General features: G+C 69.8%; 98 protein-coding genes and 1 pseudogene (2 of these 99 running past the window's edge). 60 read left to right on the top strand and 39 right to left on the bottom strand.

The features are described 5' to 3' along the window. Positions 1-1059: the 3' portion of an NAD(P)/FAD-dependent oxidoreductase gene (locus OG975_RS13345; RefSeq protein ID WP_406329317.1), read on the top strand. Its footprint begins 330 nt before the window's first position; 1059 of the gene's 1389 nt are visible here — the last part of the coding sequence; its start codon lies off the left edge, out of view; it ends in the stop codon at positions 1057-1059. A gap of 31 nt (positions 1060-1090) precedes the next feature. Here the strand turns inward: OG975_RS13345 and OG975_RS13350 are convergent, their stop codons facing one another. Then, complete coding sequence (locus OG975_RS13350) at positions 1091-2530, bottom strand: regulator (protein WP_406329318.1); 1440 nt, start codon at positions 2528-2530, stop codon at positions 1091-1093. Between the two features lie 249 nt (positions 2531-2779). On the opposite strand from OG975_RS13350, the gene lipB reads away from it, so the two are divergent. The 4 genes from lipB (at position 2780) to OG975_RS13370 (ending at position 6181) form a co-directional block, all read left to right on the top strand. Continuing rightward, positions 2780-3577 (top strand): lipoyl(octanoyl) transferase LipB, encoded by a 798-nt coding sequence (gene lipB, locus OG975_RS13355; protein ID WP_406329319.1) that lies wholly within the window; start codon positions 2780-2782, stop codon positions 3575-3577. 342 nt (positions 3578-3919) lie between these two features. Then, complete coding sequence (lipA, locus tag OG975_RS13360; RefSeq protein WP_330304031.1) at positions 3920-4885, top strand: lipoyl synthase; 966 nt, start codon at positions 3920-3922, stop codon at positions 4883-4885. A gap of 292 nt (positions 4886-5177) precedes the next feature. Continuing rightward, positions 5178-5375, top strand: a complete 198-nt coding sequence (locus tag OG975_RS13365; RefSeq protein WP_189190500.1) for a hypothetical protein — start codon at positions 5178-5180, stop codon at positions 5373-5375. Positions 5376-5476: 101 nt separating this feature from the next. Continuing rightward, positions 5477-6181 (top strand): DUF4191 domain-containing protein, encoded by a 705-nt coding sequence (locus OG975_RS13370; protein WP_327428154.1) that lies wholly within the window; start codon positions 5477-5479, stop codon positions 6179-6181. A 99-nt stretch (positions 6182-6280) separates the two neighbouring features. On the opposite strand, the gene OG975_RS13375 is transcribed toward OG975_RS13370, so the two are convergent. After that, positions 6281-6748 carry an RDD family protein gene (locus OG975_RS13375; protein WP_406329320.1) on the bottom strand — a complete coding sequence of 156 codons (468 nt, stop codon included), beginning with the start codon at positions 6746-6748 and terminating at the stop codon, positions 6281-6283. A 199-nt stretch (positions 6749-6947) separates the two neighbouring features. Between OG975_RS13375 and glnA (OG975_RS13380) the strand changes: the two genes are divergently transcribed. From glnA (OG975_RS13380) to pspAB, 4 genes are all read left to right on the top strand, one after another. Beyond that, positions 6948-8357, top strand: a complete 1410-nt coding sequence (gene glnA / locus OG975_RS13380) for a type I glutamate--ammonia ligase (RefSeq protein ID WP_327428156.1) — start codon at positions 6948-6950, stop codon at positions 8355-8357. Between the two features lie 147 nt (positions 8358-8504). Continuing rightward, positions 8505-8993, top strand: a complete 489-nt coding sequence (locus OG975_RS13385; RefSeq protein ID WP_406329321.1) for a hypothetical protein — start codon at positions 8505-8507, stop codon at positions 8991-8993. A gap of 107 nt (positions 8994-9100) precedes the next feature. Beyond that, positions 9101-10024 carry a zinc metalloprotease HtpX gene (gene htpX, locus OG975_RS13390; protein ID WP_406329322.1) on the top strand — a complete coding sequence of 308 codons (924 nt, stop codon included), beginning with the start codon at positions 9101-9103 and terminating at the stop codon, positions 10022-10024. Positions 10025-10046: 22 nt separating this feature from the next. After that, entirely contained in the window at positions 10047-10646 is a 600-nt protein-coding gene (gene pspAB, locus OG975_RS13395; RefSeq protein ID WP_381264708.1) for a PspA-associated protein PspAB, read from the top strand. A gap of 70 nt (positions 10647-10716) precedes the next feature. Here the strand turns inward: pspAB and OG975_RS13400 are convergent, their stop codons facing one another. Continuing rightward, on the bottom strand, positions 10717-11031 hold the full coding sequence (locus tag OG975_RS13400; RefSeq protein ID WP_406329323.1) for a hypothetical protein: 315 nt from the start codon (positions 11029-11031) through the stop codon (positions 10717-10719). A 331-nt stretch (positions 11032-11362) separates the two neighbouring features. Between OG975_RS13400 and OG975_RS13405 the strand changes: the two genes are divergently transcribed. Then, positions 11363-13012 carry an alpha/beta fold hydrolase gene (locus OG975_RS13405; protein ID WP_406329324.1) on the top strand — a complete coding sequence of 550 codons (1650 nt, stop codon included), beginning with the start codon at positions 11363-11365 and terminating at the stop codon, positions 13010-13012. Between the two features lie 68 nt (positions 13013-13080). Here the strand turns inward: OG975_RS13405 and OG975_RS13410 are convergent, their stop codons facing one another. Both OG975_RS13410 and OG975_RS13415 read right to left on the bottom strand, forming a co-directional pair. Then, positions 13081-14445 (bottom strand): DUF2252 domain-containing protein, encoded by a 1365-nt coding sequence (locus OG975_RS13410; RefSeq protein WP_406329325.1) that lies wholly within the window; start codon positions 14443-14445, stop codon positions 13081-13083. Next, entirely contained in the window at positions 14445-14948 is a 504-nt protein-coding gene (locus tag OG975_RS13415; protein WP_406329326.1) for a hypothetical protein, read from the bottom strand. The genes OG975_RS13410 and OG975_RS13415 overlap by 1 nt, the downstream gene beginning before the upstream one ends. A gap of 181 nt (positions 14949-15129) precedes the next feature. On the opposite strand from OG975_RS13415, the gene OG975_RS13420 reads away from it, so the two are divergent. Then, complete coding sequence (locus tag OG975_RS13420) at positions 15130-16326, top strand: winged helix DNA-binding domain-containing protein (RefSeq protein ID WP_406329327.1); 1197 nt, start codon at positions 15130-15132, stop codon at positions 16324-16326. Positions 16327-16597: 271 nt separating this feature from the next. Here OG975_RS13420 and OG975_RS13425 read toward each other — a convergent pair whose 3' ends face one another. Further along, on the bottom strand, positions 16598-16906 hold the full coding sequence (locus OG975_RS13425; RefSeq protein ID WP_381301097.1) for a hypothetical protein: 309 nt from the start codon (positions 16904-16906) through the stop codon (positions 16598-16600). Between the two features lie 164 nt (positions 16907-17070). Between OG975_RS13425 and OG975_RS13430 the strand changes: the two genes are divergently transcribed. The 9 genes from OG975_RS13430 to OG975_RS13470 all read left to right on the top strand — a co-directional run bounded on the left by OG975_RS13430 (position 17071) and on the right by OG975_RS13470 (position 26939). After that, positions 17071-17430 carry an arsenate reductase family protein gene (locus OG975_RS13430; protein ID WP_406329328.1) on the top strand — a complete coding sequence of 120 codons (360 nt, stop codon included), beginning with the start codon at positions 17071-17073 and terminating at the stop codon, positions 17428-17430. 162 nt (positions 17431-17592) lie between these two features. Next, complete coding sequence (locus tag OG975_RS13435) at positions 17593-18261, top strand: hypothetical protein (protein ID WP_406329329.1); 669 nt, start codon at positions 17593-17595, stop codon at positions 18259-18261. A 466-nt stretch (positions 18262-18727) separates the two neighbouring features. Beyond that, positions 18728-19756, top strand: coding sequence for a glutamine synthetase (gene glnII / locus OG975_RS13440; RefSeq protein WP_406329330.1), 1029 nt, complete (start codon positions 18728-18730; stop codon positions 19754-19756). Between the two features lie 220 nt (positions 19757-19976). Beyond that, a complete protein-coding gene (locus OG975_RS13445; RefSeq protein WP_406329331.1) occupies positions 19977-20900 on the top strand; it encodes a DUF6891 domain-containing protein in 924 nt (307 codons plus the stop codon). Positions 20901-21230: 330 nt separating this feature from the next. After that, on the top strand, positions 21231-21812 hold the full coding sequence (locus OG975_RS13450) for a winged helix-turn-helix domain-containing protein (protein WP_330304047.1): 582 nt from the start codon (positions 21231-21233) through the stop codon (positions 21810-21812). A gap of 121 nt (positions 21813-21933) precedes the next feature. Further along, a complete protein-coding gene (locus OG975_RS13455) occupies positions 21934-22914 on the top strand; it encodes an NAD-dependent epimerase/dehydratase family protein (protein WP_406336254.1) in 981 nt (326 codons plus the stop codon). Between the two features lie 373 nt (positions 22915-23287). After that, positions 23288-24556: a sensor histidine kinase gene (locus OG975_RS13460; protein WP_406336256.1), complete on the top strand. Its 1269-nt coding sequence runs from the start codon at positions 23288-23290 to the stop codon at positions 24554-24556. Beyond that, positions 24541-25197 carry a LuxR C-terminal-related transcriptional regulator gene (locus OG975_RS13465; RefSeq protein ID WP_406329332.1) on the top strand — a complete coding sequence of 219 codons (657 nt, stop codon included), beginning with the start codon at positions 24541-24543 and terminating at the stop codon, positions 25195-25197. Before OG975_RS13460 ends, OG975_RS13465 begins: the two co-directional genes overlap by 16 nt. A gap of 212 nt (positions 25198-25409) precedes the next feature. Further along, on the top strand, positions 25410-26939 hold the full coding sequence (locus OG975_RS13470) for a DUF1996 domain-containing protein (RefSeq protein WP_406329333.1): 1530 nt from the start codon (positions 25410-25412) through the stop codon (positions 26937-26939). A 107-nt stretch (positions 26940-27046) separates the two neighbouring features. Here OG975_RS13470 and OG975_RS13475 read toward each other — a convergent pair whose 3' ends face one another. Continuing rightward, positions 27047-27511 (bottom strand): hypothetical protein, encoded by a 465-nt coding sequence (locus tag OG975_RS13475; RefSeq protein ID WP_381261976.1) that lies wholly within the window; start codon positions 27509-27511, stop codon positions 27047-27049. A gap of 224 nt (positions 27512-27735) precedes the next feature. On the opposite strand from OG975_RS13475, the gene OG975_RS13480 reads away from it, so the two are divergent. Then, positions 27736-29670 carry a hypothetical protein gene (locus OG975_RS13480; RefSeq protein WP_406329334.1) on the top strand — a complete coding sequence of 645 codons (1935 nt, stop codon included), beginning with the start codon at positions 27736-27738 and terminating at the stop codon, positions 29668-29670. Between the two features lie 55 nt (positions 29671-29725). On the opposite strand, the gene OG975_RS13485 is transcribed toward OG975_RS13480, so the two are convergent. Continuing rightward, positions 29726-31237: an FG-GAP-like repeat-containing protein gene (locus tag OG975_RS13485; protein ID WP_406329335.1), complete on the bottom strand. Its 1512-nt coding sequence runs from the start codon at positions 31235-31237 to the stop codon at positions 29726-29728. Between the two features lie 211 nt (positions 31238-31448). On the opposite strand from OG975_RS13485, the gene OG975_RS13490 reads away from it, so the two are divergent. From OG975_RS13490 to OG975_RS13500, 3 genes are read left to right on the top strand one after another with little or no spacing between them, the layout of a single operon-like run. Further along, on the top strand, positions 31449-32363 hold the full coding sequence (locus OG975_RS13490; protein ID WP_406329336.1) for a metal-dependent hydrolase: 915 nt from the start codon (positions 31449-31451) through the stop codon (positions 32361-32363). Then, positions 32363-33412 carry a PDR/VanB family oxidoreductase gene (locus OG975_RS13495; RefSeq protein ID WP_406329337.1) on the top strand — a complete coding sequence of 350 codons (1050 nt, stop codon included), beginning with the start codon at positions 32363-32365 and terminating at the stop codon, positions 33410-33412. Before OG975_RS13490 ends, OG975_RS13495 begins: the two co-directional genes overlap by 1 nt. Before the next feature lie 56 nt (positions 33413-33468). Next, on the top strand, positions 33469-34170 hold the full coding sequence (locus OG975_RS13500) for a TetR/AcrR family transcriptional regulator (protein ID WP_406329338.1): 702 nt from the start codon (positions 33469-33471) through the stop codon (positions 34168-34170). Positions 34171-34197: 27 nt separating this feature from the next. Here OG975_RS13500 and OG975_RS13505 read toward each other — a convergent pair whose 3' ends face one another. Next, positions 34198-34554 (bottom strand): 5-carboxymethyl-2-hydroxymuconate Delta-isomerase, encoded by a 357-nt coding sequence (locus tag OG975_RS13505; RefSeq protein ID WP_406329339.1) that lies wholly within the window; start codon positions 34552-34554, stop codon positions 34198-34200. 115 nt (positions 34555-34669) lie between these two features. Continuing rightward, complete coding sequence (pulA, locus tag OG975_RS13510) at positions 34670-40099, bottom strand: pullulanase-type alpha-1,6-glucosidase (RefSeq protein ID WP_406329340.1); 5430 nt, start codon at positions 40097-40099, stop codon at positions 34670-34672. 234 nt (positions 40100-40333) lie between these two features. Here pulA and OG975_RS13515 point away from each other — a divergent pair, with 234 nt between their 5' ends. After that, entirely contained in the window at positions 40334-42415 is a 2082-nt protein-coding gene (locus OG975_RS13515; protein WP_406329341.1) for a carbohydrate-binding module family 20 domain-containing protein, read from the top strand. 25 nt (positions 42416-42440) lie between these two features. Here the strand turns inward: OG975_RS13515 and OG975_RS13520 are convergent, their stop codons facing one another. Then, the gene (locus OG975_RS13520; protein ID WP_406329342.1) at positions 42441-43823 is read right to left on the bottom strand and encodes an alpha-amylase family protein; all 1383 of its coding nucleotides are present in this window, start codon (positions 43821-43823) and stop codon (positions 42441-42443) included. 219 nt (positions 43824-44042) lie between these two features. On the opposite strand from OG975_RS13520, the gene OG975_RS13525 reads away from it, so the two are divergent. Beyond that, positions 44043-44795: a BTAD domain-containing putative transcriptional regulator gene (locus OG975_RS13525; protein ID WP_406329343.1), complete on the top strand. Its 753-nt coding sequence runs from the start codon at positions 44043-44045 to the stop codon at positions 44793-44795. A gap of 60 nt (positions 44796-44855) precedes the next feature. Here OG975_RS13525 and OG975_RS13530 read toward each other — a convergent pair whose 3' ends face one another. Next, positions 44856-45062 carry a hypothetical protein gene (locus tag OG975_RS13530; protein WP_406329344.1) on the bottom strand — a complete coding sequence of 69 codons (207 nt, stop codon included), beginning with the start codon at positions 45060-45062 and terminating at the stop codon, positions 44856-44858. A 166-nt stretch (positions 45063-45228) separates the two neighbouring features. Here OG975_RS13530 and OG975_RS13535 point away from each other — a divergent pair, with 166 nt between their 5' ends. The 10 genes from OG975_RS13535 (at position 45229) to OG975_RS13580 (ending at position 55934) form a co-directional block, all read left to right on the top strand. Continuing rightward, positions 45229-45747 carry a MauE/DoxX family redox-associated membrane protein gene (locus OG975_RS13535; RefSeq protein ID WP_406329345.1) on the top strand — a complete coding sequence of 173 codons (519 nt, stop codon included), beginning with the start codon at positions 45229-45231 and terminating at the stop codon, positions 45745-45747. A gap of 10 nt (positions 45748-45757) precedes the next feature. After that, the gene (locus OG975_RS13540; protein WP_406329346.1) at positions 45758-46294 is read left to right on the top strand and encodes a hypothetical protein; all 537 of its coding nucleotides are present in this window, start codon (positions 45758-45760) and stop codon (positions 46292-46294) included. Positions 46295-46383: 89 nt separating this feature from the next. Further along, positions 46384-48138, top strand: a complete 1755-nt coding sequence (locus OG975_RS13545; RefSeq protein ID WP_406329347.1) for an ABC transporter ATP-binding protein — start codon at positions 46384-46386, stop codon at positions 48136-48138. Beyond that, on the top strand, positions 48135-48593 hold the full coding sequence (locus tag OG975_RS13550) for a S26 family signal peptidase (RefSeq protein WP_406329348.1): 459 nt from the start codon (positions 48135-48137) through the stop codon (positions 48591-48593). Before OG975_RS13545 ends, OG975_RS13550 begins: the two co-directional genes overlap by 4 nt. Before the next feature lie 168 nt (positions 48594-48761). Beyond that, on the top strand, positions 48762-50051 hold the full coding sequence (locus OG975_RS13555; RefSeq protein ID WP_406329349.1) for an extracellular solute-binding protein: 1290 nt from the start codon (positions 48762-48764) through the stop codon (positions 50049-50051). 192 nt (positions 50052-50243) lie between these two features. Next, a complete protein-coding gene (locus OG975_RS13560; RefSeq protein WP_406329350.1) occupies positions 50244-51242 on the top strand; it encodes a carbohydrate ABC transporter permease in 999 nt (332 codons plus the stop codon). Positions 51243-51254: 12 nt separating this feature from the next. Beyond that, positions 51255-52175: a sugar ABC transporter permease gene (locus OG975_RS13565; protein WP_406329351.1), complete on the top strand. Its 921-nt coding sequence runs from the start codon at positions 51255-51257 to the stop codon at positions 52173-52175. 78 nt (positions 52176-52253) lie between these two features. Next, positions 52254-53903 (top strand): glycoside hydrolase family 13 protein, encoded by a 1650-nt coding sequence (locus tag OG975_RS13570; RefSeq protein WP_406329352.1) that lies wholly within the window; start codon positions 52254-52256, stop codon positions 53901-53903. A 25-nt stretch (positions 53904-53928) separates the two neighbouring features. Then, positions 53929-54963: a LacI family DNA-binding transcriptional regulator gene (locus tag OG975_RS13575; protein WP_406329353.1), complete on the top strand. Its 1035-nt coding sequence runs from the start codon at positions 53929-53931 to the stop codon at positions 54961-54963. A 110-nt stretch (positions 54964-55073) separates the two neighbouring features. Further along, entirely contained in the window at positions 55074-55934 is an 861-nt protein-coding gene (locus OG975_RS13580) for a phosphatase PAP2 family protein (protein ID WP_406329354.1), read from the top strand. Positions 55935-56021: 87 nt separating this feature from the next. Here OG975_RS13580 and OG975_RS13585 read toward each other — a convergent pair whose 3' ends face one another. Together OG975_RS13585 and OG975_RS13590 are read right to left on the bottom strand one after the other, a co-directional pair. Further along, positions 56022-57602 carry an amidohydrolase gene (locus OG975_RS13585; protein WP_406329355.1) on the bottom strand — a complete coding sequence of 527 codons (1581 nt, stop codon included), beginning with the start codon at positions 57600-57602 and terminating at the stop codon, positions 56022-56024. A gap of 17 nt (positions 57603-57619) precedes the next feature. Further along, a complete protein-coding gene (locus OG975_RS13590) occupies positions 57620-59080 on the bottom strand; it encodes an APC family permease (RefSeq protein WP_406329356.1) in 1461 nt (486 codons plus the stop codon). Between the two features lie 168 nt (positions 59081-59248). On the opposite strand from OG975_RS13590, the gene OG975_RS13595 reads away from it, so the two are divergent. Beyond that, positions 59249-59854, top strand: coding sequence for a TetR/AcrR family transcriptional regulator C-terminal domain-containing protein (locus OG975_RS13595; RefSeq protein WP_381261931.1), 606 nt, complete (start codon positions 59249-59251; stop codon positions 59852-59854). 363 nt (positions 59855-60217) lie between these two features. On the opposite strand, the gene OG975_RS13600 is transcribed toward OG975_RS13595, so the two are convergent. Further along, positions 60218-63214: a bifunctional [glutamine synthetase] adenylyltransferase/[glutamine synthetase]-adenylyl-L-tyrosine phosphorylase gene (locus OG975_RS13600; protein WP_406329357.1), complete on the bottom strand. Its 2997-nt coding sequence runs from the start codon at positions 63212-63214 to the stop codon at positions 60218-60220. Between the two features lie 177 nt (positions 63215-63391). On the opposite strand from OG975_RS13600, the gene OG975_RS13605 reads away from it, so the two are divergent. The 6 genes and pseudogenes from OG975_RS13605 (at position 63392) to OG975_RS13630 (ending at position 71017) form a co-directional block, all read left to right on the top strand. Next, positions 63392-63832, top strand: a complete 441-nt coding sequence (locus OG975_RS13605; RefSeq protein ID WP_406329358.1) for a VOC family protein — start codon at positions 63392-63394, stop codon at positions 63830-63832. 108 nt (positions 63833-63940) lie between these two features. Further along, the gene (locus OG975_RS13610) at positions 63941-64828 is read left to right on the top strand and encodes an alkaline phosphatase family protein (protein WP_406329359.1); all 888 of its coding nucleotides are present in this window, start codon (positions 63941-63943) and stop codon (positions 64826-64828) included. Position 64829: 1 nt separating this feature from the next. Then, positions 64830-66195 (top strand): annotated as a pseudogene (locus OG975_RS13615) (MFS transporter). Then, positions 66192-67214, top strand: coding sequence for a TolB family protein (locus tag OG975_RS13620; RefSeq protein ID WP_406329360.1), 1023 nt, complete (start codon positions 66192-66194; stop codon positions 67212-67214). The pseudogene OG975_RS13615 and the gene OG975_RS13620 overlap by 4 nt, the downstream one beginning before the upstream one ends. A gap of 95 nt (positions 67215-67309) precedes the next feature. Continuing rightward, the gene (locus OG975_RS13625; protein WP_406329361.1) at positions 67310-70396 is read left to right on the top strand and encodes an ATP-binding protein; all 3087 of its coding nucleotides are present in this window, start codon (positions 67310-67312) and stop codon (positions 70394-70396) included. A gap of 15 nt (positions 70397-70411) precedes the next feature. After that, positions 70412-71017 carry an SLATT domain-containing protein gene (locus tag OG975_RS13630; protein WP_406329362.1) on the top strand — a complete coding sequence of 202 codons (606 nt, stop codon included), beginning with the start codon at positions 70412-70414 and terminating at the stop codon, positions 71015-71017. A 97-nt stretch (positions 71018-71114) separates the two neighbouring features. Here OG975_RS13630 and glnA (OG975_RS13635) read toward each other — a convergent pair whose 3' ends face one another. Then, entirely contained in the window at positions 71115-72476 is a 1362-nt protein-coding gene (gene glnA, locus OG975_RS13635) for a type I glutamate--ammonia ligase (protein ID WP_327428204.1), read from the bottom strand. 328 nt (positions 72477-72804) lie between these two features. Between glnA (OG975_RS13635) and OG975_RS13640 the strand changes: the two genes are divergently transcribed. Both OG975_RS13640 and OG975_RS13645 read left to right on the top strand, forming a co-directional pair. Beyond that, the gene (locus tag OG975_RS13640) at positions 72805-73470 is read left to right on the top strand and encodes a DUF3105 domain-containing protein (protein ID WP_406329363.1); all 666 of its coding nucleotides are present in this window, start codon (positions 72805-72807) and stop codon (positions 73468-73470) included. After that, positions 73467-74093, top strand: coding sequence for a DUF305 domain-containing protein (locus tag OG975_RS13645; protein ID WP_406329365.1), 627 nt, complete (start codon positions 73467-73469; stop codon positions 74091-74093). Before OG975_RS13640 ends, OG975_RS13645 begins: the two co-directional genes overlap by 4 nt. 148 nt (positions 74094-74241) lie before the next feature. Here the strand turns inward: OG975_RS13645 and OG975_RS13650 are convergent, their stop codons facing one another. After that, positions 74242-74877 (bottom strand): hypothetical protein, encoded by a 636-nt coding sequence (locus OG975_RS13650; RefSeq protein ID WP_406329366.1) that lies wholly within the window; start codon positions 74875-74877, stop codon positions 74242-74244. Beyond that, the gene (locus OG975_RS13655; RefSeq protein ID WP_406329367.1) at positions 74874-75392 is read right to left on the bottom strand and encodes a SigE family RNA polymerase sigma factor; all 519 of its coding nucleotides are present in this window, start codon (positions 75390-75392) and stop codon (positions 74874-74876) included. The genes OG975_RS13650 and OG975_RS13655 overlap by 4 nt, the downstream gene beginning before the upstream one ends. A gap of 326 nt (positions 75393-75718) precedes the next feature. Here OG975_RS13655 and OG975_RS13660 point away from each other — a divergent pair, with 326 nt between their 5' ends. Next, positions 75719-77620, top strand: coding sequence for a protease pro-enzyme activation domain-containing protein (locus tag OG975_RS13660; protein ID WP_406329368.1), 1902 nt, complete (start codon positions 75719-75721; stop codon positions 77618-77620). A gap of 353 nt (positions 77621-77973) precedes the next feature. Here the strand turns inward: OG975_RS13660 and OG975_RS13665 are convergent, their stop codons facing one another. The 7 genes from OG975_RS13665 to OG975_RS13695 all read right to left on the bottom strand — a co-directional run bounded on the left by OG975_RS13665 (position 77974) and on the right by OG975_RS13695 (position 87421). Then, positions 77974-79728 (bottom strand): NAD+ synthase, encoded by a 1755-nt coding sequence (locus OG975_RS13665; RefSeq protein WP_406329369.1) that lies wholly within the window; start codon positions 79726-79728, stop codon positions 77974-77976. Positions 79729-79859: 131 nt separating this feature from the next. Then, positions 79860-81458 (bottom strand): multicopper oxidase family protein, encoded by a 1599-nt coding sequence (locus OG975_RS13670; RefSeq protein ID WP_406336257.1) that lies wholly within the window; start codon positions 81456-81458, stop codon positions 79860-79862. Between the two features lie 145 nt (positions 81459-81603). Beyond that, the gene (locus OG975_RS13675; protein ID WP_406329370.1) at positions 81604-82026 is read right to left on the bottom strand and encodes a DUF6153 family protein; all 423 of its coding nucleotides are present in this window, start codon (positions 82024-82026) and stop codon (positions 81604-81606) included. A gap of 350 nt (positions 82027-82376) precedes the next feature. Continuing rightward, entirely contained in the window at positions 82377-83600 is a 1224-nt protein-coding gene (locus OG975_RS13680; protein WP_406329371.1) for an MFS transporter, read from the bottom strand. Between the two features lie 149 nt (positions 83601-83749). Beyond that, positions 83750-84787, bottom strand: coding sequence for an endonuclease/exonuclease/phosphatase family protein (locus OG975_RS13685; RefSeq protein WP_406329373.1), 1038 nt, complete (start codon positions 84785-84787; stop codon positions 83750-83752). Between the two features lie 261 nt (positions 84788-85048). Further along, complete coding sequence (locus OG975_RS13690) at positions 85049-85669, bottom strand: TetR/AcrR family transcriptional regulator (RefSeq protein WP_406329375.1); 621 nt, start codon at positions 85667-85669, stop codon at positions 85049-85051. 156 nt (positions 85670-85825) lie between these two features. Further along, positions 85826-87421 (bottom strand): MFS transporter, encoded by a 1596-nt coding sequence (locus tag OG975_RS13695; protein ID WP_406329377.1) that lies wholly within the window; start codon positions 87419-87421, stop codon positions 85826-85828. A gap of 250 nt (positions 87422-87671) precedes the next feature. Here OG975_RS13695 and panB point away from each other — a divergent pair, with 250 nt between their 5' ends. Next, positions 87672-88559 (top strand): 3-methyl-2-oxobutanoate hydroxymethyltransferase, encoded by an 888-nt coding sequence (panB, locus tag OG975_RS13700; RefSeq protein ID WP_406329379.1) that lies wholly within the window; start codon positions 87672-87674, stop codon positions 88557-88559. A gap of 75 nt (positions 88560-88634) precedes the next feature. Here panB and OG975_RS13705 read toward each other — a convergent pair whose 3' ends face one another. The 5 genes from OG975_RS13705 to OG975_RS13725 all read right to left on the bottom strand — a co-directional run bounded on the left by OG975_RS13705 (position 88635) and on the right by OG975_RS13725 (position 93376). Next, positions 88635-89708, bottom strand: coding sequence for a phosphotransferase enzyme family protein (locus tag OG975_RS13705; RefSeq protein WP_406329380.1), 1074 nt, complete (start codon positions 89706-89708; stop codon positions 88635-88637). After that, entirely contained in the window at positions 89705-90484 is a 780-nt protein-coding gene (locus OG975_RS13710) for an ABC transporter ATP-binding protein (protein WP_406329381.1), read from the bottom strand. The genes OG975_RS13705 and OG975_RS13710 overlap by 4 nt, the downstream gene beginning before the upstream one ends. Beyond that, on the bottom strand, positions 90481-91254 hold the full coding sequence (locus OG975_RS13715; protein ID WP_406329382.1) for an ABC transporter permease: 774 nt from the start codon (positions 91252-91254) through the stop codon (positions 90481-90483). Before OG975_RS13715 ends, OG975_RS13710 begins: the two co-directional genes overlap by 4 nt. Beyond that, on the bottom strand, positions 91251-92312 hold the full coding sequence (locus OG975_RS13720) for an ABC transporter substrate-binding protein (protein ID WP_406329383.1): 1062 nt from the start codon (positions 92310-92312) through the stop codon (positions 91251-91253). The genes OG975_RS13715 and OG975_RS13720 overlap by 4 nt, the downstream gene beginning before the upstream one ends. A gap of 128 nt (positions 92313-92440) precedes the next feature. Further along, positions 92441-93376 carry an ABC transporter substrate-binding protein gene (locus tag OG975_RS13725; protein WP_406329384.1) on the bottom strand — a complete coding sequence of 312 codons (936 nt, stop codon included), beginning with the start codon at positions 93374-93376 and terminating at the stop codon, positions 92441-92443. A gap of 415 nt (positions 93377-93791) precedes the next feature. Here OG975_RS13725 and OG975_RS13730 point away from each other — a divergent pair, with 415 nt between their 5' ends. The 3 genes from OG975_RS13730 (at position 93792) to OG975_RS13740 (ending at position 96681) form a co-directional block, all read left to right on the top strand. Further along, the gene (locus OG975_RS13730; RefSeq protein WP_406329385.1) at positions 93792-94703 is read left to right on the top strand and encodes a sulfurtransferase; all 912 of its coding nucleotides are present in this window, start codon (positions 93792-93794) and stop codon (positions 94701-94703) included. Positions 94704-94825: 122 nt separating this feature from the next. After that, positions 94826-95857: an ATP-binding cassette domain-containing protein gene (locus OG975_RS13735; protein WP_406329386.1), complete on the top strand. Its 1032-nt coding sequence runs from the start codon at positions 94826-94828 to the stop codon at positions 95855-95857. Beyond that, positions 95854-96681 carry an ABC transporter permease gene (locus OG975_RS13740; RefSeq protein ID WP_406329387.1) on the top strand — a complete coding sequence of 276 codons (828 nt, stop codon included), beginning with the start codon at positions 95854-95856 and terminating at the stop codon, positions 96679-96681. Before OG975_RS13735 ends, OG975_RS13740 begins: the two co-directional genes overlap by 4 nt. Positions 96682-96742: 61 nt before the next feature. Here the strand turns inward: OG975_RS13740 and OG975_RS13745 are convergent, their stop codons facing one another. Continuing rightward, the gene (locus tag OG975_RS13745; RefSeq protein ID WP_406329388.1) at positions 96743-100342 is read right to left on the bottom strand and encodes an AfsR/SARP family transcriptional regulator; all 3600 of its coding nucleotides are present in this window, start codon (positions 100340-100342) and stop codon (positions 96743-96745) included. Between the two features lie 14 nt (positions 100343-100356). Beyond that, positions 100357-100878, bottom strand: coding sequence for a DUF6578 domain-containing protein (locus OG975_RS13750; RefSeq protein ID WP_406329389.1), 522 nt, complete (start codon positions 100876-100878; stop codon positions 100357-100359). Positions 100879-100992: 114 nt separating this feature from the next. Here OG975_RS13750 and OG975_RS13755 point away from each other — a divergent pair, with 114 nt between their 5' ends. Continuing rightward, positions 100993-101793 carry a site-2 protease family protein gene (locus tag OG975_RS13755; RefSeq protein WP_406329390.1) on the top strand — a complete coding sequence of 267 codons (801 nt, stop codon included), beginning with the start codon at positions 100993-100995 and terminating at the stop codon, positions 101791-101793. Here the strand turns inward: OG975_RS13755 and OG975_RS13760 are convergent. The 3 genes from OG975_RS13760 to OG975_RS13770 all read right to left on the bottom strand — a co-directional run bounded on the left by OG975_RS13760 (position 101783) and on the right by OG975_RS13770 (position 103865). Then, the gene (locus OG975_RS13760) at positions 101783-101965 is read right to left on the bottom strand and encodes a hypothetical protein (protein WP_369258257.1); all 183 of its coding nucleotides are present in this window, start codon (positions 101963-101965) and stop codon (positions 101783-101785) included. The genes OG975_RS13755 and OG975_RS13760 overlap by 11 nt on opposite strands. A gap of 69 nt (positions 101966-102034) precedes the next feature. After that, positions 102035-102754, bottom strand: coding sequence for an NADPH-dependent F420 reductase (gene npdG, locus OG975_RS13765; RefSeq protein ID WP_327428225.1), 720 nt, complete (start codon positions 102752-102754; stop codon positions 102035-102037). Between the two features lie 37 nt (positions 102755-102791). After that, entirely contained in the window at positions 102792-103865 is a 1074-nt protein-coding gene (locus OG975_RS13770) for an exo-alpha-sialidase (RefSeq protein ID WP_406329391.1), read from the bottom strand. A 159-nt stretch (positions 103866-104024) separates the two neighbouring features. On the opposite strand from OG975_RS13770, the gene OG975_RS13775 reads away from it, so the two are divergent. Both OG975_RS13775 and OG975_RS13780 read left to right on the top strand, forming a co-directional pair. Next, the gene (locus OG975_RS13775; protein ID WP_406329392.1) at positions 104025-104645 is read left to right on the top strand and encodes a hypothetical protein; all 621 of its coding nucleotides are present in this window, start codon (positions 104025-104027) and stop codon (positions 104643-104645) included. 136 nt (positions 104646-104781) lie between these two features. Next, a complete protein-coding gene (locus tag OG975_RS13780) occupies positions 104782-106080 on the top strand; it encodes an MFS transporter (protein WP_406329393.1) in 1299 nt (432 codons plus the stop codon). Between the two features lie 135 nt (positions 106081-106215). On the opposite strand, the gene OG975_RS13785 is transcribed toward OG975_RS13780, so the two are convergent. Beyond that, complete coding sequence (locus tag OG975_RS13785) at positions 106216-106452, bottom strand: hypothetical protein (RefSeq protein ID WP_406329395.1); 237 nt, start codon at positions 106450-106452, stop codon at positions 106216-106218. Positions 106453-106510: 58 nt separating this feature from the next. Here OG975_RS13785 and map point away from each other — a divergent pair, with 58 nt between their 5' ends. Further along, on the top strand, positions 106511-107368 hold the full coding sequence (gene map / locus OG975_RS13790) for a type I methionyl aminopeptidase (RefSeq protein WP_406329397.1): 858 nt from the start codon (positions 106511-106513) through the stop codon (positions 107366-107368). A gap of 180 nt (positions 107369-107548) precedes the next feature. After that, on the top strand, positions 107549-108217 hold the full coding sequence (locus tag OG975_RS13795; RefSeq protein WP_406329399.1) for a heme oxygenase (biliverdin-producing): 669 nt from the start codon (positions 107549-107551) through the stop codon (positions 108215-108217). 203 nt (positions 108218-108420) lie between these two features. Here the strand turns inward: OG975_RS13795 and OG975_RS13800 are convergent, their stop codons facing one another. Continuing rightward, positions 108421-109065: a PhzF family phenazine biosynthesis protein gene (locus tag OG975_RS13800; RefSeq protein ID WP_406329400.1), complete on the bottom strand. Its 645-nt coding sequence runs from the start codon at positions 109063-109065 to the stop codon at positions 108421-108423. After that, the gene (locus OG975_RS13805) at positions 109058-109942 is read right to left on the bottom strand and encodes a hypothetical protein (protein ID WP_406329402.1); all 885 of its coding nucleotides are present in this window, start codon (positions 109940-109942) and stop codon (positions 109058-109060) included. Before OG975_RS13805 ends, OG975_RS13800 begins: the two co-directional genes overlap by 8 nt. Positions 109943-110081: 139 nt before the next feature. Between OG975_RS13805 and OG975_RS13810 the strand changes: the two genes are divergently transcribed. The 5 genes from OG975_RS13810 to OG975_RS13830 all read left to right on the top strand — a co-directional run bounded on the left by OG975_RS13810 (position 110082) and on the right by OG975_RS13830 (position 115204). Next, a complete protein-coding gene (locus tag OG975_RS13810) occupies positions 110082-110687 on the top strand; it encodes an ATP-binding cassette domain-containing protein (RefSeq protein WP_406336258.1) in 606 nt (201 codons plus the stop codon). A 192-nt stretch (positions 110688-110879) separates the two neighbouring features. Then, on the top strand, positions 110880-112028 hold the full coding sequence (gene efeO / locus OG975_RS13815; protein ID WP_406329403.1) for an iron uptake system protein EfeO: 1149 nt from the start codon (positions 110880-110882) through the stop codon (positions 112026-112028). A gap of 10 nt (positions 112029-112038) precedes the next feature. Continuing rightward, on the top strand, positions 112039-113355 hold the full coding sequence (efeB, locus tag OG975_RS13820) for an iron uptake transporter deferrochelatase/peroxidase subunit (protein ID WP_406329404.1): 1317 nt from the start codon (positions 112039-112041) through the stop codon (positions 113353-113355). Between the two features lie 3 nt (positions 113356-113358). Beyond that, positions 113359-114234, top strand: coding sequence for an iron uptake transporter permease EfeU (gene efeU / locus OG975_RS13825; RefSeq protein ID WP_406329406.1), 876 nt, complete (start codon positions 113359-113361; stop codon positions 114232-114234). Then, a complete protein-coding gene (locus OG975_RS13830) occupies positions 114191-115204 on the top strand; it encodes a hypothetical protein (RefSeq protein ID WP_406329407.1) in 1014 nt (337 codons plus the stop codon). The genes efeU and OG975_RS13830 overlap by 44 nt, the downstream gene beginning before the upstream one ends. Before the next feature lie 69 nt (positions 115205-115273). Here OG975_RS13830 and OG975_RS13835 read toward each other — a convergent pair whose 3' ends face one another. After that, positions 115274-115343, bottom strand: the 3' portion of a protein-coding gene (locus OG975_RS13835) for a bifunctional DNA primase/polymerase (RefSeq protein ID WP_406329408.1). Its footprint extends 659 nt past the window's final position; 70 of the gene's 729 nt are visible here — the last part of the coding sequence; its start codon lies off the right edge, out of view — the gene reads right to left on this strand; its stop codon occupies positions 115274-115276.

A 115343-nucleotide genomic window follows, 5' to 3' on the forward strand; every position in this document is an offset into this window, starting at 1 on the left:
GCCCCCACCGCGCCCCGGAGCGCAAGGGGCGCACTCACCGCCGCGCGCGCCCTCGCGAGCGCCCCTCGCCTCCCCCTGCCCCGCCCCCAGCGCGCCACCACACGCCCGGGCCCTCTCGGCGGCCCGCTCGACCAGTCCCGTCTCGCCGCCGCGCTGGCCCGCCTCGCCGCCACCCCACCGGACCGCGTCCTCGCCCGCCCGGACCTGACCGCCGCGGAGGCGTTGACCACCCGGGGGCTCCCGGCCCGTACCGTCGACGGTTTTCTGCGCCCCCTTCTCGCGGCCCTCCTCTGCGACCCGGCGCTGCGGACGTCCAGCCGCTGCGCGGACCTCGCCCTGCACTCCTTCGCGACGGGCCGCCTGTGTCTGCCGGAGGGCGGCGCGGACACGCTCCCGGAGCTCCTCGCGGCCAGCCTCCCGCCGGGCACGGTCCACACGGGCGTCCAGGTCACCTCGGTCTCCACGACCACCGTGACGACCAGGGACCACGGCGAACTCACCTGTCGCGCCATCCTGCTGGCGACCGGGGCCCGCGCCGCCGCCGAGCTGTTGCCGGGGCTGCACGTCCCCGACTTCCACCCGGTGACGGTCCTGCACCACACCACGGACGAGCCCCCGCTCACCGACCCGGCCCTGCTCCTGGACGCCGACCGGAGCGGCCCGGTGGCGCACACCGCGGTCATCAGCCAGGTCGACCCCACGCGGGCCCCCGCGGGCCGCGCCCTCGTCTCCTCGACCGTGCTGGGCACACCACCGGCCGCGGCCCATCTGGACGCGACGGTCCGCGCCCAACTGGCCCGCCTCTACGGGACGTCGACCAACCGCTGGGAACTCCTCGCGGTCCATCACGACCCCGAGGCGGTCCCGGCGATGCCCCCGCCGCACGATCTGCGCCGCCCTGTACGGCTCCTGGCGGGCCTGTACGTATGCGGCGACCACCGGGACACCAGCACGGTCCAGGGGGCGCTCCACTCGGCCCGCCGGGCCGCCCACGCCCTGCTCGCGGACCTGGGCGCCCAACCGACCGCCTTAGCCGAACCCTTGGAGGCCGCCGCCTGAGCCGCCCCGTTCCGAACCCGCCTCCTCAGCCTCAGCCCAGCGCCGCCACCTTGTCCCGGTAGCCGCGTACGGGCGCCGCGTCCTTGTACGGTTCCAGCCGCTTCTCGAAGTCCCGTACGTACTCGATGGCCCGTACCGACCTCATCTCCACGGCCTGTCCGGCGGCTTCCGCCCCCAACTGGCAGGCCTGGTCGAGCTCGCCGAGCCCGAGCCGTGCCGAGGCGAGCACCACGCGGCAGAACAGCCGGCTGCGCGCATAGCCGGGCGCCCGCAGTTGCAGCGAGCGCTCGGCGTGCTGCGCCGCGGCCCGGAACTGCTGAAGGTCGCGGTGGCAGTGCCCGAACTCGTCGGCGAGCTGTGCCTCGTCGAAGAACCGTGCCCAGTACGGGACTTCGTCGCCGGTCCGGGACGCCTCCAGCGCGCGCTCGGCGCGGACGAGGGACGCCGTGCAGGCGCGCACCTCGCCCAGCACCCCGTGCCCGCGTGCCTCGACGGCGTGCAGCAGCGCCTGCACCACGGACGGCGCCGCCGATCCGACGCCCTGCTGGGCGACCCGCGCGAGCTGCACGGCCTCCCGCCCGTGGCCGAGGTAGACGGCCTGGCGGCTCATCGTCACCAGCACGTAGGAGCCGTACGCCCGGTCCCCGGCCGCCTGCGAGAGCCGCAGCGCCTGGACGAAGTACCGCTGCGCGAGTCCGTGCGCGGCGATGTCGTACGAGGTCCAGCCGGCGAGCCGGGTGAGGTCGGCGGCGGCGGCGAACAGCCGCCGCCCGGTCTGCTCGCCGTACGCGCCGCGCAGCATCGGCTCGGCCTCGTGCTCCAGATAGCGGACCAGTGCCTGGCGGGCGTGGCCGCCGCCGTACGCGTTGTCGAGGGCGCGGAAGAGCTCGCCCACCGAGCGCAGTGCGGCGATGTCGCCGCCGGTGACCTTCTGGCCGGGGCCGCGCTCGGTCTGGCTGCGCTGCCGGGGTACGGCGGGGCGTCCCTGGGCGGGGATGCGTGCGGGCCCCGGGTCGCCGCGGCCGACCTTGTCGTCGGCGCGCCCGATCAGCCAGTCCCGGCTGGGGACGACGAGTCCCGCGGGGGTGAAGGCGATCTTGCGCAGCTCGGCGTGGCTGCCGGAGTCCTTGCGCCACAGCCCGCCGACGATGTCGACGGCCTCCGCGGGGGTCGCGGCGAACTCCAGCCCCGCGTACACCGGGGCGCACGCGTCGAGCCCGAGGTCCTGGGCGGTGAGCCTGCGGCCGAGACGGCGGGTGAACACCTCGGCGATGAGTGCGGGCGTGGTCCCCCGCGGCTGCTGCCCGCGCAGCCACCGGGTCACCGATGTCTTGTCATATCTCAGATCGAGTCCGTGTTCGAGGCCGAGCTGGTCAACGCGACGGGCGAGACCTGCGTTGGAGAACCCCGCTTCTGCGATGAGCGCGGCGAGCTGTCGGTTGGGGGTGCGCTGCGCGGGTCGTTCCGTCATCTGCGGTGCGGTCTCCTGCCTTCCGGGTCTCTGCGACTTGCCCGGATTGCCTGTGAGCAGCCCTTATGGCCTCGTGAACGGCGCGAATGTAGCGGAGCGTAAGCACCTCATCGCATTCTTCGGCGTTCATTCATCCGATCGTGTGAGGATTGACCGCCGGGCTGACGGGCATCGGCCGGACGTACAGTGGCGTGGGCGCGTTACGTGCCTTACGAGGGTTTCTGAAGGGCTTCTAGGGAGGCGCTTGCCGTGAGTGAGTTGCGGTTCGTCCGCATGGGATTCGGTGCCGAGGCCGTCGAGTACCAGGAGGCGTGGGACGAGCAGCGCCGGGTACATGCCGCCCGTTTCCTGGACGAGGTCCCCGACACCTGTCTGCTCCTGGAGCACCCGCCGGTCTACACGGCGGGCCGGCGCACGGCGGACAACGAGCGGCCCCTCGACGGCACGCCCGTCATCGACGTGGACCGCGGCGGCAAGATCACCTGGCACGGTCCGGGCCAGCTGGTGGGCTATCCGATCCAGAAACTGCCCCGGCCGGTGGACGTCGTAGCACATGTACGCCGTCTGGAAGAGGCACTTATCCGTACGTGTGCGGAGTTCGGCGTGGAGACCAGCCGTGTCGAGGGCCGCAGCGGTGTCTGGGTGCTCGGTGATCCGGTCGAGCAGCGTCCCTCGCTCGGGGGGCTCTCCCTCGACTTCGACCCGCGCCTTCAGGACGAGGAGTTCGACCCTCGCCTCAACGGCCCGGAGTACGCCCCCTCCAACGCCGGCCAGCGGCGCGAGGACCGCAAGATCGCCGCGATCGGCATCCGCGTCGCCAAGGGCGTCACCATGCACGGCTTCGCCCTCAACGTGAACCCCGACAACGCCTGGTTCGACCGCATCATCCCCTGCGGCATCCGTGACGCGGGCGTCACCTCCCTCGCGAACGAGCTGACCCGCGACGTGGCCATCGGCGACGTCCTCCCGATCGCCGAGAAACACCTCCGCGACGTCCTGGAGAACGCCCAGCTACTCCCACGGGTCGTGGAACGGGCGTCGGCGTAACAGCCAGTTTTCGCCCCCGCCGCCCCTACCCGTCCCATCCGTACCTGGGGGCTGCGCCCCCAGACCCCCGCTAAAAGATTGCGCAGTTCCCCGCGCCCCTTTTAGGGGCGCGGGGAACTGCGCAATCTTTTGGACCAGCCCCCACCCACCCGCAGCCAAAGAACCCACCCCCCGGGGTTGAAGGGGCAGAGCCCCTGGGGGATGGGACGGGTAGGGGCGGCGGGGGCGAAAGACTCCCCCGGGAATGGACCCCCGTTCCCGAAGGTTGCCCACCGCGGGGAGTGAGAACCGCACGGGCGTACGCTGGTGTACGCCGAAGAATCGAAGCTACAGGGAGCCGATGTGTCCGCAGTCGCACCCGACGGACGCAAGATGCTGCGCCTGGAGGTCCGGAACGCCCAGACCCCCATCGAGCGCAAGCCCGAGTGGATCAAGACCCGGGCGAAGATGGGTCCCGAGTACACGAAGATGCAGAGCCTCGTGAAGAGCGAGGGCCTGCACACGGTCTGCCAGGAGGCGGGCTGCCCCAACATCTACGAATGCTGGGAAGACCGCGAGGCGACCTTCCTGATCGGCGGTGACCAGTGCACGAGGCGCTGCGACTTCTGCCAGATCGACACGGGCAAGCCCGAGGCCCTCGACCGTGACGAGCCCCGCCGCGTCGGCGAGTCCGTCGTGACGATGGACCTGAACTACGCGACCATCACCGGCGTCGCCCGCGACGACCTGGAGGACGGCGGCGCCTGGCTGTACGCCGAGACGGTCCGCCAGATCCACGCGCAGACGGCGGCCCGCGAGGCCGGCCGCACCAAGGTCGAGCTGCTCGCCCCCGACTTCAACGCCGAACCCGACCAGCTCGCCGAGGTCTTCTCCTCGCGCCCCGAGGTCTTCGCGCACAACGTCGAGACGGTCCCGCGGATCTTCAAGCGCATCCGCCCCGGCTTCCGCTACGAGCGCTCGCTCAAGGTCATCACCGAGGCCCGAGACTACGGTCTGGTCACGAAGTCGAACCTGATCCTCGGCATGGGCGAGACCCGCGAGGAGGTCAGCGAGGCGCTCCAGCAGCTGCACGACGCGGGCTGCGAGCTCATCACGATCACGCAGTACCTGCGCCCCTCCGTGCGTCACCACCCCGTGGAGCGCTGGGTCAAGCCGCAGGAGTTCGTGGAGCTGAAGGAGGAGGCCGAGGAGATCGGCTTCTCCGGTGTCATGTCGGGCCCGCTGGTCCGCTCCTCGTACCGCGCCGGCCGCCTGTACCAGATGGCCGTCGAGAAGCGGGGCGCGTACATCGCCTCGCAGGCGGTCTGACACGCCGTAGGACACGAGCCGAACACAGAAGCGGTGGCACTGAGTGCCACCGCTTCTGTGTGAATCCGCGCACAAGCAACTCCCCCTTCACAACGGCCCGTTCGACGCCGTTCGGACCGTCCCCGCAGCTGGGGACACCATCAGGGCCGCGTCAGGGTGCGAACCCGCCGCATCAAGGCTTCATTGGTGTTTGACCGGTCGGTCACGCCCTGGTAACACCAATCAGTGACCCTGGTCTTACGCCACGTACAGCCCTAGCCAGAGCCGCCGATCCCGAGGGGGGACCTCCATCATGCAGGCCGCGCCCGTACGCGCCACCGCCATCCCGTCGTTCACCGATGCACTCCGTGCCGTCGAGTCGCTCCTCATGAGCAGCGGCCAGCGCACCGCCCGCCGCAATGCCTGGACCTCCGTCCTGGAGGACCGCCGCCGTGCCAAGGACAGGGTCGAGGCGCAGCGCGTGCTGGAAGCCGTCGCGACGCGTTCGTAACGGCGATGCCCCCGGCGTCCCCCGGTACCGCGGCCCGCTACCCCGGCGCTCCCCCGGTACTGCCGTCGTCGGCGCCTCCCGGGCCACGTAGACTTCGTGGCATGGCGAGGAAGGAAACCGCAGCGGACGCCGCTGCTGAACCCGGGCGACTCAAGCAGATCGCCCTGACGTACAAGATGACCCGCAAGGCCGACTCCAAGATCGGTCTTGTACTCGCGGCTGTCGGAATTCTCACCCTCGGTGTCTTCCTCGCGATCGGCTTCTTGATCGGCCACCCGGTCTATCTCGGCATTCTCGGCCTTCTGCTCGCCTTCCTCGCGACGGCGATCGTCTTCGGGCGCAGGGCCGAGCGAGCCGCCTTCGGTCAGATGGAGGGACAGCCGGGCGCAGCCGCGGCCGTTCTCGACAACATCGGCCGAGGCTGGACCACGACCCCGGCGGTGGCGATGAACCGCAGCCAGGACGTGGTGCACCGCGCGGTCGGCAAGGCCGGCATCGTGCTGGTCGCCGAGGGCAACCCGAACCGGGTGAAGAGCCTGCTGGCCGCCGAGAAGAAGAAGATGGCGCGGATCGTCTCGGACGTTCCGGTGAACGACATTCTCGTGGGCACCGGCGAGGGCCAGGTGGAGCTCAAGAAGCTCCGCACGACCATGCTGAAGCTGCCGCGCGTGCTCACCGGCCCGCAGGTCACCACGACCAACGACCGGCTGCGCGCGATGGGCGACCTGATGAGCAACATGCCGCTTCCCAAGGGTCCGATGCCGAAGGGCATGCGGATGCCGCGCGGCGGATCGAAGGGCCGCTGACACCCCTCCTACGAGTCGTACGACGAAGGGGCGCCCGGAGATCTCCGGGCGCCCCTTCGTCGTACGACTTCCGTATCCTCCGGATCCGTGGGACAGGTCCTAGATCCGTACCTCGACGGTGCGGGCGACGCGGTCGTGCAGGCCGCGGCCGTCGCGGTCCCAGATGAAGGGCGGGAGGGCGAGGAACAGCAGGACCGTGCGCAGCAGGGCGCGCAGCGGGTTGACGCGGCCGGTGTCCAGCGCGACCACCCGCAGGCCGAAGAGCCGCTTGCCGGGGGTGAAGCCGACCGTGGCGAGGGTGAAGGCGATCAGCACGAAGAGGATGAGCGGCGCCCAGGTGCTGGCCGCCTTGTTATAGCTGTGCGTGATCAGGCCGTATGCGACCAGGAGGCACAGGCCCCAGTCGACGGCGATGGCGCCGAGACGGCGGCCCGGGCGGGCGATGGAGCCGGGCCCGTGCTCCGGCAGACCGAGCTGTTCGCCTCGGTATCCGAAGTCGACTCCGGCTTCCTCCGCGGCCGCGCGAGGTCCGGAGAGCCACGATCCGATTGCTTGCCTGTTGTCCACCCGTCCACGGTACTGCGCCCGTTTTGCCATGCGGACACGAGGGGCCCGGGCGCCCCGGGTCGGTTAACTTGGGCGAAACAAATGGGTCACGCTTGAGAAATCACCCGTCCCTAAGGTCGGCCTCAGCGTGTGCCACCGCACTGGCCGCACGAACGAACTACCACCCCGGTCCACTGTGGGCGGGAGTAGGAGGAGCTGGATGTTCCAGAACGCCGACGAGGCCAAGAAGTACATCGCGGACGAGGACGTCAAGTTCGTCGACGTCCGCTTCTGCGACCTGCCGGGTGTGATGCAGCACTTCACGATCCCGGCGGAGGCCTTCGACCCGACCGAGGAACTGGCCTTCGACGGCTCCTCCATCCGCGGCTTCCAGGCCATCCACGAGTCGGACATGGCGCTCCGCGCCGACCTGTCCACCGCGCGCGTCGACCCCTTCCGCCGCGACAAGACGGTCAACATCAACTTCTTCATCCACGACCCGATCACGGGCGAGCAGTACTCCCGTGACCCGCGCAACGTGGCGAAGAAGGCCGAGGCGTACCTCGCGTCGACCGGTATCGCCGACACCGCGTACTTCGGCCCCGAGGCCGAGTTCTACGTCTTCGACAGCGTGCGCTTCGACACCAAGTCGAACGAGGCCTTCTACCACATCGACTCCGAGGCCGGCGCCTGGAACACCGGTGCGCTCGAGGACAACCGCGGTTACAAGGTCCGCTACAAGGGCGGCTACTTCCCGACCCCGCCGGTCGACCACTTCGCCGACCTGCGTGCCGAGATCTCCCTGGAGCTGGCCAAGTCCGGCCTCCAGGTCGAGCGCCAGCACCACGAGGTGGGCACCGCCGGCCAGGCCGAGATCAACTACAAGTTCAACACGCTGCTCGCCGCGGCCGACGACCTCCAGCTCTTCAAGTACATCGTGAAGAACGTCGCCTGGCGCAACGGCAAGACCGCGACCTTCATGCCGAAGCCGATCTTCGGTGACAACGGCTCGGGCATGCACGTCCACCAGTCGCTGTGGAGCAACGGCGACCCGCTGTTCTACGACGAGGCGGGCTACGCGGGCCTCTCGGACACCGCCCGCTTCTACATCGGCGGCATCCTCAAGCACGCCCCCTCGCTGCTCGCCTTCACGAACCCGACGGTGAACTCGTACCACCGTCTGGTCCCCGGCTTCGAGGCCCCGGTCAACCTGGTGTACTCGCAGCGCAACCGCTCCGCGGCCATGCGTATCCCGATCACCGGCTCGAACCCGAAGGCCAAGCGCGTCGAGTTCCGCGCGCCCGACTCCTCCGGCAACCCGTACCTCGCCTTCTCGGCCCTCCTCCTCGCGGGCCTCGACGGCATCAAGAACAAGATCGAGCCGGCCGAGCCGATCGACAAGGACCTCTACGAGCTGGCCCCCGAGGAGCACGCGGGCGTCGCGCAGGTCCCGACCTCCCTCCCGGCCGTCCTCGACCGCCTTGAGGCCGACCACGAGTTCCTGCTCGCGGGCGACGTCTTCACGTCCGACCTGATCGAGACGTGGATCGACTACAAGCGCACCAACGAGATCGCGCCGCTCCAGCTGCGTCCGCACCCGCACGAGTTCGAGCTGTACTACGACGTGTAAACCCGTCGCACCAGCCGTACAACACCGGCCGTGTCCTTCCTTCGGGAGGGGCACGGCCGTTGTGTTGTCCGGGGCACGCGTGACGCCCGCGGTCATCGGGAAGGGGTAAGGATTACGGTTTCAGGGGCATCGTGGGGGGACAGCCGCGTGAATTCGGACACGGTCACGGCCATATCGGCGACGGCGATAGCGCTCGGCTCGCTCTGGGTGAGCATCTCCCAGACCCGGGCCACCCGGGTGCACAACCGGCAATCCGTCAGGCCCTTGCTGGAGATGCGACGCATCAAGGGATACGAAGACCACAACGCAGGCCTCCAGGTCATCAACGCCGGTCTCGGCCCGGCCCTCGTGACGAACACGGTGGTGCGACTGGACGGCGAAGACATCGGGCCGTGGAATCGTCCCACCCAGCACCGCGTCAAGGCATCGCTGCCGGTGTGGCCCCTTACCTACTCACTACGCCCGGGTGCCGCGCTCCTCGCGGGGCAGTCCGTCTTCTTGATTCACCTTGAGCAGTTCAGCGAGGACGAGCACGGCTGGTTCTGGGATCTCATAGCCCAGCGACTGGTGATCGAGATCCACTACGAGTCCCTCTACGGTGGCGAGAACTTCAAGGCGATACCGCCCCCGCCCTGACACCGACCGTTCTTTGCCGTCCATGGGGCCTTTCGGACCCTGTTCATGGGGAACCCCAGGCGCACAATGGAAAGCGGGACGAGTGCCTGAGTGCGGGGTGATGCATCATGCAGAGCCGGTTCCGGAGTGATCGGCGGCTGACCGTGCGGATGACGGTCACGCTGTTTCTGCTCGGATTGCTGTACGTGGCCTTCGTCGCCGCGTTGATCGTGCTGCTGAAGTCCTGGGTGCTGGTCGTGGTGATCGCGGCCGGGCTGCTCGGCGCGCAGTACTGGTTCTCGGACCGGATCGCGCTGTACGCGATGCACGGGCGGATCGTGGAGCGGGAGGAGTATCCCCAGCTGCACGGGGTGGTCGACCGGCTGTGTGCCGTGGCAGACATGCCGAAGCCGCTGGTCGCCGTGTCGGACATCGACATGCCGAACGCGTTCGCCACCGGGCGGAACGCCGATCATGCGGTGCTCTGTGTGACCACCGGGTTGCTGCGGCGGCTCGAGGCCGACGAGCTCGAGGGTGTGCTGGCGCACGAGCTGTCGCATGTGGCGCACAAGGACGTCGCCGTGATCACCGTGGCGTCGTTCCTCGGGGTGCTCGCCGGGCTGATCGTGCGGTTCGCGTTCTACTCGCAGCTCTTCGGCGGACGGGGGCGCAAGGACCAGAACACAATGGCGATCTTCATGACCGTGATGGCGGTGGCCGCGGCCGTGTACGCGATCAGCTTCCTGCTCATCCGGGCGCTGTCCCGGTATCGCGAGCTGGCCGCCGACCGCGCGGCGGCGCTGCTCACCGGGCGGCCCTCGGCGCTGGCGTCGGCGCTGACCAAGGTCACCGGGGACATCGGGCGGATTCCGAGCGAGGACCTGCGGACGGCGCAGGCGTTCAACGCCTTCTACTTCACGCCCGCTCTCGGTGCCGAGCCCGGCTTCGCCAAGATCTTCTCCACCCACCCGAGCCTTGAACAGCGACTCGAACAACTGGCCCGTATCTCCGCCGAGTTGGGCGAGCCCGCGGCTCCCGGAACGGCCGGCTGAATCTCCTGGAAAGGCCATCTGCATGGGGTTCCTGGACATCCTGCTCGGCCGCACCAAAGCCGTCGCGCCCGACCTCGACCAGCTCTTCGGGCTGCCGTCGGCGGCCCTGACCCTCCAGGCGGCCGCCGGGTTCACCCCGACCGGGACGGGTGCCGTGTGTTTCGCGAGCGTCGAGGGCGCGGCCTTCGCCGACGCGCACCAGGAGGTGCAGGCGCTGCTCGACGCGGACGCCGGGCGAAGCCGGGAACCCGGAGGAGGCCCGCCGGTGGAGAAGGTCCGGGACGAGTACGGGTACTCGTGGCTGGTCTCCCGCCGGGAGCCCGATGATCTGCCCGCGCTGGTGAGTGATCTGCACGCGGTCAACAGCGCGCTGGAAGGCAGTGGCTTCGGGCCACAACTGCTCTGCTCCGTGGTGGGTTTCCAGGATTCCGGGCAGCGGCGGCTCGGGCTCGTCTATCTCTACAAGCGCGGGACCTTCTATCCCTTCGCGCCGCTGGCCGGTGCGGGCCAGCGGCGCGACAACGCGCTGGAACTGCAGATCAAGGCGGCGCTCGCCGATGATCTGCGGGTGGAGCAGGACCTGAGCCGCTGGTTCCCGATCTGGGGCGCCCCAGGCCTGTGACGGCCGTGAGCCGAGTCCGTCCGGGCCGACTTGCTTCTGACGCGGGCCTACTGGTGCTGGCTCGGGCCTGCTACTGGCGCTCCTGGCGGCGCGCCTCCAGCGGGCGCTCCCGGCGGTAGCGGCGCTCCCACTTGGCCTGACGGTCACGGCGTTCGCGGTACGCGCGGTAGCTGGCGTCCGTGCGGCCCGGGGCGCCGGACGAGCCCCCTGAGGGGGAGCCCGAGGTGCCTGAGGTACCCGAGGGGGACGCCGTGGACGCGCTTCCCCCGGTGCGGCCGTAGCGGACGTACAGGAAGAGCAGGGCGACTGCCGCGAGCCAGAGGACGTGGTTTGAGAAGCCCATGACGACCAGGATCAGGGTCGCCGAGATGATCAAGGTGCCCATGACGGGACTCCTTGTGTGCGTGGATGGCTGGTCTTGACGTGTGGGTGGATGAGTCGACGGGGCGCTGGGGGTGGGCGGCCGTCCGTCGGTGCGTAGAGAGTAGCCCTGAGTCCGCCGGGTGATGCCTGTCCTGCGGAAAGCGGTGTTCAGCAGCTCCGGAACGCGTGTCCAGCGTAGGGACGGGACCCGAACCCGCGCATCCGATTTTCCCCGGACTGCACACTTTCGTGTATCGCTACAAAGTCGAGCAAAGTTGACATACGGCATGGAGGGATTCCCCCTAGGCCCGAGCGCCATGAGTCGCCGTCAGTCGCCATGAGTAAATGAGCGGATGCTCTTCTCCTTCCTTCACGACCACGACGGTGAACGACTGAGCTGCGTCAGCGGCGGAGTTGACGGACGCGACGGCGGTGGCGATACGGCCACCGCCGTCCTGCTGCACGGCGCCGGAAACGGGAGCAAGGAGCGACTGCTCCCGCTCCTTGAGGAGTTCGTCGCGCGCGGCTGCCGGGGGCTTGCCCTCGACTTCTCCGGGCACGGCGAAAGCACCGGCGCGCTACCGGAGTTGAGCCTTCAGAAGCGCTTCGAGCAGGCCGTTTCCGTCATCGACGCGACGGTCCCGGCGAACGGTCCGCTGATCCTCGTCGGGTTCAGCATGAGCGGCCAGACGGTGGCCGATCTCGCGGAGCACTACGGGCAGCGCGTGGCGGCCCTCGGGCTGTGCGCGCCCGCGGTGTACGGCGCGGAGGCGTGGCCGGTTCCGTTCGGGGACGGCGACGGCCGCTTCAGCGAGATCATCCGTACGCCGGACAACTGGCGGGCGGCCCCGGCGCTCGGCGTGCTGCGGGCGTACGAGGGGCGGGCGGTGCTCGCCGTGCCCGGCACGGACACCGTGATCCCGCCCGCCGTGACCGAGGCCGTGACGGACGCTCTCGCCGCCCACGCCCAGTTCACCCGGCTCGAACTACCGGACGCCGAGCACATGTTGGGCCTCTGGTTCCGCGACCACGCCGAGGACCGGCAGCGGTTCGTGGACCTCGTCCTCACCGGGCTCGGTGACCGGGGGTGGACGGCGACCCGGGCCTGGGTGGCCAAGCAGCTTCCGGAGGGCAGGAGCGTACGGAACTCCACGCCCCTGCGCGGCGGCTGGAGTTCCCAGATGCGCCGCCTCACCCTCGACGACGGCACCGGCCTGGTCCAGCGGACCTTCGTCAAGCCCTTCTTCCGGCGGCACGCACCGGGGCTGCTGACCCGCGAGGCGTCCGTCCTCACGCTGCTGGCCGCGCACGACGACGTGCCCGCACCCGAGCTGTACGCGATCGACGCCACCGCCGAACACTGCGACCACCCCACGTTGTTGATGTCCTCGCTGCCGGGCGCGGTCCGTCTCGACCAGGAGGACGAGGAGGACCTGGAGCGGCGCCTCGACCTGCTGGCGAGGCAACTCGTCCGTATTCACGAGGTGGTTGCGGACGAGCAGCCGCGCACGTATCAGCCGTGGACGTCACCCGAGCGCGTCCGTACGCCCGCCGGTGCTCTGTGGGACCGGGCCGTGGACGTGATCCGGCGCGAACCGCCCGCGTACGAAGGGTGTTTCCTGCACCGGGACTTCCACCCCGGGAACGTGCTGTTCACGGGCGCGGGCGACACCCTGCGGATCAGCGGGGTCGTCGACTGGGTCGAGACCTCCTGGGGCCCCGCCGACCTCGACGTCGCCCACTGTTCCACGGCCCTCGCGCTGCTGCACGGGGAGGCGTACGGGCTGGGCTTCCGCGAGCGGTACGAGGCGCACGGAGGACATCGACTGGCCGACGGCGAGAGCCACTTGTACTGGCGGCTGCTGGACGCGCTGGCCTACTCCCCCGACGCCGAGAAGGTCGCCGTTCCGTGGCGTGAGCTGGGGCGTACGGATCTGACGCCGGAGGTGCTGGGCGGGCGGCTGGGCGCGTATGTGGCGGGGCTGCTGGAGCTGTACGGCTGAGACGGCGGCCGGTTCGATCAGGTTCCGGGGGGGCTCCGGGAGGGGTCTGGCTCCGGGAGGGGCGGCGCTCAGACTCCTGGAGCCGCCGGGATCACACCCGCCACCACGGCCGCGCCCAACGCCGCGTGGTCGGCGGCGTTCTGGTCCGCGTAGCGCAGCGCGAAGTCCGCGACGGCGCGTTCGAAGGTGTCGGCGCCGCCGAGGTATCCGGCGATCGCGACGCGGTCGCCGGAGCGGGCGTGGGCGCGGGCCAGGGCGTTGCCGCACAGGCGGGCGTAGGTCCGCAGGTCGCGGGGGTTCATGCCCGCGACGTCCGCGGAGCCCTTCATGTCGCGGAGCTGACGCCAGTAGAACGCCCGCCCCTGCGGTCCCGTCATCCAGCCGAGGAAGATGTCACTCGCGGCCTGGAGCAGCCGCTGACCCGCGACGACCCGATGCCCCGGATGGACGTACGGACCGCTGGGCAGATGCTCTTCGAGTACGGACTTCCCCGCCTCCTTGATCTGCAGGAACAGCGGGTCGTCCGCGTCCCGGCCGGCGAGCAGCACGATGAAGCAGCGGGTGCCGACGCTGCCGACGCCGACGACCTTGCGGGCGGCGTCGACGAAGCGGTAGCGGTCGAGGAGGAGGCGGCGCTCCTCGGAGAGGGTGGAGCGGTAGTCGCTGAAGATCTTGCGGAGCGAGGCCATGTCGGTGACTCCGGCCGACTCCAGCAGCGGCGGGTCCTGGACGATGCGGCGGCGTCCGTCGACGGTCTCGGTGAGTCTGCCGAGCGCGTGCAGGCTGGTGCGGCGGCGGGCGCGGGTGAGGCTCGACTCGACGCGCGCCCGGCGGCGGGCGGAACGGACCAGCGGGAGCAGTTGCTCGGCGTCGATGCGCTCGTACCAGACGGCCAGCTCGCCCCGCCCGGCGAGCCGCCGTACGGCCTCCCGGTACGCGCCGGCCGCCGCCTGCGCCGCGTCGTGGGCCTGCGCTTCCTTGTGCCCGTTCTCGCGGGCGGCCACCGCGACGCTGGCCGCGAGCCGTTTGACGTCCCACTCGAAGGGGCCGGGAAACGTCTCGTCGAAGTCGTTGAGGTCGAAGAGCAGGGTGCGTTCCGGGGAGGCGTGCAGGCCGAAGTTCAGCAGGTGTGCGTCGCCGCACAGCTGGACCGTGAGTCCGGTGTGCGGCTGGGCGGCGAGGTCGGCGGCCATGACGGCGGCGGCGCCGCGCAGGAACGCGAACGGTGACGTCGTCATCCGCCCGTACCGGATCGGCAGCAGCTCCGGCAGCCGGTCCCTGCCCTGGCGTTCCAGTACGGCGACGGGGTCGGGGCGGTCGGCGGCGGGGATCCAGCCGGCGTGCGAGGAGCGAGAGGCGTTCTTACGGGCCGCCCTGCCCTGGGCGGCCCGGTCCGCGGCGGTGGCCGTGGCGCCGTTCTGGCCCCCGGCCATCAGTTCCGCACGGCCCTGGCGACTTCGGCGGTGATGTCGCCGGAGAGGGAACGGGTGCTGCGGGCGGTGGCGTCCTTGGAGGCGTCGGCCGCGACATCGTTCACCGTGACGACGACCGTGTCGAGGAGGTTGCCGGCCGGGTCGCGGAAGTTGATCTGGACGGCGTACGACTTCTCCGACGAGGCGGAATTGGTGACGGTCATCTTGACCGTGGAACGCCCGTCGGAGTCGGCCGTCACCTGGCTGTCGAGCTTCACGTCGCCCTTGGCGTTCACGCCGTTCTGGAGGTCGTCGAGCTTCCGGCCGGCCTCGGCGGTCGCGGAGGCCAGCGCGTCGCCGGCCGCGGACGCGGCGGACGCGGCCTGGGAGACGACGTCGGAGGGGGTGGTGTCGTCCGAGCAGCCGGTCAGGGGCGCTGCCAGGGCCGTCGTCGCGGCCGCTATCAGGACCAGCCGTACGAGTGGGCCCAGCGAGCCCGGTCGGCGTATTCCGTGCCTCTGCATCGCGTCTCCCGACGTGCTCCTCGTTCGCCTCCGGAATCCGCTCCTCGCGGTGGCCCCAGTCAAGGCCGTGGACAGGGCGTACGCATGCCGGGTACGGCGAACGGGTGAAGCGCGCCCTGCCGCGTGCGAGTGTTCGAGAGGATGAGGGTGCACGGGGTACTACGGGCGAGCTGGAGGCGGCGTGGCCGAGAAGCTGCGGCACATCGGGGTGGCGGAGCGGCGGGCCCGGCTCGCGCTGCGGCAGCGGCTCGCGGTCGCCGCGCGGGCGGCGAGCCCTGAGGAGGTCGCGGGGTCGCTGGTCGCGCTGCACGGGACCGATCCGGCGACGGTGTATCTGGCGGTGGGCGCGCGGCTGGCGGACGCCGGGAAGACGGTGGCGGAGGTCGAACGGGCGCTGTACGAGGACCGGGCGCTGGTCCGGATGCACGGCATGCGGCACACCGTGTTCGTGTTCCCCACCGAGCTGGCCGCCGTGGTGCACGCCTCGACCGGGCTCGCCATCGCCGCGAAGGCCCGGGCCGGGCTGATCAAGGACATGGCCACCGGCAGCGACGGGCGGCTGACCGAGGAGTGGCTCGCGGAGGTCGAGGCGTCCGCGCTCGCCGCGCTGGCCCGGCGCGGGCAGGCCACGGTGAACGAACTCACCCGGGACGAACCGAGGTTGAAGGAACAGTTCACCTACGGAGCGGGCAAGAGCTACGAAAGTCCGCAGACCGTGTCGTCCCGTCTGATGCGGGTCCTCGGCGTCGAGGGCCAGGTCGTCCGCGGCCGCCCGCTGGGTTCGTGGACGTCGTCGCAGTTCCGCTGGGCGGTCGCCCCGCCGCATCCCGAACTGCCGCCCGCCGAGGCCCAGCCCGAGCTGCTGCGCCGCTGGCTCGCCGCGTGCGGGCCCGCCACCGAGGGTGACTTGAAGTGGTGGACGGGGTGGAAGGTCACCGATGTGCGGCGGGCGCTCGCCGCGATCGGGGCGGTGGCCGTGTCGCTCGACGACGGGGTCACCGGATACGTGGCCGCCGGCGACGACGGTCCGGTCGCCGGCCCCTCCTCTCCGTGGGCCGCCCTGCTGCCCGGGCTCGATCCGACGGCGATGGGGTGGCAGGAGCGGGACTGGTATCTCGCGCCGGGGTTGCGGTCCGCGCTCTTCGACGGGAGCGGGAATGTGGGGCCGACGGTGTGGTGGGACGGGCGGGTGGTCGGGGGGTGGGCGCAGCGGGCCTCCGGTGAGGTGGTGTGGCGGCTTCTTCAGCCGGAGGGGGTCGGGCGGGAGGCTCTTGACGCCATCTCGACGGAGGCTGCGCGGCTGCAGACGTGGCTGGCACCAACCCGGGTCACTCCACGCTTCCGGACACCACTGGAACGCGAGCTGTCGTCGGGGTGAGCTTTCCTCGCCCCCGCCGCCCCTACCCGTCCCATCCCGTTCCTGGGGGCTCCGCCCCCAGACCCCCAAAAGATTGCGCAGTTCCCCGCGCCCCTTAAAGACGGGGTGGTTCGTCGGCTGCGGGGCGGTGGGGGCCGTTCGCGCAGTTCCCCGCGCCCCTAAAAGGGGCGCGGGGAACTGCGCAATCTTTTGGACCAGCCCCCACCCACCCGCAGACGACACACAACCCCACGGGGGCGGCGGGGGCGAAGAAACCTCGCCCCCGCCGAGGTCAGCGGGCGTACCTCATCAGGGCGCGGACCATGTGGCACGTGGTGTCCGACGGCGGGTGGACGCCGATGAGTTGCGCGGTGCTGCGTATCTTCTCGTTGCGGGCCTGGTTCGGCATGTAGACACCGGAGTCGAGCAAGGCGATCGCGAGGCGCATCGCCTTGAGGCGGCGGTTGTGCGTGACGTACCACTCGCGAGGACGCCCCGGCGGCAGCGGGCGCTTCTCCACGGGCTCGTACGGCAGCTCCAACAGAACCGCCCTCTTGGACGTGGACTGGGTGGGCAGCGGCTTCAGTGCGGCAGCGGGCACAGGCATCCTCCTGTCGCGGTCAGGGAACCGTCCGGACCCCCCGGCGGCACCCTCGAACACTGCTTCTATTCTACCGCCGACCACTGACAAAAGCCGCTGACCACAAGGCCTTTGGGGGTGCCGTGACACCAGCGGAACGGGGTGTCTCACGTAACGTGTGCGGCATGGAGATCTGGATCAATCCGGCCTGTTCGAAGTGCCGTAGCGCCATCAGCCTGCTCGACGCGGAGGGCGCCGACTACACCGTCCGCCGCTACCTGGAGGACGTACCGACCGAGGACGAGATCCGCGGCGTACTCGATCGGCTCGGGCTGGAGCCGTGGGACATCACGCGGACCCAGGAGGCCGTCGCCAAGGAGCTGGGGGTGAAGGAGTGGGGCCGGGACGCCGGTTCGCGGGAGCGGTGGATCAAGGCGCTGTCCGAGCATCCCAAGCTCATCCAGCGGCCGATCATCACCGCGGACGACGGGACGGCGGTCGTGGCGCGCACCGATGAGGCGGTACGGGACGCTTTGTCCCGCTGATCCGCGTACCCCTTCCCCTGCCGATCCCCCCACTGACCCTCGGGCCATCGCCAACTCACGTGTGACCTACGTTACTTCAGTGACTCCTGTAACCGTTGAGTAACCTCGTTCGGTATCTCGTACCTAGCGGCGTAACGCTCCCCCCGCACCCAGGAGGCGCACATGTCGCGTAGGAGAACCCTCAGCACCAAGAAGAAGATCGCGCTGCTGGTCAGCGCCGCGGCCGTGGCCGGAGGCGGGGCCTTCGCCATGGCCGCCACCTCGAACGCGGCGTCGGTTCAGAACGCGCAGAACTCGACGGTCTGCCAGGGCCTGGCCACCGCGCTCGGCAACAACCAGAAGTTCATCGACGGCCAACGGGCCAACCCGGACGCCCAGTCGGCGGCCCGGATCAGCAACCGCGAGGCCGTCATCGCGCAGATCAAGGTTCAGCAGAAGGCGTCGGGCTGCGCGGTCGGGGAGTCGGCTCAGGACTCCCAGGCCGCCACGCAGCCGGCGCAGTCGGCTCCCGCACAGAGCGCTCCGGCGCAGTCGGCGCCCGCGCAGACCGCCCCGGCGAACAACGGCGGCGGCGCGGCCACCGGGCAGCAGGTCTGCACCGGTTCGACCGTCACGCTCTCCGGTGAGGGCGGCGCCCCGGCGGCGTCCAGCAACCAGTTCCCGGCCGGGACGAAGCTCAAGGTCACGAACCTGGACAACAACAAGTCCACGACCGTGCAGGTCACTTCGGTCTCCGGCAGCTGCGTCCTGCTGAACAACGCGGCGTTCGAACAGGTCCGGGAGCCCGGCAAGTTCCTGATCCGCAGGGCCCGTATCGAGAAGGTGGGGTGACGGTCGGCCGCTTCAGTCATTGATCAAGTGACCAAGCTGGCCAAGCGGCCAAGCGGCCAACTGATCGCTTGATCGTTTGATCGCTTCATCGGGGTCCTGCTGCTTCCGGCCAGGAGCAGCAGGACCCTCGCATGTCCAGTGCCACACGGGCCCGGCGTCCGGTTCGCGAAAGGGGAGGGTTCGCCCAGATCGCGCTCACCCCCATCGCATACGAGACGAGCAGGAGTCTTCGTGCCCGGGGCCGGAAGGAGCGGTGGGGCCCCCGATCGCGGTCGCGAACGCTGCGGTCGGGCGGCAGCGAGTGATAACGCGCACACACAGGCCAGGTAACACGGGGTTCACATTCGGGCAATGATCGGGAAATCGCCTGTTGACAGGCTGCCGGGCATCCCCAGCGGCGCCCCAGTGCCGCAGCGCCGCAGCACCCGCAAGTGCGCCTAAAGACCCACCCCGAAGGATGTGGCCCGTGACCTTCAAGGCTGAGTACATCTGGATCGACGGCACCGAGCCGACGGCCAAGCTCCGTTCCAAGACGAAGATACTGGCCGACGACGCCAAGGGCGCCGAGCTGCCGATCTGGGGCTTCGACGGTTCCTCCACGAACCAGGCCGAGGGTCACGCCTCGGACCGCGTACTCAAGCCGGTCGCCACGTACCCGGACCCGATCCGCGGCGGCGACGACGTCCTCGTCATGTGCGAGGTCCTGAACATCGACATGACGCCGCACGAGTCCAACACGCGTGCCGCGCTCGCCGAGGTCGCGGAGAAGTTCGGCGCCCAGGAGTCGATCTTCGGCATCGAGCAGGAGTACACCTTCTTCAAGGGCTCGCGCCCGCTCGGCTTCCCCGAGGGCGGCTTCCCGGCCGCGCAGGGCGGCTACTACTGCGGTGTCGGCTCGGACGAGATCTTCGGCCGTGACGTCGTCGAGGCGCACCTGGAGAACTGCCTCAAGGCGGGTCTGGGCATCTCCGGCATCAACGCCGAGGTCATGCCCGGCCAGTGGGAGTTCCAGGTCGGTCCCCTGGCGCCGCTGGAGGTCTCCGACCAGCTGTGGGTCGCCCGCTGGCTGCTCTACCGCACCGCCGAGGACTTCGGTGTCTCCGCGACGCTGGACCCGAAGCCGGTGAAGGGCGACTGGAACGGCGCGGGCGCGCACACCAACTTCTCCACGAAGGCGATGCGCGAGGGCTACGACGCGATCATCACCGCGTGCGAGTCGCTGGGCGAGGGTTCCAAGCCGATGGACCACGTCAAGAACTACGGCGCCGGCATCGACGACCGCCTGACCGGCCTGCACGAGACCGCCCCGTGGAACGAGTACTCGTACGGCGTCTCCAACCGCGGCGCCTCGGTCCGTATCCCGTGGCAGGTCGAGAAGGACGGCAAGGGCTACATCGAGGACCGCCGTCCGAACGCCAACGTCGACCCGTACGTGGTGACGCGTCTGATCGTCGACACCTGCTGCTCCGCCCTGGAGAAGGCCGGCCAGGTCTGATCCGCGTCTGCTCCGCACGGGATCCGTACGTGATGCGCGTCTGATCCGTACGTGATCCGTACCGCAGCTCCTGGAAGGGGCGCCCGCCGTCTTGGCGGGCGCCCCTTCTGCCTATCGTGCGCTGCCATGGGGACGGAGACCGACGGAATCGACGGAATCGACGGAGTCGGCGAGGTCGACGGCTGGTCCCGTTGTCAGTGGCGCGTGCCATGGTTCGGGCATGAAGATCGACGAGTTCCTCGCCATCAAGGTCGAGACGGAGAACTGGCAGAAGCACGCGCGGATTTCGGCGGAGCAGCTGTGCGGGCTGGTGCACCGGATCGGTGGTGACGACGACCACTACCTGGTCGTGCAGCGGATACCGGACATCCCGGATGTCTTCGTCCAGGTGTGGCACGAGCACGGCGGGGACTATCAGCTGGAGTACCGGGAGGGTCGCGAGCACTTCTTCGGGACGGTGCTCACCGACCCCGGCCGGGTCGCGGACACCATGGTGGGCTGGGTGCGGCGGGACGACGGCTGGGACGCGGGGATCGACTGGGAGCCGGTCGAGGCAGACTCCCCCGAGGAGGTGCCCGAGCTGCCGGCCGACATCCGCGAAGAGGTCGAGGAGCGCGTACGGGGGCTGCTGCGCTGCGGGTACGACGACCGGGCCCGGCTCACGGAGGACGCCGAGGACTTCCTGGTCGACGGCGACCACCGGCCCGTGTCCAAGCCGCAGGCCCGACAGATCGTGGACCGGCTGTGGCTGGAGCGGCTGGCCGAGCAGGCGACCTGGGAGGGGGTCACCGAGCCCGAGCGCCTCACGGAGGTCTTCGAGGCGCTCGACGCGGTCGGCATCACCGCGCGCGAGAACTTCACCTGCTGCCGCACCTGCGGCACGGCCGAAATAGCGGGCGAACGCCGTGAAGACGCTCGGGGGTTCGTCTACTTCCACTCGCAGTGCACGGAGAGCGCGGCCGCCGGGCACGGGCTGACGCTGCTGTACGGCGGGTTCGACGGCTCGGCCGAGACCACGGCGGCGGTCGGACGCGAGGTCGTCGCGGCGCTCACCGCGGCCGGGCTGTCCACGGAGTGGGACGGTTCGGCGGACAGCGCGATCACGATGACGCCCCTGACATGGCACAAACGCCTGGTCGGATAAGGAGACGCAACGTCAAGTTCACGCCAAGGAAGCGTCCGACCCTTGAGAGGGCTCTCCTGCCCGGCTCCGGGTTCTGCTTCAATGGGGCCATGGCCAGCTTCCAGAAGTACACCGCGACGGGTCGCCATGACCTCGAGCCCTTCTGGCCTTCCCGTCAGCACCATGACTTCGACCGGGTGTGTTGCCGCGCGATGAACGCGCCGGCCCTCTAAAGCCGTACACCCCGGCCTTCGGCCAGCGCGCACGACGTACGTCCTCGACGACCCCGACCACGAACTCGCGGCCGTCGACCTTCCCGACGAACTTCTCGCGCGAAAGAGCTGACCTCTCATGGCGACCACTCGTTCCTTCTCCTCCGTCGCAACCGCTCCTTCCCCGGCCCCGTCCGCCTCCCCGGCACGGCACCGACTGCGTGCCGTCGACCGGGACGAGGTGGTCGACGTCGCCGACTTCCTGCCGCCCGGCGCCACCTGGCTGCCCGCTCCCCCGCACACCCTGCCCGTACTGCCGGGGCAGCCCCCGATGATCGGCTACCTGGTCCTCGTCCCGGCCGACCAGCAGCCCGCGCTGCCGGTCGCCGTGCCGGACCGGCCCGAGCCGTCGGCCGCCGCCGGTGACGACCCGCTCGTCCGCATCGACACCGTGCAGCGCACCGCCGAGGTCGACGGGAAGCCGCTCGACCTCACCTATCTGGAGTTCGAGCTGCTCGCGCACCTCGTCGCGCACCCGCACCGGGTGCACACCCGCGATCAGCTGGTCACCACGGTGTGGGGCTACGGACACGTGGGCGACGGACGGACCGTCGACGTCCACATCGCGCGGGTACGGCGCAAGCTCGGGGCGCAGCACCGGCAGGCGATCCAGACCGTGCGGCGGGTGGGGTACAAGTACACGCCGCCGACGGGCCGTTGACCCGTTGACCGACCGCCGCCGCTGACAGTGGTCTCGCTCCGGCGGATCTTCTGTCAGCAGATTTCCGTTCCGTCCGGCGGGAGGTCCGTGCAGAGTCATCCTCATGACACGGAGACTTCTGATGCTCGGCGGTACGGAGTTCGCGGGGCGGGCCGTCGTGGAGGCGGCGCTCGGCCGGGGCTGGGACGTGACCGTCTTCCACCGAGGACGGCACGAACCCCCCGCCGGTGTCCGGTCGTTGCACGGCGACCGCACCACGCCCGACGGGCTCGCGGCGCTTGCCGAAGGTGAGTGGGATGTCGTCGTCGACACCTGGTCGGCGGCGCCGCGGGCCGTCCGGGAGTCGGCACGGCTGCTGGCCGGCCGGGTTTCCCGCTACGTGTATGTGTCGAGCTCTTCCGTGTACGCGTGGCCGCGGGCCGCCGGGTACACCGAGAACACGCCCCTCGTGGAGGGGGCCGCCGCGGGTGCGGAGCAGACCGACTACGCGCGGGACAAGCGGGGCGGGGAGCTGGCCGTGCTCGACTCCTTCGGCACGGAGGGCTCGTTGCTCGTGCGGGCCGGGTTGATCCTCGGGCCGTACGAGAACATCGGGCGACTGCCGTGGTGGCTGAACCGGATCGCGCGCGGTGGTCCCGTGCTCGCGCCCGGGCCCCGTGATCTGCCGCTCCAGTACGTCGATGTCCGTGATCTCGCCGAGTGGGTGCTCGGGGCGGTGGAGGCGGGGCTGAGCGGGGCGTACAACCTCGTCGGGCCGCCGGGGCATACGACGATGGGGGGTTTCCTCGACGCGTGCGTTCAGGTCACTGGGGCCCGGGCGGATCTCCGGTGGACCGATGCCGCCGTCATCCTCGACGCCGGAATCGAACCGTGGGTGCAGCTGCCGGTGTGGGTACCGGCCGGGAGTGACCTCCATGACGCGATCCACACGGCGGATGTCTCTCTTGCCCTGGGCGCCGGGCTCCGGTGCCGGCCTGTCCTGGAGACCGTGGCGGACACCTGGAGCTGGCTCCAAGGTGTCAACGGGGTGGCACCCCAGCGGCCCGACCGACCGACGCTGGGTCTGGACCCCACGGTGGAGGCAACGCTGCTCGGCCTGTGACCGTGGGCTTTCTTCGCCCCCGCCGCCCCTACCCGTCCCATCCCGTTCCTGGGGCTCCGCCCCAGACCCCGTGGGTTGTGTTTTGGCTGCGGGTGGGTGGGGGTTGCTCGCGCAGTTCCCCGCGCCCCTGAAGGCGCGGGGCTGCGCCCCGCGATCCCACGCCCGCCCCCCGTCTTTTAGGGGCGCGGGGAACTGCGCAATCTTTTAGCGGGGGTCTGGGGGCGCAGCCCCCAGGGATGGGACGGGTAGGGGCGGCGGGGGCGAGAACCGCTCTGCCCCACGAGCCGTCGGGGGTGCTGCTGGCACCACCCCGCCCGGGGTGTCTGGCCCAGTGACCCCGCCCGGCGGGTCGGCGAGACTGAGGGGCATGGAGATGACGCGGGGCAGCGAGGTTCGGGCGCGGGCGCGGGAGGTTGTCGTGGCGGGGGCGCGGGGGATCACCCTCGCCGTCACCGGGCTCGCCGGGTCGATCACCCTGTTCGTGCTGGCCGTCGTGTCGATCGTCCTCGTACCGCTCGGCATCGGAATCATCACGACCCCTTGGGTGCTGACCGGCGTACGCGCCTTCGCGAACGCCCGCCGAATAGTCGCCGCCGAGTGGTGCGGGGTGAGGATTCCGGCCGCGTACCGCCCCGTTCCCGAGGGTGCCACCCCATGGTCACGGTGTTTCCTGATGCTCAGGGACCCGGCGACCTGGCGGGACCTGGGGTGGCTGCTGGTCGACATGACCGCCGGATTCGTCACCGCGGTGCTGCCCGCCGCGCTGGTGTTCTACCCCGTGGAAGGGTTCGCGCTCGCGCTCGGACTGTGGCGGGTGTTCACGGACGGGAGCTATGTGGGGTGGTGGTACGGGTTCGTGCCCGTCTCGGGACAGGGCAGCGCCCTCCTCGCAGGCGCGCTCGCCGCCGTACTCCTCGTCGCCGCCTTCTACCTCTCCCCGCTCCTCCTCCGCTTCCACTTCCGGCTCACCCGGTCGGTCCTCGCCCCCGGTGAGGGCGAACTCGCCGAGCGGGTGCGGGTGCTGACCGAGACCCGGCGGGACGCCGTGGACACGTCGGCGGCCGAACTGCGGCGCATCGAGCGGGACTTGCACGACGGAGCGCAGGCGCGGCTCGTCGCGATGGGGATGGATCTGGGGACCGTGGAGGCGTTGATCGAGAAGGATCCGGCCAAGGCCAGGGAACTTCTCGCCCAGGCGCGGAAGTCCTCCGCCGACGCCCTCACCGAGCTGCGGGATCTCGTGCGGGGCATCCATCCCCCGGTGCTCGCGGAGCGCGGACTCGGCGACGCCGTACGGGCGTTGGCGCTGCGGCTGCCCCTCGCGACCGAGGTGGAGGTCGAGCTGGACGGCCGTGCCGACGCGCCCGTCGAGTCCGCCGCGTACTTCGCGGTCAGCGAGGTGCTGACCAACGCGGTCAAGCACTCCGGCGCGGACCGCGTCTGGGTCGATCTGCACCACGCGGACGGCATGCTGCGCGTGGCCGTGACCGACAACGGCCGCGGCGGCGCGCGGATCGGCGCGGGTTCGGGCCTGCCCGGAGTCGAGCGGCGACTCGGTACATTCGACGGCGTCCTGGCCGTCAGCAGCCCCGCGGGCGGTCCCACCATGGTCACCATGGAGATCCCTTGCGCGTTGTCCTAGCCGAAGACCTGTTCCTGCTCCGCGACGGGCTCGTACGGATGCTGGAGGCCTACGACTTCGAGATCGCCGCGGCCGTCGAGAGCGGGCCCGAACTCAGCCGCGCGCTGGCCGAGTTGGAGCCGGACGTCGCCGTGGTCGACGTACGGCTGCCGCCCTCGCACACCGATGAGGGGCTGCAGTGCGCGCTTCAGGCCCGCCGCGACAGGCCGGGGCTGCCGGTGCTCGTGCTGTCGCAGCATGTGGAGCAGTTGTACGCGCGGGAGTTGCTCGCCGACGGCACGGGCGGGGTCGGCTATCTGCTCAAGGACCGGGTGTTCGACGCGGAGCAGTTCATCGATGCCGTACGGCGGGTCGCGGCGGGTGGGACGGCGATGGATCCGCAGGTGATTCAGCAGCTGCTGTCCCGGCGGTCCGTCGGCGATCAGCCGCTCGGGCGGCTCACCCCGCGCGAGCTGGAGGTGCTCGAACTGATGGCGCAGGGGCGGTCGAACGCGGCGATCGCGGGTCAACTCGTGGTCACGGAACGGGCGATCGCGAAGCACACCTCCAACATCTTCGCGAAGCTGGGCCTGGAGGTCTCGGACGACGACAACCGACGCGTCCTCGCGGTGCTCGCCTATTTGGATCAGGGCCACCACTGAATTTCAGTCAAAAGCTGCCGCCAAACCTGAAATCCGAGATCAACTCCCTTGGAAACGGGGGCTTCTGGGCCCATTGTGCCGGAATTGGCCTCACGAACTTCTAAGATTTTCCGAGGTTTCTGAACGCCCCACGCGCCCCCTGCGTATGGAACGGAGCCGCTTCACTCCTGTCGGGCGCCTCGCTGCCCCCGCAAGGAAGTCAGAGGAGTTCCATGGGACGCAACATACGAAAACGCCGTTCGCCGCTGGCCGTTCGCGCCGTGGCCGCGTCGGCAGCTCTCGCGATCGGCGGGGGTGGACTGATCTGGGCGAATTTCTACGCCTCGGCACACGAGGGGAACTCGACGCAGAACCAGACGAAGGCCGCCACCACCCAAGTCGCGACGATCAAATGCCCGGATGTGGGGCAACAGCTGTCCAATGTGCCGAACCAAGCACGTGGCGAGGTCGACGGTGAACTGGCCACGCTCGACCAGCAGATCACCGACGCCTACCAGCGGCTCGCCACCACTCGGGACGCACAGACCAGGGACGCGAGTTTCGTCCAGAACTCCATCCTCGGGCCGCTGAAGGACAGGCGAGCGGCGATCATCGACCGGATCCAGTTGGAGATCAACCGCGTCGGCGGCAGTGCTCCGAACTCGCTCGACGGTCTCGCCACCTGTACTGGACAGGCCGCCGACCAGACCCAGACCAACACCGGCGGCCAGAACAACAATGGCGGTGCTACGGCCAGCCCGTCCGCGAGCGCGAGCGCCACCGCCGGCAATGGCGGTCAGCAGGGCGGAAATGGCGGCCAGCAGGCCGGCAATGGCGGTCAGGCCGGGAACGGTCCCGTCGCCGCCGACTTCGTGGACATCACGAAGGTCCAGCCGAATGTGGCCCAGAAGGCACGGACTCAGGCCGGCGGCTCGGCCGGCACGTTCTCGAGTTCCTGCGGTGTGAACGCCAACAAGAAGTTCAACACCGACAACGTGATCGTGGCGCCCGGTGTCACCAACGGCGCGCACCACCTGCACGACTACGTGGGCAACCAGTCGAACGACGCCTTTGCCAACAACGACACGTTCGCGGCGGCCCAGACCAGCTGCGCGAACCAGGGCGACAAGTCGTCGTACTACTGGCCGGTCGTGCGTATCCAGAACGGTACGCAGGACTTCGACCAGAACAACGACGGCGGTGGCAAGGAAGGCAACGTCGGCGCGATCAAGACGGTCAAGCAGGCGCAGATCAAGTTCGTCGGTAACCCGAAGAGCAAGGTCGTCGCGATGCCGAAGTTCCTGCGGATCATCACCGGTGACGCGAAGACCACGACCAACGGCCTCGCGAACGCGAACGCCCACTGGAGCTGCACCGGCTTCGAGAACAAGGTGCAGCTGACGACGCAGTACCCGATCTGCCCCCAGGGCAGCAGCGTGGTGCGCACGTTCAAGTTCCAGAGCTGCTGGGACGGCGTGAACATCGACAGCGCGAACCACCGTACGCACGTGGCCTTCGCCGACGCCCAGGGCAACTGCGCCAATGGCTTCAAGGCGATTCCGCAGCTGACGATGCGCCTGGTCTACAACTTTGCGGCGCCGACCATCCAGAATGGGCAGGTCAAGAACGCCTACGCGGTGGACGGATTCCCGGAACAGCTGCACAAGCCCGCAACCGACCACGACGACTTCATCAACGTCTTCGACGTGAACACGATGAACAAGGTGGTCAGCTGCATCAACAACGGCCAGCGCTGCAGGTAGTACTGACCCACTGAGAAAGCCGGTGGTGGGATTTCCCACCACCGGCTTTCTTCGCTCCTGAAAGACCCCCTGGAAGGCCCCCTGAAAGACCCCCAAGTCCTGCGCGGTCAGCCGCTGTGGTGACCGGAGTGCGCGGTCTCGGTTCCCCCACCACCACTACTTCCCGAGTGGTGCGAGGCCCCCTCCTCAACGGTCCCGCCGAGCTGGCCGCGCAGCGTCGTGACCATCTTCTGGTCTCCCACCGCGACCCACTTGGCGCCGACGAGGTACGAACCGCCGTAGTCCTTGGCGCCGTTGAGCCACTCGCGCTGGCCGCGGTCGGTGGCGAAGGTCGCCAGGATGAACTTGCCGTCACTGATCTTGCAGACGCCCTGGCGAATCTCGTCGGCGTCCGTCTGGATGTCCGGCGTGCACTTCACCTCGGCCGCCAGGTCCTCCAGGCTGCCGGTCGCCGTGGCGGGGACCGTGTCCTCGGTCGTGGCCGCCTTGTCGCCCGATCCGCCGCCGCAGCCGGTGAGCATCAGCAGGGCCACGGCCGCCCCGGCCAGAAGCTTCTCGCGTGTCAACCTCATACGTTCCTCCGGTACCTGTCGGCGCTCACGCCGATGAGAGCCCCGGCGAGGGCTCTGCCTTCCATACGGCTCCCGGGCGCCCCGCGCTCAATCGGCGCCCTCACGACCCATCTGCCGCGGTACCGGCGGTCCATGGCGAACTGCGCGCGCCGGCTCGTGGAGCCCGCCGGCCGGCGCCGCCGCGGGGCCGGTGACCATCCACCGATTCGCTCGTTTTGCTGAACGTGCAGTCACAGGATGTCGCCCCGCGCCCCGCACCCGCCTCCTCCGGACCGGTCGTCGATGTCGAGCAGGCGGAGGCCGCGCTCGTCGAGCACTATCCGCGACTCGTCCGGCTCGCCTATCTGGTGCTGCCGCCGAGCCTCGGCCGCAACCGACGGGTGCTGACCGCGCACGCGCTCACCCAGCGCGCACTTCCCCGGGGCCGTACGTCGGGTGACGCGTCGGTCATCCCGGCCCAGCAGACCGGCGGCGGCCGCGACGGCGACCCGGGCTACGCCTTCGTACGCCTCCAAGTGGTGCGTACGGCCCTGGAGGCGGGCCTGCCGCTGCGACGCAAGGCGTGGCCCAAGCGGTCCCAGCTGCCGCCGCTGCTGCCCCAGGTGTGGGGGCTCAGGCTCTTCCCGCGTTCGGGCGGTGCCGACGAACTCGCCCTGGACCAGCGACTGTCGGCGCTCTCCGGTGCCGCCCGTGCCGCGTATGTGCTGCGCGGTCTGGAGAAGCTCTCCGACACGAACGTACGGAAGGTGCTGACGGCGGCGGGGGTCGAGGACCCGGGCGCGGCGCTCGCGGAGGCCGGTGGCGTCGAGGCCCAGGACGCCCTGCTCGACTCCCCCGAGTTCGACCCGTGTTCGCTGCACGCCCGGCCCACCGACCTGATGCGGCGCAGGCAGCACATGAAGGCCGCGCTCGCCGCCACCGCGGCCGTGGCCGTGTGCGGTGCGCTGCTCGGTCTGCCCGGCGACGGATGGGGCCCCGACGGCGCCGCGGCACCCTCGTACGCGCAGAACCCGGCGGCCGAAGCCGCCCTGGATCCCGGCAAGTTGACCAGGGTGGCGGCCACCGCCTGGGAGTCGTCCGCACGCACCGACTTCTCCGTGTGGCCCGCGCGCGGCAGCCTCGTCCACGACACCGCACTGCTACGGCGCGCGCTCGCCGTATGGGCGCGGCCCGGCGAGTCCGTGCAGGTCTCGGCGACGCCCGGCACCCCGTCGGGCGCTCCGGCCGGACCGCCGCAGCTGCTGTACGCGGGCGAGATCGACCAGGCGCGCGTGGTGCTCCTCTACGACGGTCTGCGCATCGCCCGGTACGCGGAGGCGAAGGACGGCACGAACGGGGCGGCCCTCGACTTCGCACGCGTCGACGGGGCGGGCGGCGCCGAGGCGGAGGCGGTGGTCGTGGGCCGGGCCGACAGCAACGTGCGGTATCTGACGGCCCCCTGGGTGACCAAGGCCGTCGAGCGGGACCTGATGAAGCCGTCCTCCGGCGCGATGGACCTCACCCTCTCGGCCGACGGCGTCACCTCGCCGCTGGCCAGCCCGGCCACGCAGGCCGGCAGCTGCACGTCGTGGAACGTGCTCCAGCTGAAGGACGACTCGGGCACCCGCCTGATGACCGACCTCGGCGAGCTGACCCCGGCGCACCTCACCGCGGGCCGCCCCTCGGCTCCCCACGAGGCGTCGGGCGCGGAGGCCCTGCGGACCTGGTCGCCGTTCGCCTGCTCCCTCGCCGCCGTGCGCTCCCAGGGTGTGCGGTCGGTGAACGCCTGGCAGTTCGCCCGGCAGCCGCTCCCCGACGCGAGCGGCAGCGCGGCCTGGGTGTGCACCCGCGCCGACACCTGGCGGGGCGGCGGCACGCGCGTGCTCGCCCAGTTCCGCACCCCGGGCGGCACGTACGGGGCGGTCGCGGCGAAGGCCGAGAACTCCCCGGCGTGCGGCTCCCGCGACCCGCATGTGCTGGCCGGAGTGCTGTGGAAGTCGGCGGCGGGGTCCTGGTACCTGCTGGCGGCGGGCAGCCAGGACACCGAGTCGATCCGGGCGACGGGCGGAGTGCGCGGCGCCTCGCAGGGCAACCTGCTGACCGTACGGGCCGAGCAGGGCGCACAGGCGGGCCTGAAGGGGACGCTGAGCGACGGCAGGCAGATCAGCGGGCTGCGCTAGGCCCTGTCGTCGTGCGTCGCGGCCTTCGGCCCGGCTGTTCGTCAGCGGCTGTTCCTCAGCGGTTGAAGGACGCGCCCACCTCGAACGTGCTGGTGTCCGCGAAGCCGAGGCTGGTCGGCGGGAAGGCCTTGGAGCCCGTGGCCGTGGTGCCCGTGGCGCTGCCGGGGAGCACCCACAGACCGCCGGTGTAGCCGTCCGCGCCTCCGGGGTGGACGGTGAACACGCCGATCAGCGCGTCGGCGCGGCCGTCGCCGTTGACGTCGGTGGCCTTGGCGCCCATGCCGAAGCCGCCGTACCGGATGGCGTCGCCCGGCACCCCCGGCGTGTTCTGGGTGAACGCGGTGGCGCCGCTTCCGGTCAGGCCGCCGGGGCCGCCGCGCAGGACGGTCACCTTGCCGGGGTCGGCCAGGTTGCTGTGGTTCTCGTCGGGGCTGGTCGCGATCACGTCCGGGTAGCCGTCCGCGTCGACGTCCCCGACGGTGACCTGCTTGCCGAAGTGGTCGGATCCGACGTCGGAGTTGGTGTCGGGCACGCCGGGTGTGTCCTGGCTGAAGTGGACCGGCTTGCGGTTCGGGTCCTGGCCGTTGGTCCCGCCGTAGACGACCAGGAACTCGCCCTTGTGGTTCAGGGCGAAGGGCTGCGGGACCACCACGTCGTCGTGGCCGTCGCGGTCCAGGTCGCCGATGGCCAGGCGCTCGCTCTGCCGGTGGTTGAGCGGGTTGCCGGCGGAGTCCTTGAGATACCCGGCGTCCGTGAAGCCGGCGGCGCCGCCGCGCAGCACGTGGATCTTGTTCGTCGGGTCCAGCGTCCCGGTGTCCCACGACAACAGCAGGTCGGTGACGCCGTCGCCGGTCACATCGCCGGTCGCCAGCATGGTGTCGGCGTAGGAGGGCTCGCCGGTGTCCACGCCCAGCGGCTTGCGGGACGCGGGCGTGCCGGTGCGGTCGATCGGGCCGAGGAGCACCGATCCGGCCTCGCCGCCGCGGCCGTTGCCGACGGCCAGGTCGCGCTTGCCGTCGCCGTTGAAGTCGCCGGACGCGAGGTCGTTGCCGGCCAGCAGGCCCTGGACCGCGGGGGTGCCGAGCTTGACGGTCGTGGCGCCGTGGAAGGTCAGGCCGTTCGGGCCGCCCCAGATCAGCTTGACCTGGCCGGCGTCCTTCCAGGAGGTGCCGCCGGCGGTGTAGTCCTCGCCGGGGGCCGAGACCGCCAGGTCGGCGTAGCCGTCGCCGTCGAAGTCGCCGGTCGTGGTGGCCGTGCCGAACCAGTCGGTGGACTCGGCGGTGCCGGGCACCCCGGCGGTGCTCTCGGTGATCAGCTTGCGGTGCGTGCCGCTGAGGCCGCTCGCCGAGCCGTAGAGCACCGTCACGGCGCCGCTCTTGTTGAGTGTGGAGGTGGAGTACAGGCGCAGGTCGAGGACCACGTCGCCGTAGCCGTCGCCGTTGAAGTCGTCCACGAGCCGCTTGGCCGGGGCCGCCGTGGCGGCGTGGCCGGCGGTCGCCGCGAGGCCGCCTACGGCCAGGGCGGCCGTCGCGGCGCAGGCGAGGACACGTCTGAGGGGCAGGTGCACGGCAGAGTCTCCTGTTGCAGTTCGTGCGGGTCGGCGCGTAAGTGACCCGTGCGCCAAGGCCTTGGTTGTACGGAATCCATGAGTCCGTCTCGGCGCGAGACCCATGAGCCCGACTCCGTACGAGACCCATGAATCCGTCTCCGTACGAGATCCATGAGCCCGTTCCTGCACGAGGGTTCCCCACGGACTTACCCGTCAGTACATTGACGGCATGTCTAACAAGCAGGCCCGGCTGCCCCGGCCCGTCGAAACCGAGCGGATACCGCTCAAGGCGCGGAAGGTGTCGTTCTCCTGGGAGGACACACCGCTGCACTGGGTGCCGGGCGATCCGTTCGCCACGCACACCATCAATGTGCTGCATCTGCTGCTGCCGGCCGGTGAGCGCTGGTTCGTGCATGTGTACAAGCAGGTGCTGCCCCACATCCGGGACGACCGGCTGCGCGAGGACGTCATCGGGTTCATCGGGCAGGAGGCGATGCACTCGCAGGCGCACGACGAGGTGCTGCCGCATCTCAAGGAACTGGGGCTCGACCCGACGCCGTACACCGCCCAGGTCGACTGGCTCTTCGAGAAGCTGCTCGGCGACCGCACGCTGCCGCCGGGCAAGGCCCGCAAGTGGTGGCTGATGGAGCGGGTCGCGATCATCGCGGCGATCGAGCACTACACCGCCTTCCTCGGCAACTGGGTGCTGAACGCAAAGGAGTTGGACCGGCGTGGCGCCGATCCGACCATGCTGGACCTGCTGCGCTGGCACGGCGCGGAGGAGGTCGAGCACCGGTCCGTGGCGTTCGAGCTGTTCATGCATGTCGACGGGAGCTACCGGCGGCGCGCACGGACCTGGGCGACCGCGTTCACGGCGCTCGTCTTCCTGTGGCAGCGCGGGGCGCGGTTCTTCATGGAGAACGATCCGACCCTCGCGGCGGGCAGGGCGAGCTTCAAGGACTTCTATGTGAGCGGGAAGCGGGGCGTGCTGCCGTCGACGCCGGACATGCTCAAGTCCATCCCCCGCTATCTCAGCCGCGGCTATCACCCCTCCCAGGAGGGCTCCACCGAGCAGGCCGTCGCCTATCTCGCCTCCTCCCCGGCCGCGACGGCGGCTTCCGCCGCGGAGAAGGGGGCCGTGTGATGCCCCGGCTGCGGACCGTCGTCGCCGTCGCCGGTGCGGCCCTGCTCGTCAAGCGTGCGATGCGCCGCCGCATCGAGGCCTCTCCGCTGTGGCCGCTGCCCGCCCTGGAGGAGCCGATCTCCGGCCGGCCGCGCTCCCGGGCGCTGCGGCTGCGGGTCGCCCGGCATGAGCGGGTCGCCGACGGCGTCGTACAACTGCGCCTGGAGGGAGGCGAGTTGCCACGCTGGGAGCCCGGCGCCCACCTCGATCTCGTGCTGCCGTCGGGGCTCGTTCGGCAGTACTCGCTCTGCGGGGACCCGGAGGACACCTCGTCGTACACCGTCGCGACACGGCTGGTCGAGGACGGGCGGGGCGGGTCGCGCGAGGTGCACGAGCGGCTCCGGGAGGGCATGGAGGTCGAGGTGCGCGGGCCGCGCAACCGGTTCGCCCTCGCACCGGCACCCGCGTACGTCTTCGTCGTGGGCGGCATCGGGATCACCCCGGTCCTGCCGATGCTGCGGGCGGTCCAGGACCGCGCCGACTGGCGGCTGCTGTACGGCGGACGGACGCGCGCGTCGATGCCGTTCCTGGAGGAGATCGAGAAGCTGCGGGGCGGCCAGGTCACCGTCGTCGCCGAGGACGAGGACGGGCGGCCGGACCTCGACGCACTGCTGGCGGACCTTCCCGAGGGCACGGCGGTCTACTGCTGCGGTCCGGAGGGGCTGATGGAAGCGGTCGAGGCCCGCGTGCCGGACGGGGCGACGCTCCATCTGGAGCGGTTCGCCGCGCACACGTCGAGCGAGGGCAACGGCTCCTTCGAGGTCGAACTGCGCCGCAGCGGACGTACGGTGACCGTCGCCGCCGACTCCACCGTCCTCGCCGCCGTGCGCGCGGAACTGCCCGACACCCTGTACTCCTGCGAGCAGGGGTTCTGCGGAACCTGCCAACAGCGGGTCCTGGAAGGGGAGATCGAGCACCGGGACGAACTGCTGACGGATACGGAGCGTGGTGACTCGATGCTGATCTGTGTATCGCGGACGCGCGGTGGGAGAATCGTGTTGGACATGTGAACGACCGCGGGCGGACCGGCCCGTTCCGGGCCGGATCCGATCGGTAAGGTGTTCGCATGACAACCGGGGTACGCCGCAGGATGGGTGTCGAGGAGCGACGACAGCAGTTGATCGGCGTCGCCCTCGAACTGTTCAGCCGACGCTCGCCCGACGAGGTCTCCATCGACGAGATAGCCGCGGCCGCGGGCATCTCGCGGCCGTTGGTCTATCACTACTTCCCCGGCAAACTCAGCCTGTACGAGGCGGCGTTGCAGCGCGCGTCGGACGATCTCGCGGGGCGGTTCGTCGTGCCCGAGGAGGGCTCGCTGGGGTCACGGCTGCTACAGGTCATGCGCCGGTTCTTCGACTTCGTGGACGACCACGGTCCCGGTTTCTCGGCGTTGATGCGCGGCGGCCCCGCGGTCGGCTCGTCCAAGACGAACGCGCTCGTCGACGCGGTACGGCACTCCGCGTACATCCAGATGCTGTCGCATATGAAGATCGAGAATCCGCCTGCCCGGCTGGAGCTGGTGATCCGCTCGTGGATCTCGCTCGTCGAGTCGACGGCGCTGATCTGGCTGGAGGGCCGGCGGATTCCGCGTGGCGAGCTGGAGGCGCAGCTCGTGCACGACTTCGCGGCGCTGGCCGCCGTCAGTGCCGCGCACGACGAGGAGGTGAGCGAGCTGCTGCGCGGGGCGCTCCAGGGCGAGCCGGGCGACGGGCCGTTCAGCGACCTCGTCGTCCGGCTGATCGCACTGGCGACACCGCCGGAGGCATAGCACCTCGCAGCCGCTGCCGCCCGGCGGCTACGCCTCGGACTTGCGGTAGGACGGGTCGAGGTCGCGCACCTCGGCGGAGGCGTGCAGAGTGATCCCGTCAGCGGCCTCGATGTACTTGGGCAGCAGCTCCAGTACGGCTTCGGTGAGCTGCGCCTTGGTCTCGTCGGACCGCCCGGCGAGCAGCGCGAGCGTGACATGCACGATCGCGTGGCCCTCCCCGTCGGCCCCCACCACGTTGTCCTCGGTCGCGCGGAACCGCGTCTTGCACGCGTCGATCTTCGCGGCCGCCGTCTCGACCACCACTGGGTGCAACGCGAGCGCGAAGCCCCGCCGGTCGAAGGCGTCGTCGAGCGAGTCGGAATAGTCGACGGTGATCTGCGGCATGGGGACTCCTGTTCTAGGCAACTCCCGATCACCCTAGCCGCCCCCGAAGCTGTCACCCCCGCAGGCAGCGGGGGCGGACCAGGGTCACCCGGTCCGCCCCCGCCCCACCCATGCGCTAGCGCGCGGTCCGGGAGAACACCGCCACCGTGCGGGCCGGAACGGCGAACGTGCCCGAGCCCGCCTCGTAGGACGAGGTCTTGACGACGGAGTCCGCGCCCGACGCCTGCACCGGATGCAGCGCGTACGCCGTCCCGGCCAGGGCGCCGACCGTCTGCTCCTGCTTGTCGGGCGTCGCGTTGAAGACGACGACGAGATCGCCGAGCTCCATCGTGATCACCCCGGGCGTCTCGTCCTTCCCGGACAGCGGGAAGGAGAGCTTCGACTGCACCTGGTCGGCCGTCGAGAGCGAGAAGACGTTCTCGGTCGTACGGATCCTCTGCAGGTCCTGGTACGCGGCCGAGGTGCCCTCGATCTGGCCGCAGCCCACCTTGACGGACGTCAACAGCGGTGTGGCGTAGGGCCACTTGGAGGCGTTGTCGGCCGCCATCGGCAGTCCGCGCCCGAAGCCGTTGCCGTCCTGGCAGTTCCAGTGGATGGCGTTGAACCAGTCGCCGCTGTCGTACGAGTTGCGGTCGAGGGACTTGGAGCGCAACAGGTCCGAGCCGGCCTGGGAGAGGGACGGGCCCTGCGAGAGGGTCGCCGTCGCCATGGCCAGGACCTGCATACGGGCCCGGTCGCCCGCGCTGGTCGCCGCGGGCAGCTTGTAGGTGAGCGCGTCGTACAGCGACTCGTTGTCGTGCGCGTCGGCGTACGCGAGGGCGTCACCCGGCGCGTCCGCGTATCCGGCGCTCTGGCCGTTGTAGTCGACCTCGGAGCCCTTGACCTCCTTGCCGTCACTGTCCGTGAAGTGGTACTTCGCGAGGTTGCCGGTCAGGCCGACCTTGATGAGGTCCTGGTAGTGCAGCAGACGGGCCTTCTGCTCGGCCGAAGTGCCGTTCGCCGTAGAAGAGTTGGGGTCGGTGTAGAGGCCGGACGCGAAGCCCTGGATTCCGGGGTCGGAGTCGAAGGGGCTGCCGCCGCGTACGGCGTCACGGGCACGGTCGGAGAAGGTCGCGATGCCCGTCCCCGCCATGTTCTTCTGGGTGGCCTGCACAAACCGGGCGTCGTCGGCGACCTCACCGAAGTTCCAGCCCTCGCCGTACAGGATGATCTTCTTGCCGTCGACGCCGTCCTTCTCCAGGGTGAGCGCGTCGAGGGCCTTGCGTACGGCCAGGATGTTGGCCTTGGGGTGGTGGCCCATGAGGTCGAAGCGGAAACCGTCGACCTTGTACTCCTTGGCCCAGGTGACGATCGAGTCCACCACCAGCTTGCCCATCATGGCGTTCTCGGTCGCCGTGTTCGCACAGCAGGTGGAGGTGGCCACCGAGCCGTCGGCGAGAAGCCGCTGGTAGTAGCCGGGGACGACCTTGTCCAGCACGCTCGTGTCGGCCTGCCCGCTGGCGGCGGTGTGGTTGTAGACCACGTCCATGACGACCCTGAGGCCGTCCTCGTTCAGCGACTTGACCATCTTGCGGAACTCGACCGTGCGCCCGGTACCGTCCGGGTCGGTCGCGTACGAGCCTTCCGGCACCGTGTAGTGGTACGGGTCGTAGCCCCAGTTGTACGCGTCCTTCGCGGCGATCTTCGCCACGCACTCCTGCTGCTTCTCGGAGTCGGCCGCGTACGAGGCGAGGTCGCAGTCGGTGGTCGCCTGGTCGGTCTTCTTCTCGGGGATCGTCGCGATGTCGAACGCGGGCAGCAGATGCACATACGAGGTACCGGACTTGGCCAGCGCCTTCAGGTGCTTCGAGCCGTCGCTGTCCTTGTCGGTGAAGGCGAGGTACGTACCCCGGTCGGCCGCCTTGGCCGTCTTGTCCTCCACCGAGAAGTCCCGGATGTGCAGCTCCTGGATCTGGGCGTCCTTCAGCGCCACGGCCTTCGGCTTCTTCAGGGACGACCAGCCGCTCGGGGAGAGGGACTTGGCGTCCAGGTCGACGATCAGACTGCGCTCCGAGTCGGCGGTCAGGGCCACCGAGTACGGGTCGGTGACCTTGTTGGTGACGACCTTCTGTACGGTCGGCGCCCACACCTTCACCACGTACCGGTACGGCTTGCCCGTCCAGGACTTGTCGCCGGTGACGGACCAGACGCCGGTGGTGCCGTTCCGTCTCATGGCGACCGTGGAGCCGTCCAGGTCCAGGGAGACGCTCTGCGCGGTCGGCGCCCACACGGCAAGCGTGGGACGGCCGTTGCGGAAGGTCGGCCCCAGGTCCGCCTTCGTCGCGTCGTACAGATCGTCGAGTACGCCGGCGATCTGGACGCCCGTCGCCGCCAGCACCGCACCGTTGGCGGCCCGTTGCGAGGCGACGGTCTGACCGTTCAGAGCCTCCTTCACCCGGTCCCGGTCACGCGGGTCGACGGACCAGGCCGTGTAGTCCAACAGGTGCGGGAACTTGGCCTTCTGGGCGTCGGTGAGGGCGGTCTTGGTGAGCCGGAGCCAGCGCTCGTCGTCGCTGGTCAGCGTCCCGTCCTTCACCGCGATCGAGCCGTCGCGCGAGTACAGCAGCTGGGTGGAGACCGCCGCGTCGGAGCCGTTCCAGGCGACCGTGTCCTTGTCGATCCAGACCGCCTTGGAGGTGGTCAGGTCGAGCGCGGCCGCGCTGCCGGCGGGCTGCGGGAGCAGGTACTTCTCCTGGCCGTTCACCAGCCACACCTCGTAGCCGTTGGCCGTGAGGTCCAGCGACTGGTCGGTGGAGAGGTCCTTGTCGTCGCCCTTGTGCATGATGTAACTGAGGCTGGTGGCACCCTCGGTGAGCGGCACCTCGAAGACAGCGCCATAGGCGTCAGTCTTCACCGGCTCCAGGGGCTTCGACCAGTCCGTGGGCGTCGCGGCGCCCGTCCAGACGTGCAGCCCCCAGCCGGTGTAGTCGCCGTCGGCACGGTGGTAGTGGATGACCGCCTTCGTCTTGTCCTGCGCCGGGTAGTCGGCCGTCGGCTTCTCGGTGAGGACGGCTTCCTTGCCCTGCTCGACCCAGACCTCGCCCGTCTTGGTGACGTCGATCGTGCGGTCGGCGGAGACGTCCTTGTTGCCGTCCTTGTCGATGACGAGGAAGCCCACACTGGAGGCGCCCGCCTTCAACTTCACGTAGGCGAAGGCCCCGTAGGCATCGCGGCCGATGAAGTCGTGGCCCGCGGGCCAGGTCGTCGACTCACCGTCGGCGAGGTCGCCCCAGGCGTACAGCCGCCAGTCGGTGTAGTCGCCGTCGGTGCGCTTGTAGTGCACGATCGCGTAGTCGCGCGAGGAGGCCGTCGGGATCTCCGCGACGGGCGGGGTACCGGTGACCGAGGTGGCCGTCGCGCTCGCCGTGCGCCCGGCCGAGTCGATCACAACAGCCTTGTAGCGCAAGGCGGTTCCGGCGGGTACGTCCGCACCGATCGCCTGGGTGACCTTGTACGGGGCGTGGTCGGCGGAGCCGAGCGTCTGCCACTTGCCGTTGCCGACCTGGGCGGCGAAGACGATGCGGTTGAGCTGACCGCCGTCGACGTCGGCGCTCAGTTCCACGGTGCCGGTGGCGCCCTCGGCCGGAGCCTTGAGGGTCAGCGACGGCTTCGCGGCGGGGGCGCCGAGCCTGCCCGCGGCCTTGAGGACGATCGACGAACCGGCCGGGACGGTGACCGTGACCTTCTTGTCGGCGTCACTCTTGACGGTGGACGAGGTCCCGTAGATGCCCCGGAACGTCATGTCCGCCGAACCGGTCGCGAACGTCGCCGTCTTCGCCTCGTCGGCGTTGTTCACCGCGACGACGTACTCGACTCCGGTCTTCGCGTCGGTACGGGAGAAGGCGTACACGCCCGCGCCGTCCGCCGCGTACCGCTCCGTCTGGACGCCGTCCGCGAGGGCCGGGTTGTCCTTGCGGAGCTTGGAGAGAGCACTGATCTGCTCGTAGAGCGGTGCACTCGTGTCGTAGGCGTCGCTCGCGTGCGTGCGGTCGGTGCCGATCTCGTCGTCGTCGAGGTAGTCGGCGACCTTCGAGGCGAACATCGTCTGGCGGGCGTCCTTGTCACCGCCCGAACCGGTGAAGCCCTGCTCGTCGCCGTAGTAGACGACGGGATTGCCACGGCTGAGGAACATCAGCTCGTTGGCGAGCTGGTCCTTCTTCAGCAGCTGGGCGTCGGTCGCCTTCGGGTTGTCCTGGTTCAGGAAGTACCCGATACGGCCCATGTCATGGTTGCCGAGGAAGGTGACCTGCTCGTACGCGTTGGCCTTGTCCGTCGTGTACTTGTAGTCGTCGGCGAAGACCGAGGCGAGCTTCTGCGCGCTGCCGCCCTGGGAGGCGTACGAGCGGGCCGCGTCCTGGAAGGGGAAGTCCAGCGTGGCGTCGAGACGGCCCTGGGTGACGTACGGCGAAGTGATCGACGTGTCGGCGGAGTAGACCTCGCCGAACATGAAGAAGTTCTTCCGGCCGTGCTGAGCGGCGTACGCGTCCAGGGCGGTGGCCCACTGCGTCCAGAACTCCATGTTCACGTGCTTCACGGTGTCGATCCGGAAGCCGTCGATGTCGAAGTCCCTGACCCACTTCTCGTAGATCTTCTCCATGCCGGAGACGACCTCGGGACGCTCGGTCCACAGGTCGTCGAGCCCGGAGAAGTCGCCGTAGGTGGTGGACTCGCCTGCGTAGGTGGAGTCGCCGTGGTTGTGGTACATCGTCGTGTCGTTGAGCCACGACGGGACCTTGGCGTTCTTCTTCGCGGCCGTCACGGTCGGCGTACGCGGGAAGGAGTCGGCGTCCACGGACGGGAACGCGGTGGTGCCGGCCGCGTAGTCCGCGTCGTCGAAGGGCACGCCGTCCTTGGTCAGATACGGGAAGGCACCCTTGGAGAGGTAGTCGTAGGACTTCTCCTCGTAGTCGACGACATCGGCCGTGTGGTTGGTGATGACGTCGAAGAAGACCTTCATGCCCTTGGCGTGGGCCTTGGAGATCAGCGTCTGAAGGTCCTTGTTGGTGCCGAAGTGCGGGTCGACCTGGGTGAAGTCGGTGATCCAGTAACCGTGGTAGCCGGCCGAGGCGTCCTTGCCGGTGCCCTGCACGGGCTGGTTCTTGAAGATCGGCGCCATCCAGATGGAGGTGGTGCCGAGGCCCTTGATGTAGTCGAGCTTCTTGGTCAGGCCCTTGAGGTCGCCGCCCTGATAGAAGCCCTTGTCGGTGGGGTCGTAGCCGGTCGACAGGCGTGAGCCGGTGAGGCCGCCCTCGTCGTTGGACGTGTCGCCGTTGGCGAAACGGTCCGGCATCACGAAGTAGAACTGCTCGCGGGTGTCGTCGTGCCGGGACGGCTCGGCGGCGAGTTTCGCGTCGGACGGGGGCGCGGGCGGGGTGTCGGCCCGCGCCGCGACCGGCTGAAGGAACGCTGCCGCGAGGGCGGCCACGGCGACGGCCGCGACCCGTCTGCGCTGCGCGGTACGGCGGGCGGTACGGCGCACCCAGGGCGCCGGCCATCTCGGTATCACAGGCCTGAACTCCTAGCGATTACGGCTCATTTGGTATCGCCCCACTGGCGTCGCCCCAGGCCGAGCACGGCCACGGTGCCGGGCGCCGGCGCGACCGTATCGCTAACGCAAGCTTTACAGCAAGAGGCTTGCAATTCACAGCAAGAACTTTCAACGCCGACCTTGACGTGCCTCTCTCAACTCCCCCAGTCTCACGAGTTGTTGAATCCCCAACCCCTCTCTTGGGAGCCGCACATGACCAGACGCCGACCCCCCGGTGTCCTCCGGCGCGCCGCGACCGCCACTGCCGCGGGCGCCCTCGCGCTCGCCGGAGCCATCGCTCTCCCCGCCACCCCCGCACAGGCCGACACGACCACCTCCGGTGACGTGATCGCCAACCTGTGGGAGTGGAACTGGGACTCCATCGCCTCCGAGTGCACCAACGTGCTCGGCCCGGCCGGCTACGGCGCGGTGCAGGTCGCCCCGCCCGCCGAGTCCCTCAAGCAGTCCAACTACTACTGGTGGGACGTCTACCAGCCGTACTCGTACAACCTGAACAGCCGTTTCGGGACGGCGGCCAAGTTCGCGAGCATGGTCAGCGCGTGCCACACGGCCGGCGTGAAGGTGTACACCGACGCGGTCATCAACCACACCGCCGCGCAGACCGGCACCGGCTACAACGGCACCACGATCACCAACAAGTACGACACCCCGGACTGGGACCCGGGCGACTACCACCAGTCGGACGACTGCTCCGACTCGGACCTGATCATCGACGACTACTCGAACCTCTCCGAGGTCCAGAACTGCGAACTGCTCGGCCTGCCGGACCTGGAGACCGAGGAGGACAACGTCCGCTCCGGGATCGCGGGCTTCCTCAACAAGCAGATCGCGCTCGGCGTCGACGGCTTCCGCGTGGACGCGGCCAAGCACATTCCCGAGACCGACATGGCGGCCATCGAGGCCAAGCTGAACGACACGACGTCCGGCGCCGACCCGTACGTCTTCCAGGAGATCTACCCGGGCTCCACCCCCGCGGCCTCCGACTACTACGCCTCCGGTGACGTCCTCGACTTCACCTACGCCAGCAAGATGAAGTCGGCGTTCCAGGGCAACGTCTCCGACCTGGAGTCCCTGTCCTCCTCCGGCATCCTGCCCGCCGCCAACTCGGTGTCCTTCGTGACCAACCACGACACCGAGCGCAACGGCCTGCACATGAGCTACAAGGACGGCGACAGCTACAAGCTCGCCAACCTCTTCCAGCTCGCCTACAAGTGGTCGACCCCGACCATCTACGCCGGCTGGGAGTTCAGCCAGAGCGACCAGGCCCCGCCGAACTCCAGCGGCTTCGTCACCGACACCGAGTGCACCAGCGGTGCCTGGTACTGCCTCGACCGCGACACCGGCGTCGTCGGCATGGTCGCCTGGCACAACGCCACCGGCAGCGCGGCCGTCTCCAACTGGTCCACCAAGTCCTCCAGCGTGATCGGCTTCGGCCGCAGCGGCGCGGGCTACTTCGCCGTCAACAACGGCTCCAGCGCGGCCACGTACACCTTCGCCACGGGCATGGCCGACGGCACGTACTCCAACGTGATCGACGGCGGCGCGAGCACGGTCACCGTCTCCGGCGGCAGCGCGAGCATCACCGTCCCGGCGAAGGGCGCGGTCGCCTTCTACAACGCGTCGTACACCTGCACGGTGGGCTGCGACGACACGGGCGGCGGCAGCAGCGGCGGCGACACCTCCACCGTGTCGGCGACCTTCAACGAGTACGCGTCCACCACGACCGGCACGAACGTCTACGTCGTCGGCTCGATCTCCGCGCTGGGCTCCTGGGACACGTCGAAGGCGATCGCGCTCTCGTCGTCCGGGTACCCGATCTGGTCGGGCGAGGTGAGCGTCCCGATCAACACGTCCTTCACCTACAAGTACATCAAGAAGGACTCGTCCGGAAACGTGACCTGGGAGTCGAACGCCAACAGATCGACGACCACCGCGAGTTCGGCGGTCTCGCTCAACAGCTCCTGGAACGTGGCCAACGCCGACGCCACCGACGTCACCTTCAACGAGTACGCGACCACCGACTGGGGCACCAACGTCTACGTCGTCGGCTCCGTCGCGTCGCTCGGCTCGTGGAACACGAGCGACGCGATCCCGCTGTCGTCGGCGTCGTACCCGACCTGGAGCAAGCTCGTCATCGTCCCCAAGAGCACGACCTTCGCGTACAAGTACATCAAGAAGGACAGCTCCGGGAACGTGACGTGGGAGTCCGGCACCAACCGCTCGTACACGACCGGCACATCGAGCGGCTACACGGCGAGCGACACCTGGAAGTGAGCTCGGTGAGCCCGGTGATCCCGGCTCAGCAGCTCGACTTCCCGGCGTAGATCGCCAGCGCCGTGTTGGAGCCCAAGGTGGCGGTGAACTGCCCACTGGAGTTCACCGTCACCGTGGTGCTGTTCTGGACGTTGCAGTACGTCCCCGCCGCCAGCGAGGTGTCGTACGTCCGGGTCAGCGTGCTCGATTCGTGGTTGATGGCCACGTAGCCCTTGCTGCCCCGGCCGAAGGCGATCGCGTCGTTGCCGTCGTCCCACCAGTTGGTGAGGGACTGGCCCCTCGTCGCGTTGCGGAAGGCGACCATGGACTTGATCTCCGGCCAGGCGTGCTGACACTTCCAGCCGTCCTGCCAGCAGGCGTTGACCGTACCGCCGTTGGGCGGTCCGGCGTCCGTGTCGGACCACTCGTAGCCGGAGTTGATGTCCGGGGCGCCGTAGGGGTAGGCCAGCATGAAGACGTTGGCGAGGGTGTAGTTCGCCCCGTCCTTGTAATTGAGGGTGGAGCCGTTGCGCTCGGTGTCGTGGTTGTCGACGAAGACACCCGCGACCGAGCTGCTCATGTACCCCCAGCCCTCGCCGTAGTTCTTCAGATAGGCGAGGTTCTCGTTGTTGAAGACGCGCTTGAGGTCATAGGCGTACCGGAACTCCTGGACGTCGCCGTTGCCCGTGTACTCCGTGGGCTGGACGGCCTCGCCCGAGCCGTAGATGACCTCCTGCTTCCAGTACACGGAGGAGTTGCTCAGGCGGGACTTGATGTTCGCCAGGTCCGTCGCCGGTATGTGCTTGGCCGCGTCGATGCGGAAGCCGTCGACGCCGTAGCCGAGCAGGGTGTTGAGGTAGCCGGCGATCGTGGCGCGGACGTACTCCTCGCCGGTGTCCAGGTCGGCGAGCCCGACCAGTTCGCAGTTCTGTACGTTGGCGCGGTTCGTGTAGTCGCTGACCGTGGACGTGCAGTCGTCCATGTCGTACGACGAGTACAGCCCCGGGTAGTTGTACTTCGTGTACGTCGAGCCGCCGGTGCCGGTGCCGCTGCCCGCCGACATGTGGTTGATCACCGAGTCCACGACGACCTTCACGCCCGCCGCGTGACACGTGCTGACCATGTTCTGGAAGGCCGTTGCGTCACCGAGCCTGCCCGCGATCTTGTAGCTGACGGGCTGGTACGACGTCCACCACTGCGAGCCCTGTATGTGCTCGGCGGGCGGCGAGACCTGGACGTAGCCGTAGCCGGCCGGGCCGAGGGTGTTGGTGCACTCCTTGGCGACCGAGGCGAAGTTCCACTCGAAGAGGACGGCGGTGACGTCCTTGGTGCCGGGCGGGGACGCCTCGGCCACGCCGGTGGGAACGGTCAGCGAGACCGCCATGCCCGCCGCGAGGGCGACCGTGGCGGCCAGAGTCTTTCTGGCCATGTGTGCTCCTGCACTTCGTTGTGCGGGTGGGGGGAATCACGGATGCGCCGGGCGGTCGTACGGCCTGAAACCTTTGCACGCTCAACGAGCCCGGTGTTGCGGGAACGTATACCGCGTCATCAGATTTCAGCAAGATGTCGTAAGAACTTCCAACGACTCTCTTGACGCGGCCCGTTCGCCCGTCACACGCTCCACATCATCACCCTGAGGGGGACTCTGTTGACGACGGGATTCCATCTGCTCGGACGGGTACGGCTGCACGACGGAGCGACCGGCATCAGAGGGGTCAAGCCGAGGGCGCTGCTGGTGACCTTGCTGCTGCAGCCCGGCCGCACCGTTTCTCTCGACTCGCTGCAGGAGGTCCTGTGGGACGGCGAACCGCCGCGGTCGGCGGTCGCCAACATCCGGACGCACGTCAGCGCGTTGCGTGCCGCGCTGGCCGACGCCGGTCAACTGGCCGGCCACGACGGGGGCTACACCCTGAACACGCCCGACGGCTCCTGCGACCACCTGCGTTTCCTCGACGCCTCGGCGGCGGGCCGGACCGCGCTCCTCACCGGCGACGCGGACCGGGCGACCCGGCTGCTCGGCTCCGCGCTCACCCTGTGGGACGGTGACCGCGCGGCGGTCGGCATACCGCGGCACGGTCCGCTGGTCGGCGCGCTGGGGCATCTCGACGAGGAGCGGATGCGGGTCGTGGAGGACCTGGCCGAGGCGCATCTGCGGCTGAGCGAACCGCGGGCCGCGTTACGCGACCTGACCGGTCTGCTGGCCACGGAGCCGCTGCGCGGCCGGAGCTGGGCGCTGCGGATGCGGGCGCATCACCGGCTCGGGGAGCTGGGCGAGGTGTCTGAGGCGTACCGGACCGCGTCGGCGGTGTACCGGACGGAGCTGGGCATCGCACCGGATCGTGGACTACGGCTGCTGTACGAGGAGTTGACCGGGGGCACGGCCCCGAGCCCGACGGCGTGACGCCCCGCCCCCGAGTACGGGGCGGGGCGTCGTACTGCACCCGGCTGGATCTGTCGGTCGTCAGGAGCTGCAGCAGTTGCCGGTGTTGGTCCAGCTCGTGCAGGCTCCGGTGCTGTCCCAGCACTGGCGGGTGTACTTGGCCTTGTAGGCCGGATAGGTGGTACAGGCGTTGGCGCACTTGGTGTCGGTCCACCAGGTGGCGTCCGCCTCGACCCTGGGCGCGAGCCTGTTCACGACGGCGTCCGCGAGCCGCTGAAGCTGCCGCACGGCGTTCTCCTTTCCCCATCGGCCGCCCGTCGCGGCCGAATTGCCGAGGACATTACGGGGGGCTCATACAGAGGTCGTTTCGAAGCGCGTGTATGTCCTCTGTATATCCGGCGCTTAGGCTTCCCGGTCGTTCGCCGGAAATCCGTTCACTAAAAGGGGGAACGCGATGGTGTACACGGCGGTGGTGTGCCGTGTGTTCGTCGGGGTCGTTTTCGCCGCGTCGGCGTCCGGGAAACTGCGCGGGCGGAAGGCTTTCGGGGAGTTCGCGGCGGGTCTTGGCGCGATGCGGGTCATGCCCGGCGGGTGGGTGCGGCCGGCGGCCGCGGCGGTGGCCGGCACGGAGGCGGCGGTGGCGGTGCTGCTCGCGGTGCCCGCCGTGACCGCGGCCGGGATGGGGCTCGCCGTGCTGCTGCTCGCGGTGTTCACCGGGGCGATCGCCCTGGTCCTGAGGCGGGGTACGCAGGCATCCTGCCCGTGTTTCGGCGCTGCGGCGACTCCCTTCGGGGTACGCCATCTCGCCCGCAACGGGGTGCTCGTCGCCGTGGCGGTGACGGGTCTCGCCACGACGGGGCCGGGCTCCGTGGCGGCGGGCGGTGTGCTCCTTGCCGTGCTGACCGGCGCGGTCGCGGCGAGCCTGGTGGTCCGTCTCGACGATGTCATCGACCTTTTCGCGCTGCAGAGTTAGGAGAGTTTCCATGTCGGTTCTCGCCGCCGCCGTGATATTCGCGATCGCCCTGGGTCTGCTGAATCTGACGCTGTCGTACGGCGTGATCCGCAGACTCCGGTCGGAAAAGCGGAGTACGCCTGCCGCGCCCTTTCCGGTGACGGATGCGGACAGTGTCGGGACGGCTCTGGAGGAATTCCATATACGGACGGAAGACGGCCGGGAGATTTCCGACCGCACGCTGACGGAGGGCACGGTGGCCGCGTTCTTCGCGCCGGGCTGCGGCCCCTGCGCGGAGCTGCTGCCGCACTTCGTCGAGACCCTCGCCCGCAGCCGTCGGCCGTCCGAGGAGGTCCTCGCGGTCGTCGTCCCCGGCAATGAGGGCTCCGAGGAGTACGCGGACCTGCTGTCCGCGGTGGCCACGGTGGTGACCGGGGACCAGGCCCGCACGGTCGAGGCGGCCTTCGGCGTGAACGCGTATCCGGTGGTGTGCCGGGTGGGCGCGATGGGTGAACTGACCGCACTGGCACGGGATTTGCGGGAGCTTGCGCTGCCGGTGGCGGTATGAGGCGGCGGAGGGCGGCGGGCCGCGGCAGTCGGGCAAGCGGGCCCGAAGCAGCGGACTCCGGCCGCCGGGCGAGCAAGCGAGCGGCCGCCGTGCGGGCCGTGCTCGGGCTGGCCCTGCGGGCCGCGCCGCTCCCGCTGCTGGGGATCGTGCTGGCCGCGCTGCTCACGGCGGCGCTGCCCGTCGCGGCCGCCTGGCTGACCCGCGAGGTGCTGGACCGGCTGGCCGGCGCGCACCGGGCGGCCCCGGCCGTGGGGGTTCCGGCGGCGTTGCTGGCCGCCGTCGGGGTGGGCGCCGCCGTACTGCCCCATGTCGACCGGCTGCTGTGCGGTGAACTCGGCCGCCGGGTGGGCCTATTGGCGCAGGACCGGCTCTATGCCCGGGTCAACTCCTTCGCCGGGCTGGCCCGTTTCGAGAACCCGGCCGAGCTGGACCGGCTGCGGCTGGCGGAGCAGTGCGGGCAGGACACTCCGGTGCAGGTGGTGGGCGCGGCGGTGGCGCTGGCGCAGTCGGCGGTCACCGTCGCGGGGTTCGTGGCGTCGCTGTGGCTGCTCGGCCCGTGGCTCGCGGTGGCCGTGCTGCTCGGCGCGCTGCCCGCGCTGGCCGCCGAGCTGCGGCTCGCCCGCGCCTGGTCCGAGGCCACGCTGCACACCACGCCGCTGGAGCGCCGGGAGTCCTTCTACGCGCATCTGCTGGGCAGTGTGCAGGCGGCGAAGGAGATCCGGCTGTTCGGCACCGGCGGTCATCTGCGCGAGCGGATGCGGCGGGACCGTACGGCCATCAACGCCACCCGCCGCCGTATGGAACTGCGGACCGCCGCCGCGCAGGGGCTGCCGGCGGCCGTGTCGGCGGGCATCGCGGCCGGCAGCCTGGTGTGGGGCGTGCACGCCGCCGCGCACGGGACGCTGACCGTCGGCGACCTGGCCGTGCTGACCTCGGCGATCGCCGCGGTACAGGGCGGTCTGACCGGCATCGCGGCCTCGGCGGCCGTGGCCCACCAGCATCTGCTGCTCTTCGCCCACTACCTCGACGTGACCACGGCACCCCCGGACCTGCCGGCGCTCGGCCCGGCCCGCCCGGCCGGGGCGCTGAGCCGCGGCATCGAACTGCGCGACGTCTGGTTCCGCTACTCCGAGCAGCACGACTGGGTGCTGCGCGGGGTGAGCCTGACCATCCCGTACGGCGGCACGCTCGCCCTGGTCGGCGACAACGGCGCGGGCAAGAGCACGCTGGTCAAGCTGCTGTGCCGGTTCTACGACCCGACGCGTGGCAGCGTCCTGTGGGACGGCACCGACATCCGGCAGTTCGACCCGGCGGAACTCCGTCGCCGTATCGGAGCGGTGTTCCAGGACTTCGTGCGGTACGACATGACGGCCGCCGAGAACATCGCGCTCGGGCAGCTCGACAACGCCGGCCGGGTCGCCGAGGCCGCCCGGGCCGCGGGTGTCCACGGCACGCTGGCCGCGCTCCCCCGCGGCTACGACACGCAGCTGACCCGTGCCTTCGGCGAGGAGGACGGCGTCGAGCTGTCCGGCGGGCAGTGGCAGCGGGTCGCCCTGGCACGTGCCTTCCTGCGCGACGACCCCGATCTGCTGATCCTCGACGAGCCGACGTCGGGCCTCGACCCGGAGGCCGAGCACGAGGTCCACGAGGCGATCCGGCGCCACCGCCGGGGCCGTACCAGCCTGCTGATCTCGCACCGGCTCGGCAGCGCGCGCGAGGCCGACCTGATCGTGGTCCTGCAAGGCGGCGTGGTCGCCGAGCGGGGCGGGCACGCGGAGCTGCTCGCGGCGGACGGCCGGTACGCGGGGCTCTTCCGCCGCCAGGCCGCGGGGTACGTACGGTGATCGTCGCCCTCTGCGCGCTCGCCGCGGCCGGCGCGGTGCTCTACGTCCGCCGCCGCACGCTGGTGATCACGGTGAAGGGCGTCAGCATGCGGCCCACGCTGTCCGCCGGGGACGTCCTGATCGGCCGGCGGGTACGGGCACGGCGGCTGCGCTCCGGGCAGATCGTCGTGGTCGAGAAGCCGAACCCGGGCGAGGACTGGAAGAGCTGGTCGTGGCCCGAGCGCTCCCGGCATCTGATGATCAAGCGGCTGGCCGCCCTCCCCGGCGAGCCCGTCCCGGCCGCCGTGCGGGGCCGCCTCGGCACCGGCGCCGTACCGCCCGGCGCGGTGGTCGTGCTCGGCGACAACCTCGCGGAGAGCGTGGACTCACGGGAGATCGGTTACTTCCCCCTGGAACGGGTGGTCGGCGTCGCCCTGCGTACCTACACGCGCGGTCCGCGGGACATCGGCCGGTAACGGGAACGTCACGCTTGCAGGTTCTTGCAGAAACTTCCTTGCAACGCCTTTCGCAAGGACTTGCAGCGCTGTTACTTTCCTCCAGCGCCCGGGCGGCCGTCGATTGGGACAGACGGCACCCGCGGTCTCCCAAGGGATGATCCGGGCAACCCTCTTCTAGGAGCTCATATGCGACGTGGCATATCGATCGCCGCCGCGGTGACTGTCATCGCGCTGACCGCGACCGCCTGCGGTGGTTCCGACGACAATTCGTCGAGCAAGCCGAAGGCCGCCAAGGACATTTCCGGGACGATCACGTACTGGGACACTTCGGACGCGGCGACCGAGGCTCCGACGTACAAGGCCCTGATCAAGCAGTTCGAGGCCAAGTACCCGAAGATCAAGGTGAACTACCAGAGCATCCCGTTCACCGACGTCGAGCAGAAGTTCAAGTCCGCCGCGAAGAGCGGCAAGGGCGCGCCGGACGTCGTGCGCACCGACGTGGGCCTGATCCCGGAGTACGCCTCGCTCGGTTACATCGCCCCGCTCGACGGCACCACCGCGCTGAAGGACACCTCGGACTTCAACACGACGCCGATGAACACCACCAAGTACAACGGCAAGACGTACGGCGTCCCGTCCGTCACCGACACCCTGGGCCTGCTCTACAACAAGGAGCTGCTCAAGAAGGCCGGCATCGACACGCCGCCCACCACGTGGGACGACTTCATCGCCGACTCCAAGACCATCAAGAAGAAGACCGGGGCGTACGGCACCTACCTCAACCCCGACTCCTACTTCCTGCTCCCGCTGCTCTACAGCAACGGCGCGGACATGGCCGACACGTCGTCCAAGAAGATCACCATCAGTGACGACGCCGCTGTCACCGCGCTGACCACGGCGAAGAAGATCCAGGACGAGGCGTCGATGAAGGTCGACTTCGCGAACGCCTACCAGAACATGCAGACGGCCTTCAAGAACGGCAAGGTCGCCATGCTGGTCCAGGGCCCCTGGTCGGTCAGTGACGACCTGACGGGCAAGGTGTTCAAGGGCAACGAGGACAACCTCGGCTACGCGGCCGTCCCGGCCGGTGCGGGCGGCAAGGCCCAGGCCCCGACCGGCGGTCACGACCTGACGGTCTACCAGGGCTCCAAGAACCTGGACGCGAGCTACCTGTTCACGCAGTTCATGACGTCGACCGAGAGCCAGGTCACGATCGCCAAGGCCACGGGCACGCTGCCGACCCGCAAGTCGGCCTACACGTCCGAGGTGACGTCGAACGCCAAGATCGCCGGCTTCAAGCCGATCCTGGAGCAGACCGCCCGCCCGCGCGTCGCACTCCCGCAGGTCGGCTCGCTCTTCACCCCGCTCGCGCAGAACTACGTGAAGATCCTCCAGGGCAGCGAGTCGGTCAAGGACGGCCTCGACAAGACCGCCACGGAGTTCCAGAAGCTCCTGCCCGGCTACTCCATCGGCTGACACAGCACCCAGTAGCCAACCGGTAACCGAAGAACACGCAGCCCCGGGGAACGAACACCCCGCTGCCGCCCCGAAGGGGCTCCCCGGGGCTGCGGAACCACCGGTTCGACCAGATCCACCCGATCCACCGGGCCGGTCAGGCCCCCCGGCCCCGGGATCCACCAGACTTCCGCCGCGAAAGAGCCGATGAGGATGACGACCGCAGCGAGCACCGAGAACACCGATCAGCCAGCGCCCGGCAAGAACGCCGCGCGCCCCCCACGCGTTTCGGCGCTCAGGCGGTCCTGGGACAAGTACTGGTACGCCTGGGCCATGGTGACCCCGGTCGCCATCGTCCTGGCCGTCCTCGTCCTGTATCCGCTCGGTTACGGCTTCTACCAGTCGCTGACCGACGCCAACGAGTCGAACGTCTCCGCGACCATCGGCGCCTTCCACCGCCCGGCCACGTACAAGTTCGTCGGCCTGGACAACTACTGGCACGTACTGTCCGGCGCGGACAGCGACTTCTACCCGCGCCTGTGGTGGACGATCACCTGGACCGTGGTCGGCGTGTCACTGATGGTCGGCCTCGGCATGGGCCTCGCGGTGCTGCTCAACCGCAAGATGCGCCTGCGCGGCTTCTACCGCGCGCTGCTGATCCTGCCCTGGGCCGTCCCGTCGTTCATCAGCGTCTTCGCCTGGCGGCTGATGCTCAACTCGCAGTACGGCGTCTTCAACGAGATCATCACGGCGTTCGGCCTGCCGGCCCAGGACTGGCTCGGCACCCCGCTCGCCCAGAAGGTCGCCGTGATCATGGTGAACGTCTGGGTCGGCATCCCCTTCAACATGGTCGCGATCCTCGGCGGACTCCAGTCCATCCCCAAGGAGCTGTACGAGGCCTCCGAGATGGACGGCGCCTCCCCCTGGCAGCGGTTCGTGAACGTCACCCTGCCGGGTCTGCGTCCGGTGACCAACACGATCATCCTGCTGGGCTGCATCTGGACGTTCAACATGTTCAACATCATCTATCTGCTGCTGGGCAACAACACGAGCGGCGACGCCGACATCCTTGTCACCTTCGCCTTCCGCAAGGCGTTCACCGGTGTCTCGGACTACGCGGGCGCGGCGACGTACGGGATCATCATCCTCGCCCTCCTGCTGGCCTTCTCGACCTTCTACCGCCGCAACACCCTGAAGTCCGAGCAGGCGTAAGGAGCCATCGCCATGACCGCAGCAACCCACGAGAACTCCTCCGCCGCCGCGGCCGCTCCGACGGCCGCCCGCCGCTCGGACACCGCCGCCCCGCGCAAGGTGCGCGGCCGCGAACACCGCAGTCTGGGCTCCTCGATCGCCCTGCACGGCACCCTGATCGTGGCCACGGTGATCGCGGCCTTCCCGGTGGTGTGGATCCTCTTCATCTCACTCGGCCCGAAGAACGCCTGGCAGGAGCCGGGCCAGGTGCTGAAGAACCTCAGCTTCCACAACTACAGTGACGTGCTGAGTCATTCGGATCTGCCGAAGTGGTTCCTGAACACGGTGATCGTGGCGGGCGGCACCACCGCACTCGGCGTATTCCTTGCGGCAACCGCCGGTTACGCGGTGTCCCGGATGAGGTTCCCGGGCAGCAGGCAGCTGATGTGGACGTTCCTGGTCACTCAGATGTTCCCCAGTATCGTGCTGATCGTGCCGCTCTATCTCCTTATGTCCAATCTGGATCTGCTGGACAACTACCTCGGCCTGATCCTGGCGTACGCGACGACGGCGGTGCCGTTCTGCGCCTGGATGATGAAGGGGTACTTCGACACGATCCCCAAGGAGATAGACGAGGCGGGCCGAGTCGACGGCCTCACGCCGTTCGGCACGTTCTGGCGGCTGATCGTGCCGCTGGCCAGGCCCGGTCTCGCCGTGACCGCGTTCTACAGCTTCCTCACCGCCTGGGGCGAGGTCGCGTACGCCACGCAGTTCATGCAGTCCGACCACTACACGCTCGCCGTCGGCATCCGCACCTTCGCGCAGGACCAGCGCCCCGACTGGGCGTGGACCTCGGCCACGGCGATCATCATCACCATTCCGGCGACCCTCGTCTTCCTGCTGGTGCAGCGCAGCCTGGTCTCCGGGCTGACGGCCGGCGGCACCAAGGCATGACAGCGCCCTGAAGCCCCGTCGGCATCCCCGTACTTCGCAAGCGCCTCCGTCGTTCCCCCCGCACCCCTAAGGGAATCCATGACCCAGCACGTCACCGACGCACTCCCCACCGACGCCTCCTCCGCCGCCTCCGGGCGCCGGGAGTGGTGGCGCGACGCGGTCATCTACCAGGTCTATCCGCGCAGTTTCGCCGACGGCAACGGCGACGGCATGGGCGATCTGGCCGGCGTCCGGGCCCGGCTTCCCTATCTGAAGGAACTCGGCGTCGACGCGGTGTGGCTGTCCCCGTTCTACGCCTCCCCACAGGCGGACGCGGGCTACGACGTCGCCGACTACCGTGCCGTCGACCCGATGTTCGGAAATCTGACGGACGCCGACGACCTGGTCCGCGCCGCGCACGCGCTCGGGCTGCGGGTGATCGTCGACCTGGTGCCCAACCACTGCTCGGACCACCACGAGTGGTTCAAGCAGGCGCTGCGCGAGGGCCCCGGCTCGCCGATCCGGGAGCGCTTCCACTTCCGGCGCGGCAAGGGCGCGAACGGTGAACTGCCGCCCAACGACTGGGAGTCCATCTTCGGCGGCCCGGCCTGGACCCGGGTCGAGGACGGCGAGTGGTACCTCCACCTGTTCGCGCCCGAGCAGCCCGACTTCAACTGGGACCACCCGGCCGTCCACGACGAGTTCCGCTCCATCCTGCGCTTCTGGCTGGACCTGGGCATCGACGGCTTCCGCATCGATGTGGCGCACGGCCTGGTGAAGGCGGCGGGTCTGCCCGACATCGGCCACGACGAGCAGGTCAAGCTGCTCGGCACCGAGGCCGTGCCGTACTTCGACCAGGACGGCGTGCACGAGATCTACCGCAGCTGGCGGCGCATCCTCGAGGAGTACGCCGGTGAGCGCATCGCCGTCGCCGAGGCGTGGACGCCGACCGTCGAGCGCAGCGCCCTGTATCTGCGCCCGGACGAGCTGCACCAGGCCTTCAACTTCACCTATCTCACCACCGGTTGGAACGCGGCGGACCTGCGCGAGGTCATCGACCGCTCGCTCAGCGCCATGAACGCCGTGCACGCGCCCGCCACCTGGGTGCTCTCCAACCATGACGTGGTACGGCACTCCACGCGTCTCGCGGAAGGGGACGAGGCGCGTGGTCTGCGCCGGGCCAGGGCGGCGACCCTGCTCATGCTGGCGCTGCCCGGCTCGGCGTATCTCTACCAGGGCGAGGAGCTCGGCCTGCCCGAGGTGGTCGATCTGCCCGACGAGGTCCGCCAGGACCCGGCGTTCTTCCGCAGCGCGGGCCAGGACGGCACCCGCGACGGCTGCCGGGTGCCGCTGCCGTGGTCCGGCGAGGTCGCGCCGTTCGGCTTCGGCCCGGTCGAGGGCGGCCCGAGCTGGCTGCCGCAGCCGGCCTCCTGGAAGAACCTCACGGTCGAGGCGCAGGAGGGCGACCCCACCTCGACGCTGGAGTTCTACCGCAGCGCGCTCGCGGTGCGCCGCGACCACCCGGCGCTCGGCGCGGGCCGCCAGATCACCTGGCTGCCGGCCCCGGAGGGTGTGCTGGCCTTCCGCCGGGACACAGAAGAAGGCTCCATCATCTGCACGGTGAACCTCACCGCGACCCCGATCCCCCTCCCCACCCCCGGCACGCTGCTGCTCGCCAGCGCGGACGTCGAGCCGGGCGCCGAAACGACCGAACTGCCCGCAGATTCAACGGTCTGGTGGGCAGTCTGAGATGCGACCGGTACAGTCCAATCCTGTGACCACACGGCTTGCCGACATCGCAGCCCAAGCGGGGGTCAGCGAGGCGACTGTCAGCCGCGTCCTGAACGGGAAGCCGGGCGTCGCCGCGACCACCCGCCAGTCCGTGCTGGCCGCGCTCGATGTGCTGGGCTACGAGCGCCCGGTGCGGCTGCGGCAGCGCAGCGAGGGCCTGGTGGGCCTGATAACGCCGGAGCTGGAGAACCCCATATTCCCGGCGCTCGCGCAGGTCATCGGTCAGGCGCTGACCCGGCAGGGCTATACGCCGGTCCTGGCGACCCAGACGCCGGGCGGCTCCACCGAGGACGAGTTGACGGAGATGCTGGTGGACCGGGGGGTCGCCGGGATCATCTTCGTCTCCGGTCTGCACGCCGACACCTCCGCGGACATGCAGCGCTACGAGCAGTTGCGCGCCCAGGGCGTCCCGTTCGTCCTGGTGGACGGCTTCTCGCCCAAGGTGCAGGCGCCGTTCATCTCGCCGGACGACCGCGCCGCGATGGCCCTGGCGGTCACGCACCTCGTCTCGCTCGGGCACACCAAGATCGGTCTCGCTCTGGGCCCCAAGCGCTTCGTTCCGGTCCAGCGCAAGATCGAGGGCTTCGTCCGCACGGTGCAGGAGCAGTTGGGCCTGGCCCCCGCCGACATCGAGGAGCGACTGGTCCAGCACTCGCTGTACACGCTGGAGGGCGGTCAGGCCGCGGCGAGCGCGCTCATGGACCGTGACTGCACGGCGATCGTCTGCGCCAGCGACATGATGGCTCTCGGCGCGATAAGGGCGGCGCGCCAGCGCGGCCTGGAGGTCCCGAAGGACATATCGGTCGTCGGTTTCGACGACTCGCCTCTCATCGCCTTCACCGACCCACCGCTCACGACGATCCGCAAGCCGGTGCCGGCCATGGGACAGGCGGCGGTACGGACGTTGCTGGAGGAGATCGGCGGGACGCCCGCTCCGCACAGTGAGTTCGTGTTCATGCCGGAGCTGGTGGTGCGCGGTTCGACCGCTTCTGCCCCTGGGGACCGGAATCGTCCCTAGGGAGGAGGAGGTACGGCACCCGTTGGACTCCTCTCGGTGTAGAACGTGCGACCAGGACCCGACCAAGGGATGATCGGTCGGAGAAGGCTTTTCTGGCAGACTCTGTGCCTATGGGTGAGACGACCGTGACGACACTGGAAGGCCGGGAGCAGGCCGCTCCACAGCCCGTCGCGGAGGAGAATGCGGGGAAGACCTTCCTGCGTCGTTTGCGGACCCCGCGTCGCCCCCGCTTCTGGTTCGAGATCCTGCTCATCGCGGTGAGTTACTGGACGTATTCGCTGATCCGGAACGCAGTGCCGGAGCAGAAGCACGAGGCCCTGCGCAACGCGGACTGGATCTGGCGGACGGAACACCACCTCGGGATCGCCGTCGAGGAGTCGGTCAACCACGCCGTGAACTCGGTGACATGGCTGATCATCGGGATGAACTACTACTACGCGACGCTGCACTTCGTGGTGACGCTGGGTGTCCTGGTGTGGCTGTACCACAGCCATCCCGGCCGTTACGCGGCCACCCGGCTCGCCCTCTTCGCCACCACGGCGGTTGCCCTGGTCGGCTACTACTTCTTCCCGCTCGCGCCGCCCCGCCTGATGAGCGGCGGCGACTTCGTCGACACGGTCATGGTCCACCACACCTGGGGTTCCATGGCCTCCGGCGACCTGAAGCACATGTCCAACCAGTACGCCGCGATGCCCTCCATGCACATCGGCTGGTCCCTGTGGTGCGGCCTGACGATCTTCGCCCTGGCGTCGGCGCCGTGGGCCAGGATCCTCGGCCTGCTCTACCCGACGGCCACCCTGCTCGTGATCGTCGCCACGGCAAACCACTTCTGGCTGGACGCGGTGGGCGGCATGCTGTGCCTGGCCTTCGGCTTCTCGGTGGCCCGCGTTTGGTACGGGTCCCTGCCGTACGCGCTGCCGCGCCGGGTACCGGGGACGGGCGCGCCGGCGCTGCTGCCGGCGAAGGCCTGAGCGAGGGCCGTCCCGTTCGCGGAGCGATGGCCGGCCGACGTACGCGAGGAGGGGCCGCACCGGGCAGGTGCGACCCCTCTAGTCCGTTCAGCAATCAACCATTCCGCGATACGCGACGTACCCGCCGGTCACGGTGAGGCGTACGGGAGCCTCCGCGACCTCGTCCGCGGGGGCAGCCACCGGGTCCAGGCCGAAGGCCGTGAGGTCGGCCCGGAACCCGGGAGCGATACGCCCGGCCACCCCGGCCTCCCCCGCGGCCAGCGCCGCGTGCGTGGTGCAGCCCTCCAGTGCCTGGAGCCCCGTAAGGCCGCCCCTCGCAGAGGCGGCTCCCAGCGGCGCCCGCGCCGTCGCCAGCACGCCGCGCACGTCGTAGTGGGCGATCGGCCAGTCCGAGCCGAGCGCGACCACCGCACCGGCGTCCCGCAGATCCCGCGTACGCCAGGCGCGACCCGCCCGCTCGGGCCCCAGCCGCCGCGACCACTCGTCGCCGTGGTCGCCCCGCGTGTACGCGGTGTGCGGCGGCTGCATGGACGCGATGACCCCGAGCTCGGCGAAACGCGACAGCGTGCCGTCCGGGGCGGTCTCCACATGCTCGATCCGGTGAGCGAACCGACCCCCCGCCCCGAGCCCCTCCACCGTGTCGAGAACGTGCCGCACGGCCGCGTCGCCGATCGCGTGCGTGGCCGTACGGACCCCGGCCGCGTGCAGCTGCCGTACGGCGGCGGTGTACGCGGCGGGGTCGGGCCAGAACGCCTCCGTGCCCTGGCCGTGGCAGTCGGCGTGCTCCAGCCAGGCCGTGCCGCCCTCCACGGTCCCGTCCATGAAGAACTTGACCCCGCCGACCCTCCAGTGCCGCCCCCGGCGCTCCTGGAGCGCCACGAGCTCGTCCAGGGTCTCCCGGTCCGCGCCCGGCATGCACCAGGGCGAGAACCGCAGCCGCAGCGGCAGCACGGTCTCCTCGGCGACGGCACCGACCAGCTCCGGATCCCCCAGGTCCATCACATGCGCCCCGGTCAGCCCGGTCGCGGCCATCGCGGAGAGCAGCTCGACGAGCCGGGCCCGCCGCTCCTCGTACGAGGGCCGGGGCATGACCTCGGCGACCAGCTCCATCGCGGCATGCTCGACGAGATGCCCGGTGGGCCGCCCGTCACCGTCGCAGACGACTTCGGACCGCTGGACGAAGGACCGCGGCCCGGTCACCCCCGCGAGAGCGAGCGCGGCCTCACTCACCAGGGCGGAGTGACCGTCGTACAGCCGCAGAAAGGCGGGCGCGCCCCCGAGCACGTCCTCGACGAGGGCCCGGTGCACGGGCCGCCCGCCGAAGACGTTGTGGTCGAGCCCGAACCCGATGACCCACCCGTCGATACGGGAGGCGTCCCGGAGCGCCCCGCGCAGCCCGTCCAGATCCCGCACCCCGGACAGATCGGCCCCGGTGGCCATGTCCAGCCCCCACACGGGGTGACTGTGCGCGTCCACGAGCCCCGGGACGAGGTGCGCGCCCGCCAGGGACAGGACCTCGGTCCCCGGCCCGCGCCAGTCCCGTACGTCGGTCTCGTCACCGACCGCCGCGATCACCCCGTCGCGTACGGCGACCGCGGTGGCGTGCGGCCGGTCGGGGTCGAGGGTGCGGACCTTGGCGCCGGTGAGGATCAGCTCGGCGGTGGACATCGATGCAACTCCCTTTCTTACTGTGTGACTTCGGCAGGCTCGGCCGCGAAGTTCTCGTACACCTGCGGCCGTTCGCGGCGCAGCCACCAGGCGAGGCCGAGGCCGATGACGAAGACGGCGGGCGACAGGACGATCAGGACGGTGTTCACCGCCGGGGACGCGCCGGTGAACAGGTCGATGTGTGCCACGACCAGCACTATGGCCGTCGCGAGCAGCACGGTCGCAGCGACGGGAGCGACGACCGTCCGCAGCGCACCCTCCTCATGACGGATCCGCCGGAAGTAGCACGGCACGGCGATCGCGGCGAGGAGCTGGAGCACGAACAGGCCGATCATTCCCGGGGTGTTGACCCACAGCAGCAGCTGCCCGTAGGGGTCGGCGCCGGCCGCCCAGAAGCCGAGGACGACGACCGCGCCGAGCACGGTCTGGACGATCCCGGCGACGTACGGGGATCGGTGCTTCGGATGAATACGGCCCAACGCCTTGGGCAGGACGCCCTCTTCGGCGAGTGCGAGCCCGTACCGGTTGATGGCGTTGTGGAAGGCGAGCAGCGAGGCGAGGACGCTGGTGATGATGAAGACGTGCATCAGGTCGGAGGCCCAGCCGCCGACGTACGTCGTGATGGCGGAGAAGAAGAGCCCGCCGGGGTCGGTGGCCGCGGCCTTGACGACCTCCGCGTTCCCGAAGGCCTGGATGACCACCCAGACGACGAACGCGTAGAAGAGCCCGAGGAATCCGACGGCGAGGTACGTCGCACGCGGCACCGTGCGCTCGGGATCCCGCGCCTCCCGCCGGTAGATGACGGTGGACTCGAACCCGGTGAACGCGGCGAAGGCGAAGGCGAGCACGACCGCCGTCCCGGGGACGAACACGTTGCCGGGGGCGAAGGACGCGCCCGACAGCCCGTGCGCACCGCCCTTGACCAGCACTCCGCCCGCGAGCAGCACGAGTATCCCGGTCTCGGCGACGAGCAGGACGCCGAGCAGTTTCGCACCGAAGTCGATCGACCGGTAGCCGCCGTAACCGATGACGATCAGCCCGGCCAGGGACACCGGAAGCCAGGGAATGTCGGTCCCGAAGAGGGCCCGCACGGTGTCCTTGCTGGCGCTGCCCAGCAGACCGTAGACGCCGATCTCCATGCCGTTGTAGCCGATGAGGGCGAGCAGCGCGGCACCGATACCGACGGGCCGCCCGAGGCCGCGGGTGATGTACGCGTAGAAGGCACCCCCACTGCGGACATGCCGGCTCATGGTCGTGAACCCGACGGCGAAGACGGCGAGCGTGATCCCGGCCAGCAGATAGCCGACCGGCGCGCCGATCCCGCCGAGCAGGATCGCGAGCGGGGCGACACCCGCCATGACGGTCAGCGGAGCGGCGGCCGAGACGACGAAGAAGGCGATGTCGGCGGTGCCGAGGGAACCGGAGCGGAGGGTCGCCGCGGGGGTCGGCGTTCTCTCCTCGGAGGTGGTGACGGGCATGCGAGGGAAGCCCTTCTGGCGGGGACGGGGAGAAGTCCGGGGCGTGCGGGGCACCCCGGGATTCCGGCGCCGAGGGGGCTGCCGGGCTCGTAAACCTAAAGGCTTTCGGTTTCCGCAATGTAACCTCCCGTTTGGGCATCCGGGAAGACCTCAGGGAGAGCACAGATCATGGGACGGCCGCGCACACCACTCCTCGACCGCGAGCGCATCGCCACGACGGCACTCGAACTGATCGATGAGCGGGGCGAGTTCAGCGTGCCGCAGATCGCCAAGCGGCTCGGCGTGCAGACCGGCTCGGTGTACCACCATGTGGACGGCAGGGACGGCATCGTGGAACTTCTCCGCGAACGGGTCGCCTCGGCGATCGACACGGGAACCCTCTCCCTGGCCCCCTGGGACACGGCTCTGGCCGCCTGGGCCCGCTCCTACCGCGCGGCCTTCGCGGCGCACCCCAAGGTGATCCCGCTCCTCACCACATCACCCGTACGAGCGCCCCGCGTCCTGGAGCAGTACGAGCGCGCGGTCACCCTCCTCCTGGACGCCGGCTTCGCCCTGCCCGATGTGATGCCGGTGATCATCGCCCTGGAGAACCTGGTCCTCGGCTCGGCCCTGGACCTCGCGGCTCCCGAGGCGATGTGGGAACTCCCGGACGACACGACGACCCCACGGCTGGCTGCCGCCCTGGATGCGGTGGGGGCGGGGCGGGCGGACCGGGCGTTCGACCTGGCCCTGGAGGGATTCCTGGCCCACGCGCGGGCCTTGCAGGCGGCGTAAGAGCACTTTCTCGCCCCCGCCGCCCCTACCCGTCCCATCCCGTTCCTGGGGGCTGCGCCCCCCAGACCCCCCTAAAGATTGCGCCGTTCCCCGCGCCCCTGAAAGTCGTCTGCGGGACGGTGGGGGCTGGGCGCGCAGTTCCCCGCGCCCCTAAAAGCACGACCCCGCACCCGGCGACGCACAGGACCCCCCATCCTCACCCGGTACGGCGGCGCAGTCGGCGACGCAGCGAAGGGGCCGTGTCGGTACGTCCAGCCCGTCGCTTACGGGGTTATGGGCAAGTTCATGCTGTGGCAGCTGGCAGTAATGCCCACCGGCGACGGGCTGGACGTACCGGCACGGCCCCGACCCACAACGAACCGCTCACGCCCCGTAGAACAGCACCTCCACCACGGCCCGAGCCCGCCGTGTAGTCCGCCGGTAGTCATCGAGCATGTCCCCCACATGCCCGGGCCCGTACCCCAAATACCGCCCCACCGCAGCAAGTTCACGCCCGTCCGACGGAAACGTATCCCCGGCCCGCCCCCGCACCAGCATCACCGCGTTGCGCACCCGCGTAGCCAGCACCCACGCCTCGTCCAGCGTCGCCGCGTCCTCCCCGGACAACAGCCCCGCGGCACACGCGGCCGCCAGCCCCTCCCGCGTACGCGTCGTACGCAACCCCGGCTCCGCCCAGCCATGCCGCAGTTGCAGCAGTTGCACGGTCCACTCCACGTCGGACAGCCCGCCCCGCCCCAGCTTGGTGTGCAGCGTGGGATCCGCGCCGCGAGGCATCCGCTCCGACTCCATGCGGGCCTTCAGCCGCCGGATCTCCCGCACCGCGTCCTCGCCCAGCCCCTCGGCCGGATACCGCAACGGATCGATGAGCTCGATGAACCGGTCCCCCAAGTCGGTGTCCCCCGCCACGACTTCGGCACGCAACAGCGCCTGCGACTCCCACACCAACGACCAGCGCCGGTAGTACGCCTCGTACGAGTTCAGCGTCCGTACGAGCGGCCCCGACTTCCCCTCGGGCCGCAGATCGGCGTCGATCAGCAGCGGCGGATCCGCGCTGGGAATCTGCAGCAGCCGCCGCATCTCGGCGACAACGGTATGCGCGGCCCGGGACGCCTCCTGCTCCTCCACGCCCTCCCGGGGCTCATGCACGAACAGCACATCCGCGTCGGACCCGTATCCGAGCTCGTGCCCCCCGAACCGCCCCATGCCGATGACGGCGAACCGCGTGGGCAGCGTGTCCCCCCACCCGTCGCGCACCACGGCCCGCAGCGTCCCCGCCAGCGTCGCCGCCGTAAGGTCGGAGACGGCTCCCCCGACCAGATCGACGAGCGCGCCCTGGTCGGCGACGGCCGGTGTCTCCTCGGTGCCGTACGAGGCGACGATGTCCGTCGCGGCCGTACGGAACAGCTCACGCCGCCGCACCCCACGTGCGGCGGTGACGGCCTGCTCACCCCCGGTGGCGCGCCCCACGGCCGCGAGGATCTCCTGCTCCAGGTGGGCGCGGGACCGCGGTTCGAGTCCGCCCCCGTCTCCGTCGCCGAGGAGCGCGACCGCTTCCGGCGCGCGCATCAGCAGGTCGGGGGCGAGCCGCCCGGCGGACAGCACCCGGGCGAGATTCTCGGCGGCGGCACCTTCGTCCCTCAACAGCCGCAGATACCAAGGGGTCTTGCCCAGCGCGTCGGAGACCTTGCGGAAGTTCAGCAGCCCGGCGTCGGGTTCGGCGGAGTCGGCGAACCAGCCCAACAGCACGGGCAGCAGCGTCCGTTGGATGGCCGCCTTGCGCGTGACCCCGGACGCCAGCGCCTCCAGATGCCGCAGTGCGGCGGCCGGATCGGCGTATCCGAGCGCGACCAGCCGCTCCCGCGCCGCGTCGGGGCTCAACCTGCTCTCGCCCGGGGCGAGTTGGGCTACGGCGTCGAGCAGTGGACGGTAGAAGAGCTTCTCGTGCAGCCGCCGCACCACGGCCGCGTGCCGCTTCCACTCGCGGTTCAGCTCGGCGACCGGGTCGGACCGCAGCCCGAGCGACCGCCCGATACGCCGCTGATCGGCCTCGTCCTCCGGTACGAGATGGGTGCGCCGCAGCCGGTACAGCTGGATCCGGTGCTCCATGGACCGCAGAAAGCGGTACGCGTCGTCGAGTTGCAGGGCATCGTCACGCCCCACATACCCGCCGGCGGCCAGCGCTTTGAGCGCGTCCAGCGTCGTACCGCTCCGCAGCGACGTGTCGGCCCGCCCGTGCACCAACTGCAGTAGCTGCACGGCGAATTCGACATCTCTCAGTCCCCCCGGACCGAGCTTCAGCTCACGCTCGATCTGGGCGGCGGGAATGTTCTCGACGACCCTGCGCCGCATCTTCTGCACATCGGCGACGAAGTTCTCCCGCTCGGCGGCATGCCACACCAGGGGCGCCAGCGTGGCCACGTACTCCTCTCCCAGTTCGAGGTCCCCGGCCACGGGCCGCGCCTTGAGCAGCGCCTGGAACTCCCAGGTCTTGGCCCACCGCTGGTAGTAGGCGAGATGGCTGCTGAGCGTGCGCACCAACGGCCCGTTGCGCCCTTCGGGCCGCAGATTCGCGTCAACGGGCCAGATGCTGCCCTCGACGGTCGTCTCGGAGCAGATCCGCATCATGTGCGAGGCGAGCCGGGTGGCGGCCTGGAGGGCCTTGCGCTCATCGGCCCCGTCGACGGCCTCCCCCACGAAGATGACATCGACATCGGAGACGTAATTGAGCTCGTGTCCCCCGCACTTGCCCATCGCGATGACCGCGAGCCGGCACAACGCGGCGTCCTCGGGCGCGGCGGCCCGGGCGATGGCGAGCGCGGCGCGCAGGGTCGCGGTGGCGAGGTCGGCGAGTTCGGCGGCGGTCTGCGCGAGGTCGGTGGTGCCGCACACGTCGCGCGCGGCGATGGACAGCAGGCAGCGCCGGTAGGCGACGCGCAGCGAGACCGGGTCGGTCGCCTCGGCGAGCCCCCGCTCGAACTCCTGTACCCCGGGATGCAGGTCCTGCGGCTCGTAGGTGACGAGCGCCTGCCAGTCGCGCGGGTGCCGGGCGAGATGGTCGGCGAGCGCGGCGGAGGCGCCGAGGACGCCGAGCAGCCGGTCCCGCAGCGGCTTGGCGGCGATCAGCGTGTCGAGCAGCTCCCGCTGGGCCGTGTGACCGTCCTGCACCTCGACGAGCCGGACGAGTCCGTGCAGCGCCAGATCAGGGTCGGCGGTGGCACCCAGCGCGTCCAGGAGCACCGGATCGGACCGTATCGGCGCCAGCTCGTCGCCCGCCAGGAGCCGCTCGGCCGCCGAGGGATCGGTGAAGCCGTGCCGCAGCAGCCGCGTGAAGGTACTGCTTCTGCGCCCCGGCGCCGTCATCCCCGGCCTCCTGTCGGATCAAGGTCGTACAACCGGTCCAATGTCGTACAAGTAATACAACCGGTCCGATCAAGGTCGTGCGAGCTTGAGCCTAACCCCGGTCCGCGTGGTGGCGCCCCGCGCCGCTGTCGGCTTCTGTGGTGGGAGCCATGAGCCGTACGACAAAGGAGTCACGCCATGGACATGACCCTCGAAGTGATTCTGCTGCCGGTCTCCGACGTGGACCGGGCGAAGGAGTTCTACCGGGACAAGGTCGGCTTTCACGTCGACCTGGACGGTGATGTGATGGAGGGGGTGCGGATCGTGCAGCTGACGCCGCCCGGGTCCGGGTGTTCCATCGCGCTCGTCGACGGGCTCCAGATCCCGACGGGGACGCCGCGGCCCGGGACGTACCACGGGATGCAGCTGTGCGTCGCGGACGCCAAGGCGGCGTACGAGGAGCTCACGGCGCGCGGCCTGGAGGTCAGCGAGCCGCAGGCGTTCTCGCCGCAGGACGGGGCCACGTTCATGTACTTCAAGGACCCGGACGGGAACGGTTGGGCGATTCAGGAGTACCGGCAGCGGGCGACGCGGCCGCTGCACCAGTTGCTGACCGAGCTGGCGGCCCAGCGGCAGTAGTTCACCCGCTCTTCATCCCTCCGGTTGGGGGACGTGGGCCGAGGGAATGTTGGCGTGTGCATGCTCTGTCCGCACCGCCACCGTCACTCCCCCCACCGGAGGTCTGAAGTGTCCGGCAGAAACGTGTACCGCCGCAGTCGTGCCGTCATCGCGTCGGCCCTCGCCTTCACCGCAGCCGCGGTCGGGGTGTGGACCGGGTTCGGCGGCTCGTCCCCGGCACACGCCGCGGCCGCGGTCCCCACCCCGGACCACGTCGTCGTCGTGGTCTTCGAGAACCACGCGTACAGCCAGGTGATCGGCTCCTCCAGCGCCCCGTACATCAACTCGCTCAAGACCGGCGGGGCCAACCTCTCCCAGTCGTACGCCGAGACGCACCCGAGCCAGCCCAACTACTTCGCCCTGTTCTCCGGCGCCACGCAGGGGATCACGGACGACAGCTGCTACACGCCCGGCTTCTCCTCCGCCCCGAACCTCGCCTCCGAGCTGATAGCCGCGGGCAAGACCTGGGCGAGCTACAACGAGACGCTGCCCAGCCAGGGTTCGACGACGTGCAGCAGCGGCAACTACGCGCGTAAGCACAACCCGTGGTTCGGCTTCAGCAACGTACCGACGTCGACCGCGAAGACCTTCACCCAGTTCCCGACGGACTACTCGACGCTCCCGCAGGTCTCCTTCGTGGTCCCCAACCTGTGCAGCGACATGCACGACTGCTCGGTGTCGACGGGTGACACCTGGCTGAACAACAACCTCAGCGCCTACGCGACCTGGGCCAAGACCCACAACAGCCTGCTCGTCGTCACCTTCGACGAGGACAACCGGCTCAGCGGCAACCGCATCCCGATGGTGCTGTACGGCCAGCAGGTGACGGCCGGGTCCTCGTCCACCACCACCTACAACCACTACGACCTGCTGCGCACGCTGGAGGACATGCACGGCCTCACGCACGCGGGCAACGCGGCTTCCGGCAAGGACATCACGGGTATCTGGACGTCCTGACATGTACGTAGCGGACAGCCGCGCCAGTACTCCGGACACTCCGGGCACTCCAGCGACGGCGGCGTCCGCGGAAGGCGCCGTCCGGCCCCGTGCCGGGCGGCGCCGTGCCGCGGTCGCGCCCACGGTGCTGGCGCTCGGCACGGTCAGTCTGATCACCGACGTCTCCTCGGAGATGGTGACGGCGGTGCTGCCCCTGTACCTGGTGACCGGCCTCGGCCTGTCCCCGCTGGGCTTCGGGCTCCTCGACGGGATCTACAACGGCTTCTCGGCGCTGGTGCGGCTGGTCGGCGGGCATCTCGCGGACCGGGGCGGCGGCCGCCACAAGTGGGTCGCCGGCTTCGGCTACGGCCTGTCGGCGGTGTGCAAGCCGTTGTTGCTGCTGGCGCACTCCTTGACCCCCATCGGGCTGATCCTGGCGGCGGACCGCACGGGCAAGGGCCTGCGCACGGCCCCGCGCGACGCGCTGATCTCGCTGTCGAGCACCCCGCAGACCCGCGGCCGTGCCTTCGGCGTGCACCGGGCCATGGACACGGCGGGCGCGCTGTTCGGCCCCCTCGTGGCCTTCCTGATCCTCCGGGCCACGGTCGACGGCTACGACGCGGTGTTCATGGTGAGCTTCTGCGTGGCCGTGGTGGGCGTGCTGGTGCTGGTGCTGTTCGTGCCGGGCAGAACAGCGGGCGCACCCGTCACAGCGGGAGCACCCGTCACCACAGATACTCCCGTCACCACGGACGCACCCGTCACCACGGATGCCCCCCGCCCCACCCTCCGCGCCGCCCTCGCCCTCCTCCGTCGCCCCGCCCTGCGCCGGCTCACCGTCTGCGCCCTCCTCCTGGGCCTGGCGACGGTCAGCGACTCCTTCGTCTATCTCCTGCTCCAGCGGCGCCTGGGCGTACCCGACCGCTGGTTCGCACTGCTGCCGCTCGGTACGGCGGCGGCGTTCCTCCTGCTGGCCGTTCCACTGGGCCGGCTCGCGGACCGGATCGGGAGGTGGCGGGTGTTCCTGGCCGGCCACGGCGCCCTGCTCCTCGCGTACGCCCTCCTGCTCACGTCCTGGCACGGGACGGCACTGCCGTACGCCGTCCTGGTCCTGCACGGCGGCTTCTACGCGGCGACGGACGGTGTGCTGATGGCCGCGGCCTCGGACAGCGTGCCCGAGGAGCTGCGCTCGTCGGGGCTCGCGCTGGTCCAGACGGGTCAGGCGCTGGCCCGTTTCGTGTGCTCGCTCGGTTTCGGCGCGGCCTGGACGGCGTGGGGCGACCGTACGGCGCTCACGGCGTCGACCGTGGCACTCGCCGCCTGCGCAGGGTTCTCACTGCTATCGCTCCCACCTCCGCCCCACCCCGTCAGAAGGCCTCGCAGCATGACTCTCCGTACCCGCATCCTGGTCCTCATCTCGGCGCTCGTCGTCCTGGCGGGCGTGGCCACGGCGTCGGTGCTGCACGCCTCGGCCCGCGCGGACCGCAGGAACCAGACCCAGCCGGGCGGCCCGAAGATCACCGCGGGCACCGTCGCACTGACCGGCGACCAGAGCCGCATGGTCTTCCGCAACATGGCGTGGGGCCCGCACCGCGACGAGCTGACGACGGTCCCGGCGTCCGACCCGTCGGGCCCGCGCACGGCCTCCAAGGTCAAGTGCCTGCGTTTCTACGCGGCTTCGGGCACGGGTGTGTGCCTCCAGGCGGTGCACGGCGCGGTCCAGGACACCTACCGGGCCATCATCCTCGACGCACACCTCCACGAGACGGCCCGCTACGACGTCCCCGGCATCCCGTCCCGCGCCCGCGTCTCGCCCAGCGGCCGGTACGCCGCGTGGACGGCCTTCGTGGGCGGTGACTCGTACGCGGGGACGAACTTCTCGACCCGCGCGGCGATCGTGGACACCCGGACGGGGAAACTGACACCGTCCCTGGAGGCGTATCGCGTCGTGAAGGACGGCAGGACGTACCACGCGGCGGACGAGAACTTCTGGGGCGTCACGTTCGCGAGCGACGACCGCACCTTCTACGCGACGCTGGCGACCAAGGGCAAGACGTATCTGATCCGCGGCGACCTCCGCACCCGCACGGTCACCACCCTCCACACGAACGTCGAATGCCCGTCCCTCTCCCCCGACGGCACCCGCATCGCCTTCAAGAAGCGCGTGAAGGGCCTCCCCAAGGACGCCCCCTGGCACCTGTACGTCCTCGACCTGCACACGATGCGCGAAACCCCCCTCGCCGAACCCCGCAGCGTCGACGACCAGGCCGTCTGGCGCGACGACCACACCATCGTCTACGCCCTCCCCGGCGACTACGGAGCCGACCTGTACACCGTCCCGTCCGACGGCACGGGAAAGCCGCGGCGCATCAGCAGCGCGGCTGTGTCTCCCGCGTATGTGCGCTGAAACGAGTACGTCCGGTTTCAAGGATTCAAGGACACGACCGACCGTGACGGATATCATCGTCACCCGTCACAGTCGGTGATCACCAGGGGGGCTTCGTGGTCAGTCCAGAGCTGCCGAGTGCGGCCGAGCGGAATGCCGCACGCGCCGCGGATTTTGAGGCATTCGGCGGTATTAACCTCGTCCATGTCCGACGCCAGTTATCGAGCCTTCTGGAGCTCATCGGCACGGGCGGAATATTCGACGAGTACACCAAGCATGACATCCGGCACATCGACGGGATGCTGAATTCGCTCGACTGGATCATCCCGCAGGAAACCAAAGAGATCATGACCACCGGCGACTGGCTGCTGACGGTGCTCGGAATCTACTTCCACGATCTCGGCATGCTGGTCACCAAGGACGAATATCGGGCGCGTCAGCATTCGGGCTTCGAGCGGTTCAAGCAGGAAGTCCTCATCACGGACAACGACGACGGAAAAGAGTACGCGGCTCGTCTGGCGGAACTCGAATCCAACGACGTCGACATCGAGCGGCTCCAGTATCAGGAATTCGTCCGCTATCACCACGCCAGGCGTATCAAGAAGTGGATCACCGGAGAAGCCGATCAGGAGTTCGGGGATTCCGGGGCCGCTCGGACGCTCGTCACGGAAATCGTCGAGAAGCTGGGCGACACCTTCAGGGATGACCTCGCCATGGTGTGCGAGAGCCATCACCTCGACGACCTCTACGACACGGAAAAATATCCCGTGTCCAATCCGTACGGCTTGCACTCGGAAGAATGCGCCAACGTGCAGTACGCGGCCGTCCTGCTGCGGACCGCCGACTTGCTGCACATCACGAAGGACCGCACCCCGTCCATCGCCTACCGCATGATCACCCCCTCCGACCCGGTGAGCCAGTTCGAGTGGGCCAAGCAGGCATCCGTACGCAACGTTCGCGACAAGGTCGCGATCGACGGCGATGGAAAAGCAGATCCCGCTGCGCCCAGGAACACCGTGGAAGTCTACGCGGACTTCACGAACGGCGACGCCTTCTTCGGCCTCACCTCGTACCTCTCCTATGCCGAGCAACAGCTGATCGAGAGCAGAAAATGGATTCTCGAGTCCAACGAACGGCTTGCGTCGCCGCATAAATTCCCCTGGCGTTCCATCGACACGAAGAAGGTCAAGGCCAAGGGGTTCCTTCCCGAGCAGTTCCACTTCTCCCTCGACGACAAGAAGGTCCTCGACCTCCTCACCGGGCACACCCTCTACAGCGACTCGCGCGTGGTTCTTCGTGAACTGCTGCAGAACTCGATCGATGCGGTGCGGCTCCAGCACGGGACGGACTCCGCCACAAACGGACACGTCTGGGTGAAGTGGGATTCAAATTCCCGGGTGATGGAGGTCGGGGACAACGGAACGGGAATGACCCAGAGCATCATCGTCAACAACCTCCTCAAAGCCGGATCCAGCAGGTATCAGGAGCCCGATTTCAAGAAGGAGCATCCTGATTTCACCCCCATCAGTCGGTTCGGCATCGGCGTGATGTCGACTTTTATGATTGCCGACAAAGTGGAGGTCCTGACATCGCATCCGGTCGAGGAGAAGTCACGACACCTTTCCCTCCGCTCGGCACACGGCAAATATCTCGTCAGGCTGCTGGACAAGCATGAGCTCCCCGACGAGATCAAGGAGCACGGAACGATTGTGCGTCTCCATGTCCGCCCGAGTGTCGAGGCGGACACGATCATCTCGGCCGCGCACAGCTGGATCGTCGTTCCGAACTGCAAGGTCTCCACGTATGTCGATGACAACGAGCCCGAACACATCGGACACGTCGATCTCAAGTCGGCGCTCACTCATGCCCTGATAGACAACGACGCCACCAGGGCAGAAGAGTTCGCCGCCGGAAGGATCAAGGTCGAAGAGAAAACACTCGACGGCGTCTCGATGGCTTATGCGCTGGAGTGGGACGACTACTTCAAACACTGGGGCTTCATGAGGCTGCCGAATCTGACGTTCATCAGCCTGGACGAGGACTTCGAGGACAATCAGCCGTTCTATGCTGTCGGCACGTGCGTGGAGGGAATTCGAGTAGAGACCACTTCGCCAGGATTCCGGGACGAGGACGGAATCTGGGCGTGTATCAATGCCTTCGGGAAGAGCGCTCCCCGTACGGATGTGGCACGCCGGACACTGGAGGCGACCGAAGAGAGACAAGCGCTGATCGCCAAGGCATACGAGTTGTACTGCGCTCACGTATCCTCTGAAATCGACGCACTTGAAAGCGAACGCGACCAGTCGATGACATACGCGGTGCAGGAGGCGGGCTTCCTGGCCACAGCCCTGCACTCCAGCCGGAGCGCATCGTCACCGGCCCTGCTTTTTGAGTCCCTCAAGGATCTGCCGCTCTTCCTGGGTGAAGATCAGAGCGAGGAAAGAAAGAAGTACACAGCCCGGGAACTGGATCAGTTCACCGCACTGCATATCCGTGAGAGCAATGTCTCGCACTATGCGGAGTTCCTGTTGCGGGACATTCCACAGGCGACTTCCAAGATTGCCCTCCTTGAGGTTCTGGGACAACCCGCACAACCTATTGAGACCAACGAGCTCATGCTCTGCAGCGCACTGACATCGAGCGATATCGCAAACGAGTTGATCTGGTCCTCCTGGCAGGTGGCCAGCTTGTACGGCAATCTGGACCGCCGTCTCTTCGACGTGAAACTGATCCAGGGAGTCACTGGCAACTGGTCGCCGATTTTTGTCCCGCCCAAGTACAATACTGAGCTTCGCAAGTTCGAAGATCGCAGAACGCCCACCGCTCTCAGCCGCATCCCGATTTCCGGGGTGGAGAGCGGAGGGTTCCCGGACGAAATCGTCGGAGTGGTTCTCAGCAGGAGAATGCATCTGCTGCCCAACCACCCCTGGGTTCAGATGGTCGACTCGTACCGGGACGAGGAAGGAAAACTCGATCCCTTCGACAGGCGTCTGATCTGCCTGTCCTGGTTGATCACACAGGCCTGGTCCAATGGCTCGTTCGGCAAGTTCGCCAGCGGTCGCGCTTTCCAGGAACAGGTCAAGAACATGGTCAGGAGCGCCCTCTTCTCCGATTTCGATGCGGATCTGTTCCAGGAGATCTTGCGGGCGAGCAGCGACAAGAAGCTGATGGACACGCGTTTCTGGAACCGGGCCAACGACTGACCAAGGTGAAGTGGAGTGCTCGCGGTGACCGTCAGCAAACAGTCCATTGACAACCTGGAGTCGCGGGCCGCACCGACCGTGGCGCCCGACGAGGACATCAGATCAGTTGCGGCAAAGATTTACCACTGGATCGAAACAGACGCCATAAATACCATCGACTGGTATTTTCGAGAAAAGACGTCGAAGGCACGGTGGTCGCGCGTTCTGCGGTTCTCCTCCGTCACGCTCGTGACGCTCGGCACCGTCTTCCCAGTGGTGGCAGTCGGTATGCACTGGACGGAGAACTCGATCTGGGGATACGGCCTCATCGGACTGGGTGCCGGGTGTCTCGCGCTGGACAAGGTGTTCGGATTCTCCTCGTCCTGGACCCGCTATCTGACAACGGCCACAGCACTGCGACGCTCGCTCACCGCCTTCCAGATCGAATGGGCGAAGGTGCAGGCCGCGTCGGATACCACCGACGAGCAGTCCCTCAAGGAGGCCTACTTCACCCTGGCTTCCCGTTTCGTCGACACCACGGCGGATCTCGTGGAACGAGAGACCCTGAGCTGGGTGACGGAGTTCCAGAACAGCCTCCTTCAGCTGGAGACGGAAGCAGCGCAGAGTCGGTCGGCCCGCTGAGGCGGTGAAACGCCGTAGGGCCGACGGTCCGCGACCGTCGGCCCTACGTGGCGTATCCGCGGGGTACCCCCCGCGCTGACCTGTCCCTGCCCCGTGCCTACAGCACCGGCAGGTTCTTCCGCAGCTCGAAGGCGGTGACCTCGCTGCGGTACTCCTCCCACTCCTGCTTCTTGTTGCGCAGGAAGAAGTCGAAGACGTGCTCGCCGAGAGTCTCGGCCACGAGTTCGCTGCGCTGCATCAGGACCAGGGCCTCGCCGAGGTTCTGCGGGAGGGGCTCGATGCCCATGGCGCGGCGCTCGGCGTCGGAGAGGGCCCAGACGTCGTCGTCGGCGCCGGGCGGGAGCTCGTAGCCCTCTTCGATGCCCTTGAGGCCGGCGGCCAGCAGCAGCGCATACGCCAGGTACGGGTTCGCGCCCGAGTCGATGGAGCGGACCTCGACGCGTGCTGAGCCCGTCTTGCCGGGCTTGTACATCGGGACGCGGACGAGGGCGGAGCGGTTGTTGTGGCCCCAGCAGATGTACGAGGGGGCCTCGCCGCCGGCGCCCGCGGTGCGCTCCGAGCCGCCCCAGATGCGCTTGTAGGAGTTGACCCACTGGTTGGTGACGGCGGAGATCTCCGCGGCGTGCTTCAGCAGGCCGGCGATGAAGGAGCGGCCGACCTTGGAGAGCTGGTATTCCGAGCCGGACTCGTAGAACGCGTTGCGGTCGCCCTCGAAGAGGGAGAGGTGCGTGTGCATGCCGCTGCCCGGGTACTCCGAGAACGGCTTCGGCATGAAGGTGGCCTGGACGCCCTGCTCCAGCGCGACCTGCTTCATGATCAGCCGGAAGGTCATGATGTTGTCGGCCGTGGAGAGCGCGTCGGCGTAGCGCAGGTCGATCTCCTGCTGGCCGGGGGCGCCCTCGTGGTGGCTGAACTCGACCGAGATGCCCATCGACTCCAGCATCGTGATGGCCTGGCGCCGGAAGTCCTGGCCGACGTTCTGCGGGGTGTGGTCGAAGTAGCCGGAGTTGTCGGCGGGGGTGGGCCGCGAGCCGTCCAGCGGCTTGTTCTTCAGCAGGAAGAACTCGATCTCCGGGTGGGTGTAGAAGGTGAAGCCCAGGTCGGAGGTCTTCGCCAGGGCGCGCTTGAGGACATAGCGCGGGTCCGCGAAGGACGGGGAACCGTCCGGCATGAGGATGTCGCAGAACATCCGGGCCGTGCCGGGGGCCTCCGCACGCCAGGGCAGGACCTGGAACGTCGACGGATCCGGCTTGGCGATCATGTCGGACTCGTACACACGAGCGAATCCCTCGATCGCCGAGCCGTCGAAGCCGATGCCCTCATCGAAGGCCTGTTCCAGTTCGGCCGGGGCCACGGCCACCGACTTGAGGAAGCCGAGCACGTCCGTGAACCACAGGCGTACGAACCGGATGTCCCGCTCCTCCAGTGTCCGGAGCACGAACTCCTGCTGCTTGTCCATCTTCCGCTTCCACCCATCCTTGCTGGTCAGGCCGCCTGCTCCCACGCCTCGGGGACGGTCGGGGCACCTGAGCATCCCACCACAACACCATTTCATGCGCGTTGCGGACCTTGATCGCCCGGGCGACCACGGGCTGAACGCCTCGCGTACGGCAGGTGTCCTGCTCTGACGCCCATCTTGCCTGCTCGGGCGCCCTTGCGTAATGGCCGCCCCTCGAAGTCTCTCCTCACCGACATTTCGGCGACCACCCTGCATACCCCGCCCCCGTTCACACTACGATCAGTTCACCCGTCCGTCCCGTCCGCCCCACCCCCATAAAGGACTCGCCATGGGTTCCGCGAAGAACAAGACCAGCAACGCCTCACGCAAGGCGCGCATAGAAGAGCTGCGCCGCGCCGAGCAGGCCCGTGAGCGCCGTAACCGGATCCTCACGATCACCGCCAGCGTGGTCGTCGTCGCCGGTCTCGTCGCCGGCGGTGTCGTCCTCGTCAAGTCGCAGTCCAACAAGAACGACACGGCGAGCGACTCGAAGGCGTCGGGGCACTTCGTCACGGGCTCGGACGGCGTGAAGACCTGGAAGGGCACGCTGTCGCGCAACCACGTCACCAAGACGGTGAAGTACCCGATGGAGCCCCCGGTCGGCGGTGACCACAACCAGGTGTGGATGAACTGCAACGGCGACGTCTACGCCAAGGCGGTCAACAACATGAACGCCGTGCACTCGCTGGAGCACGGCGCGGTCTGGGTGACGTACAACAGCAAGGCCTCGGACGCCGACGTGAAGGCACTCGCGGCGAAGGTCAAGAAGACCCCCTACACGCTGATGAGCCCCGTCGAGGACCAGAAGGACCCGATCATGCTCAGCGCCTGGGGCAAGCAGCGCACGGTGACGAGCGCGACCGACCCGAACGTGGACAAGTTCTTCGCGTCGTACGTCCAGGGCAAGCAGACGCCCGAGCCGGGCGCCGCCTGCACCAACGGTCTGTCCCAGTGAGGCATGTCGGGTGGATCGCGGGGGCCGCGGCGGCCGTGCTCGTCGCGGCCGGGGCGATCACCTACGCGGTCGCCGAGGACGGCGGCGGTTCGGGCACCACGACACCGTCCGCCGACTCCGCCGACGCGGGCTTCGCGCGGGACATGGCGGTCCACCACCAGCAGGCCGTCGAGATGTCGTACATCGTGCGCGACCGCACCAAGGACGTGGAGGTACGGCGTCTCGCGTACGACATCGCACAGACGCAGGCCAACCAGCGCGGCATGCTGCTCGGCTGGCTCGACCTGTGGGATCTGCCGAAGGTGTCCTCGGACGCGCCGATGACCTGGATGGGCATGGGTGACATGGCCTCCGGCAAGGACGGCTCGCTGATGCCGGGTATGGCGACGAACACCGAGATGAAGAAGCTCAACACGCTGAGCGGCAAGCAGGCCGAGATCTTCTACCTCCAGCTGATGACCGACCATCACAAGGGCGGCATCCACATGGCCGAGGGCTGCGTCGAGAAGTGCACGGTCGGCGTCGAGAAGAAGCTCGCGCAGGGCATGGTCGACGCGCAGCAGTCGGAGATCAAGCTGATGGCCGACATGCTCAAGGAGCGGGGCGCGAAGGCCCGCGACTAGGGCCGGTCGTGGCCGGACGGTGAGAACGAGGCGGTGCGTGGGACGGGTCCGGGGCAGTGCCCCGGACCCGTCCGCCCCCCCTCCGCCGCCTGATGGTCAATGGCGGTCCGGCCGCCCGATGGTCAACCGTGATCCGGTCGCCTGACGGTCAACTCCGCCAATCCGTACCGCACTTCAGCGCGACATCCGTCGGCACGAGGCGCTCCACCGAACCCGGGCGGCCGTCGGTGACGGCGAGCTGGGCCTTGTCCAGGTAGCCGATGAAGAGCTGGGTGTGGGCGGGCATGGCCGCGGGGTCGTAGATGAAGACGACGGTGTCGTCGTCCCGCCGCTCCCGCTGCACGACGTCCTCGACGCCGGCTCCCGAGCCGTGTTCGTCGACCTGGGTGTGGTCGTCCGGCCCCTTGCAGAACACCCCGGTCTTCACCAGGACGGGGAACCCCGCCTTGCGCAGGGCCTTCTGCAGCCCCGCCGGGTCCTTGAAGTACTGCTCCTTGGTCCAGGTCACCGCGACCGTGCCGTCCGTCCGCTTGGCGACGGTGAAGGCGGCCGCTTCCGTGCCCCCGGACGGCGGCGCGGTCGAGGGGTGGCCGATGCCCGGTACGCCGAGCGCGAGCCCCGCGATCGCCGTGACACCCACGGCCGCCACGGCCACGCGCCTGCGTCGCCGCCGGACCGCGCGCCCCCCGGCCACGATCCGCTCGACCGGCACCTCCATGGTGACGTCGTCGAGCGATCCCTTCAGTGCGTCCAGTACGTCCATGTCGTCGTCGATTCCGTTCACGATCCTGCCTCCGGGATGTTGAGGGTGACGAGGTGGCCGCGCAGTGTCGCGACGGCCCGCGCGAGATGGGCGGTGACGGTTCCCGGGGCGATCCCGAGCGTCTTCGCCGTGGTCGCGGTGTCGAGGTCGAGGAAGACCCGCAGGGCGATCACCTCCCGCTGCCGACGCGGTAGTTCACGCAGTACGGCCAGCAGCGCGGGGTCGAGTCCGGACCCTCCGGACTCTGCGCACTCCGCGGGCTCCGCGGACCCGGCGTCCCGGCCGTCGTGGTCGCCGAGCGCGACCTCGTACCGACGCCGACGCCACCACGAGATACGGGTGTTGAGCGCCGTCCGTACGATCCAGGCGCGCGGGGCGGGATGGCGTCGCACCCGGGGCCAGGTCGCCCAGGCCCGGGCGAACGCCTCGGCCACGAGGTCCTCCGCCAGCTGCCGGTCGCCCACCGAGGCGAGGACCGCCCGCAGGCAGACGTCCCGGCCGCACCGGTAGAACTCTTCGAACTCCAGCTGCTTCACACCCCCTATACGCCGTGGGGTCGCGATGCGCTTACAGACCAGAGGCGTCCCTTGACAAGTGGATAGGGATAACCCTCGACCCGGTCCCGGGATCCCTTCCATACCACCCCAAATGACCGCCAAACACAGGCACTTGAGGTTTCCTTGACCTTTTCCATCCCCTGGCATGAACGGTTCATCGCCAGAGTGACCCCCAGCGTGATCGATCCCCTGTGTCCTCATCCGGCACACGGACCCGCAGATCACGGTCGACCACATATGCGACGAACCACATCGCAGGGGGTTTTATGAGATCCAATCGCGCCACTGCGCGCGCCGGGGTGAGCATGGCAGCGACACTGCCGCTGCTTGCCGGCGCGCTGGCGCTCGGCATACCCGCGGCCCATGCCGCGGACGGCCCGAGCCGGGCCACCCTCGCGGGCACCAAGCCCGCGTGGGCGACGGCCAAGGCTGACAAGGGAGCCACGTCCGACAACTCCCAGGTCTCCGCCCGGGTCTACCTCGCCGGCCGGGACGCCTCCGGTCTGGCCGCGTACGCCAAGGCCGTGTCCGACCCGAACTCGGCGTCGTACGGGAAGTACTTGAGCGCCAGGAAGACGCAGCAGCGCTTCGGCGCCACGAAGGCCCAGGTCGCCGCGGTGACCTCGTGGCTGAAGTCGGCCGGCCTGAAGGTCACCGGCACCACGCAGCACTACGTCTCCGTCACCGGTGACGTCGCCGCCGCCGAGAAGGCGTTCGGCACCCAGCTGCACAACTACACCAAGGGCAACAAGACCTACCGGGCGCCGTCGAAGACGGCCTCCGCGCCGGCCGCCCTGAACGGCGCCGTCCTGACCGTCACCGGTCTGGACAACGCCCCGCACAAGGCGACGCACAGCGACACCCTGCCGGGTCCGGACGCGGTGTTCAAGAACTCCGGGCCGTTCTCGTCGTACTACGGCTCGAACACCGCGAGCACCCTGCCGGACGCGTACGGCTCGAAGATCCCGTACGCCGTCAAGGGCTACACGGGCAAGCAGCTGCGCGCCGCCTACGGTGCGGGCACTCGCACCGGCAAGAACGTCCGCGTCGCCATCACCGACGCGTACGCCTCGCCGACCATCGCCTTCGACGCGCAGACCTACGCGGGCAAGCACGGTGACGCGGCGTACACCAGCGGCCAGCTGCGCCAGGTGCTGCCGAAGAACTACACGAAGACCGAGGAGTGCGGAGCGGCCGGCTGGTACGGCGAGGAGACCCTCGACGTCGAGGCCGTGCACGCGGTCGCGCCGGGCGCGAGCATCACGTACGTGGGTGCCGCCTCCTGCTACGACGACGATCTGCTCGACTCGCTCAACAAGATCGTCGACGGGCACCTGGCCGACATCGTCTCCAACTCGTGGGGCGACATCGAGGCCAACGAGACGCCTGACGTCGCGGCCGCCTACGACCAGGTCTTCCAGTTCGGCGCGGTCGAGGGCATCGGCTTCTACTTCTCCTCCGGCGACAACGGCGACGAGGTCGCCAACACCGGTACGAAGCAGGTCGACACCCCGGCCAACTCGGCGTGGGTGACGGCGGTCGGCGGTACCTCGCTGGCGGTCGGCAAGAACGACAAGTACCTGTTCGAGACCGGCTGGGGCACCGAGAAGGCCTCGCTGTCGGCCGATGGCAAGAGCTGGACCAACTTCCCCGGCGCGTACACCTCGGGTGCGGGTGGCGGCACGAGCAAGACCGTGGCGGAGCCCTTCTACCAGAAGGCTGTCGTCCCGAACGCGCTCGCCACGGCGAACAGCGCCGGCGGTAACCGGGTCGTCCCGGACATCTCGGCCATCGCCGACCCCAACACCGGTTTCAAGGTCGGCCAGACGCAGACCTTCCCGGACGGGTCGGAGCAGTACAGCGAGTACCGGATCGGTGGCACCTCGCTCGCCGCGCCGGTGATCGCGGCCGTTCAGGCGCTCGCCCAGGAGGCGCGTGGCGGTAAGGCGATCGGCTTCGCCAACCCCGCCATCTACGCCAAGTACGGCTCGAAGGCGTACCACGACGTCACGGACAACCCCACGGGGTCCGGGCTCGCCGTGGCGCGTGTCGACTTCGCGAACGGTTACGACGCCACGGACGGGCTGCTCACTTCCGTCCGGAGCCTCGGCAAGGACAGCTCCTTGCAGGCCGTGAAGGGCTACGACGACGTCACCGGTGTGGGTTCCCCCGCCCCGGGCTACGTCGAATCATTCAGCCGCCGCTGACGCCCCATCACGATGGGTACGCCCGCTCCCCCTTTGCTGGTTGGGGGGGCGGGCGTAGGTGTGTTTCGCCCCCGCCGCCCCTACCCGTCCCATCCCGTTCCTGGGGGCTGCGCCCCCAGACCCCCGCTAAAAGATTGCGCCGTTCCCCGCGCCCCTGAAAGACGGGGGTAGTTCGTCGGCTGCGGGGCGGTGGGGGTTGCTCGCGCAGTTCCCCGCGCCCCTGAAGGCGCGGGGCTTCGCCCCGCGATCCCCCGCCCGCCCCGGGGTCTTTTAGGGGCGCGGGGAACTGCGCAATCTTTTGCGCCAGCCCCCACCCACCCGCAGACGACACACAACCCCACGGCCAGGTCGAGCTACGCGTGCTCGCGCCAGCGGTTGGTGATGGGGAGGCGGCGGTCCTTGCCGAAGCCCTTGGCGGAGATCTTGGTGCCCGGCGGGTACTGGCGCCGCTTGTACTCCGCTGTGTCGACCATGCGGAGGGTCTTCACGACCAGATCGCGGTCGAACCCGGCCGTGACGATCGCGTCGGCACCCTGGTCCCGGTCGACATACAGCTCCAGAATCCCGTCCAGCACCGGATAGTCCGGCAACGAGTCCGTGTCGACCTGGTCGGGACGAAGCTCCGCACTCGGCGGCTTGACGATGGAGTTCTCGGGAATCGGCGGGGTCTGGCCACGCTCCGCCGCCGCCCGGTTCCGCCACTCCGCCAACCGGAAGATCGACGTCTTGTACACGTCCTTGATGGGCCCGTACGCCCCCACCGAGTCGCCGTACAGCGTCGAGTAACCCACTGCCAGCTCCGACTTGTTGCCGGGCGCCAGCACGATGTGCCCCTCCTGGTTGGAGATGGCCATCAGCATCGTGCCGCGCAGACGGGACTGGAGGTTCTCCTCGGCCAGCCCCGTCAGCCCCAGGGACGACATATACGCATCGAACATCGGCTCGATCGGCACGGTCCGGAAGTTCAGCCCGGTCCGCCGCGCCAGCTCCGCCGCGTCACCCTTCGAGTGGTCGGAGGAGTACTTCGACGGCATCGACACGCCGTACACGTTCTGCGCGCCCAGCGCATCGCACGCGAGGGCCGCCACCAGCGCCGAGTCGATACCGCCCGACAGTCCGATGAGCACGGAACGGAAACCATTCTTCGCCGCGTACGCCCGCAGCCCGACCACCAACGCCGAGTAGACCTCCTCGTCGTCGTCGAGCCGCTCCGCGTACCCCCCGGCCAGCTCCGCCTCGTACGCGGGCAACGGCTCCTCGGACAGCACGAGCCGCTCGATGCGCAGCCCGTCGTCCACCACACCCGTCACCGGGTCGGCGGCCGCCGCCGGAAGATCCAGGTCCAGTACGACGCATCCCTCCGCGAACTGCGGCGCCCGCGCGACGACTTCACCGTCCCGGTCGACGACGATCGAGTCCCCGTCGAAGACGAGCTCGTCCTGCCCGCCGATCATGGCGAGGTACGCGGTGGTGCAGCCCGCCTCCTGGGCCCGCTTGCGGACCAGCTCCAGGCGCGTGTCGTCCTTGTCGCGCTCGTACGGGGAGGCGTTGATGGAAAGCAGCAGGCCGGCCCCGGCGGAGCGGGCGGCCGGTACGCGGCCGCCGTCCTGCCAGAGGTCCTCGCAGATGGCGAGAGCCACGTCGATGCCGTGCACGCGCACGACCGGCATGGTGTCGCCGGGCACGAAGTAGCGGAACTCGTCGAACACGCCGTAGTTCGGGAGGTGGTGCTTGGCGAACGTCAGCACTACCTGGCCCCGGTGCAGCACGGCGGCGGCGTTCTGCGGGGCGCCGGCCGGCTGCCCGTACTTCGGCTGCGCCGTCTCGGACCGGTCGAGGTAGCCGACGATCACCGGCAGCTCCCCGAAACCCTCGTCGGCGAGCCTGGCCGCCAGCGAGCGCAGCCCGGCGCGGGAGGCCTCGACGAAGGACGGCCGCAGGGCGAGGTCCTCGACGGGATACCCGGTCAGCACCATCTCGGGGAACGCCACCAGATGCGCTCCCTGCTCGGCGGAGTGCCGGGTCCAACGGACGATCGCCTCGGCGTTGCCGGCGAGATCGCCGACGGTCGAGTCGATCTGATTCAGGGCGAGGCGTAGTTGAGGCACGGGCCCAGTGTAATCGTCAGAGCGACACAATGGGGTGTGGGGCGCCCCACGTGGAAACCCATGGGGAGTCCATGGGGTGACCTACGTGGCGACGCCCCGCCCTCAGGGCCCACCGGCCCGGGTTCGGCGGCTCAGCTGCGATAGCCGAGCACGGTCATCATCCCCGCCTCCGAGTGGTAGACGTTGTGGCAGTGGATCATCCAGAGCCCTGGATTGTCGGCGTCGAAGTCCACCGTCAGCGTCCCGTTCGGCAGCACGATCGCGGTGTCCTTGCGGGGACCGCCCGCCACGCTCGCCAGGCCGAAGGTGTGCCCGTGCAGGTGGACGGGATGCCACATGCTCGTGGAATTGGAGAACACGAGCCGCACCCGCTCCCCGGCCCGGACCGGATGCCGCTGGTCCGCGCTGTACGGCTTCTTGTCGAAGGCCCAGTCGTACTTCTCCATCCCACCTGTGAGCTGGAGCTTCACCGTGCGGTCCGGCTCCTTCTCCGGCAGCGCCACGGACGCGTCGGCCCGCAGCTTGTCCGCCGTCAGCAGCCTCCCGTCGAGCTCCTTCGGCCGTACGGATGCGGTGGGCGCCGAGCCGCCGCCCGTCCTCAGCAACGCCTGCGCCGACGCCTTCTTGCCCTCGGCCAGCGCGGTCAGCGGGAAGACGCCGTCCTTGACGGTGACGAGGACGTCGTACCGCTCGCCCATGCCGAGCAGCAGCGCGTCCGTCGTCGCGTGCCGCACCGGGAAGCCGTCCGTGTGCGTCACCGTCATCTCGTGGCCGCCGAGGGCCACGCGGAAGGCGGTGTCGCCGCCCGCGTTGATGATCCGGATCCGGACGCGGTCACCGGGGCGCGCCCGGAAGACCGAAGGCGCCTTCGCCGTACGCCCGTTGACCAGGTAGTACGGGTACGCGACATCGCCGGCGTCGCCGCCCAGCAGATCGCTCTCGGCGCCCATCAGCATGCGGGAGGGGCCGGAGGCGCGCGATGACGATGACGAGGGTGACTCCCCCGCCCTCATCGACATGTTGGACATGTCGTGCCCGGAGTGGCCCATGTCCATGCCCATGCCGCCGCTCAGTTCCTTGAGCACGGCGTTCGGCGTGGACCCGTCCACTCCGTCGACCCAGTCGTCGAGGACGACCACCCACTCCTTGTCGTACGACAGGGGTTCCTTGGGGTCCTCCACGATGAGCGGCGCATACAGACCGCGGTCCTGCTGCGTGCCCGAGTGCGGATGGAACCAGTACGTCCCCGCGTGCGGCACCGTGAAGCGGTACGTGAAGTCCGCGCCCGGCTTGACGGCCCGCTGGGTGAGGCCGGGCACGCCGTCCATGTCGTTGCGCAGGGCGATCCCGTGCCAGTGCAGGGACGTGGCCTCCGGGAGATGGTTGGCGAGCGTGAGGGCGAAGGTGTCCCCGGCGGTGACGCGGACCGCCTCGCCGGGCAGGTCACCGCCGTACGTCCAGGACTTGACCGTACGACCGCCGAGGTCGAGGGAGGTCGCGGCGGCGGTGAGCTTCACCTTGCGTACAGGGCCGGAGCCGCGCTTCTTCTCGGCGGCGGCGACTTCCTGGCCCGCCGGGTCGACGTACCCCTTCGGAGCGGTGCCCGAGTCGCTCGCGGTTCCCCCGTGACCCGAGTGGCCGGAGCCCGAGCCCGAGCAGGCGGACAGCATCCCCGTACCGGCGACGGCGGCCGTGGCGGCCAGGAGGGTGCGGCGCGTGGGAGTGCGCATGGATGTGGTGGTGCGCATGACTGAGTTACACCTCGTCGTGGTGATGTTGCGTGCGGATGGGCGCGTCCGCTGCTTCTGGTACACCGCTCGACGCCCGGAGGTTCCCACCTCCGAACGGGCAGCACGAAGCAGCCGGTGCGCCGATCTAGATGCGCAGCACCGACAGACGAGAGAGAAGGGTTCTCGGTGGGGGTGGGTTGGGCCACAGGGCGCGGAGGAGTCGCGCGAGTGGGGGGTGTGCGGTGCCGCTCGTCCAGGGGTGGCCCACTGCCAGTGCGAGGAGCAGGGCGAGGGTGAAGCCGCCGAGTACCGCGAGGCAGACGGAGAGTGGGTCCATGGCCATGCCGGTGCCTGTGCCGGTGGCGGTGGCGGTGGCGGTGGCGGTGGCGGTGGCGGTCGTCAGGAGCGGCTCGGCGGCATGCTCATGGGGCGACATGGTGGACGAGGGGTGTCCGGGGCCGTGAAGTGAGGTGTGTCCGGATGGGTGGCCCAGTGTGTGCATGGTCACGATGCCGAGGAGCAGCGCGGCGAACAGCAGCAGCTGTGGCGTCCGGCTCCTCGTCGTCATGTTCCGCACCTTACCCCCACCCGGTATCTGGCGAGGTGTCTCGCCCCCGCCGCCCCTACCCGTCCCATCCCCAGGGGCTCCGCCCCTTCGACCCCGTTCGGTTGTGGGTCGGGTGCGGGTAGGTGGGGGCTGGGCTAAAAGATTGCGCAGTTCCCCGCGCCCCTAAAAGACCCCGGGGCGGGCGGGGGATCGCGGGCGAAGCCCCGCGCCTTCAGGGGCGCGGGGAACTGCGCGACCAGCCCCCACCCACCCGCAGACGACACACAACCCAGGGGGGTCTGGGGGCGCAGCCCCCAGGAACGGGATGGGACGGGTAGGGGCGGCGGGGGCGAAGAAACCCGTGCCGGGGCTCAGTGGTGGGCGGGCTCCGGGTGTGGGGGAACGTGGGTGGCGACGAGGCGACCCGGAGTTCCCGCAGGAGCGACCGCGCGGCGGCGGTCGACGGTGTGGGCGACGGCGGCCACCGCCAGGCCGAGTACGGCGAGGGCCGCTCCGGCCAGCGCCGGCGACGTGGCACCGAAGCCCGCGGCCAGCGCAAGCCCCCCGATCCAGGCACCACCCGCGTTCGCGAGATTGAACGCGGCCTGGTTGGCGGAGGAGGCGAGGGACGGTGCGGCGGAGGCCTTCTCCATGACCATGAGCTGGAGGGGCGAGCCGGTGATGAAGGCGGCGACGCCGAGGAGGGTGACCGCGACGGCCGCGCTCCACTGGGTGCTCATGAGAACCGGGAAGAGGGCGAGGACCACGACCAGGGACACCAGCCCGCCGAAGAGGGTCCCGCGCAGGGAGTGGTCGGCGAGCCGGCCGCCCACGAGGTTGCCCGCGGTCGCGCCGACGCCGAAGAGGGCCAGCAGCAGGGTCACGCTGCCCTCGGCGTACCCGGCCGAGTCCGTGAGCATCGGCGTGATGTAGCTGTACGCGGAGAAGAGCGCGCCGAAGCCCGCGACGGTGGTGCCCAGGGCCAGCCAGACGGGGAGGGAGCGCAGGGCGGCCAGTTCGCCGCGCAGTCCGCCGGCCGGGGCGTGCGTGTGGTCGTGCGGGATGAGGAGCGCGAGCGAGGCTATCGCCGCTACGCCGATCGCACTCACGCCGAGGAAGGTCGCGCGCCAGCCCAGGTGCTGGCCCATGAGTGTGGCGACCGGCACGCCCGCGATGTTCGCGACGGTCAGGCCGAGGAACATCAGCGAGACGGAGCGGGCCTTGCGTTCGGGGGCGACCAGGTTGGTGGCGACGACGGCGCCCACACCGAAGAAGGCGCCGTGCGGGAGACCGCTGAGGAAGCGGGCGGCCAGGAGCCAGTGGTAGTCGGGGGCGAAGGCGGAGAGCGCGTTGCCCGCCACGAAGAGGCCCATCAGGGCGATCAGGACCTTGCGGCGGGACATCCGGGCCGTGGCGGCGGCGAGCAGCGGGGCGCCGATCACCACGCCCAGGGCGTAGGCCGAGACCAGGTGCCCGGCGGTGGGGATCGAGACATGCAGGTCGTCCGCGACGTCGGGCAGCAGGCCCATCATCACGAACTCGGTGGTGCCGATGCCGAAGGCGCCCACGGCGAGGGCGAGCAGGGCCAGGGGCATGAGGGGCCTTTCAGGGGAGCGGAGGGGCGCGCGGAGCTGGGTGTACGGGGATGTACGCGCGCGGGAGCGCGGTCCGTGCACACCGCTGTGCACGAACCGCGTAAGTTCAGCTGTGGAACAAACTCTCTCAGGCCCAGTATTCCAGGGGGTTAAGACGCGGTTGCGTCCACCTTGACGCGGGCGGCGATCGGGAGGTGATCGCTGCCGGTCTCGGGCAGGGTCCAGGAGGTCACCGGCTCGATGCCCTTGACCATGATCTGGTCGATGCGGGCCATCGGGAACGACGCCGGCCAGCTGAACCCGAAGCCGCTGCCCGCCGCGCCCTGCGTGGAGCGCATCTGCGCGGTGACGGCGTTCAGCGCGCGGTCGTTCATCGTGCCGTTGAGGTCGCCGAGCAGTACGACGCGCTTGATCGACTCGTCGGCGATCGCCTCGCCCAGCGCGTCGGCGCTCTTGTCGCGCTGGCGTGCGGTGAACCCGGCCTCCAGCTTCACCCGCACCGAGGGCAGGTGGGCGACGAAGAAGGCGACCTGCCCGTTCGGCGTCGTCACCGTCGCCCGCATCGCGCGCGTCCAGCCCAGCTTGATGTCCACGGGCTGGGCGCCGGTCAGCGGGTACTTGCTCCACAGCCCGACGGTGCCCTGCACCGAGTGGTACTTGTACGTCGACGCGAGCGCCTTCTCGTACACCGGGACCGCCGTGGCCGTCAGCTCCTCCAGGGCCAGTACGTCGGCGCCGGACGCGGCCACGTCGCGGGCGGTGCCGGACGGGTCCGGGTTGTCGGCGTTGACGTTGTGCGTGGCGACGGTGAGGTCGCCGCCGCTGCCGGTCTTGTCGGTGAGCAGTCCGCCGAAGAGGTTCAGCCAGACGATCGCGGGCAGCAGCACGGCGATCAGGGCGGTGGCGGACTTCCGCACGAAGGCGAGGATCAGCAGGACCGGGATGATGAGGCCCAGCCACGGCAGGAACGTCTCGGTCAGGCTGCCGAGGTTGCCGATGGTGTTCGGGATCTGCGCGTGCAGCAGCATCACCAGGGCGAGGATCACCGCGAGCGCGCCGAGGATCAGACCGCGCCGCCAGATGCCGCGGTCCCCGCGCCAGCCGTCGAGCAGGCGCCGAAGCCGGGAACCTCTGCGTTCCGGCCCCTGGCCGTCGCTGCCCGTCTCCGTCATATACGCCTGCGCCATACCGTCGCCTCACAAACTGCCGTGCGCACCGTCTGCCCCTCGGCTACGACCCTAGGGGATGATCGGTGTCGTTCTCGCCGCCCCATGACGGCCGTACGGGCATGGGGACGTCCAACTTCGTGTTCGGAGTTCCGAATACGGGCCTGGAGCGCGCCCTCTGTGACGAAACGCGCACATTCGACCCGTCAGGAACAAGGCGAACCAAGGCTTTGCCGTGTGCTGTGCATCCCATTGCCGCTGGGCCGTGCGCGGTTCCGTCCGTCACCGGCCGGACGGGCGCAGTCCCTCCAGCAGCGTGTCGACGATCCGTTCCGCGAGGTCCTCGGGGAGTTCGGTCTCCGGGCGCAGTACGGAGCGTACGAGTATGGGGCCGACGAACATGTCGTTGAGCAGCTCGATGTCGACGTCGTCCCGGAGTTCGCCGTTCTGCTGGCCGCGACGCAGGACTTCGTAGCCCTGCAGACGCCTCGGGGCTATGACGGTCGCGTCGTACGCGGCCCACAGCTTGGGGCTGCTCTTCATCTGGGCGTACACGTTGTGCAGGATCGCCGACGAGCGGTTGAGCAGGCCGCGTTGGCGCAGCGACTCCAGGAGGACGATCAGGTCGCCGCGCATCGAGACGCCGGGGAGTTCCGGGTCCGGGGGCTCGGCGGCGCGCAGCACGTCGACGAAGAGCTCCTCCTTGCCGCTCCAACGGCGGTAGATGGTCGCCTTGCCGACGCCCGCCGTGCGCGCGATGCGCTCGATGGAGAGCTCCCCGAGCGTCACGCCGTCCTCCAGGAGCTTCATCACGCCCTCGATGATGGCGCGCTCCACAGCCTCGCTGCGGGGGCGTCCCCTGGCGGGGCCCTCGTGCCTGGCTCGGCTGTGCGCGAGGCTCACTTCGGACTCCGTTTCCTCTATTGGCCTTCGTCGACCTGTGTTGACCGACGGTGGACCTGGGTTGACCTGCGTTCATTCTCCCCGGTGTACGGGCGGGTGGGCACCCGGTGCCGGGTGCCCACCCGCCCGTACGCTCCGTGCGTTCCGTACGCTCCGTCAGTGCTCCGCCGCCGGAACCAGATCGGCTTCCTCCATGCCCTCCTGGGCGTCCGGTGTCCGGCCCGGCAGGAAGACGGCCACGACGACCGCGCCGACGAGCGCGACACCCGCACCGCACAGGGCGGTGACGTGCATGGCGTGCAGGAAGGCGTCGTTGGCGGGGCCGACGAGGGCCTTGCCCTGGGGGCCGAGCTTGGCGGCGACGCCGAGGGTGGCCTCGATGGACTCGCCCGCGGTGTGGCGCAGGCCGGCCGGGACGAGGGAGAGCTTGTCCTCGATGCCGCTGCGGTAGGCCGTGGAGAGCACGGAGCCGAGGACCGCGATGCCGAGGGCGCCGCCGACCTGGCGGAAGGTGTTGCTGAGCGCGGACGCCGAACCCGCCTTCTCGCGCGGCAGGGCCTGCATTATCACGACACTGGTCGGGGTCATGATGTGCGCCATACCGGTGCCCATCAGGAAGAAGATGACTTCGAGGAGCCAGATCGGGGTGTCCGTGTCCAGCACGGCGAACGCGGCCAGCATCGCGGCGATGATCAGCAGGCCCGCCGTGCAGGTGGCCCTGTTGCCGAAGCGGTCGACGACGAGCCGGGCGCGCGGCGCGAAGATGATCTGGGCCGCGGCGAGCGGCAGCATCAACAGGCCGGTCTGCAGCGGCGAGTAGCCCCGCACGCTCTGGGTGTAGAAGACGGAGAAGAAGGTCACGCCCATCAGCGCGAAGAAGACGAGCGCGATGGCGGCGATCGCGGCCGAGAAGACCTTGTTCTTGAAGTACGTGACGTCGATGGACGGGTGGTCGCTGCGCTTCTCGAACACCACGAACCCGGCGAGGACGACGAGTCCGGCCGCGATGGTCGCGAGGACCTTCACATCGGTGAAGTCGGCCAGCTGGCCGCCCTTGATGATGCCGTAGACGAGCAGGACGAGGCCGATGACCGACAGGACGACGCCGACCGCGTCGACGCGGCCCGGGTTCGGGTCACGGGAGTCGGGGACCAGCCAGAACATCAGGACGAGCGCGAGCAGCACGATCGGCACGTTGATCAGGAAGACCGAGCCCCACCAGAAGTGGTCGAGGAGGATGCCGCCGGTGATCGGGCCGATCGCGATGGCGAGGCCGACGCCGCCGGCCCAGATGCCGATGGCCTTGGGCTGCTCGTCGCGCTCGAAGACGTTCATGAGGACGGCGAGGGTGGCGGGCATCACAAAGGCGGCGCCGAGGCCCATCACCGCGCGGAACACGATGAGCTGGACCGGCGAGCCGGACTCCGCGGCCAGCGCCGACCCGATGCCGAAGACGGCGAGACCGGCGAGCAGCATCTTCTTGCGGCCGAGCCGGTCGCCGAGCAGGCCCGCGGTGAACAGCAGTCCGGCGAAGACGAGGGTGTAGGCGTTGATGGCCCACTCCAGCTCGCTCTGGGTGGCGCCCAGGCCGGTGGGTGCCGGGGTGGAAATGGTCTTGATCGCGACATTCAGGATGGAGTTGTCGAGCACCACGATCAGCAGGCTGAGCATGAGCACGCCGAGGATCGCCCAGCGGCGCCGGTGCACCGCCTCGGGCACACGCCGATCGGCGGAAGGAGCGGAAGTCGTCATGCCGTACACCCTAGCGAGTTCCGATACGGAACCGTCTCGTATCGGAAATGCTTTACGGAGAACTTACAAAGAGACCTAGGCCATACGGGAAGAGACCTAGGCCTACGGAACCGGGACCCCGGCCGGGTGGCCCGGGAGCGGGATCCGGGTCACTCGCCCCGGTCTAGCCGAGCGTGGCACGAGGTGCCACCATGGAGGGGATCCGGGGACGCCGTCAGGGCGCCTCGAGATGACAGAAGGAGCCGTTGCGATGACGCAGCTTTCGGCTGCCCAGAAGCAGCCTGCGGAAGGTGCCCTCAAGACCACCGACAGCAGCAAGGCGCTGTACGGAGGCAAGAGCACCCGCCGTATCACGGTGCGCGACCTCGCCGCCGCCAAGGAGCGCGGCGAGAAGTGGCCCATGCTCACCGCGTACGACGCCATGACCGCGTCCGTCTTCGACGAGGCCGGCATCCCGGTCATGCTCGTCGGCGACTCGGCGGGCAACTGCCACCTGGGCTACGAGTCGACCGTGCCCGTCACCCTCGACGAGATGACGATGCTGTCCGCCGCGGTCGTACGGGGCACCAGCCGTGCCCTGATCGTCGGCGACCTGCCCTTCGGCTCCTACCAGGAGGGCCCGGTCCAGGCGCTGCGCTCGGCCACCCGCCTCGTCAAGGAGGCCGGCGTCGGCGCGGTGAAGCTGGAGGGCGGCGAGCGCTCGCACCGCCAGATCGAGCTGCTGGTCGAGTCCGGCATCCCGGTCATGGCGCACATCGGCCTGACCCCGCAGTCCGTGAACGCCATGGGCTACCGGGTGCAGGGCCGTGGCGACGAGGCCGCGCACAAGCTGCTGCGGGACGCCAAGGCGGTCCAGGACGCGGGCGCCTTCGCGGTCGTCCTGGAGCTGGTCCCGGCGGAGCTGGCCGCCGAGGTCACCCGCTCCCTGCACATCCCGACCGTCGGCATCGGCGCCGGTCCCGAGACCGACGCGCAGGTCCTCGTCTGGACCGACATGCTCGGGCTGACCGGCGGCAAGGTACCGAAGTTCGTGAAGAAGTACGCCGATCTGCGTCAGGTCATGGGCGACGCGGCGAAGGCGTTCGCCGAGGACGTCGTCGGCGGAACGTTCCCCCTTGAGGAGCACTCCGTCCACTAGGGGCCTGAGGCCCACCGAGCCACTGCGGCACCGAGGCAGCCCGTCGAACTTCCCCCGTCGACGGGCTGCTGCCGTTCACGCGCGCTCCCGCACCCGCTTCAGCAGCAGCTCCCCGTCCTCCCCCGCGAACCACCGCGCGTGCTCCACGAAGTAGTCGTACGCCAGTGCCGTGTTCGTGGCGGACCGGGTGACGCCGTGGAAGTAGCCCATCTCGGAGAGCGCGAACTCGGCGTGCACGAGCGGCAGCAGCTCGGGCAGGGCGGCCGACTCGGCGCTGCTGAGCGGGCGTATCGAGGTGTAGCCGTCGAGGAGCGCGTCCACGTCCTCGAAGCGGACCGGGCGGGCCGGGTCCAGCCACTGCACGGTGTTGCGCTCGATGGCGGTGGCCAGGTCGTGCACGGCGGTCGTGCGGTCGCTGAGGCCGAAGTCGAGGACCGTGGAGACCTCGCCCGACGCCGTGTCCCACAGCAGGTTCGAGGCGTGCCAGTCGTTGTGGGTCCACAAGGGGGCGAGACGGCCCAGATACGGCAACAGGCGCTCGTAGAAGGGGAGATGGACCTCCCGGAGATCGTCCCGCCAGGGCCGGCGCGCCAACGAGACCGCTACAGAGGGGCGTTGGGCGGCGTATGCCTCCAGTGCCGCCTCCGGATCGACCGCCGCGAACACCGTGAACGACGAGACGAGGGGCTGCAGACGGCGGCGCGGGGCGTCGAACCCCTCGGCCGCCAGGTGCAGTTGGGCCAGCGCGGCCCCGGCGGCCCGGGCGTGGCGTACCGAGACGAAGGGCGACCAGGACAGCGCGTCCCGGTACAGGTCCGTGCCGGTTCCGGCGGTGTGGACCTCGTACACCCACTCCCCGCGCGCCTCGGCGGACAGCACCTCGACGACCGGTGCGCCCCGCTCGCGCAGATGGCGCAGGAAGGCGTGCTCCTCGGCCAGCCCTTCCAGAGTGCGTACGGTGCTGTGGTGCCGTTTCACGAAGAGGCGCCGTCCGTCGCGGTCGACGAGGGCGGCGGCGGAGAGCGGGCGGGGGCTGCGCCAGAGCACGTGGGCGGGGCCGACGACGGCCTCGACCTCGGCCTCGGTGAGCGGCGGCCAGTCGGGGGCGACGGGCTCGGTGCCCATGCCGTGGGCCAGGAGAGTGCTCATCCGGTCACCACCTTCGACACCTTCGACGGGGACAGCGCCCGGCCGCTGAGTGCGTCCAGCAGGAGCCGTTCCGTCGCCGCGAACTCCGGTGCGGCGAGGGCGTCCAGGCCGCGGGGGCCGGAGCGGGGCACCTCGACGCGTTCGACGACGGTCGCCGGGCGGGGTGAGAGGACGTGCACGGTGTCGGCGAGCAGGACCGCCTCGCGGATGTCGTGGGTGACCAGGACGACGGTCCAGCGGTAGCGCTGCCACATGCCGGCGAGCCACAGCTGCATCTCGGTGCGGGTGAGCGAGTCGAGCGCGCCGAACGGTTCGTCGAGCAGCAGCACCGGCCGCTCCAGGACGACGGTGCGCAGCAGGGCGGCGCGCTGCCGCATACCGCCGCTGAGCTGGAAGGGGTAGGAGGACTGGAAACCGTCGAGTCCGAAGGCGGCGAAGAGTTCACCCGCCCTGCGCCGCGCCTCCTTCTTCCGCACGCCCTGCGCCTCAAGGCCCAGCGCCGTGTTGTCGAGCACCGTGCGCCAGGGGAAGAGGAGGTCCTTCTGCGGCATGTAGGCGACCTTGCCGGAGGCCACGGACGCCGGGGCGCCGTCGACGAGGATCTCGCCCGAGGTGGGTGTGTCCAGGCCGGAGATCAGGTTGAACAGGGTGCTCTTGCCGCTGCCGCTCGGACCGATGACGGCGGCGAACTCGCCGGGCTCCACGGCGAGTTCGAGGTCGCGCAGCACTTCGAGCGAACCGAACGTCTTCCCGGCGCCGCGTACGCGCAGGCTCATGACCGGCCCTCCTTCTCCAGTGCCCGCTCCCACGGCAGGACGAGCCGTTGCAGCAGATGGGTCGCCCCGAACAGGGCGATGCTCAGCAGGGCGGTCACCGCGACCGCCGCGAAGACGAGGTCCGTGCGGAACGCGCTCTTCTGCGCCTGCATATAGATGCCGAGGCCCTTCTCGGCGCCCGCGTACTCGGCGAAGACGGCGCCCACGACGGCGTACGTGATGCTGACGCGCAGCCCGGTGAAGAAGTGGGGCAGTGCACTGGGCACGCGGACGAGCCGGAAGGCGCGGATGCGGCCGGTGCCCAGGGAGCGCAGCAGCCGCATCGCGTCGCGGTCGGTGGCTGCGAAGCCCGCCGCGAGGTTCGCGGCGAGCGGGAAGAAGGTCGTCAGGGTCACGACCAGCATCTTCGGGAACAGTCCGAAGCCGAACCAGATGATGAGCAGGGGTGCCACGGCCACGATCGGGATGGTCTGCGAGGCCACCAGGAGCGGATACAGGCCTCGGCGGGCCGCGTCCGAGAAGTCCAGGACCACGGCCACCAGCCAGGCGGCGGCGAAGGAGAGCGCGAAGCCGAGCAGGGTCTCCTGGAGGGTGGGCAGGGTCTGGTCCCACAGGTCGGTACGGTTCGTCCAGCCCTCGGACAGGACGCGGCCGGGACTGGGCAGCACCGTCGGGTCGACGCCGGCGGCGGTGACGTACGCCTGCCAGCCGCCGACGAGGACGAGGAGGACGAGGAGGGGCGGCCAGACGGCCCGCAGTGCCGCTCTCACTTGGTGTCCTCGGCGTCCGGGAGATAGGCGTCGGTGAAGAACGTCGAGGCGTCGGGGGCCTTGGTGAGCTTCTTGCCGTTCTTGTCCACCAGCAGCCCGGACTTGTACTCGAAGTCGGCGAAGGCCTGCCACCGCTCGGCGCTCTGGGTGCCGATGGAGCCGTCGGCGGCGCGGTAGTACTCCTTGGCGAGCAACCGCTCACTCTCCTTGACCAGTTCGGCGTTGGTGAGCGTGCTCTTGTTGGCCGCGATCAGCAGACCGGCGGCCTGGTCCGGGTGGTCGGCGGCGTACTCGTACCCCTTGTCGACGACGGCGAGGAACTTCTTCGCGATCCCGGGGTTCTGCTTCAAGTACTGCCCGGAGGAGGCGACCAGCGTCGAGTAGATGGCCGGGAAGCCGTAGTCGGCGAGCTGGAAGTCCTTGAGCGGCTTGCCGGTGAGCTTGGCCTCCAGGCCCTCCCAGGTCGGCATCGGCATCGCGAAGTCCGCCTTGCCCGCGTAAAGGGCCGCGTACGCCGAGGTGTTGAGCGTGATCTGCCGGAAGTCGCCCTTGCCGCCGTCCTCCTGGATGACCTTCTGGAGCAGCGCCTTCTCGTAGGGGGCGCCGAACCCGGCGTACGTCTTGCCGTCGAGGTCCTTGGGGGAGGTGATGTCGTCGCGGTCGGCGCGCACGGAGACGGTGACGTTCGTCTTCTGCGTGACGGCGTAGACGGAGGTGATGTCCTGCCCGGCGGCGCGGGCGGTCGTCACGCCCTCCTGGTACGAGATCCCGAAGTCGGCCTTGTGGTTCGCGACCAGCGTCTCGGGCGCGGTCGAGCCGTAGGGCACGATCTTCAGGTCGATCCCGGCGTCCTTGAACCAGCCCTTCTGCTGGGCGACGTAGATGCCGGTGTGGTTGGTGTTGGGCGTCCAGTCCAGGGCGAGGGTGACCTGGGTGGTGCCGTCCTTCGACGCGGCGGACGCATCGGACGCGGAGTCCTGGGATGCGCAGCCGGTCGCGGTCACGGCGAGGGCGGCGGCGGTCGCCATGGAGAGCAGGGCGGTCGTACGGGGTCTCATCGGGGGTTCCTCGAAGGGGGCGCGGCGCTGATGGGGGCGTGGGGGTGCTCTTCACGCCCGACACAGCGCGCTGCTGACCCGCATCAGGTCGACCGTCATACGCTTCGTCAGATCCCTTGCCTGGCAGGTCACTTGGCGCCCACTGCCGGTGACGCTTCGAGCAGGCCGTTCGTGTACGAGGACTGCCAGTCGCGGGCGTGCGCGAGGGCGCCGTGCCGGGCGAGCCAGTCGGCGTACGGGCCCATCCGGGTCTCGTCGATCACGCCCCAGCGGCCGTCGGCGTCGGTCCAGGTCGGGGCGACCAGGGCGAGCGAACGGGCGATCAGGGGGCGGGAGAAGTAGGGGATGACGCGCTCCAACAGGGCGCGGGTGGAGGCCTGTTCGGCTGCTGCGGCGGCGTAGCCGCGGGCGGTGGCGGCCAGAAAGGCGCGCACCACGTCGGGCCGGGTGGCGGCGAAGGCCTCGCTCGTGCCGAGGAGGTAGCTGTGGTAGCCGGGGGCGCCGATCTCGTCGACCGGCCAGGTCAGCCGCTGTTCCTCGGGGAGGTCGCCCCGGAGGGCGTCCCATGACCAGTAGTTGCCGAAGGTGGCGTCGGCCTCGCCGGCGGCGATGTCGTCGACGGTGAGTTCGCGGTAGCCCGCGTCGACGGTGATCACTGCGTCCGGGTCGCCGCCGTCCGCCGCCACCAGGTGGCGGACCATGGCGCGGCCCCGGGGGGTGGGGTTGTAGGCGAGGCGGCGGCCCGCCAGGTCGCGGGGGCGGGTGATGCCGGTGGAGCGGGCGGTCTGGATGGCCTCCAGGGCACGGTGGTTGACGGCGGCGACGGCCAGCAGCGGCTGGGCGTCGGCGGCGCGCCGGGCCAGCAGGCGGTTGGGCGGGAAGATACCGAGGTCCACCTCGCCGCGGGCCAGGTACTCCAGGGTGTCGCCGCGTCCCGGATCCTGGACGGCGAGTTCCACGTCCAGGCCCGCCTCGCGGTACCAGCCGCGGTCCCGTGCGACGTACAGACCGGCTGAATTCGGCCATGGGTGGAAATAGTCGAGCATGACTCGGACGTGCGACATGGAGGTACTCCGCATACGGCACTCAGGCGTGCGGGCCTGGTGAGGAGAGAGGGGGAGGAGAGAGAGGGAGACCGTTCCAGGTCAACAACAGGAGCGGGCCGCCGCGGCGTTCGCCGGGGGACACTGCTGCTCGACTGCTGCGGACATGCGGTACTCCTACGCGGGCAGCCCACAGGGGGCTCAAGTGATGCGGTCGGCGTTCCCATGGGGACCGTTCGGCACATGCCGACGCCGGTCCCAGACGCCCTCTCAGCCCAACCGGGTAGGGGCTCCCGCGTAGATGGCCGAAACCATAACCCCGGGCAACCGATCCTGTGCAAGCTACGTCCAGCATTCGGTACGACTGCGCCCGGCTTGTGAGACGTACCAGCTCAGACATGCCGCCCGTGCAGGCCTCCGGGTTAGCATCCCCGCCATGAACGACGCCCTGCTCCCCGGCCCTCTGGTCGACGACGCGTGGCTCGCGGCCCGCCTCGACGATCCCCGGCTGGTCGTCCTCGACGCCACCGCGCTGCTTCCGTCGCCGCTGTACGACGGCGACCACCGCTCCGGCAGCGGCCACGACCGGTGGGCCGAACGGCACATCCCGGGCTCCCGCCACGCGGACCTCACGGGCGACCTCTCCGACCACACGGCGCCGTACCACTTCGCAGTCCCCTCCCCCGAGGCGCTGGCCGCCGCGCTGCGACGCCTCGGCGTGCACGACGGCACCGAGGTCGTCGCCTACGACAGCGGCGGCGGCATCTGGGCGGCCCGGCTGTGGTGGATGCTGCGGTCTATCTCCGTACGGGCGGCGGTACTTGACGGAGGTCTTGAGGCCTGGGCGGCAGCCGGGCGGCCGGTTGTCGCGGGAGAGACACAGCCGGCGACAGAGCCTGCCCCAGAAGTCCCTGAGGTTCCAGAGGCGGAAACCCTCACCCCGGTCCCCCTCCCCCACGCCTGGGCCACCCTCTCCGAGGTGGACGCTGTCCGGCGCGGTGAGCTGCCCGGCACCCTCGTGTGCGCGCTGCCCACCCCCGGCTTCGACGGAAGCGCGCCCACCCGATACGCGCGGCGCGGGCACATCCCGGGCAGTCTCAGTCTCCCCGGGCGGGGGCTGCTCGACGACGCCGGGCGGTTCCTGCCGCGCGACGAGCTGGCCGCCCGGGTGGGCGCCGTGCTCGACGAGAGCGCCTCGCCGGTCGTCCTGTACTGCGGCGGCGGCATCTCCGCCGCCGGTGCCGCCCTCGCGCTCACGCTGCTGGGCCGCGAGGACATCACGCTGTACGACGGCTCCCTGGAGGAGTGGTCGGCCGACCCGGAGCTGCCGCTCGTACAGCGGGGCTGACCTGCGAGAACGCCGGGCCGCCGATGACGTACGGGCGGATGTCGGTGAGCTGTAGGTGGTCTGTCGGTGGCTGTAGGCGGTCTGTCGGTGGTTTGTCGGTGGCGGCTGGCACCTTGTTGGCCATGACGCGAATCGACAACAAGTCCCGACACGAGGGCGCCGGCCGCAGCGCCGTCACCGTACGGGGGCTGGTCAAGCACTACGGCGAGACCAAGGCGCTGGACGGTGTGGACCTGGATGTGCACGAAGGCACCGTCCTTGGTGTGCTGGGTCCCAACGGCGCCGGCAAGACCACCCTCGTCCGTGTCCTGTCCACCCTCATCACCCCGGACTCCGGCCACGCGACGGTCGCCGGCTACGACGTGCTGAAGCAGCCCCGGCAGCTGCGCCGGGTGATAGGCCTCACCGGCCAGTACGCCTCGGTCGACGAGAAGCTCCCGGGCTGGGAGAACCTCTACATGATCGGGCGGCTGCTCGACCTGTCCCGCAAGGACGCCCGCAGGCGTGCCGACGAGCTCCTGGAGCGCTTCTCGCTCACCGAGGCGGCCAAGCGCCCGGCGTCGACGTACTCCGGTGGTATGCGCCGCCGGCTCGACCTCGCCGCGTCGATGATCGGCAACCCGGCCGTCCTGTATCTGGACGAGCCGACGACGGGCCTCGACCCGCGCACCCGCAACGAGGTGTGGCACGAGGTCAAGCGCATGGTCGCTGACGGCGCCACCGTGCTGCTGACCACCCAGTACATGGAGGAGGCCGAGCAGCTGGCCTCCGAGCTGACGGTCATCGACCGCGGCAAGGTCATCGCGAGCGGCCGTGTCGACGAGCTGAAGGCGCGGGTCGGTGGCCGTACGCTGCGCGTCCGCCCGCTGGACCCGCTGGAGTTGCGCCCGCTGGCCAACATGCTCGACGAGCTGGGCCTCACCGGTCTCGCCACGACGGCCGTGGACACCGAGACCGGCAGCGTGCTGGTCCCGGTTCTCAGCGACGAACAGCTGACCGCCGTGGTCGGCGCGGTCACCGCGCGCGGGATCACGATCGCCTCCATCAACACCGAACTGCCCAGTCTGGACGAGGTGTTCCTGTCCCTCACCGGCCACCTGGCCACCGCACCGCAGGACTCCGCCGCCCGCGCCTACGAGGAGGTCTCCGCATGAGTACCGCCGTTGTCGAAGCCCCCCTGGCCGCCGCGAAGGGCGACTCCCGTATCTCGCCCCGCGCGCACGCGCGCCACATCGGCGCCCTCGTCCGCCGCAATCTGCTGTGGATCCGCCAGGACCCGGAGTCGATGTTCGACGCCGTCCTGATGCCGGTGATCTTCACCCTGCTGTTCGTGTACGTCTTCGGCGGCTCCATCGGGCAGTCGCTGGGCGGCGGCCAGGACGCGTATGTGCAGTACGTGGTGCCCGGCCTGATGGCGATGACGACCATGAACATGGCGACAGCCGTCGGCACCGGCTTCAACGAGGACTTCCACAAGGGGGTGATGGACCGCTTCCGCACCCTGCCGATCGGCCAGGGCTCCGTGCTCTTCGCCAAGATCGTGGTGGAGCTGATGCGCATGGTCGTCGCGACGACGATCCTCCTCGTCGTCGGTGTGCTGGTCGGCTTCGACATCACCAACTGGCCGGGCCTGTTCGCCTCCGTGGGGCTCGCGACCCTCTTCGCCTCGGCCCTGATGTGGATCTTCCTGGTCCTCGGTGTGACGATGAAGAACGCCCAGTCCGTGCAGGCGATGGGCTTCCTGGTGCTGTTCCCCCTGCAGTTCGGTTCGTCGATCTTCTCGCCGACCGGGACCATGCCCGGCTGGCTGCAGACCTTCACCGACTACAACCCGCTCTCCTCGCTCGCGGACACCGCGCGCGGCCTGATGGTGGGCGGCCCGGTCGCGCACGACCTGTGGGTGACGCTCGCCTGGACGGCGGCGCTCACGGCCGTGATGGCGCCGATCGCGATCCACAAGTTCCGCACCAAGAACTGACGTTCGGCGACAAGCCCATGGTCATCCGGCCATCCGGTCATCGCCATGCCCCCGGTCCGCGTCAGATGAGGGCGGCGGCCTCCTCCTCGGAGAGCCCGTCGCCCTCGGCGTACGCGGCCTCGTACGTCGCGTCGTCGAGTACGCCCCGCACGTCCGCCTCGGCCTGCCGGCGCACCTCGGCCTCCATCGCGCCCGCGAAGTGGCCCGGCGGCAGCAAGCGGTCGGCGGCGCCGAGGAGTCGGGCCGCGTCACGGGCGCGGCGGCCGCCGTCCATGCTGGTCAGCGCGATGGCGGCGACGGTCAGATGCGCGGAGGTCATGTGCGGCGCGATCATCCGTGCCAGCGGGTCCATGGAACGGGCCATCGCCTGCCGCGCCTTGTCCAGGGCGCTCGCGTAGTGCCCTTCGACCGCGTCCAGCCAGCCTTCCACGCCGATCATGAAGCCGTCGAAGACCATGAAGGAGCTCGCCGCGAAGTCCTGGCGCAGCAGCCGCATCTGCTCGCGCGCCTCCGGGACCCGGCCGCTGCGGCCGAGCCACGTCGCGAGGAAGAGCCGGGCCGCGGGCATGGCCTCGTTGAGGGCTCCGTGGCCCTCCGCCAGTACCTCGCGCAGCAGCCGCTCGCCCCGCTCGGTCTCCCCCAACTCGATGTACATGCTGCCGAGCCGGCAGTTGAGCACCGCCATCTGGGCGCGGGCACCCAGCCGTTCGGCATACGTCCCCGCCTCCGCGTAGTCCGCGGCGGCGGCCCCGAAGTCGCCCTTGCGCTCATGGGCCTCGCCGCGTGCGGAGAGTGCCTCGGCGGCGCCCCAGGCGTCGCCGATCCGGGCGAAGAGCTCCAGCGCCTCGTCGGCGTCATGGGTCGCGTCGCCCGCCATGTCGGGCCGGTTGGCGCGGACGTTGGCGCGCATCTGGAGGACGACGGCCAGTTCCCATGCGAGGCCGAGCTCACGGCATGCGGCGACCGTCTCGTCGATGACGGTGCGCACCTGGTCCATGTCACCGGTGAGCACGACGGCGTAGAACCAGAGGATGCCGGGGTTGCGGCAGGTCTGCGGGAGGCCGGGTTGGTAGGTCTCTCTGATGGCGCGCAGCTTGTCCTTGGCCTCCGGGGTCTGCCAGGCGTCGATGTCCATGTCCATGCAGGCCAGATGGACGAGGTGCACCCCGCGCCGGGCCTCTTCGAGGACCTCCGGGCGCATCGGCGGTGGGTCGGCCGTGCAGCTCTCGTACAGCGGGGCGGCCCGGCGCAGGGGCGGTGCGAAGGGGTCGGGGCCGAGGGCCATGACCTCGCGGGACCAGGTGCGGACGTCGAGGCGCTGGTCGCGGATCTGCCAGTACCAGGCCAGCGAGAGGACGAGGCAGATCGCCTCCTGCTCGTCGCGCTCGTCGACGGCGTGCCGCAGGGCGGTGCGCAGATTCTCGTACTCGCGTTCGAGGAGTGCGATCGCGGCGCCCTGCCCGGGGCCGCGCAGGGCGAGGTCGGTGGTGCGGGCGAGTTCGCGGTAGTACGTGAGATGGGCGCGCTCGGCGGCTGCACGGTCGCCGGACTCGTCGAGGCGCTCGCCGGCGTACTCGGAGACGGTCTCCAGGAGCCGGTAGCGCATCTCGCCCTCGCCCGAAGGCGCCGCCACGACAAGGGACTTGTCGACGAGCGAGCCGAGCACGTCCAGCGCGTCGGGCCCGCAGACCGCCTCGGCGGCGGCGAGGTCACAGCCGCCCGCGAAGACGGACAGCCGCCGCAGCGCGTCCCGTTCGCCCTCGTCGAGCAGGTCCCAGGACCAGTCGACGACGGCGCGCAGGGTCTGCTGCCGCGGCAGGACGGTGCGGCTGCCGGAGGTCAGCAGACGGAACCGGTCGTCGAGCCGGTCGGCGATCTGCCGTGGGGTCAGCATCCGCAGCCGGGCCGCGGCGAGTTCGATGGCAAGCGGCAGACCGTCGAGCCGCCGGCAGATCTCGGCGGCCGCCACGGCGGTCTCGCCGTCGGCGTCGAGCCGGAAGCCCGGCCGGGCCGCGGCCCCGCGGTCGGCGAGCAGCCGCAGCGCGACGGGTTCCGGCAGCGGCTCCACGGGACGCAGCAACTCCCCCGGTACGCCGAGGGGTTCACGACTGGTGGCCAGTACCGTCAGCCCCGGACACCGCTCCAGCAACTCCTCGACGAGGCGGGCGGCGGCGTCCACGACATGCTCGCAGTTGTCGAGGATGATCAGCATGCGCCGCTTGGCACAGTGCTCGGCGAGCCGGGTGAGCGCGTCGTCGTGCCGGTCGGCGACGGCCCGCATCTCCTCGGCGCCGGCACCGCGCAGCACGGTCTCCCGCGCACCGACAGCGGTGAGCACCGCCTCGGGCACCGCCTTCGGATCGTCCACCGGCGCGAGCTCGGCCAGCCACACCCCGTCCCGCGCCGCATACGCCACGGCCTCGGCCGCCTCCTGCGACAACCGCGTCTTCCCGGCCCCACCGGGCCCGAGCAGCGTCACGAGCCGGGCCGCCGCGAGATCACCCCGGATGGCCTGGATGTCGGCTTCACGGCCGACGAAGGAGGTGAGGCGGGCGCGGAGGTTGCCTGGGGGTGCCGGTGCCGGTGCCGGTGTGGGGCGGGTGCGGGAGAGGGCGGCGGAGCCGAGGGCGGGGGCGGCGCCGTCCGCGGCGGAAGTGGGGACGGCGGAGACACGGGCGCCCGCGGCAGCGGTGGGGGCGCCGGGCTGCGCGACGGCCTGCCCATCGGCTCCGTCCCGGCCGACCGCTCCGGCCGAGGCACCGCCTGCGGGAGACGCCGCGGCTCCTCCCACGGGAGACGGGTAGCCCGGCCCGGCGTTGAGCGGGCCGGAACCGTCCGGACCGGAGCGGTGGGCGTCGGTGTTCCCGGCGCCCGTGCCGTCGTACGGCTCCCGGCCGTGCCCCACGACCGGGGATCCATGGGTCGGGGCGTCGGCCGGGGTCAGCAACTCCCTGTGCAGGGCGCGGAGTTCGGGACCGGGGTTCGAGCCCAGGCGGTCGGCCAGGAGCTCGCGTACGGACTCGTAGGCGGCGAGGGCCTCTGCGGGGCGGCCGGCGGCGCGGAGGGCGCGGAGGCGGAGGGCGTGGAGGGGCTCGTCCAGGGGGTGGAGGTCGCACAGGGCGGTGAGCTCGGGCAGGGTCTGTTCGGCGTGGCCGAGGGCCAGGGCCGCGGTGAGGCGGGCGCGGCGGACATCGAGGCGACGCGTCTCCCAGCGGGCCGACTCGGTGGTGCGGTCCGGGAGGTCGGCGAAGGCCGGGCCGTGCCACAGGGTGAGGGCGTCGTCGAGGACCGCGGCCGCCTTCGCGGGGTCGCCGTCGGCGAGCGCACGGGTGCCCTCCCCCGCGAGCCGCTCGAAACGGTGCAGGTCGACGTCGTCGGCGACCGCGGCGAGCCGGTATCCGCCGTCCGCCGACTCCACCGCGTCCGGCCCGATCGCCCTGCGCAGCCGCCCGACCAGCGCCTGCAGCGCGCCGGGCGCGTCGGCGGGCGGGTCGCCGTCCCACACCTCGCCGACCAGGACGGCCGCGGGGACGGTCCGTCCGGGCCGCAGCGCGAGCACGGTCAGCAGGGCGCGCAGCCGCGCCCCGCCGATCGGGACGGGCGTGCCGTCGGGGCGGAGTGCCTGGGTGGTGCCGAGAATGCGGTAGCGCACGGGGTCCATTGTCTCTGGTGGCTTCAGGTGCGGGGGTCCGGTACCTCCAGTTCGGCGAGGGCGCCGCACGGCCCGGGGCCGAACCACTTCGGGCAACTGTCCACGGCTCGCAGCGAGCGCGACCCGGGCACCGGTTCGAAGGTGCGCGACCCGGGGACGCTCTCCGCGAACTCCTGGTGCACCAGGTGGATGGCACGGACCCTGCCCGTGGTCTCGGGCCACTCGCCGCTGTGCCGTTCGACGGTGAGCAGGCCGGCCGTCCGGATCCCCTGCTCGGGCACCGTGTCGGGCTCGTCCACGGGATCGCCGTTCAGCGCGGCCGTGAGCCCGTCGTGCGCCCGCAAGGTCATGATCACGCCCTCATATTCGTCACGCACCAGCTCGACGGGTCCTGTCATCCTGCTCAGCTCGTCGCACCAGTCGCCGCCGAGCACCTCGTCCGCGTCCATGAGCAGCAGCGGCCAGCTCACTTCCTCCCCCACCGAGAACGGTGTGCCACAGCACTCCATCTGCCAGTCCTCGTAGAAGACCCACCATCGCCCCATCCCCCCACCCTCCCCGGAACCAATGCCCGATGGCGAGACGTTTTCCGCGTGAGCCCGGTACGGTCGGGCAGGCCCGAGCACATGCGTATCAGTCCAGCCAGTCCAGGGAGCCCCATGACCACCGCCGCGTCCCGTCGCAGTGACCGGAGGATCAGTCCCGTCTTCGTCGGGATCGCGGCCGTCACGGCGGTGACCGGCTGGGCGACCTGGACCGGTTTCGCCGAGCAGCCCGGCGTGGCCGTGTTCCTCTTCGTCACGGCCGCGTGGATCGTCTCGCTCTGTCTGCACGAGTACGCGCACGCGCGCACCGCCCTGCACAGCGGCGACATCTCGATCGGCGCGAAGGGCTATCTGACCCTGAACCCGCTGAAGTACACGCACGCGCTGCTGAGCATCGTGCTGCCGGTGATCTTCGTGATCATGGGCGGGATCGGTCTGCCGGGCGGCGCGGTCTTCATCGAGCGGGGCCGCATCCAGGGGCGGTGGAAGCACAGCCTGATCTCGGCGGCGGGCCCGCTGACGAACGTGCTGTTCGCGGTGGTCTGCACGGCCCCGTTCTGGCTGCACGCGCTGGACGGGGTGCCGCGGGACTTCCGGTTCGCGCTGGCGTTCCTCGCGCTGCTCCAGGTCACGGCCGCGATCCTGAACTTCCTGCCGGTGCCGGGCCTGGACGGTTACGGAGTGATCGAGCCGTGGCTGTCCTACAACATCAAGCGCCAGGTGGAGCCGTTCGCGCCGTTCGGCCTGCTGTTCGTGTTCGCGCTGCTGTGGGTGCCGTCGGTCAACAGCCAGTTCTTCGACGTGATCGACTCGATCCTGCGCAGCCTCGGCATCAGCGACCTCGACACGTACTGCGGCCAGGAGTTCTACCGCTTCTGGCAGGGCACCAACGAGTACTGCTCGATCAGTCAGTGACGGACTTGCGCTCCGCCCGCTCGCGGCGCAGGTAGTACCAGCTCATGTTGGACGACACCCCCACGACCAGCACCCACACGATCCCGATCCAGCTGCCCTGGAGGAAGGAGATGACCGCCGCGGCCGTGGCGAGCACGCACGCGAAGAGGGCGAGAAGGGAAAGGCGGGGCATGGGGTCGGCTCCTGTCGCGGGGACACTGCAAGCTTGCGCCGACCAGTGTCCCCCATCGACTCGACCGACTCACACGTCGGTGACACGCAGCCCCGCGTGCGCCTTGTAGCGGCGGTTCACGGAGATCAGGTTCGCGACCAGCGACTCCACCTGGTGGGCGTTGCGCAGCCGCCCGGAGAAGACACCGCGCATACCGGGGATGCGGCCGGCCAGCGCCTGCACGATCTCGACATCGGCCCGCTCCTCGCCGAGGACCATGACGTCCGTGTCGATCTCGTCGATCTCCGGGTCCTGGAGCAGAACCGCCGACAGGTGGTGGAAGGCGGCCGTGACCCGCGAGTCCGGCAGCAGGGCGGCGGCCTGTTCGGCGGCGCTGCCCTCCTCGGGCTTCAGCGCGTACGCGCCCTGCTTGTCGAAGCCGAGCGGGTTGACGCAGTCGACGACGAGCTTGCCGGCCAGTTCCTCGCGCAGCGATTCAAGGGTCTTGCCGTGCCCGTCCCACGGTACGGCGACGATCACGATGTCGCTGCGCCGCGCGCACTCGGCGTTGTCGGCGCCCTCGACACCGAGGCCGAGCTCGTCGGCCGCGCTCTGCGCGCGGTCCGCGGCGCGCGAGCCGATGATCACCTTCTGGCCGGCCTTGGCGAGCCGGTAGGCGAGGCCCTTGCCCTGGGGGCCGGTGCCGCCGAGCACGCCGACGACGAGACCGGACACGTCGGGAAGGTCCCACGGGTCCTTGGCGGGGGCCTTCTGTGCACGGTCGGTAGAGGCACTGTCAGTAGAGGTCATGGGCCGACTTTACGTGCGCCGATCGCGGCTGTGGGCCTCAGGTGAGGGCGGTCACGGGGATACGACGGAAGGTGATCGTCTCGTACGCGCCGAAGTCGCCGGTCTCGTAGAGAAGGCCGACGGTCGTGCCGTCGACGCGTACGAGATCGGAGTACGCGGCGGGCAGCCCGTCCAGTGTGTACGCGGTGTGCCAGGTGGTGCCGGCGTCCGGGCTGGTGCGCACGGTCATCAGGGCGCGGAAGGCGGGATCGGCGGGGCCCGAGTACAGGAGCAGGTCGGGGTCGCGGAGCTGGAGGAGGCTGCCCTGGACGACGGGGGTGACGAGCCCGGCCTGCGGGCGGAAGGGTTTGACCAGGCTCTTGCCGCCGTCGAGGGAGTGGGCGTCGGCGCGGTTGCCGGGGGAGACCGAATCGTTGCGGGTGCTGAAGTAGACGCGCCCGTCCGGGAGTTCGGCCGCCGTCGTCTCGTTCACGTTGATGTAGCCGTTGGTGTTCTCGTCGAGGTAGCCGAGATACCAGGTCTCGCCGCGGTCGTCGCTGAGCAGGCAGTGGCCGCTGTTGTACTTCGGCTCGGTGCCGTTGTCCGTCCCGGTGGGCGGGAGGGTGTGGTTGCCGGGGACGACGACCCGGCCGGTGGTCAGCTGGATGGCGTGCCCGGGCGTGGTGGCGTACCACCGCCAACTCGCCTTCTTCACCTGCGCGGTGATCTCCTTCGGGCTCGACCAGGTGAGCCCGTCGTCGTCGCTGTGCTGCACCCAGACACGGCGCCCGTCGGCCGCCTTCACCTTGCCGCGCAGCAGGGCGTCCTCGCTCGCGCCGGCCGCGGCGCGCACGTGTACGAGGAGGACGCGTCCGGTGTCGAGGACGACGGGTGCCGGATTGCCCGCGAGGTTGTCGCCGTTCTTGGCGACGGCCTGGAGCGGGCCCCAGGTGAGGCCGCCGTCCGACGACCGCTTCAGCACGATGTCGATGTTGCCGTGGTCCTGCGCGGAGCCGACCCTGCCCTCGCAGAACGCGAGGAGCGTGCCGGTGTGCGTGACGACGACGGCGGGGATCCGGAAGCTGGCATAGCCTTCGCGGCCGGCGCGGAAGGGGGTGCTCGCTTCTGCCATGGGGGCTCCTGGTGGTTGCTTCCAATGGATCCCTGTGGATTCCTGGGGATTCCGATGGATGGGGCGCGTGTGACCGGTGATCGGTTCCTCTGCCCAGCTTGGACGAATTCGTGGTGAACTCCGGGTCACGAGTGGCCGGTTGCGGCAGGATGCGTTCGTATGGATGCCGTACGGGTGGCGTTGCTGCGCGAAGTGCTTGCCGGGACCGAGTGGTTGGGGGCCACACGGCGGTTCGCCGGGGTGCTGCGCGGGTCCGTGGTGTCGTACGGCGGCGGGTTGCTGCTGGTCGGCACGGAGGAGTACGAGCCGTGGCATCTCGCGGCGCATCTGGTGGACGAGGCGGCATGGTCGGGGACGCCGGAACTGTCGCCGACGTTGGTGCGGCACGGGGCGCGGGCGTCCGATCCGGCCCACTTGGCGGTGGGGCTCGGACGTATCGAGGCGGCCCGGCGTGGGGAAACGTTGCTTGTGGTGTCGCCCGGCTCGGCCGGGGCGGGGCTGTTGGAGCGGGTGCACGACGCCAGGCGGGCTGGGGCGACGGTGCTCGCGGTGTCCGCGTCGTCCGTATCGTCCGCGGGGGGCGGTGAGTTGCCGGCGCTGGCCCATGAGTCGCTCGTCCTGCCGGCCGGTGCCGAGCTGGACCTCGATACCGTGCAGCATCTGGTGAGTGCGGCGGCCGGTGAGAACGCGGTGCCGCATCCGCGGGGGAAGCAGCGTCTACGGGACCGGCTGTCACGACTCGCTGATCAGCTGACGGCTCCGCCGTCGGCGCGGTGGTAGTGGGCGGCGGATTCTTCCCGGCCACCTGCCCGCTCGCCTACCTCCCCACCCACCCGTCTCAGTTACGTTCCCGCCTGCGACGCACCCTCGAAAAGCAGTTGCCCTCGCCCACGGCTCGCCCTGACCATGGCCGGTCATGAGCTCCTCCTCCCGGCTCCGTTCGCTGCTGCCCGATCTGGCCCCCTGGCGGGCCTCCGCCGACTTTCGGCGGCTGTGGGTGGCCGGGCTGATCACCAACTTCGGGAGTTTTCTGACGTTCGTGGCGCTGCCGGTGCAGATGAAGGTGCTGACGGGGTCGGCGGTGGCGGTGGGAGCCATCGGGGCCGTGGAACTGGTGCCGCTGGTGGTGTTCGGGTTGTACGGCGGGGCACTCGCCGACGCCCTGGACAAGCGGAAGCTGATCGTCTACACGGAGGCCGGGCAGGGGGTGCTGTGCGCGGGGCTGCTCGTCAACGCGCTGCTGCCGCACCCAGCGGTGTGGCCGTTGTACGCGGTCGCCGGGCTGTCCGCCGCGCTCGGCGCGGTCCAACGGCCGGCGCTGGACTCGCTCACCCCGCGGATCGTGGCGCACGAGCACCTGCCGGCCGCCGCCTCGCTCAACTCGCTGCGCTGGACGGTGGGCGGCGTCGCGGGCCCGGCGCTCGCGGGCGTTGTGGTGGCGTACGCCGGGCTCGGCTGCGCGTACGCCGTGGACCTGGCGACCTTCGTCGTGTCGGTGGCGCTGGGCCTGGGCATCGCCGCGTCGCCCGCCGCGCACGAGGCCGCGAAGCCGTCGCTGCGGTCCATCGCGGAGGGTGCGCGGTACGCGTGGAGCCGCAAGGAGCTCCTCGGTACGTACGCGATCGACCTCGCGGCGATGTTCTTCGCAATGCCGCTCGCGCTGCTGCCGTTCCTCGCGGACGAGCTCGACGCGGAGTGGTCGCTGGGGCTGATGTACGCGTCGGTCCCGGCCGGGGCGCTGCTCGTGAGCCTCACCAGCGGGTGGACCTCGCGCGTCCACCGGCATGGGCGGATGGTCGCCCTGGCGGCGGCGTGCTGGGGGCTCGCGATGGCGGCGGCGGGGGCTGTGCACAACGTGTGGCTGGTGTTGCTGTTTCTCACCCTCGGCGGCTGCTGCGACATGGTGAGCGGGATCTTCCGGGGCGCCATCTGGGACCAGACGATCCCGGACGAGCTGCGGGGGCGGCTCGCCGGGATCGAGCTGCTGTCCTACTCCGTGGGGCCCACGCTCGGGCAGGTCCGTGCCGGGGGGATGGCGGCGTGGACGAGTGTGCGGACGTCGATCTGGTCAGGGGGGTTGATCTGCGTGGGTGCGGTGGGGGTGCTGGCCGCGTTTCTCCCGAAGCTGATGGCGTATGACGTGCGGACGAACGAGCACGCCGTGCGGATGCGCTCCGCTCGGGTGACGCGGGAGACGCGGGAGACGGTCACGTGACGGGCCGGTGGGGGCGCGCCCGACCTGCTTTCCCACCCGCACCACCCGTAACCGTTGACCGACAGGCGCAGGCCTCCCGACGTCGTTGATCACCATCGGCGCCTGCGGCCCGCCGCCGCCACGCGCCAACCCGTCTCAGTCGTCCTCGGACCCCTGGCCCGCCCCCGGCGCGTCATGCCACTTCGGGTCCGTCTCCCACTCCAGGTTCCGCTCCTGCGCGGTCTGCATCGCGCGTGTCGCCTCCTCGCGGGAGGCGTACGGGCCGAAGCGGTCCTTGCCCGGGCACTCGGGGCCCTCCTCGACCTTCTTGTGCTCCAGGCAGTAGTACCACTCGCCGGGCTTGCCGACGGTCCGCTTCTTGAAGAGGGCCATGAACGGCTCCTTTCGCCACGGACATGGTCCCCCATGCCCGCTGGTTAGACTCGCTGGCATGTCTGGCCAGTCGCTGCTCGTACCAGGGGAGCTCTCTCCCACCCGTCCCGTCCCGGGAAACATCCGGCGTCCCGAGTACGTGGGCAAGCCCGCCCCCACGCCGTACACCGGACCGGAGGTGCAGACGCCCGAGACGGTCGAGGCGATGAGGACCGCCGGGCGGATCGCCGCGCAGGCGATGGCCGAGGCGGCGAAGCTCATCGCGCCGGGTGTGACGACGGACGAGCTGGACCGGGTGGCGCACGACTACATGTGCGACCACGGCGCCTACCCCTCGACCCTCGGCTACCGCGGTTTCCCCAAGTCGCTGTGCACCTCCGTCAACGAGGTCATCTGCCACGGCATCCCGGACTCCACGGTCCTGCGGGACGGCGACATCATCAACCTCGACGTGACGGCGTACATCGGCGGTGTGCACGGCGACAACAACGCCACGTACCTGGTCGGGGACGCCGACGAGGAGTCGAGGCTGCTGGTGGAGCGGACCCGGGAGTCCCTCAACCGTGCCATCAAGGCCGTCAAGCCGGGCCGCCAGATCAACATCATCGGGCGCGTCATCGAGTCGTACGCGAAGCGGTTCGGGTACGGGGTGGTGCGGGACTTCACCGGTCACGGGATCAACTCCTCCTTCCACTCCGGGCTGATCGTTCCCCACTACGACAGCCCGCACGCGACGACCACCATCCAGCCCGGGATGACCTTCACGATCGAGCCGATGCTCACGCTCGGTACGCATGAGTACGACATGTGGGACGACGGGTGGACCGTCGTGACGAAGGACCGGAAGCGGACGGCTCAGTTCGAGCACACGCTGGTCGTCACCGACAGTGGCGCGGAGATCCTGACCCTGCCGTAACCCTGGTTCCCACTGCCCCCGAGCCCGCCCTGTCCACAGGGCGGGCTTTCCCATGTGAGCTTGATCGGGAATCGGGGTACCGTTTTACCGACAGGGTGTCGGGAAGTCATTGACTTAGGTAAGCCTAACCATAGAAGATGGGTTGGATCTCGCCCCTTCCTCTTCGGCTCCGGAGGCCTCATGAACGCGACGGACACGTCGAGCGCCACCTTCTCGACACTCATTCGCACCGCGTCGCACGAGCAGCACGTGGAGGCGGAGACGTCGACGTTCATGAGCGACCTGCTCGGCGGCCGGCTGGGCGTCGAGGCGTACGCGCGGTACACCGAGCAACTGTGGTTCGTGTACGAGGCGTTGGAGGCGGACGTCGAGCGTCTGGCGGCCGATCCACTGGCCGGGCCCTTCATCCAGCCCGAGTTGCTGCGCCGCACCGCCCTGGAGCGCGACCTGGCCCATCTCCGGGGCCCCGACTGGCGCGCGACGCTCACCGCGCTGCCCGCGACCCGGGCGTACGCCGACCGCGTGGCCGAGTGCGCCCGCGAGTGGCCCGGCGGTTATGTCGCCCACCACTACACCCGCTACCTCGGCGACCTCTCCGGCGGCCAGATCATCCGCGGCAAGGCGGAGCAGACCTGGGGTTTCACCCGCAGGGGCGACGGCGTCCGCTTCTACGTCTTCGAGGACATCACCAACCCTGCGGCGTTCAAGCGGGGTTACCGCGAACTGCTGGACGGGGTCCTCGCCGACGACCTGGAGAAGCAGCGGATCATCGCCGAGTGCAAGCGCGCGTTCGCCCTTAACACGGCGGTCTTCGTGGCCCTGGGGGAAGAGTTCCCCTTGAGCGCGTAGGCCTGCCGGCAAGGGGCGGTCGGGGAGTTGTTCGTTTGGCTGCGGACCGGTGGGGGCTGGTCGCGCAGTTCCCCGCGCCCCTAACGGCGCGGGGCTTCGCCCCATCGCCCCCGGCCAGGCCCCGGCTTTTGTCTTTTAGGGGCGCGGGGAACTGCGCGACCAGCCCCCACCGTCCCGCACCCGACACACAACCCCCGGCACCCTCAGCGCTCCAGGTGTACCCGGCCCCCCACCTCGACCCAACCCCCCGGCTGCGGCGCGGTGAGGATCTGCGACCCCATCCCCTGCACAATGTTCAGCGCCCGCCCCAGCTGATGCGTAAGAAGCAGCGCCGCCGCCCCCGTAGCCTCGTCCTCCTCGATCCCGTCGTCCCGCCCGGGAAACGCCCGAGCCCGCACCCGTCCCGCGGCCTCGTCCTCCCAGGCCCAGGCATAGATCCACTCACCAGGCTCGGGAACACCCAGCGCATCGACCTCGGCACCGGACCCGTACCGCCGCAACGTACGCGCCGGCGCCCACTCCGCCCGCGCCTCGATCCAGCTGAATTCCCCGTCCAGCCGCACCCCCACCACCCCGGCAGGAGTGACCAGTTCGGGTACGTCGAGCAGCCACCCCACCCCGACACACGGATGCCCGGCGAACGGCAACCGCAGCGTGGGCGTGTAGATGTCGATGACCCCACGCTCGGGGTCGTCGACGAACACGGTCTCGCTGAACCCGAGCTTCGCGGCGAACATCTGCCGTTCCTCGCGCTCGGGCATCACGGAGCCCTCCCGCACGACACCGAGCTCATTGCCATACCCGCCGCCGGGTCCACAGAAGACCCGCAGCACGTCGTAGTCAGTCACTCCGGCATTCAAACATCACCCGCGCCGCGAGGTCGTCCCAGTCCGCGGGACCGCCGGACAGCGGCCAGGAGCGGGTGAGACCGTGCTCGTACGGCAGCGAGGACATCACCTCGCCGTACGCCCGTTCCAGGGTGGCCCGTTGACGCTCCACGCCGGGTCCGGAACGGGCACGCAACCGCTCCATCCGCTGCTCGTTCCCCGCGGTCACCTCGTCCGCCGTGCGCCGCCAGACATCCTCGTCCGGCGCACGGGCCAACACCACGCACACGGGGTCCCGGCCCTCCGCCAGCGCCGCCACGGCCCGGTCGTGCCCGTCCAGGATCAGCCAGCCGTCGAGGCAGGAGACCCACCACAGGAGTACGGGAGCCTGCGTGCCCTCGCGCGCGTGCTTGCGGTACGCCTTCACGCGGGGCGCGTCGGGCGGTGAGAGCTCGCGCAGCGGGACGACGCCCTGCCAGCCGCCCGCGCACCAGTCGAGATAGCAGGCGGGCCAGTCGCGCGGGAAGTCGCCGGACCAGACGTACGGCGGGAACGTCCGCGCCTCGCTCAGCAGCCAGCGCCCGTCGTGCAGCGGGCCGTCCGCCGACTCCTCCAGCCAACCGGCATACAAGTGCACCCAGTTGCCCGCGGACCGCGTCAGGGCCGAGCGGATGGGCGGCAGCGGGGAGCGGTAGCCGTCGAGGCGGTGCACGAAGAGGCCCTCGTAGGAGAGGTTGCCGTCGGGTCCGCGGTCGATCCGGCCGAGGAGCAGCGGGCGCCCGCCCTGGCGGAGCAGCAGCCGGCCCCCGTCCGCCGACTCGAACCGCAACGGCGGCGGACCGGGGCGACCGGTCACCTCCAGCACGAGGCCACCCGCCCCCAGCAGTTCCCTCTTCATGGAGAAGAGTGTCGGGGACGGGCGGCCTCGGGCCCACTCGATTACCGGGTGAGCCCGACTGCTACGACCGGGTGGGCCCGACCGCTACGCGCCCTCGGTGCGCCGCCTGCGCATCGCGTACACCACGCCCGCGCCCGCCGTGCCGACCGCTCCGGCCGGCACCGACGAACCCGCGGCGGACTGGACGGCGCCCGAACTCGCCCTGCGCCGGGCCGTGCTGTCCCCGTCCGCGACCCTCTCCTTTCCGTTCACGGTCGAGGAGGTCGTACGGATGGGCCGCGCGCCCTGGGCGGGCACAGGCGGGGAGGACGACGACGCGGCCGTCGCGCAGGCCATGGCGGCCACGGAGGTCACCGGGTTCGCGGCCCGCCCCTTCTCCGCGCTCAGTGGTGGGGAGCGGGCCCGGGTCGCGCTCGCCCGGGTACTCGCTCAGCGCGCCCCGCTGCTGCTGCTCGACGAACCGACCGCCGCACTCGACCTCAGACACCAGGAGTTGGTGCTGCGCGTGTGCCGGGAAAGGGCGCGCGCCGGGGACGCGGTGGTCGTGGTGCTGCACGATCTGGGGCTCGCGAGCGCGTACGCGCGCCGGGTGGCGATTCTGTGCGCCGGTCGTGTCGCGGCCGACGGTCCGCCGGGCGACGTCCTCACCGGTGACTTGCTGAGTGACGTCTATCGGCAGTCTGTGGAGGTGTTCCCGCACCCCAGGACCGGTGCTGCCCTGATCACTCCGAAGCGGGACTCTTGACCCGCGCTTGACCTTTTCATGGGGTGCGTTTTGAGCCGCCGTGATCAAGCCGTTCCTATGCGGCGACCGTGAGAGCTGAATCACCGGACGGGTGGGTATCAGTGAGGCAAGCCTCAGATAAGTTAGGCCAGCCTCACCATCCCCGCTCGGGCCCCACCGTGCGGATTGTCCGATTCTTCTCTTGGAGCCTGAATGCGAGCCGTCCGACTCTCAGTTGTCACCGCTGCCGCCACCGCGGCCGCTCTGACCGCCGTCACGGGCTGCACCGAGAAGAGCGACGCCAAGAACGGCGACGCGATCAAGGTGACCGCCGCCGACTCCAAATGCACGACCTCGTCGAAGTCGGTCCCGGCCGGCCAGGTCACCCTGCAGATCGAGAACAAGGGCTCGAAGGCCACCGAGGTCGAGATCCTCTTCCCGGACGACCGGATCGTCTCCGAGAAGGAGAACATCGGCCCGGGCACCAAGTACACGCTGACCGCCGAGGTGAAGGCCGGTTCGTACGAGATCGCCTGCCGCCCCGGCATGAAGGGCCTCGGCGTCCGCCAGAAGCTCACGGTCACCGGCGGCAAGGTCGCCAAGCGCGACCCGCGCCTCGACAAGGCCGTCGCCGCCTACCGCGAGTACGCGCAGGAGCAGGCCGACGCCACGCTGCCCAAGGCCGAGGCGTTCGCCAAGGCCATCAAGGCCGGCGACATCGAGGCCGCGAAGAAGAAGTTCGCGGACTCGCGCCTGGGCTGGGAGCGCACCGAGCCCGTCGCGGAGTCCTTCGGTGACATCGACCCGAAGGTCGACGTGCGCGCGGACGGCCTGGAGGAGGGCCAGGATCCGGCCACCGACTGGACCGGCTGGCACCGCCTGGAGAAGTCCCTCTGGCAGGACAAGAAGATCGGCGACCGCGAGAAGGAGCTCGCCGACCAGCTGGTGAAGGACCTGACCGACTGGCAGAAGCGCGTCGGCAAGGCCGTGATCACCCCGACCTCCATGGCCAACGGCGCCAAGGAACTCCTCGACGAGGTCGCCACCGGCAAGGTCACCGGCGAGGAGGACCGCTACTCGCACACCGACCTGAGCGACTTCAAGGGCAACGTCGAGGGCGCACAGAAGGCGTACGAGCTACTGAAGCCGGTCGCCAAGGAGAACGACGCGGCGCTGACGACCGAGCTGGACAAGCAGTTCACGGCGCTGAACACGCTGCTGGACAAGTACCGCACGGACAAGACCTCGTACGACTTCATCTCGTACGACAAGGTCGGCAAGGCCGACCAGAAGGAGCTCTCGGACGCGGTCAACGCGCTCGCCGAGCCCCTGTCCAAGCTCGCCGCCGCCGTCGTGAAGTAGGAGCCGCACCATGACGGACAACACGGACACCACGAGCACCACGAGCACCACTGAAGCCACGGAAGCCTCGGGAGCCGCGGAGGCCGCCACCGGCGCCTCTCCCTCCCGGCGTTCGCTGATCGGCTGGGGCGGTGCCGGGCTCGCGCTCGGTGCCGCCGCGGCCGGCGGCGCGGTGGCGATGACCCGTACCGGCAACGATGTGGACCCGACCGCCGCCGAAGCCGGCGCCGCGGTCGCCTTCCACGGCGCGAACCAGGCGGGCATCGCGACCCCGGTGCAGGACCGGCTGCACTTCGCCGCGTTCGACGTGAAGACGGACGACCGCGCCGAGTTCGTGGAGATGCTGAAGGAGTGGACGGCCGCCGCGCGCCGGATGACCGGCGGGCACACCGTCGGCGAGGGCGCGTACGGCGGTCTCGCCGAGGCGGCGCCGGACGACACCGGCGAGGCGCTGGGCCTCAAGCCCTCGCGGCTGACGCTGACGATCGGCTTCGGACCCTCCCTGTTCGAGAAGTTCGGGCTGAAGGACCAGCGGCCCGAGGCCCTGGTCGATCTGCCGAAGTTCCCGGGTGACGCCCTGGAGAAGGCGCGCAGCAACGGCGATCTGTGCATCCAGGCGTGCGCGGACGACCCGCAGGTCGCGGTGCACGCGATCCGCAACCTCGCCCGGATCGGCTTCGGCAAGGTCGCCATCCGCTGGTCGCAGCTGGGCTTCGGCAAGACCTCGTCGACGACACCGGACGCGCAGACCCCGCGCAACCTGATGGGCTTCAAGGACGGCACCCGCAACATCGCGGGCACCGAGACGGACCGCCTGAAGAAGTTCGTGTGGGTGGGCGAGAAGGACGGTCCCGACTGGATGACCGGCGGCTCGTATCTCGTCGCCCGCCGCATCCGGATGCACATCGAGACGTGGGACCGGACCTCGCTCCAGGAGCAGGAGGACATCTTCGGCCGCGACAAGGGCGAGGGTGCCCCGGTCGGCAAGGCCAAGGAGCACGACAAGCCGTTCCTGAAGGCGATGAAGCCCGACGCGCACGTGCGGCTCGCGCACCCCGACTCCAACGACGGGATCACGATCCTGCGCCGCGGCTACTCCTTCACGGACGGCACCGACGGTCTCGGCCGCCTGGAGGCGGGCCTGTTCTTCCTCGCCTACCAGCGTGACGTCCGCAAGGGCTTCATCCCGGTGCAGCGCAGCCTGTCGCGCACCGACGCGCTCAACGAGTACATCCAGCACGTGAGTTCGGCGGTCTTCGCCGTCCCGCCCGGCGTCCGCGACAAGGACGACTGGTGGGGCCGCGCGCTGTTCTCCAAGGAGGCGTAGCCCGTGTTCAGCAACTATCTGATCGGCCTGCGCGAGGGACTGGAAGCCAGCCTCGTCGTCTGCATCCTCATCGCCTATCTGGTGAAGACGGACCGCAAGGACGCCCTGAAGCCGATCTGGATCGGCATCGCCGTCGCGATCACCGTGGCGCTCGGCTTCGGCTGCGCGCTGGAGTTCGGCTCCCAGGAGATGACGTTCAAGGCGCAGGAGGCGCTCGGCGGTTCGCTGTCGATCCTCGCCGTGGGCCTGGTGACGTGGATGGTCTTCTGGATGCGGCGCACGGCCCGCCATCTGAAGTCCGAGCTGCACGGCAAGCTGGACGCGGCCCTGGCGATGGGCACGGGCGCGCTGGTCGCGACCGCGTTCCTCGCCGTCGGCCGTGAGGGCCTGGAGACCGCGCTGTTCGTTTGGGCGTCGGTGCACGCGGCGAGCGACGGCACGCCCCGCCCGCTGATCGGCGTCGCCCTCGGTCTCGCCACCGCGGTGTTCCTCGGCTGGCTCTTCTACCGCGGCGCGCTGAAGATCAACCTCGCCAAGTTCTTCACCTGGACCGGCGGCATGCTGGTCGTCGTCGCCGCGGGCGTGCTCGCGTACGGCGTCCACGACCTCCAGGAGGCCGACTTCATCCCCGGCCTGACGAACCTGGCCTTCGACATCAGCAACACCATCGATCCGACGAGTTGGTACGGCACCCTCCTGAAGGGCGTCTTCAACTTCCAGCCCGACCCGACCGTCCTCCAGGTCACGGTGTGGGCGCTGTACCTGGTCCCGACACTCGCGATCTTCCTCGCCCCGGTAGGGTTCGCCTCCGGGAAGGGGAAGGTGAAGGCACCTGATGAGCACGGATCGCGCGGGTCGCAGCCCACGAAGGCTTCGTAGTCTCAACCAATTCGCCCTGGCAACGGGGGCGGTGACCGTTCTGTCATTGACGGCGAGCGGCTGCGTGGTGGTGCACGGCGAGCGGGAGATCGTGCCGGCGGCGACACGGGCGGAGGCCGCCCGCGCGCTCAAGGACTTCACCACCGCGTACAACAAGGCGGACAAGGAGTACGACCGTTCGCTGGACGCGGACCGGGTCACCGGGCCGCTCGCCGACATCGACGGCGCCAAGCTGAAGGCCGGGCACAAGAACAACCCGGGCGGCAATCCGGCGCCTTCGCCGCTGACGTTCAGCGACGCGAAGTTCGTGATACCCGAGAAGGCGGCCTGGCCGCGCTGGTTCGTTGCCGACACGGCCGCCAACAAGGGTGTGCCGGGCAGCCGTTGGCTGCTCGTCTTCACCCGCGGTGACGCCAACGACGTATGGCAGGTCTCGTACCTGACCGTCCTCGCCGCCGACGACGTACCGAAGTTCAAGACGGACGAGAACGGCTACGCCCAGCCGGTCACCGCGGACGACGCGGCCCTGGCGATCGAGCCGGAGAAGCTGAGCCAGTCGTACGCGACGTATCTGAAGGCCGGCGGTGACACCTTCGCCGCGGGCACGCACACCTCGCAGTGGCGGGCCCAGCGCAAGAAGTTCGCCAGCAAGCCCGGTCTCGCCCGGCAGTACATCGACGAGCCGCTGACCTCGGGCGACTACGCCCCGGTGGGCCTGCGCACCGCGGACGGCGGGGCGCTGGTGTTCTTCACCACGCACCGCTACGAGAAGCAGACCGCCGCGGCGGGCACCGAGATCCCCGCACCCACCGCGGACGTGCAGGCCCTGACGACCGGCGAGATCAAGCAGTCCCTCACCCTGGAGTTCGTCTCCAACCAGGCGGCCCTGGACCCGGCGAAGAGTTCGGGGAGCCAGGGAGTGTCGATCCTGGGGCGGATCGAGGGGCTGACGGGCGCGAAGGGCGAATAGCGGCAGGAGCCGACCGCACCTGACTGTGCCCCGCCCTTGGGGCACAGCCTCGGAGTTCAGCCTCGGGGTTCAGCCCCGGTGCGGCCAGGCAGCCAGCTGGTCCGACTCGTTCTCGCCCGCGTAACGGGCGCACGCGTCG

Source organism: Streptomyces sp. NBC_00203 (assembly GCF_045206325.1).
GTDB classification, from domain to species: domain Bacteria; phylum Actinomycetota; class Actinomycetes; order Streptomycetales; family Streptomycetaceae; genus Streptomyces; species Streptomyces lutosisoli.

Coding starts and splice junctions, on each gene's coding strand:
- OG975_RS13350 (WP_406329318.1), bottom strand. CDS start 2,530: ATGACGGAACGACCCGCGCAGCGCACCCCCAACCGACAGCTCGCCGCG.
- OG975_RS13365 (WP_189190500.1), top strand. CDS start 5,178: ATGCAGGCCGCGCCCGTACGCGCCACCGCCATCCCGTCGTTCACCGAT.
- OG975_RS13370 (WP_327428154.1), top strand. CDS start 5,477: ATGGCGAGGAAGGAAACCGCAGCGGACGCCGCTGCTGAACCCGGGCGA.
- glnA (WP_327428156.1), top strand. CDS start 6,948: ATGTTCCAGAACGCCGACGAGGCCAAGAAGTACATCGCGGACGAGGAC.
- htpX (WP_406329322.1), top strand. CDS start 9,101: ATGCAGAGCCGGTTCCGGAGTGATCGGCGGCTGACCGTGCGGATGACG.
- pspAB (WP_381264708.1), top strand. CDS start 10,047: ATGGGGTTCCTGGACATCCTGCTCGGCCGCACCAAAGCCGTCGCGCCC.
- OG975_RS13400 (WP_406329323.1), bottom strand. CDS start 11,031: ATGGGCACCTTGATCATCTCGGCGACCCTGATCCTGGTCGTCATGGGC.
- OG975_RS13405 (WP_406329324.1), top strand. CDS start 11,363: ATGCTCTTCTCCTTCCTTCACGACCACGACGGTGAACGACTGAGCTGC.
- OG975_RS13410 (WP_406329325.1), bottom strand. CDS start 14,445: ATGGCCGGGGGCCAGAACGGCGCCACGGCCACCGCCGCGGACCGGGCC.
- OG975_RS13415 (WP_406329326.1), bottom strand. CDS start 14,948: ATGCAGAGGCACGGAATACGCCGACCGGGCTCGCTGGGCCCACTCGTA.
- OG975_RS13430 (WP_406329328.1), top strand. CDS start 17,071: ATGGAGATCTGGATCAATCCGGCCTGTTCGAAGTGCCGTAGCGCCATC.
- OG975_RS13435 (WP_406329329.1), top strand. CDS start 17,593: ATGTCGCGTAGGAGAACCCTCAGCACCAAGAAGAAGATCGCGCTGCTG.
- OG975_RS13445 (WP_406329331.1), top strand. CDS start 19,977: ATGAAGATCGACGAGTTCCTCGCCATCAAGGTCGAGACGGAGAACTGG.
- OG975_RS13450 (WP_330304047.1), top strand. CDS start 21,231: ATGGCGACCACTCGTTCCTTCTCCTCCGTCGCAACCGCTCCTTCCCCG.
- OG975_RS13455 (WP_406336254.1), top strand. CDS start 21,934: ATGCTCGGCGGTACGGAGTTCGCGGGGCGGGCCGTCGTGGAGGCGGCG.
- OG975_RS13460 (WP_406336256.1), top strand. CDS start 23,288: ATGACGCGGGGCAGCGAGGTTCGGGCGCGGGCGCGGGAGGTTGTCGTG.
- OG975_RS13470 (WP_406329333.1), top strand. CDS start 25,410: ATGGGACGCAACATACGAAAACGCCGTTCGCCGCTGGCCGTTCGCGCC.
- OG975_RS13475 (WP_381261976.1), bottom strand. CDS start 27,511: ATGAGGTTGACACGCGAGAAGCTTCTGGCCGGGGCGGCCGTGGCCCTG.
- OG975_RS13490 (WP_406329336.1), top strand. CDS start 31,449: ATGTCTAACAAGCAGGCCCGGCTGCCCCGGCCCGTCGAAACCGAGCGG.
- OG975_RS13495 (WP_406329337.1), top strand. CDS start 32,363: ATGCCCCGGCTGCGGACCGTCGTCGCCGTCGCCGGTGCGGCCCTGCTC.
- OG975_RS13500 (WP_406329338.1), top strand. CDS start 33,469: ATGACAACCGGGGTACGCCGCAGGATGGGTGTCGAGGAGCGACGACAG.
- OG975_RS13505 (WP_406329339.1), bottom strand. CDS start 34,554: ATGCCGCAGATCACCGTCGACTATTCCGACTCGCTCGACGACGCCTTC.
- OG975_RS13515 (WP_406329341.1), top strand. CDS start 40,334: ATGACCAGACGCCGACCCCCCGGTGTCCTCCGGCGCGCCGCGACCGCC.
- OG975_RS13520 (WP_406329342.1), bottom strand. CDS start 43,823: ATGGCCAGAAAGACTCTGGCCGCCACGGTCGCCCTCGCGGCGGGCATG.
- OG975_RS13535 (WP_406329345.1), top strand. CDS start 45,229: ATGGTGTACACGGCGGTGGTGTGCCGTGTGTTCGTCGGGGTCGTTTTC.
- OG975_RS13540 (WP_406329346.1), top strand. CDS start 45,758: ATGTCGGTTCTCGCCGCCGCCGTGATATTCGCGATCGCCCTGGGTCTG.
- OG975_RS13555 (WP_406329349.1), top strand. CDS start 48,762: ATGCGACGTGGCATATCGATCGCCGCCGCGGTGACTGTCATCGCGCTG.
- OG975_RS13560 (WP_406329350.1), top strand. CDS start 50,244: ATGACGACCGCAGCGAGCACCGAGAACACCGATCAGCCAGCGCCCGGC.
- OG975_RS13565 (WP_406329351.1), top strand. CDS start 51,255: ATGACCGCAGCAACCCACGAGAACTCCTCCGCCGCCGCGGCCGCTCCG.
- OG975_RS13570 (WP_406329352.1), top strand. CDS start 52,254: ATGACCCAGCACGTCACCGACGCACTCCCCACCGACGCCTCCTCCGCC.
- OG975_RS13580 (WP_406329354.1), top strand. CDS start 55,074: ATGGGTGAGACGACCGTGACGACACTGGAAGGCCGGGAGCAGGCCGCT.
- OG975_RS13585 (WP_406329355.1), bottom strand. CDS start 57,602: ATGTCCACCGCCGAGCTGATCCTCACCGGCGCCAAGGTCCGCACCCTC.
- OG975_RS13590 (WP_406329356.1), bottom strand. CDS start 59,080: ATGCCCGTCACCACCTCCGAGGAGAGAACGCCGACCCCCGCGGCGACC.
- OG975_RS13595 (WP_381261931.1), top strand. CDS start 59,249: ATGGGACGGCCGCGCACACCACTCCTCGACCGCGAGCGCATCGCCACG.
- OG975_RS13600 (WP_406329357.1), bottom strand. CDS start 63,214: ATGACGGCGCCGGGGCGCAGAAGCAGTACCTTCACGCGGCTGCTGCGG.
- OG975_RS13605 (WP_406329358.1), top strand. CDS start 63,392: ATGGACATGACCCTCGAAGTGATTCTGCTGCCGGTCTCCGACGTGGAC.
- OG975_RS13620 (WP_406329360.1), top strand. CDS start 66,192: ATGACTCTCCGTACCCGCATCCTGGTCCTCATCTCGGCGCTCGTCGTC.
- glnA (WP_327428204.1), bottom strand. CDS start 72,476: ATGGACAAGCAGCAGGAGTTCGTGCTCCGGACACTGGAGGAGCGGGAC.
- OG975_RS13640 (WP_406329363.1), top strand. CDS start 72,805: ATGGGTTCCGCGAAGAACAAGACCAGCAACGCCTCACGCAAGGCGCGC.
- OG975_RS13660 (WP_406329368.1), top strand. CDS start 75,719: ATGGCAGCGACACTGCCGCTGCTTGCCGGCGCGCTGGCGCTCGGCATA.
- OG975_RS13670 (WP_406336257.1), bottom strand. CDS start 81,458: ATGCGCACTCCCACGCGCCGCACCCTCCTGGCCGCCACGGCCGCCGTC.
- OG975_RS13675 (WP_406329370.1), bottom strand. CDS start 82,026: ATGACGACGAGGAGCCGGACGCCACAGCTGCTGCTGTTCGCCGCGCTG.
- OG975_RS13680 (WP_406329371.1), bottom strand. CDS start 83,600: ATGCCCCTGGCCCTGCTCGCCCTCGCCGTGGGCGCCTTCGGCATCGGC.
- OG975_RS13685 (WP_406329373.1), bottom strand. CDS start 84,787: ATGGCGCAGGCGTATATGACGGAGACGGGCAGCGACGGCCAGGGGCCG.
- OG975_RS13695 (WP_406329377.1), bottom strand. CDS start 87,421: ATGACGACTTCCGCTCCTTCCGCCGATCGGCGTGTGCCCGAGGCGGTG.
- panB (WP_406329379.1), top strand. CDS start 87,672: ATGACGCAGCTTTCGGCTGCCCAGAAGCAGCCTGCGGAAGGTGCCCTC.
- OG975_RS13705 (WP_406329380.1), bottom strand. CDS start 89,708: ATGAGCACTCTCCTGGCCCACGGCATGGGCACCGAGCCCGTCGCCCCC.
- OG975_RS13710 (WP_406329381.1), bottom strand. CDS start 90,484: ATGAGCCTGCGCGTACGCGGCGCCGGGAAGACGTTCGGTTCGCTCGAA.
- OG975_RS13720 (WP_406329383.1), bottom strand. CDS start 92,312: ATGAGACCCCGTACGACCGCCCTGCTCTCCATGGCGACCGCCGCCGCC.
- OG975_RS13725 (WP_406329384.1), bottom strand. CDS start 93,376: ATGTCGCACGTCCGAGTCATGCTCGACTATTTCCACCCATGGCCGAAT.
- OG975_RS13730 (WP_406329385.1), top strand. CDS start 93,792: ATGAACGACGCCCTGCTCCCCGGCCCTCTGGTCGACGACGCGTGGCTC.
- OG975_RS13735 (WP_406329386.1), top strand. CDS start 94,826: ATGACGCGAATCGACAACAAGTCCCGACACGAGGGCGCCGGCCGCAGC.
- OG975_RS13740 (WP_406329387.1), top strand. CDS start 95,854: ATGAGTACCGCCGTTGTCGAAGCCCCCCTGGCCGCCGCGAAGGGCGAC.
- OG975_RS13745 (WP_406329388.1), bottom strand. CDS start 100,342: ATGGACCCCGTGCGCTACCGCATTCTCGGCACCACCCAGGCACTCCGC.
- OG975_RS13750 (WP_406329389.1), bottom strand. CDS start 100,878: ATGGGGCGATGGTGGGTCTTCTACGAGGACTGGCAGATGGAGTGCTGT.
- OG975_RS13755 (WP_406329390.1), top strand. CDS start 100,993: ATGACCACCGCCGCGTCCCGTCGCAGTGACCGGAGGATCAGTCCCGTC.
- OG975_RS13760 (WP_369258257.1), bottom strand. CDS start 101,965: ATGCCCCGCCTTTCCCTTCTCGCCCTCTTCGCGTGCGTGCTCGCCACG.
- npdG (WP_327428225.1), bottom strand. CDS start 102,754: ATGACCTCTACTGACAGTGCCTCTACCGACCGTGCACAGAAGGCCCCC.
- OG975_RS13770 (WP_406329391.1), bottom strand. CDS start 103,865: ATGGCAGAAGCGAGCACCCCCTTCCGCGCCGGCCGCGAAGGCTATGCC.
- OG975_RS13775 (WP_406329392.1), top strand. CDS start 104,025: ATGGATGCCGTACGGGTGGCGTTGCTGCGCGAAGTGCTTGCCGGGACC.
- OG975_RS13780 (WP_406329393.1), top strand. CDS start 104,782: ATGAGCTCCTCCTCCCGGCTCCGTTCGCTGCTGCCCGATCTGGCCCCC.
- OG975_RS13785 (WP_406329395.1), bottom strand. CDS start 106,452: ATGGCCCTCTTCAAGAAGCGGACCGTCGGCAAGCCCGGCGAGTGGTAC.
- map (WP_406329397.1), top strand. CDS start 106,511: ATGTCTGGCCAGTCGCTGCTCGTACCAGGGGAGCTCTCTCCCACCCGT.
- OG975_RS13795 (WP_406329399.1), top strand. CDS start 107,549: ATGAACGCGACGGACACGTCGAGCGCCACCTTCTCGACACTCATTCGC.
- OG975_RS13805 (WP_406329402.1), bottom strand. CDS start 109,942: ATGAAGAGGGAACTGCTGGGGGCGGGTGGCCTCGTGCTGGAGGTGACC.
- efeO (WP_406329403.1), top strand. CDS start 110,880: ATGCGAGCCGTCCGACTCTCAGTTGTCACCGCTGCCGCCACCGCGGCC.
- efeB (WP_406329404.1), top strand. CDS start 112,039: ATGACGGACAACACGGACACCACGAGCACCACGAGCACCACTGAAGCC.
- OG975_RS13830 (WP_406329407.1), top strand. CDS start 114,191: ATGAGCACGGATCGCGCGGGTCGCAGCCCACGAAGGCTTCGTAGTCTC.